At 69.8% G+C, this 115,343-nt stretch carries 100 protein-coding genes (2 of these 100 running past the window's edge); 69 read left to right on the forward strand and 31 right to left on the reverse strand.

Annotated elements, in window-relative coordinates; genetic code table 11:
• The 4 genes from qcrC to B116_RS0102375 all read left to right on the forward strand — a co-directional run.
• On the forward strand, nt 1-48 hold the 3' end of the coding sequence (gene qcrC / locus B116_RS0102360) for a cytochrome bc1 complex diheme cytochrome c subunit (protein WP_018721446.1). It extends 786 nt beyond the left edge of the window; 48 of the gene's 834 nt are visible here — the last part of the coding sequence; its start codon lies beyond the left edge, outside the window; it ends in the stop codon at nt 46-48.
• A gap of 67 nt (nt 49-115) precedes the next feature.
• On the forward strand, nt 116-1,201 hold the full coding sequence (gene qcrA / locus B116_RS0102365; RefSeq protein WP_018721447.1) for a cytochrome bc1 complex Rieske iron-sulfur subunit: 1,086 nt from the start codon (nt 116-118) through the stop codon (nt 1,199-1,201).
• Nucleotides 1,198-2,808 (forward strand): cytochrome bc1 complex cytochrome b subunit, encoded by a 1,611-nt coding sequence (gene qcrB, locus B116_RS0102370; protein WP_026321560.1) that lies wholly within the window; start codon nt 1,198-1,200, stop codon nt 2,806-2,808. The genes qcrA and qcrB overlap by 4 nt, the downstream gene beginning before the upstream one ends.
• A gap of 145 nt (nt 2,809-2,953) precedes the next feature.
• Nucleotides 2,954-3,634, forward strand: coding sequence for a DUF4142 domain-containing protein (locus B116_RS0102375; protein ID WP_027659107.1), 681 nt, complete (start codon nt 2,954-2,956; stop codon nt 3,632-3,634).
• Between the two features lie 73 nt (nt 3,635-3,707).
• On the opposite strand, the gene B116_RS0102380 is transcribed toward B116_RS0102375, so the two are convergent.
• The 5 genes from B116_RS0102380 to B116_RS0102400 form a co-directional block, all read right to left on the reverse strand.
• A complete protein-coding gene (locus B116_RS0102380) occupies nt 3,708-3,995 on the reverse strand; it encodes an Lrp/AsnC family transcriptional regulator (protein WP_018721450.1) in 288 nt (95 codons plus the stop codon).
• A 36-nt stretch (nt 3,996-4,031) separates the two neighbouring features.
• Nucleotides 4,032-4,898, reverse strand: coding sequence for a nucleotidyltransferase family protein (locus tag B116_RS0102385; RefSeq protein ID WP_027659108.1), 867 nt, complete (start codon nt 4,896-4,898; stop codon nt 4,032-4,034).
• A complete protein-coding gene (locus tag B116_RS0102390; RefSeq protein WP_018721452.1) occupies nt 4,895-5,431 on the reverse strand; it encodes an NUDIX hydrolase in 537 nt (178 codons plus the stop codon). The genes B116_RS0102385 and B116_RS0102390 overlap by 4 nt, the downstream gene beginning before the upstream one ends.
• A 52-nt stretch (nt 5,432-5,483) precedes the next feature.
• Nucleotides 5,484-7,274, reverse strand: a complete 1,791-nt coding sequence (locus tag B116_RS0102395) for a RelA/SpoT family protein (RefSeq protein ID WP_027659109.1) — start codon at nt 7,272-7,274, stop codon at nt 5,484-5,486.
• Between the two features lie 124 nt (nt 7,275-7,398).
• Nucleotides 7,399-9,156, reverse strand: coding sequence for a DEDD exonuclease domain-containing protein (locus B116_RS0102400; RefSeq protein WP_027659110.1), 1,758 nt, complete (start codon nt 9,154-9,156; stop codon nt 7,399-7,401).
• Nucleotides 9,157-9,360: 204 nt separating this feature from the next.
• On the opposite strand from B116_RS0102400, the gene B116_RS0102405 reads away from it, so the two are divergent.
• The 4 genes from B116_RS0102405 (at nt 9,361) to B116_RS0102420 (ending at nt 14,025) form a co-directional block, all read left to right on the forward strand.
• Entirely contained in the window at nt 9,361-10,920 is a 1,560-nt protein-coding gene (locus tag B116_RS0102405; protein WP_027659111.1) for an NYN domain-containing protein, read from the forward strand.
• A 217-nt stretch (nt 10,921-11,137) separates the two neighbouring features.
• Nucleotides 11,138-11,344 (forward strand): hypothetical protein, encoded by a 207-nt coding sequence (locus B116_RS0102410; protein WP_027659112.1) that lies wholly within the window; start codon nt 11,138-11,140, stop codon nt 11,342-11,344.
• A gap of 294 nt (nt 11,345-11,638) precedes the next feature.
• Nucleotides 11,639-12,898: a M48 family metallopeptidase gene (locus B116_RS0102415; protein WP_027659113.1), complete on the forward strand. Its 1,260-nt coding sequence runs from the start codon at nt 11,639-11,641 to the stop codon at nt 12,896-12,898.
• On the forward strand, nt 12,895-14,025 hold the full coding sequence (locus B116_RS0102420) for a glycosyltransferase family 4 protein (protein ID WP_027659114.1): 1,131 nt from the start codon (nt 12,895-12,897) through the stop codon (nt 14,023-14,025). Before B116_RS0102415 ends, B116_RS0102420 begins: the two co-directional genes overlap by 4 nt.
• Nucleotides 14,026-14,072: 47 nt before the next feature.
• On the opposite strand, the gene B116_RS0102425 is transcribed toward B116_RS0102420, so the two are convergent.
• The 5 genes from B116_RS0102425 to B116_RS0102445 all read right to left on the reverse strand — a co-directional run bounded on the left by B116_RS0102425 (nt 14,073) and on the right by B116_RS0102445 (nt 20,943).
• Entirely contained in the window at nt 14,073-15,725 is a 1,653-nt protein-coding gene (locus B116_RS0102425) for a bifunctional diguanylate cyclase/phosphodiesterase (protein WP_082312676.1), read from the reverse strand.
• A gap of 97 nt (nt 15,726-15,822) precedes the next feature.
• Nucleotides 15,823-16,632 carry an SAM-dependent methyltransferase gene (locus B116_RS0102430; protein ID WP_018721460.1) on the reverse strand — a complete coding sequence of 270 codons (810 nt, stop codon included), beginning with the start codon at nt 16,630-16,632 and terminating at the stop codon, nt 15,823-15,825.
• Between the two features lie 132 nt (nt 16,633-16,764).
• Complete coding sequence (locus B116_RS0102435; protein ID WP_012014490.1) at nt 16,765-17,430, reverse strand: response regulator transcription factor; 666 nt, start codon at nt 17,428-17,430, stop codon at nt 16,765-16,767.
• Between the two features lie 7 nt (nt 17,431-17,437).
• Complete coding sequence (locus B116_RS0102440; RefSeq protein WP_033667245.1) at nt 17,438-19,129, reverse strand: sensor histidine kinase; 1,692 nt, start codon at nt 19,127-19,129, stop codon at nt 17,438-17,440.
• Between the two features lie 14 nt (nt 19,130-19,143).
• Nucleotides 19,144-20,943 carry an AMP-dependent synthetase/ligase gene (locus B116_RS0102445; RefSeq protein WP_033667246.1) on the reverse strand — a complete coding sequence of 600 codons (1,800 nt, stop codon included), beginning with the start codon at nt 20,941-20,943 and terminating at the stop codon, nt 19,144-19,146.
• Between the two features lie 126 nt (nt 20,944-21,069).
• On the opposite strand from B116_RS0102445, the gene B116_RS0102450 reads away from it, so the two are divergent.
• The 5 genes from B116_RS0102450 (at nt 21,070) to B116_RS0102470 (ending at nt 25,865) form a co-directional block, all read left to right on the forward strand.
• Nucleotides 21,070-21,513, forward strand: a complete 444-nt coding sequence (locus tag B116_RS0102450) for an SRPBCC family protein (protein WP_027659117.1) — start codon at nt 21,070-21,072, stop codon at nt 21,511-21,513.
• A 41-nt stretch (nt 21,514-21,554) separates the two neighbouring features.
• Nucleotides 21,555-22,178: a flagellar biosynthesis protein FlhF gene (locus B116_RS0102455; protein ID WP_027659118.1), complete on the forward strand. Its 624-nt coding sequence runs from the start codon at nt 21,555-21,557 to the stop codon at nt 22,176-22,178.
• 59 nt (nt 22,179-22,237) lie between these two features.
• Nucleotides 22,238-23,194 (forward strand): ROK family glucokinase, encoded by a 957-nt coding sequence (locus B116_RS0102460; RefSeq protein WP_018721465.1) that lies wholly within the window; start codon nt 22,238-22,240, stop codon nt 23,192-23,194.
• A 284-nt stretch (nt 23,195-23,478) separates the two neighbouring features.
• Nucleotides 23,479-24,885, forward strand: a complete 1,407-nt coding sequence (locus B116_RS0102465) for a flavin-containing monooxygenase (protein ID WP_027659119.1) — start codon at nt 23,479-23,481, stop codon at nt 24,883-24,885.
• 164 nt (nt 24,886-25,049) lie between these two features.
• Nucleotides 25,050-25,865 carry an alpha/beta hydrolase gene (locus B116_RS0102470; RefSeq protein WP_027659120.1) on the forward strand — a complete coding sequence of 272 codons (816 nt, stop codon included), beginning with the start codon at nt 25,050-25,052 and terminating at the stop codon, nt 25,863-25,865.
• A gap of 15 nt (nt 25,866-25,880) precedes the next feature.
• Here B116_RS0102470 and B116_RS0102475 read toward each other — a convergent pair whose 3' ends face one another.
• The 3 genes from B116_RS0102475 to B116_RS0102485 form a co-directional block, all read right to left on the reverse strand.
• Entirely contained in the window at nt 25,881-27,299 is a 1,419-nt protein-coding gene (locus tag B116_RS0102475; RefSeq protein WP_026321565.1) for an alpha,alpha-trehalose-phosphate synthase (UDP-forming), read from the reverse strand.
• 233 nt (nt 27,300-27,532) lie between these two features.
• Nucleotides 27,533-28,336 carry a hypothetical protein gene (locus tag B116_RS0102480; RefSeq protein ID WP_027659121.1) on the reverse strand — a complete coding sequence of 268 codons (804 nt, stop codon included), beginning with the start codon at nt 28,334-28,336 and terminating at the stop codon, nt 27,533-27,535.
• Nucleotides 28,337-28,529: 193 nt separating this feature from the next.
• Nucleotides 28,530-29,222, reverse strand: a complete 693-nt coding sequence (locus B116_RS0102485; protein ID WP_012014480.1) for a Crp/Fnr family transcriptional regulator — start codon at nt 29,220-29,222, stop codon at nt 28,530-28,532.
• Between the two features lie 259 nt (nt 29,223-29,481).
• Here B116_RS0102485 and B116_RS0102490 point away from each other — a divergent pair, with 259 nt between their 5' ends.
• The 3 genes from B116_RS0102490 to proC all read left to right on the forward strand — a co-directional run bounded on the left by B116_RS0102490 (nt 29,482) and on the right by proC (nt 32,091).
• The gene (locus B116_RS0102490; protein WP_027659122.1) at nt 29,482-29,988 is read left to right on the forward strand and encodes a polyadenylate-specific 3'-exoribonuclease AS; all 507 of its coding nucleotides are present in this window, start codon (nt 29,482-29,484) and stop codon (nt 29,986-29,988) included.
• A 187-nt stretch (nt 29,989-30,175) separates the two neighbouring features.
• Nucleotides 30,176-31,204: a 6-phosphofructokinase gene (locus tag B116_RS0102495; protein ID WP_018721472.1), complete on the forward strand. Its 1,029-nt coding sequence runs from the start codon at nt 30,176-30,178 to the stop codon at nt 31,202-31,204.
• 68 nt (nt 31,205-31,272) lie between these two features.
• Nucleotides 31,273-32,091, forward strand: coding sequence for a pyrroline-5-carboxylate reductase (proC, locus tag B116_RS0102500; protein ID WP_018721473.1), 819 nt, complete (start codon nt 31,273-31,275; stop codon nt 32,089-32,091).
• Nucleotides 32,092-32,185: 94 nt separating this feature from the next.
• Here the strand turns inward: proC and B116_RS0102505 are convergent, their stop codons facing one another.
• The gene (locus B116_RS0102505) at nt 32,186-36,469 is read right to left on the reverse strand and encodes a GH92 family glycosyl hydrolase (protein ID WP_027659123.1); all 4,284 of its coding nucleotides are present in this window, start codon (nt 36,467-36,469) and stop codon (nt 32,186-32,188) included.
• Nucleotides 36,470-36,774: 305 nt separating this feature from the next.
• Here B116_RS0102505 and B116_RS0102510 point away from each other — a divergent pair, with 305 nt between their 5' ends.
• From B116_RS0102510 to B116_RS0102530, 5 genes are all read left to right on the forward strand, one after another.
• Nucleotides 36,775-38,016, forward strand: coding sequence for an ABC transporter substrate-binding protein (locus B116_RS0102510; RefSeq protein WP_027659124.1), 1,242 nt, complete (start codon nt 36,775-36,777; stop codon nt 38,014-38,016).
• A 104-nt stretch (nt 38,017-38,120) separates the two neighbouring features.
• Nucleotides 38,121-39,017 (forward strand): carbohydrate ABC transporter permease, encoded by an 897-nt coding sequence (locus B116_RS0102515; protein WP_026321569.1) that lies wholly within the window; start codon nt 38,121-38,123, stop codon nt 39,015-39,017.
• Nucleotides 39,014-39,907: a carbohydrate ABC transporter permease gene (locus tag B116_RS0102520; RefSeq protein WP_018721477.1), complete on the forward strand. Its 894-nt coding sequence runs from the start codon at nt 39,014-39,016 to the stop codon at nt 39,905-39,907. The genes B116_RS0102515 and B116_RS0102520 overlap by 4 nt, the downstream gene beginning before the upstream one ends.
• A gap of 1 nt (nt 39,908) precedes the next feature.
• Nucleotides 39,909-41,186 carry an AGE family epimerase/isomerase gene (locus B116_RS0102525; RefSeq protein ID WP_027659125.1) on the forward strand — a complete coding sequence of 426 codons (1,278 nt, stop codon included), beginning with the start codon at nt 39,909-39,911 and terminating at the stop codon, nt 41,184-41,186.
• Complete coding sequence (locus tag B116_RS0102530) at nt 41,183-42,145, forward strand: carbohydrate kinase family protein (protein ID WP_027659126.1); 963 nt, start codon at nt 41,183-41,185, stop codon at nt 42,143-42,145. The genes B116_RS0102525 and B116_RS0102530 overlap by 4 nt, the downstream gene beginning before the upstream one ends.
• Nucleotides 42,146-42,220: 75 nt before the next feature.
• Here the strand turns inward: B116_RS0102530 and B116_RS0102535 are convergent, their stop codons facing one another.
• Complete coding sequence (locus B116_RS0102535; RefSeq protein WP_026321570.1) at nt 42,221-43,237, reverse strand: LacI family DNA-binding transcriptional regulator; 1,017 nt, start codon at nt 43,235-43,237, stop codon at nt 42,221-42,223.
• Between the two features lie 783 nt (nt 43,238-44,020).
• On the opposite strand from B116_RS0102535, the gene B116_RS0102545 reads away from it, so the two are divergent.
• The 4 genes from B116_RS0102545 (at nt 44,021) to B116_RS0102560 (ending at nt 48,965) form a co-directional block, all read left to right on the forward strand.
• Nucleotides 44,021-45,643, forward strand: coding sequence for a glycosyl hydrolase family 18 protein (locus B116_RS0102545; RefSeq protein ID WP_027659127.1), 1,623 nt, complete (start codon nt 44,021-44,023; stop codon nt 45,641-45,643).
• A 142-nt stretch (nt 45,644-45,785) separates the two neighbouring features.
• Nucleotides 45,786-46,274, forward strand: a complete 489-nt coding sequence (locus tag B116_RS0102550) for a hypothetical protein (protein WP_018721483.1) — start codon at nt 45,786-45,788, stop codon at nt 46,272-46,274.
• A gap of 124 nt (nt 46,275-46,398) precedes the next feature.
• A complete protein-coding gene (locus B116_RS0102555) occupies nt 46,399-47,805 on the forward strand; it encodes a class II 3-deoxy-7-phosphoheptulonate synthase (protein ID WP_018721484.1) in 1,407 nt (468 codons plus the stop codon).
• Nucleotides 47,806-47,945: 140 nt separating this feature from the next.
• On the forward strand, nt 47,946-48,965 hold the full coding sequence (locus tag B116_RS0102560; protein ID WP_027659128.1) for a threonine aldolase family protein: 1,020 nt from the start codon (nt 47,946-47,948) through the stop codon (nt 48,963-48,965).
• Between the two features lie 17 nt (nt 48,966-48,982).
• On the opposite strand, the gene B116_RS0102565 is transcribed toward B116_RS0102560, so the two are convergent.
• The gene (locus B116_RS0102565) at nt 48,983-49,843 is read right to left on the reverse strand and encodes a deoxyribonuclease IV (protein WP_027659129.1); all 861 of its coding nucleotides are present in this window, start codon (nt 49,841-49,843) and stop codon (nt 48,983-48,985) included.
• On the reverse strand, nt 49,843-51,825 hold the full coding sequence (gene pknB, locus B116_RS0102570; RefSeq protein ID WP_027659130.1) for a Stk1 family PASTA domain-containing Ser/Thr kinase: 1,983 nt from the start codon (nt 51,823-51,825) through the stop codon (nt 49,843-49,845). Before pknB ends, B116_RS0102565 begins: the two co-directional genes overlap by 1 nt.
• 185 nt (nt 51,826-52,010) lie before the next feature.
• Here pknB and B116_RS0102575 point away from each other — a divergent pair, with 185 nt between their 5' ends.
• Nucleotides 52,011-52,394: an Rv2175c family DNA-binding protein gene (locus B116_RS0102575; RefSeq protein WP_018721488.1), complete on the forward strand. Its 384-nt coding sequence runs from the start codon at nt 52,011-52,013 to the stop codon at nt 52,392-52,394.
• A gap of 72 nt (nt 52,395-52,466) precedes the next feature.
• On the opposite strand, the gene B116_RS0102580 is transcribed toward B116_RS0102575, so the two are convergent.
• Complete coding sequence (locus tag B116_RS0102580; RefSeq protein ID WP_027659131.1) at nt 52,467-53,549, reverse strand: polyprenyl synthetase family protein; 1,083 nt, start codon at nt 53,547-53,549, stop codon at nt 52,467-52,469.
• Between the two features lie 182 nt (nt 53,550-53,731).
• On the opposite strand from B116_RS0102580, the gene metF reads away from it, so the two are divergent.
• Nucleotides 53,732-54,649 (forward strand): methylenetetrahydrofolate reductase [NAD(P)H], encoded by a 918-nt coding sequence (gene metF / locus B116_RS0102585; protein WP_018721490.1) that lies wholly within the window; start codon nt 53,732-53,734, stop codon nt 54,647-54,649.
• Between the two features lie 44 nt (nt 54,650-54,693).
• A complete protein-coding gene (locus tag B116_RS0102590; RefSeq protein ID WP_027659132.1) occupies nt 54,694-55,383 on the forward strand; it encodes a CDP-alcohol phosphatidyltransferase family protein in 690 nt (229 codons plus the stop codon).
• A gap of 135 nt (nt 55,384-55,518) precedes the next feature.
• Here the strand turns inward: B116_RS0102590 and B116_RS0102595 are convergent, their stop codons facing one another.
• Genes B116_RS0102595 through B116_RS0102620 form a run of 6 tightly spaced genes read right to left on the reverse strand, consistent with a single transcriptional unit; the run spans nt 55,519 to nt 60,891 of the window.
• Nucleotides 55,519-57,006 (reverse strand): phytoene desaturase family protein, encoded by a 1,488-nt coding sequence (locus B116_RS0102595; protein WP_027659133.1) that lies wholly within the window; start codon nt 57,004-57,006, stop codon nt 55,519-55,521.
• A gap of 10 nt (nt 57,007-57,016) precedes the next feature.
• Nucleotides 57,017-58,144 carry a glycosyltransferase gene (locus B116_RS0102600; protein WP_027659134.1) on the reverse strand — a complete coding sequence of 376 codons (1,128 nt, stop codon included), beginning with the start codon at nt 58,142-58,144 and terminating at the stop codon, nt 57,017-57,019.
• A 52-nt stretch (nt 58,145-58,196) separates the two neighbouring features.
• A complete protein-coding gene (locus B116_RS0102605; RefSeq protein WP_027659135.1) occupies nt 58,197-59,075 on the reverse strand; it encodes a carotenoid biosynthesis protein in 879 nt (292 codons plus the stop codon).
• Nucleotides 59,072-59,641, reverse strand: coding sequence for a GNAT family N-acetyltransferase (locus tag B116_RS0102610; protein WP_027659136.1), 570 nt, complete (start codon nt 59,639-59,641; stop codon nt 59,072-59,074). Before B116_RS0102610 ends, B116_RS0102605 begins: the two co-directional genes overlap by 4 nt.
• Nucleotides 59,638-60,396, reverse strand: coding sequence for a hypothetical protein (locus B116_RS0102615; RefSeq protein ID WP_018721496.1), 759 nt, complete (start codon nt 60,394-60,396; stop codon nt 59,638-59,640). The genes B116_RS0102610 and B116_RS0102615 overlap by 4 nt, the downstream gene beginning before the upstream one ends.
• A 6-nt stretch (nt 60,397-60,402) precedes the next feature.
• A complete protein-coding gene (locus B116_RS0102620) occupies nt 60,403-60,891 on the reverse strand; it encodes a YbaK/EbsC family protein (protein ID WP_027659137.1) in 489 nt (162 codons plus the stop codon).
• Nucleotides 60,892-61,448: 557 nt separating this feature from the next.
• Here B116_RS0102620 and B116_RS0102625 point away from each other — a divergent pair.
• From B116_RS0102625 to B116_RS0102665, 9 genes are all read left to right on the forward strand, one after another.
• On the forward strand, nt 61,449-61,901 hold the full coding sequence (locus B116_RS0102625) for an SAV_6107 family HEPN domain-containing protein (RefSeq protein ID WP_027659138.1): 453 nt from the start codon (nt 61,449-61,451) through the stop codon (nt 61,899-61,901).
• Between the two features lie 127 nt (nt 61,902-62,028).
• The gene (locus B116_RS0102630) at nt 62,029-62,811 is read left to right on the forward strand and encodes a hypothetical protein (protein WP_018721499.1); all 783 of its coding nucleotides are present in this window, start codon (nt 62,029-62,031) and stop codon (nt 62,809-62,811) included.
• Nucleotides 62,808-64,394: a DNA polymerase Y family protein gene (locus B116_RS0102635; protein WP_027659139.1), complete on the forward strand. Its 1,587-nt coding sequence runs from the start codon at nt 62,808-62,810 to the stop codon at nt 64,392-64,394. Before B116_RS0102630 ends, B116_RS0102635 begins: the two co-directional genes overlap by 4 nt.
• A gap of 24 nt (nt 64,395-64,418) precedes the next feature.
• Nucleotides 64,419-67,793: an error-prone DNA polymerase gene (locus B116_RS0102640; RefSeq protein ID WP_027659140.1), complete on the forward strand. Its 3,375-nt coding sequence runs from the start codon at nt 64,419-64,421 to the stop codon at nt 67,791-67,793.
• Between the two features lie 97 nt (nt 67,794-67,890).
• The gene (locus B116_RS0102645; protein WP_027659141.1) at nt 67,891-68,070 is read left to right on the forward strand and encodes a hypothetical protein; all 180 of its coding nucleotides are present in this window, start codon (nt 67,891-67,893) and stop codon (nt 68,068-68,070) included.
• 80 nt (nt 68,071-68,150) lie between these two features.
• A complete protein-coding gene (locus B116_RS0102650) occupies nt 68,151-68,921 on the forward strand; it encodes a class I SAM-dependent methyltransferase (protein WP_033667247.1) in 771 nt (256 codons plus the stop codon).
• Entirely contained in the window at nt 68,918-70,156 is a 1,239-nt protein-coding gene (locus tag B116_RS0102655; RefSeq protein WP_027659143.1) for an alkaline phosphatase family protein, read from the forward strand. The genes B116_RS0102650 and B116_RS0102655 overlap by 4 nt, the downstream gene beginning before the upstream one ends.
• A gap of 61 nt (nt 70,157-70,217) precedes the next feature.
• Entirely contained in the window at nt 70,218-71,477 is a 1,260-nt protein-coding gene (locus B116_RS0102660) for a DNA polymerase IV (protein WP_027659144.1), read from the forward strand.
• Between the two features lie 114 nt (nt 71,478-71,591).
• Nucleotides 71,592-71,987, forward strand: coding sequence for a DUF3040 domain-containing protein (locus B116_RS0102665; RefSeq protein ID WP_018223247.1), 396 nt, complete (start codon nt 71,592-71,594; stop codon nt 71,985-71,987).
• A 52-nt stretch (nt 71,988-72,039) separates the two neighbouring features.
• Here the strand turns inward: B116_RS0102665 and B116_RS0102670 are convergent, their stop codons facing one another.
• Genes B116_RS0102670 through B116_RS0102680 form a run of 3 tightly spaced genes read right to left on the reverse strand, consistent with a single transcriptional unit; the run spans nt 72,040 to nt 76,859 of the window.
• Nucleotides 72,040-74,496 carry a transglutaminase family protein gene (locus tag B116_RS0102670; RefSeq protein WP_027659145.1) on the reverse strand — a complete coding sequence of 819 codons (2,457 nt, stop codon included), beginning with the start codon at nt 74,494-74,496 and terminating at the stop codon, nt 72,040-72,042.
• 16 nt (nt 74,497-74,512) lie between these two features.
• Complete coding sequence (locus tag B116_RS0102675; RefSeq protein ID WP_018721507.1) at nt 74,513-75,805, reverse strand: DUF58 domain-containing protein; 1,293 nt, start codon at nt 75,803-75,805, stop codon at nt 74,513-74,515.
• 1 nt (nt 75,806) lies between these two features.
• Nucleotides 75,807-76,859: an AAA family ATPase gene (locus B116_RS0102680; RefSeq protein WP_027659146.1), complete on the reverse strand. Its 1,053-nt coding sequence runs from the start codon at nt 76,857-76,859 to the stop codon at nt 75,807-75,809.
• A gap of 321 nt (nt 76,860-77,180) precedes the next feature.
• Here B116_RS0102680 and mbhE point away from each other — a divergent pair, with 321 nt between their 5' ends.
• From mbhE to leuS, 7 genes are all read left to right on the forward strand, one after another.
• Nucleotides 77,181-79,931 carry a hydrogen gas-evolving membrane-bound hydrogenase subunit E gene (gene mbhE, locus B116_RS0102685; RefSeq protein ID WP_027659147.1) on the forward strand — a complete coding sequence of 917 codons (2,751 nt, stop codon included), beginning with the start codon at nt 77,181-77,183 and terminating at the stop codon, nt 79,929-79,931.
• Nucleotides 79,928-80,251 carry a sodium:proton antiporter gene (locus B116_RS0102690; RefSeq protein ID WP_012014441.1) on the forward strand — a complete coding sequence of 108 codons (324 nt, stop codon included), beginning with the start codon at nt 79,928-79,930 and terminating at the stop codon, nt 80,249-80,251. The genes mbhE and B116_RS0102690 overlap by 4 nt, the downstream gene beginning before the upstream one ends.
• On the forward strand, nt 80,230-81,714 hold the full coding sequence (locus B116_RS0102695; RefSeq protein ID WP_027659148.1) for a monovalent cation/H+ antiporter subunit D family protein: 1,485 nt from the start codon (nt 80,230-80,232) through the stop codon (nt 81,712-81,714). The genes B116_RS0102690 and B116_RS0102695 overlap by 22 nt, the downstream gene beginning before the upstream one ends.
• Nucleotides 81,711-82,097, forward strand: a complete 387-nt coding sequence (locus B116_RS0102700; RefSeq protein WP_026321575.1) for a Na+/H+ antiporter subunit E — start codon at nt 81,711-81,713, stop codon at nt 82,095-82,097. Before B116_RS0102695 ends, B116_RS0102700 begins: the two co-directional genes overlap by 4 nt.
• A 3-nt stretch (nt 82,098-82,100) precedes the next feature.
• Nucleotides 82,101-82,358 (forward strand): monovalent cation/H+ antiporter complex subunit F, encoded by a 258-nt coding sequence (locus tag B116_RS0102705; protein ID WP_018721512.1) that lies wholly within the window; start codon nt 82,101-82,103, stop codon nt 82,356-82,358.
• Entirely contained in the window at nt 82,355-82,711 is a 357-nt protein-coding gene (mnhG, locus tag B116_RS0102710) for a monovalent cation/H(+) antiporter subunit G (RefSeq protein ID WP_020608254.1), read from the forward strand. Before B116_RS0102705 ends, mnhG begins: the two co-directional genes overlap by 4 nt.
• Before the next feature lie 331 nt (nt 82,712-83,042).
• On the forward strand, nt 83,043-85,901 hold the full coding sequence (gene leuS / locus B116_RS0102715) for a leucine--tRNA ligase (protein ID WP_027659149.1): 2,859 nt from the start codon (nt 83,043-83,045) through the stop codon (nt 85,899-85,901).
• 216 nt (nt 85,902-86,117) lie between these two features.
• Here the strand turns inward: leuS and B116_RS0102720 are convergent, their stop codons facing one another.
• From B116_RS0102720 to B116_RS0102730, 3 genes are read right to left on the reverse strand one after another with little or no spacing between them, the layout of a single operon-like run.
• The gene (locus B116_RS0102720; protein ID WP_027659150.1) at nt 86,118-86,903 is read right to left on the reverse strand and encodes a TVP38/TMEM64 family protein; all 786 of its coding nucleotides are present in this window, start codon (nt 86,901-86,903) and stop codon (nt 86,118-86,120) included.
• A complete protein-coding gene (locus B116_RS0102725) occupies nt 86,900-87,619 on the reverse strand; it encodes a type 1 glutamine amidotransferase (protein ID WP_018721516.1) in 720 nt (239 codons plus the stop codon). The genes B116_RS0102720 and B116_RS0102725 overlap by 4 nt, the downstream gene beginning before the upstream one ends.
• The gene (locus B116_RS0102730; RefSeq protein ID WP_018721517.1) at nt 87,609-88,856 is read right to left on the reverse strand and encodes a MurT ligase domain-containing protein; all 1,248 of its coding nucleotides are present in this window, start codon (nt 88,854-88,856) and stop codon (nt 87,609-87,611) included. Before B116_RS0102730 ends, B116_RS0102725 begins: the two co-directional genes overlap by 11 nt.
• A gap of 351 nt (nt 88,857-89,207) precedes the next feature.
• Here B116_RS0102730 and mraZ point away from each other — a divergent pair, with 351 nt between their 5' ends.
• From mraZ to B116_RS0102850, 24 genes are all read left to right on the forward strand, one after another.
• The gene (mraZ, locus tag B116_RS0102735; protein WP_018721518.1) at nt 89,208-89,636 is read left to right on the forward strand and encodes a division/cell wall cluster transcriptional repressor MraZ; all 429 of its coding nucleotides are present in this window, start codon (nt 89,208-89,210) and stop codon (nt 89,634-89,636) included.
• A gap of 206 nt (nt 89,637-89,842) precedes the next feature.
• The gene (gene rsmH / locus B116_RS0102740; protein WP_033667248.1) at nt 89,843-90,949 is read left to right on the forward strand and encodes a 16S rRNA (cytosine(1402)-N(4))-methyltransferase RsmH; all 1,107 of its coding nucleotides are present in this window, start codon (nt 89,843-89,845) and stop codon (nt 90,947-90,949) included.
• Nucleotides 90,939-91,529, forward strand: coding sequence for a hypothetical protein (locus B116_RS0102745; protein ID WP_027659152.1), 591 nt, complete (start codon nt 90,939-90,941; stop codon nt 91,527-91,529). The genes rsmH and B116_RS0102745 overlap by 11 nt, the downstream gene beginning before the upstream one ends.
• Nucleotides 91,530-91,531: 2 nt before the next feature.
• Nucleotides 91,532-93,685, forward strand: a complete 2,154-nt coding sequence (locus tag B116_RS0102750) for a peptidoglycan D,D-transpeptidase FtsI family protein (protein ID WP_027659153.1) — start codon at nt 91,532-91,534, stop codon at nt 93,683-93,685.
• Between the two features lie 91 nt (nt 93,686-93,776).
• Entirely contained in the window at nt 93,777-95,321 is a 1,545-nt protein-coding gene (locus tag B116_RS0102755; RefSeq protein WP_449619009.1) for a UDP-N-acetylmuramoyl-L-alanyl-D-glutamate--2,6-diaminopimelate ligase, read from the forward strand.
• On the forward strand, nt 95,318-96,733 hold the full coding sequence (locus B116_RS0102760; RefSeq protein ID WP_027659155.1) for a UDP-N-acetylmuramoyl-tripeptide--D-alanyl-D-alanine ligase: 1,416 nt from the start codon (nt 95,318-95,320) through the stop codon (nt 96,731-96,733). The genes B116_RS0102755 and B116_RS0102760 overlap by 4 nt, the downstream gene beginning before the upstream one ends.
• Nucleotides 96,730-97,854 (forward strand): phospho-N-acetylmuramoyl-pentapeptide-transferase, encoded by a 1,125-nt coding sequence (gene mraY, locus B116_RS0102765; protein ID WP_018721524.1) that lies wholly within the window; start codon nt 96,730-96,732, stop codon nt 97,852-97,854. The genes B116_RS0102760 and mraY overlap by 4 nt, the downstream gene beginning before the upstream one ends.
• A 201-nt stretch (nt 97,855-98,055) precedes the next feature.
• Nucleotides 98,056-99,489: an FtsW/RodA/SpoVE family cell cycle protein gene (locus B116_RS0102770; RefSeq protein ID WP_050565590.1), complete on the forward strand. Its 1,434-nt coding sequence runs from the start codon at nt 98,056-98,058 to the stop codon at nt 99,487-99,489.
• On the forward strand, nt 99,489-100,595 hold the full coding sequence (gene murG, locus B116_RS0102775; protein ID WP_020608255.1) for an undecaprenyldiphospho-muramoylpentapeptide beta-N-acetylglucosaminyltransferase: 1,107 nt from the start codon (nt 99,489-99,491) through the stop codon (nt 100,593-100,595). Before B116_RS0102770 ends, murG begins: the two co-directional genes overlap by 1 nt.
• Nucleotides 100,592-102,136: a UDP-N-acetylmuramate--L-alanine ligase gene (gene murC / locus B116_RS0102780; RefSeq protein ID WP_018721528.1), complete on the forward strand. Its 1,545-nt coding sequence runs from the start codon at nt 100,592-100,594 to the stop codon at nt 102,134-102,136. Before murG ends, murC begins: the two co-directional genes overlap by 4 nt.
• Before the next feature lie 32 nt (nt 102,137-102,168).
• Nucleotides 102,169-102,951 (forward strand): cell division protein FtsQ/DivIB, encoded by a 783-nt coding sequence (locus tag B116_RS0102785; RefSeq protein WP_027659156.1) that lies wholly within the window; start codon nt 102,169-102,171, stop codon nt 102,949-102,951.
• Nucleotides 102,952-103,176: 225 nt separating this feature from the next.
• A complete protein-coding gene (gene ftsZ / locus B116_RS0102790; RefSeq protein ID WP_018721530.1) occupies nt 103,177-104,292 on the forward strand; it encodes a cell division protein FtsZ in 1,116 nt (371 codons plus the stop codon).
• Between the two features lie 9 nt (nt 104,293-104,301).
• Nucleotides 104,302-105,048, forward strand: a complete 747-nt coding sequence (locus B116_RS0102795) for a YggS family pyridoxal phosphate-dependent enzyme (RefSeq protein ID WP_018721531.1) — start codon at nt 104,302-104,304, stop codon at nt 105,046-105,048.
• Between the two features lie 184 nt (nt 105,049-105,232).
• Complete coding sequence (locus B116_RS0102800) at nt 105,233-105,919, forward strand: cell division protein SepF (protein WP_018721532.1); 687 nt, start codon at nt 105,233-105,235, stop codon at nt 105,917-105,919.
• Nucleotides 105,920-105,949: 30 nt separating this feature from the next.
• Nucleotides 105,950-106,258 (forward strand): YggT family protein, encoded by a 309-nt coding sequence (locus B116_RS0102805; RefSeq protein WP_018721533.1) that lies wholly within the window; start codon nt 105,950-105,952, stop codon nt 106,256-106,258.
• Nucleotides 106,259-106,299: 41 nt separating this feature from the next.
• Nucleotides 106,300-107,112 (forward strand): DivIVA domain-containing protein, encoded by an 813-nt coding sequence (locus B116_RS0102810; protein ID WP_018721534.1) that lies wholly within the window; start codon nt 106,300-106,302, stop codon nt 107,110-107,112.
• Nucleotides 107,113-107,224: 112 nt separating this feature from the next.
• Nucleotides 107,225-107,773: a hypothetical protein gene (locus B116_RS0102815; protein WP_188115983.1), complete on the forward strand. Its 549-nt coding sequence runs from the start codon at nt 107,225-107,227 to the stop codon at nt 107,771-107,773.
• The gene (locus tag B116_RS0102820) at nt 107,760-108,080 is read left to right on the forward strand and encodes a DUF167 domain-containing protein (RefSeq protein WP_018721536.1); all 321 of its coding nucleotides are present in this window, start codon (nt 107,760-107,762) and stop codon (nt 108,078-108,080) included. Before B116_RS0102815 ends, B116_RS0102820 begins: the two co-directional genes overlap by 14 nt.
• A gap of 581 nt (nt 108,081-108,661) precedes the next feature.
• Nucleotides 108,662-109,081: a TraR/DksA family transcriptional regulator gene (locus tag B116_RS0102825; protein WP_012014414.1), complete on the forward strand. Its 420-nt coding sequence runs from the start codon at nt 108,662-108,664 to the stop codon at nt 109,079-109,081.
• Between the two features lie 63 nt (nt 109,082-109,144).
• On the forward strand, nt 109,145-109,861 hold the full coding sequence (lspA, locus tag B116_RS0102830) for a signal peptidase II (RefSeq protein ID WP_027659158.1): 717 nt from the start codon (nt 109,145-109,147) through the stop codon (nt 109,859-109,861).
• A complete protein-coding gene (locus tag B116_RS0102835) occupies nt 109,858-110,799 on the forward strand; it encodes an RluA family pseudouridine synthase (protein ID WP_027659159.1) in 942 nt (313 codons plus the stop codon). Before lspA ends, B116_RS0102835 begins: the two co-directional genes overlap by 4 nt.
• 49 nt (nt 110,800-110,848) lie before the next feature.
• Nucleotides 110,849-112,042, forward strand: coding sequence for a hypothetical protein (locus B116_RS0102840; RefSeq protein WP_027659160.1), 1,194 nt, complete (start codon nt 110,849-110,851; stop codon nt 112,040-112,042).
• 41 nt (nt 112,043-112,083) lie between these two features.
• The gene (locus B116_RS28055) at nt 112,084-113,688 is read left to right on the forward strand and encodes an AAA family ATPase (protein WP_027659161.1); all 1,605 of its coding nucleotides are present in this window, start codon (nt 112,084-112,086) and stop codon (nt 113,686-113,688) included.
• Between the two features lie 57 nt (nt 113,689-113,745).
• Nucleotides 113,746-114,573 carry a DUF2567 domain-containing protein gene (locus B116_RS0102850; RefSeq protein WP_027659162.1) on the forward strand — a complete coding sequence of 276 codons (828 nt, stop codon included), beginning with the start codon at nt 113,746-113,748 and terminating at the stop codon, nt 114,571-114,573.
• On the opposite strand, the gene B116_RS0102855 is transcribed toward B116_RS0102850, so the two are convergent.
• Nucleotides 114,488-115,189 carry an LON peptidase substrate-binding domain-containing protein gene (locus tag B116_RS0102855; RefSeq protein ID WP_027659163.1) on the reverse strand — a complete coding sequence of 234 codons (702 nt, stop codon included), beginning with the start codon at nt 115,187-115,189 and terminating at the stop codon, nt 114,488-114,490. The two genes, B116_RS0102850 and B116_RS0102855, sit on opposite strands and share 86 nt — an antisense overlap.
• Nucleotides 115,190-115,296: 107 nt before the next feature.
• Between B116_RS0102855 and hisD the strand changes: the two genes are divergently transcribed.
• Nucleotides 115,297-115,343: the start of a histidinol dehydrogenase gene (gene hisD / locus B116_RS0102860; protein WP_018721543.1), read on the forward strand. The gene runs 1,276 nt beyond the window's last position; only the first 47 of its 1,323 coding nucleotides appear in the window; the start codon lies at nt 115,297-115,299; its stop codon lies off the right edge, out of view.

The raw sequence follows: 115,343 nt of genomic DNA on the forward strand, positions 1-115,343 counted from the left end.
ATCGTCGCGCTGGTCTTTACCACCCTGTGGATTGCGGGTAAGTCGTGACCGGGCGGTTCCTGACCAACATTGCGCCGGTGTCGCGGGTCGGCACCGCCCACAGCGAGGTGACGGCATGACCACCACCCACCCTGAGCACGCGGGCGGCGACCAGCCGGTCGACCTGGATGACCCGGATCTCAGTCGCTTCGACATCGTCCGTGCGGGTGCCCGTGAGGACGACATCGAGATCGTCCACTATGAGCCGCAGGTCGTGCCCGGCAGCAAGGCCGAGCGACGACTGAGCCGTACGGTCGCCCTGTTCTTCCTGCTTACCGGCGTCTCCGCGACCGCCTTCCTGGCGATCTACATCTGGTGGCCCTGGGAGTACGAGCTGGGTTACGGCGGCGACAAGTGGTATACGCCGCTGCTCGGTGTCACCCTGGGTATCGCCCTGCTCGGCATCGGCTTCGGCATTCTCACCTGGGGCAAGAAGCTGCTGCCCAAGGAGGTCTCGGTCCAGGACCGGCATGAGAGCGTCAACGAGCGGGACCGCATCATCACCGGGCAGACGATGCTCTATATGGCCGACGAGCTGGGCGTGAAGCGCCGGCCGTTGCTGGGAGTCTCGCTGCTGGCCGGTCTCGCGCCGGTCGGCGCGGTGGCCGCGGCGCCGCTAGTGGGTGGCCTGATTTCGCAGCCGCACAAGAACAACCAGATGTTCACCACGGGCTTCGCCCCCACCGACGACGGGCAGAAGAAGGTCCGGCTGGTCCGAGAGGACGGCCGTCCGATCCGCCCGGCGGACATCAGCGCTGGTGGCCAGATCACCGTCTTCCCCGGCATCGAACACGGGGTGAGTAACAAGTACGCGGACTCGCCGGCGCTGCTGATCCACCTTCGGGACGCGGATGCGCAGGAGGCCCGCGAGGCCAACGTGCGGATCGGCCACGACGACTACATGTGGGGCAACTTCGCCGCCTACTCGAAGATCTGCACGCACGCTGGCTGCCCTGCCAGCCTCTACGAACAGCAGACCAACCGGCTGCTCTGCCCGTGTCACCAGTCGCAGTTCCTGATCACCGACAACGCGAAGCCCATCTTCGGTCCCGCCAGCCGTCGGCTGCCGCAGTTGCCGATCGTCGTTGACGACGAGGGTTACTTCGTGGCCACGTCCGACTACACCGAGACCGTCGGACCCGACTTCTGGGAGCGGCCGTGAAGCGGCGAAAGTTTGAGATGGCAGCCGTCCCGGGCAATGCGGCCCGGGGAGTGGACGACCGCTTCCAGGTGGCCACCCCGCTCCGTCGACTGCTGAACAAGGTCTTCCCGGACCACTGGTCCTTCCTGCTGGGTGAGATCGCGCTCTTCTCGTTCATCATCCTGCTGCTCACCGGGGTCTTCCTGACCTTCTTCTTCGAGCCGGCGATGACCGAGGTGATCTACAACGGCAGTTACGCCCCGCTGCGGGGCACGCCGATGTCCGCCGCGTACGCCTCCAGTCTGGACATTACGTTCGACATCCGGGGTGGCCTCATCATGCGGCAGATGCACCACTGGTCGGCCCTGTTGTTCATGGCCGCGATCGTGGTGCACATGCTGCGGGTCTTCTTCACCGGCGCGTTCCGTAAGCCGCGGGAGGCTAACTGGATCATCGGCTCGCTGCTGTTCTGGGTCGGCTTCCTGGCCGGTTTCACCGGCTACTCCCTGCCGGACGATGGCCTCTCGGGCACCGGGCTCCGGATCGCCTCCGGCATCATGTTGTCGATTCCGGTGATCGGCTCCTGGCTCACGTCCTCGATCTTCGACGGCGAGTTCCCCGGAACGATCATCATCAGCCGGTTCTACATCGCCCACGTCCTGCTCATCCCCGGCCTGCTGCTCGCGCTGATCGGCGCGCACCTGGGGCTGGTCTTCAAGCAGAAGCACACCCAGTGGCCCGGCCCCGGCCGGACCAACGACAACGTGGTCGGCGAGCGGATGTTCCCGCGGTACGCGTTGAAGCAGGGCGGCTTCTTCATGGTCGTCTTCGGTGTGATCGCGCTGATGGCTGGCCTGTTCCAGATCAACCCGATCTGGCTGTTCGGGCCGTACGAGGCGTGGGTGGTGTCGGCCGCCAGCCAGCCCGACTGGTACGTCATGTTCCTCGACGGCTCTACCCGGCTGATGCCCGCCTGGGAGATCTATATTCCGATCGGCGACGGGTACGTCATTCCGCCGCTATTCTGGCCGACGGTCGTGTTGCCCGGGGTACTGGTGGGCATGTCCGTGCTCTATCCGTTCATTGAGGCCCGGCGCCTCAAGGACCACCGCAGCCACAATCTGCTCCAGCGGCCGAGGGACGTTCCGGCACGTAGCGGGCTGGGAGCCATGGCCGTCACCTTCTACCTGGTGCTGGCGCTTTCCGGGGCGAACGACGTCATCGCCGACAAGTTCAACATCAGTCTGAACGCGATGACCTGGGGCGGCCGAATCGGTCTGCTGCTGCTCCCGCCGCTGGCGTACTACGTCACCTACCGGCTCTGTCTGGGTCTCCAGCAGCATGACCGGGAGGTCCTGGCGCACGGGGTGGAGACCGGTATCATCCGGCGGCTGCCAGACGGCCGGTTCGTCGAGGTGCACCAGCCGCTCCACCGCGAAGAGGGCGAACTGGAGTACGTCGGCTGGGTGGTGCCGAAGAAGATGAACCGGCTGGGCGCGCTCGGCCCGGCGATCCGGGGCTTCTTCTACCCGATCGAGAAGCCCGCCGAGGCGCCGGTGTCGCCGGCGTCCCCGCCGGTCGATTCGGACACCGAGCGTTCGGAGATCACCAGCGGCGAGCGCCGCTGACCTCACCCGCGACGTAGCTGCACGTGGCGCCCGCCGGAGCTCTTCCGGCGGGCGCCACGTCTATTGGGCCGGCATGGGCTGAGACAGAGGATTAACCCCGGTCAGCCGGGTATCCGTGCGGTCCAACGTCTCTAGGGGAGGACGAATGTTGGGATTCAAACGCCTGGGCCTACTGGCCGCGTTGGTGCTGGTGGGTATCGCACCCGCCGCGGCCGCCCAGGCCGCGGTGCAGCCATCACAGCAGGACACCCAGTACCTACAGGCCATTCACCAGGTGAATCTGTTTGAGATCAGTAAGGGGGAGATGGCCGGGCAGAAGGGCCAGGACCAGGGGGTCCAGAATCTGGGCCAGCAGATCGGGACTGACCACACCCAACTGGACGAGACGGTCCAACAGGTCGCGAACCAGCTTGGGGTCGAGCTGGCGGACGAGCCGACGGCCGACCAGCAGGACGCCATGGACCAGATGAACAACGCCAGCGGCGAGCAATTCGACCAGCTCTGGGTGACCAGTAACCTGACCGCCCACGTCCAGGCCATCCAGGCCACCCAGACGGAGATCTCGCAGGGCTCTGACTCGTCGGTGATCGAGCTTGCGCAGACTGCGCTGCCGACCCTGCAGACCCACTACGACGAGTTGGTCGAGCTCGCCAACCAGCTGGGTGTCCCAGTCCCGCAGACCACCGGCACCGGCACCCCGAGCCCCGGCATGACCACTCCGGGCCCCGGAACCACCACTGAGAGCCCGGCTCCGGGTAGCACCACCGAGTCGCCGGCTCCAGGCGGCGGTACCGGCACCGAGACCCCGGCTCCGGGCGTGAGTTGACCACGATGAGGTAGTCCAACGGCCGGTCCACCCCATCTGGGGTGGACCGGCCGTTGGCTGTGCTTGCGGCCCGTCAGTCGGTTGTGGCCAGGCCGATCGCGAACGTCTGCTCGAGGTCGTGCTGCGAGTACGCGCGGAACGCGATGTGGGAATCGGTGTTCAGCACCCCCGACACCTTGGAGATGCGCCCCGCGATCACCTCAGCGATCTGCTCGAACTCGCGGACCCGGACTATCGCGACCAGGTCAACCTGCCCGGCCACCGAGTAGACCTCGCTGACACCGGGCAGTGCGGCGAGTGCCTCGGCCACCTCAGGGATCGAGTCGGTGGCGCAGTCGATCAGCACAATCGCGGTGATCACGGGAGTTCGCTCCGTTCGTCGGCTTCGTCGCTCATGCTAGACGCTCCGGGGAGCGGCGGGTTCGCTGACTACGACGGTGAGATCGTTCCCCGCGCGGATTGCGTTCTGAACGTGCTCCTCCGCCCCCACGGTGGCACCTGGCCAGATTACGGCCCCGGTGACCGCCCCATGCACCCGTGCGCCCGCCCCGACTACCGCCGACCGACACGGGCCAGTTACCAGTGCCGTGGGGTCAACCAGGGTATCGCCGCCTGCGGCGTGCAGGTTGGCGGTGAGGTAGTCGGCGGGGGTGCCGGTGTCGTAGAACGTGCCGGGGTAGGGGACCACCGTCAGCTCGCCGGCTGCCTCCGCCGGACGCCAGACCGTCCGGACCAGGTCGCCGAACTCCAGCGGCAGGTTTCGAACTCGCCGCCACGGCAGCAGGGAGAACCCGGTGAAGGCGTGGCCGTCGAAGGTGCCGGGTGCGGTGGGGTCCGCGGCGGGCTGGCCCAGCAGCCGTACGGTCTCGCCGTCCCAGTCGTGCAGTAGCGCGGCGATATCCGGCCCAGGTGGACGGTCCGGGTCGGCGAGGTACGCGTCGGCGTTTCCGACCAGCACGCCCCGCCCGCCGATCCAATCGCGTAGCTTCGCCAGGCCGCCGGCGGTGCCAAGCGGGCCGTCGGGCTCCACCGACCGGTGGGCCCGGTCACCGACGTGAGCGACTACCTGTTTGGCGAGGTAGCTGGCGTTGACCGCCACCCGGCTCGCTCCGGTCAGGCCGATCCCGGCGAGCCGGGTAAGCACCCGGTCGAGCAGCGGGACATTTCCGACCGGACAGAGCGCCTTGGGTACTAGCTCGGTTAGCGGACGCAGCCGGCTGCCCTCGCCGGCGGCGAGGACCACCGCGCAGATCTCGGCGGTCACGGTTGGTGGTCGGGGAGCGCCGGCGGGAACTGCCCCGCAAGCGGCCCGATGTCGAAGTAGCCGAGCAGGCGGGCCGTGGGCCAGGTCAACTTGGGTAGGGCGTCCAGCGGGTGCCAGGCGGCCTCGAAGACCTCCGCGCCGTCGACCCGCAGGGTCGTGGTTGATGCCGGTACGTTGGCAGTGAACACCACGTCCACCCAACCCTTGTCGTGGACGATTGCGTTCGGTACGGCCGGGGTCAACTCGTGGGGGGAGAGCCGGATGCCTGTCTCTTCGTACAGTTCGCGGCACGCGCCGAGCACCGGCGCCTCCCGCTTCTGCAACAGTCCCGCTGGCAATGTCCACCCCCGGCCGGGCGGTTGGCGCAGCAGGAGCAGCCGGCCGGCCCCCTCGGCCTCGGTGTCGCGAACGAGCGTGACCGCGCCGACAATGTATTTCGGCACGGTTAGTCGAACCAGGCGACGCCGCACGGGCAGCGGGAGCCGGTAGAAGACCTGGTATGCGATGGCACGTCCCCGCGAGCGGCAGATCATGCGTCCAGGCTAGTGCCGTCGGGTGATTTCCTGCCGGCCTGGGGCCGCCGGGTCACCGCCGGCGGTGGTCAACCAGGTCAATGAGCTGTTTTACCACCGTGTCCGGTTCGATTGCCCGATCGAAGACCGCGACGAGCATCGTCTCCAGGTCGGGATAGCCGAGTTCCTCGGAGAGTCGGAGTAGGGGCAGGTCGCTGGCGAGACCACGGTCGTGCTTGCGTAGGGCCAGACCGACGGCGGCCCGGCCGAGGCGGACCTTGTCGGCGATGGAGATGCCCGGTTCGGTGTGGTCGGCAAACCACCGGTTGATCTGCATCTGGGCCTGTGGGGACTTGACGAAGCCGAGCCATTCCCGGCGGGGACCGCGTGGGGCCGCGTCGAAGCCGCTGGGTGCCCGTTCAGTCTCGGTGAATATCTCCACGACATCGCCGTCTTCGAGGCAGGAGGAGAGCGGGGCGAGGCGACCGTTGATCCGGGCCGCCAGGCAGTGGTCGCCGCGGTCGGTGCCGAGTTCGTACGCGAGGTCAACTGGGGTTGCCTCGGCGGGCAGTACCACCTGCCGCCCATCGGCGAAGACCTGGATCTGCGCCTCGGCGAGGTCGCTGCGCAGCGACTCCAGGAACTGCGCCGGGTCAGCGGTCTCCTGTTCCCAGTCCAGTACGCGTCGCAGCCAGTCCAGTTGTTCGTCCCGGATGGCCTGGTCCACGCGGGCGTGGGGGAAGCGATAGCTGGCGGCGATGCCGTACTCCGCGCAGCGGTGCATCTCCTCGGTGCGAATCAGCACCTCCACCGTGCGATCTCTGAGCCCGCGAACGCTGGTGTGGAGGGAGCGGTAGAGGTTGTTCTTTGGGGAGGCGATGTAGTCCTTGAACCGGCCGGGCACCGGGGGCCACGTGCCGTGGATGGCGCCTAGCGCCGCGTAGCAGTCGGTGGCCGGGCCGTTCACGACGACTACGACCCGGGGCAGGTCAAAGGGGGTGGCGTGGTCGCCGGCCAGAGTGTCCTTCCAGATCGAGTAGAGGTGACGCGGACGGGGGTTCACTTCGGCGTTGACCCGGCTGCGGCGGAGCGCGGTCTTCGCCCGGGAAACGACCTCCGCCAGGTATGCATCCCAGCCGGGCCGGTCGTGCAGGTGCCGGGAGATGCGGTCATGCTCTGCCGGCTCCAGGTGCATCAGCACGATGTCATCCAGTTCTCGCTTGAGCTTCTGGATGCCCAGCCGGTCGCAGAGCGGAACGAGTACTTCCTGGGTCTTGCGGGCGATACGTTCCCGGGACGCGGCGGAGCGAACGCCGAGCGTGCGCATGTTGTGCAGCCGGTCCGCCAGTTTGATGATCAGAACCCGGACGTCCTTGCCGGCTGCGATGATCATCTTTCGGATCGTCTCGGCCTCGGCGGCCTTACCGTAGAACGCCTTGTCGAACTTGGTCACTCCATCGACCAGGTGGGCGACCTCGGGCCCAAAGTCGTCGGCGAGGGCTTGGAGGGTGTAGCGGGTGTCCTCGACGGTGTCGTGTAGCAGCGCCGCGACCAGGGTGGTTGCGTCCATGCCGAGACCGGCGCAGATCTGGGCGACCGCGAGCGGGTGGGTGATGTAGGGCTCGCCGCTCTTGCGGAACTGTCCGCGGTGCATCGTCTCGGCGATCGTGTATGCCCGGCGCAGCACCGACGGGTCCGTTCCGGAGTGGATGTTGCGGTGCGTGCGGACCAACTCGCCAACCGGTTCGGCCTCGGCCGTGGACCATGCCAACAGGGTCCGGAGCCGGCGGGTCAGCGGCAGCTCCGCCGGTTGGGCCGAAAGCGCGCCCTCCAAGGCGGCGCCGTGTCCGGCGTCGACATCCACGAAGGATACCTCCTCACCCCGGCCCCAGGTCACCGTGCCCGGCACCGGGAGCCGGCCCAGCAACGGGCAGGACTGCACTTCTTAACAGCTTATGCGAGCCAGCGTCATCCGATCAGCTAGTTGGTCATGGGCTTTCGGTCGAGAATTGATGGGAAGCCGCATTTGCCGCTTTCGTTAGCAGGGCTCGGAACCGGCCTGCACCGGCAATCGGGGAGGCCCAGGCGGATGACATCTCCACCAACCGGGTCTCCGGACGCTCCAACCAGGACAGAATATGTTCGGTCTCCTCGGCGCTGGTAGCCGGAGTAGGTCCGTGACCCGGGGAGACGGTCTCCGCGGTCGCCCGGATCGTGGCGATCGTCGGTCGTGGGTGGACCCCAGGCGGAGACACGCCAGCGCCAGCCAGCCGTCCGTGCCGCACCAGCGCCAACTCCCAACCTCCGTCCGGCGCTGGCCGGGCAGCCACCACTTCGGCGATCCCCGTGAGTGCGGCGAGTCGCTGCATCCGGGTAATCGCGCGGAGCACGGCGGTCAGCCGGGACCGCACCACCGCGGCCTCCTCGTAGCGTTGTTCCGCCGAGAGCGTCTCGATCCGGTCCAGCAAGGCGTCTACCACGCCCTGCGGGTCGCCTTCGCACGCCGTACGGAAGGGCGTCGTCGCGCGATCCGCGTACTCCGTCGGGGTGATCCGGTGCTCGCAGGGTGCCGGGCAGCGACCCAGCTCGGCTACGGCGCAGGCCGGTGTGACCTTCCGAAGCGACAGTCGGTGCGTGCACTGCCGCAGCGGCATCGCGTCGTGGAAGCCCGCCGCGGCGAGCTCCGCGGCGCGGCGGGAGGTGAAAGGCCCGAGGTATGCCTCGTCCCCCGGGGCCAGGTTTCGCACCACCGACAATCGTGGGTACGCCTCGTCGGTCAGCTTGAGCCAGACCACCCGCTCGGGGAACTTCGACCGCCGGTTGTAGGGCGGGGCGTGCGTCCCGATCAGGCGCAGCTCCCGCACCTGCGCCTCGAGCGAGTGGGCGCACTCCACCGCCTCCACCCGCTGCGCGGCGGCGAGCATCTCCGAGATGCGGGCCCGCTTCTCCCCGGCCGTGAAGTAGCTGCGGACCCGGGTGGCGATGTCGACCGAGGTGCCGACGTAGAGCGGGCGGTTGTCGGTGCCCCGGAACAGATAGACCCCGGGCGAGTGGGGCAGGCCCTCGGCGAGGTGTCGTTTGCGGCGCTGCGTTGGGGTGACCGCCCGGGTGAACTCGATCGCCTCGCCGATGGTGTGCACCCGGTGACCACCAAGCCGGGCGATCAACCCGTGAAGCACGTCAACGGTGGCCAACGCATCGTCCAACGCCCGGTGGGTCGGCCGGGTGGCGGTGCGGAAGTATGCCGCGAGGGTGCCGAGTCGGCGGTTAGGCACCTCGTCGCGGTTCAGCACCCGTCGGGCCAGCGCGGCTGTGTCCAGCACCCGTGGATTCGGCCAGCGATAGCCGTGCGCCGCGCAGGCCGCCTTGAGGAACCCCACGTCGTATGGGGCGTTGTGGGCAACCAGGACCGCGTCGGCGGAAAGGAACTCGAGGAAGCTCGGCAGGACCTCATTGATTGGTGGGGCGGGCAGCAGCATCGCCTGGGTGATGCCGGTGAGCACGGTGACGAAGGGCGGGACCGGTGTGCCGGGATTCACCAGGGTGGCGAGCACGCCGAGCTGTTCACCACCGCGGACCTTCACCGCGCCGATCTCGGTGATGCCGCCGCCGTCCGGCGTGCCGCCCGTGGTCTCGAGGTCGACCACGACGAAGGTGGTCGCGTGGAGCGGCAGCGCCGGGTCAACGCCGCCGACAGCGGGGTCGAGGCCGGCTAACAACTCCTGGACGTACTTCTGCGGTGCCATCGGCGGGCACGCTAACGGCCCGGTCCGACACCGCTACCCCCGGGCTGTGCAAGCTTCGCCATCGCCACAGCCAGGTTGACCGGCCGACGTGGCCCCCCGAAGCCGCCGACTCCAGTGGGCGGCGAAGCGTTGACAGCCGTCCTGCGATGAGATATTGGCTCACTCGCTCGGCGGTGGGTCGGGCGACAGTGGGAGACTTGCCACATGCCCCTCGCTGAGCCGTACAACGACGACCACCGCCCCGCGGAGGAGTCGGTCGCCGCTGCGCCGGAGCCGGGCATCGAGGGTACGGGGGGCACTCTCGATGATCCGGTTGCCGCCGGCGCCACCGCGTCCATGGCCAACCCGGCTAGCACCGGCACCGCCGGCACGTCCGATTCCAGAAACCGCAGCCGGGCCGAGCCCGTGCCGTCCGCCGCCGACGTGCCGTCCGCCGCCGATCCTGCAGCGGAGAGTGGTCCGGAACCGGTGCTGCCGGAGCCGGTCCGGCAGCGGATCGTGGTGCTGGCCGCCGCGGTACTGCCCGGCCTGCCCGTAGACGAGGTGCCGGTCCCGCTGCGCCGGGTGGCCAAGTTCGCTCCCAACCGGCGGGCGCGGCTCGGCGCACCGATGATCGCGACCCAGTTGACCGGCGACCCACTGTTTCGTCAGCGGGTGGCCCAGCGGGTGCTTGCCGACGCCGGTGACCTCGGCGCGGTAGTGGTCGGGGGCACCGCGCCCGCCGCCGCCGATCCGGTGGAGGTTGCGGCACTGGCGTACTTGGCGCGTCCGCGGGGGTGGCGGGACCTCATTGAGGCCAGCGGCGCGGCGGTCCGGGCCGAGGCGGACAGCGCAGTCGTCGCCGAGCTGGTCAGAGAGGCTGAACAGCGGGCTACCCGGGCAGAACACGACCGTGCGGTGGCTCGGGTCGAGGCCGACAAGCTCCGCGACGAGCTGGCCCGGGTCCGGGACGAACTCGGCCAGCTCCGGGAGGAGTCACGACAGCTTGCCCGGTCGTTGCGCGAGACGCAGGCCCGAGAGCGCCGGGCGAGCGAGCTGCTCGCCACCGAGCGCGGCCGGGCGGCGCGTGCGACGGCGGACGCCGAGGCGGAGCTGCGTCGGGCCCGGGCCCGGCTGGCCGAGGCGGAGGCGGCGGCCGTGGTGGCCCGCGCCAGCGCCAAGGAGTCCAGGTCGGTCGATGATGCCCGCTTGTGGCTGCTACTGGAGACGATCGGTCAGGCCGCGGTGGGCCTGCGGCGGGAGCTGGCATTGGATCCGGCGGACAGGTTGCCGGCCGACTTCGTTGCCGATACTTTCGCCGACCAGTCCGCCGCTCCCGTGGCGGGTGCTGCCAGCCGAGCCCGGGATTCCGACGATCCGGCCCGGTTGGATCAGCTGCTCGCGCTGCCCCGGGCTCATCTGGTGGTGGATGGCTACAACGTCACCAAGCGGGGCTTCGGCGAGATGTCGCTGGAGCAGCAGCGTAAGCGGTTGATCACCGGGCTGGGTGGGATCGCCGCGCAGACCGGCGACGAGGTCACCGTGGTCTTCGACGGTGCCGAGCGGATGCACGGACTGCCGCCGAGCCCCCGCGGCGTCCGGGTGCTCTTTTCCCGTAAGGGCGAGACGGCCGACGAGTTGATCCGGCGTCTGGTTCGAGCCGAGCCGCCGGGTCGGCCGGTGGTGGTGATCTCCGCAGACCGGGAGGTGGCCGATGGCGTACGCCGGCACGGCGCCTATCCATTGGGTGCTGACGCGCTGCTGCGCCGGCTGGCACGGTCCTGACGGGCCGAGGCTCCAGCCTGGGCGGGACGCGCCCAGTCGGTTGGTCTGGCCGGGAGCCTCCGCGGCAAGTTGATCGAGTTGTCCGGGTTCTGTCGTACGCTGTGTCTAGCGTCGATGTAACCGACGGTGCTGGGTAGACCTCGCAGAGGCGGGAGTGGGGCGTGACCTGGCAGCGCGACCTGCTGGCTTGATCACCGTCGGTGCGGCGGGAGGCGTGATGTTGATTGACTGTGATGGGTGCGCGGGCCGGACAGACGGCTGCGCGGGTTGCCTGATGACCGCTCTGTTCGAGGAGACCGCGGAGTTCGGCGCGGCCGAGGCGCAGGCGATCGAGGTGTTCGCTCGGGCCGGGTTCGACGTGCAGGTGCTGCCGGAGCCCCGGCCTCCGGTGCGTCGGCCCAGCTGCGACCATCGAGTGGCCTGACCTGCCCGTGGGGCAGGGACGGGCCTCGTAGCGCCCGTGGGAGCCCCGTAGCGCCCGCGGGGAGCCGCGTGGTGCCCGGTGAGAGCCGCGTGGTGCCCGCGGGAGCCTTGTGGCGCCCGCGGAGCTCCCGCCGTGACCGTCTGGTTTTCGCCGACAGTGTGTGCACCCCGCCCGTCGTGACCGGGTGACCACTACGATGGGCGCGCACAGCGGGAGGAGTGGCATGACGCGGGAGTGGCGCGCTGCGGGCGGGTTCGTCGCGACAGCCGGCATTGTGAGCCGGGAGGCGACCCGGTGAGTCCGCGCGGCTGGGCCCTGCTCACGCTGGTCGGGCTGATCGCTGCGCTGGTCGTCACCGCCGCTGTGCTGATCCCGTGGCAGCGCCCGCCGGCCCCCCGTGCCGACCAGCTCGCCGCCTTGGACGAGCTGCCCAGGGAACAGGTGAGTAGGGGGCGCGAGTTCCGTGCGGCACTGCGGCCCGGCGGTTGGGCAGCGCTCGGCGTCGGTTTGCTGGTGGCGCTCGCGCTCGGGCTCACCCCGCTGGGCAGTCGCCTGGTCGAATTGGTTGGCCGCCCGTTTGGTGGGCACTGGGCCGCGCAGGCGGTGCTCGGCGGGCTTACCGTCCTACTCGTTGCCGACCTGGTGACCCTGCCGTTCGCCGCCTGGCGGCACACCGTACTCACCCGCTACGGGCTGGCCACCAACAGCTGGGGTGGCTGGACCGTCGACCTGCTTCGGTCGTACGCGGTTAGCGCGGTCATCGGGGCAGTGGCCCTGGTCGGCTTCTACGCCGTGATCCGGCTCGCGCCGCGCTGGTGGTGGGCGCTCGGCGCGGCCGGGGCAGCCGGCCTGGTGATGCTCCTGTCGTTCGTATTCCCGGTGCTGGTGGAGCCGGTGTTCAACCGGTTCACCCCGTTGGAGCCCAGCCCACTGCGGACAGAGTTGATGGAGCTAGCGGCCCGCGACGGTGTACCGGTCCGGGACGTGTTGGTGGCTGACGCCTCCCGGCGAACCCGGGCCGTCAACGCCTACGTCTCCGGGCTGGGGCCGACGCGGCGGATCGTCGTCTACGACACACTGCTGCGCGAGGCCACCCCGGAGGAGGTGACCGCGGTGGTGGCCCACGAGTTGGGGCATGCCAAGGACCGGGACGTCGTGATCGGCACGCTGACCGGGGCGCTGGGTGCAGCGGCGATGGTGGTGGCGCTCTACCTGCTCGGATTCATCGCTCCGTTGCTGCGGATGGCCGGTGTCGACTCGATCAATCAACCGCGCGCCTTCCCGTTGCTGTTGGCGCTGGTGACGGTGGCCGGCCTGGTTGCCACACCGGCACAGGCGTTGATTTCCCGCCGGATCGAGGCGCGGGCCGACGCACACGCGCTGGCCCTGACCGAGGACCCGGGCGCCTTTGTGGCGATGCAGCGTCGACTCGCCGGAATCAACCTCGCCGACCCCGACCCACCCCGGCTGGGGTACCTCTACTCCGCCAGTCATCCGTCCACCGTGGAGCGGATCGCCGCCGCCCACGCCTATGCCAGGAAGACCAGCCGATGAGCGAGAGCCGGACGTTGCTTGTCACGAACGACTTCCCGCCCCGGCCTGGGGGGATCCAGTCTTTCGTGCATGGCCTCGCGGTGCGCCAGCCTGTGGGCTCGGTGGTGGTCTACGCCTCGAGCTGGAGCGGCGCCGAGAAGTTCGATGCCGACCAGCCTTTCGAGGTGGTGCGGGAAAACACCAAGGTGCTGCTGCCCACCCCACCGGTGGCGCGTCGGGTCAGCCAACTTGCCCGGGCACACGACTGCGACACGGTCTGGTTCGGTGCCGCGGCGCCACTCGGGCTGCTCGCCGCCGGCCTGCGACGGCGCGCCGGAATCCGGCGGGTGGTGGCGCAGACCCACGGGCATGAGATTGGTTGGGCAGCGCTGCCCGGTGCCCGTTCCGCGCTGCGCCGGATCGGCCGGGACGTTGACGTGACCACCTACCTGGGGGAGTACACACGGCTTCGGCTGGACCGGGCGTTGCGTGGGGTGACCGAGCTGCGTCGGCTCGCGCCCGGTGTTGACCTCGACACCTACCACCCGACCGTCCGGGGCGAATCGGTGCGGGCGCGGCTCGGGTTGGCCGACCGGCCGGTCGTGGTCTGTGTGTCCCGGCTGGTACCGCGCAAGGGGCAGGACACGTTGATCCGGGCGTTGCCGGAGATCCGCCGCCGGGTCCCGGACGCGGTACTACTGATCGTCGGGGGTGGGCCGTACCGGAACGGGCTGGGCAAGCTGGCTCGACAGGTCGGCGTCGAGCGGGACGTGGTCTTCACCGGCACGGTGCCGGCGGTGGAGTTGCCCGCGCACTACGCGGCCGGCGACGTGTACGCGATGCCGTGCCGTACCCGGAATCGGGGCCTGGACGTGGAGGGGCTGGGCATCGTCTACCTGGAGGCCTCCGCGACCGGGCTGCCCGTGGTGGCCGGTGATTCGGGCGGGGCACCGGATGCGGTGCGCGACGGCGAGACGGGCTTCGTGGTGCGGGGGCGGGACGTGGCCCAGCTCGCCGACCGGGTGGCGACCCTGCTCGCCGACCGGGACCTGGCCCGCCAGTTCGGTGCCGCCGGTCGGGCCTGGGTCGAACGCGAGTGGCGGTGGGAGACCCAGGCCGCCCGGATGACCACTCTCCTGCAGCCCTGAGCGACGCGGTGGGCCGGGTAACCCGGTTCAGCCCGGCCGGTGCCCAGTCAGCCCAGTCGGGCCAGGATCCGGTCAGCAGGTTCTGGACGGCCGAAGTGCCAGCCCTGGCCGGCGTCGCAGCCGATGGCCCGCAACCGTTCGGCCTGCCCGGCCGTCTCCACCCCCTCGGCGGTGACAGTCAGGTCTAGTGCGTGGGCCAGCGAGACCAACGATGCGACGATCCGTTCGTCTGCCTGGGGCTCCTGGGCACGCAGCCCGGCAACGAACTCCCCGGCCACCTTCAACTCGGTTACCGGTAGGTCGCGCAGGTACGCCAGGTTGCTGTAGCCGGTACCGAAGTCGTCGATCGCGATGCGGACACCGAGGTCGGCGAGGCGGCGCAGCGCCTGCACCGGTTCCTCGGCGGGGCTCATCATGGCGCTTTCGGTGATTTCCAGCTGGAGACGTTCTGGCGGCAGCCCGGAGCGCTGCAGGATGTTTCGGACCTCCTGCACCAGGCCCGGTCGGTGCACCTGCCGGACGGCCAGGTTGACGCTGACGAACGGCGTCCCGCTGGTTACCGACCAGCTGCCCGCTGCCCGGCAGGCTTCGGCGAGCACCCACCCACCGAGTGGGACGATCAATCCGGTCTCCTCGGCGAGGCCGATGAATTGGTCTGGGCGGAGGACGCCCAGCTCCGGATGCCGCCAGCGCACCAATGCCTCCACGCCCAGCAGGCGGCCATCGCGCAGTGAGGCAAGTGGCTGGTAGTCGAGGTAGAACTCGCCCCGGTCGAGCCCGGCGGGGATCGCCGCAGTCAGTGCCTGGCGGGTCAGCTCTTGGCGGTCGCGCTCGGCGTCGTAGAGCGTCCAGCGACCACCGCCGGCTGCCTTGGCCCAGTGCAGGGTGCAGTCGGCGGCCCGCATCAGCTCGTTCGCGGAGGTGCCGGCCACCTGCCGCTCCACGATGCCGATGCTGGTCCGCACCGTCACCTCGTGGCCCGCCACCACGGCCGGTTCGTGTACGGCAGCCAGGGCCGCCTCCGCCACCGCGATCACGTCCCGGGTGCCGCCGGTGCGTTCGATCAGGATGACGAACGCGTCGCCGCCGAGTCGGGCGACCAGATGCCCGGTGAGGGCCTGCCGCAGCCGGTTGGCCACTTCGGTGAGTACCCGGTCACCGGCCTGGTGCCCGTGCTGGTCGTTGACCCGCTTGAACTGGTCCAGGTCGAGAAAGCAGAGGCCGACCCGGTCACTGTCCCGACGGGGCTTCGCCAGCGCTGTAGCGAGCCGTTCGGTGAAGAGATTGCGGTTTGGCAGGTCGGTGAGTGAGTCGTGAGTGGCCTGGTGTCGAAAGCGGGCCTCACTGGCCCGGAGCGCCCGCTCGGCCTTCGTCCGCTGTGCCATCGCGGCCCGCCGGATCGACTCCTGCTCGTCCAGCGTGCGGTCGCGCAGAGCCCGGGTGTATCCGGTGGTCACAGCGGCGAGTAGCCGGGCCAGCCGGTCCGCTATGTCGTCGGCGACCAAGCCCAGATCGCGCACCAGGCGGAGCTGAACGACCTCAACGGTGCGCCCCAGCGCCTCGGCGGAGGCGATGTGTGCGGCCACCAGCTCGGTGCCGACGCGCTGACCGGCTCGCAGGTCGAACGGCTCGGCGAGTAGGGCCGCTGCCAGCTCCCGGGCGAGGCGGTCGAGCAGCCTTTTGAGCTGTGCCTGGGACATCGGCAGGTAGCTCGTCCCGGTGATCGCGTTCGCCCATTCCTGAGTGAAGGCCGCCATGCCGGAGTTGGCGCCGCTTGGCTGATTCGCGGTGGCTGGGCTAGTCACCGATCCGCCCCACGCCCCCGAGGAACGCCGATGTCTCGGCGTTCATACTGCTCTCCGGCGTCTCCGGGCGCCACTGCGGAACCCATACCACCCCGGGCTCGACCAGCTCGAAACCGTCGAAGAGGGTGGTCAGTTCGGACCGGTCGCGGAACCATAGTGGACTGCCGGTGCGTCGGTATACCGTCTCGGCGTCGCTTCGCTCGGTCTCCGGCCGCCCTTCGTCGCTGGCCTGTGACAGCACCAGCCAGCTGCCGGGAGCGAGGGCATCGCGCAGGGTCCGCAGTAGCTCGGCGGGGCGGTCGTCGTCGGAGACGAAGTGCAGCACGGCGACGATGAGCACCGCGGTTGGCTCATTGAGGTTGAGCAGCCGACGGAGCTCGGGGTGGTCGAGGATGCGGTCGGGGTGTCGCAGGTCCTCCTGCAGGACGGTCGCCTGGTTGTTGTCAGCGAGAATCTCCTGGCTGTGCGCCACCGCCACCGGGTCGGTGTCGACGTAGACGACGCGGGACTCGGGCGCGACCTGCTGGACGATTTCGTGCACATTGCCGACAGTGGGGATTCCGGAGCCGATGTCGAGGAACTGCCGGATCCCGGCATCGACTAGGAAGTGCACCGCCCGGCGGAGGAAGGCGCGGTTCGCCTGGGCCATCAGCGGGGCCTCGGGAACGGCCGCGACCATGGCCTGCGCTGCTGCTCGGTCCACCGCGAAGTTGTGGGAGCCGCCGAGGTAGTAGTCGTACATGCGGGCGACACTGGGACGCTCGATGTCGATGTCGTCGGGTGCCCAGTCCGGCCGTCGCATGCCTCACCTCTTCGTGCACACGGGGCCCGCCCCTGCAGACCACCCCTCCGCCGGGGGAGACCATAGCGCGACATCGCGCCGGCCGACACCGTCGTTGATGAGAAGTTGTCCGCTCGTTAGCTGAGCGGCGGATCAGAATTTGGGCGCGTCGGGGGCCTCGAGCAGACCGAGTCGGAGCGCGGTCATCAATGCCTGGGCGCGATTGGCGGCACCGAGCTTCTCGTAGAGCTTGGAGATGTGGGTCTTGGCAGTGGACTCACTGACGAAGAGCTGCTTGGCGATGCCGGCCACACTCATTCCGTCGGCGAGCAGGCGTAGCACCTGCCCCTCGCGTGGCGAGAGCTGCGGTCCGGACGGGGCCAGCCGGCGCTTCATCGCCTCGGCCAGATCGGCGGCGGTGAACGCGCTGGGCGAGGAGGCGGCGTGCCGGGCGGCGGCGACCACCTCATCCGCCGGGGCGGTCTTCGGGACGAAGGCACTCGCGCCCGCCTCGAGCGCGCCGAAGAGCTGGTCGTCGCCGGCGTACATGGTCAGCACGACGATGCCCATCGTGGCGCTGGACTTGCGCAGTGCGCGGGTGGCCTCGAGGCCACTGCCGTCGGGCAGCCGCAGGTCCATGATGACCACGTCTGGCTGGAGGGCGCCGGCTTGGCGGACCCCCTCGGCCGCGGTGGCAGCCTCGCCGACGACCTCGAACTGCCGGTCGCGCTCGAAGGCATGCCGCAGCCCTTTGCGAATCAGGTCGTGATCGTCCACAAGGAGGACCTTGGTGCGAGTGGCCGGTGTCGGTGTGGTCATCCTCGGGTTACTCCCCTTCTGCTGCGGTACTGCCACGCACGTTATCGCGTTGGGGCGACGAACCAACCACCACGGCCACCGTTGTGCCGCTCGGCTGCCGTGGCCGGATCTCCAGTCGGCCTCGGATACGTTCCGCCCTCTCCGCCATGATCGCAAGGCCGTAGTGCCCGCCGGTACGCTGGTCGGAGATCCCATGACCGTCATCAGACACTTCAATTTGAGCGTACGGCGGGTTCACCGCACAGGTTACCCAGAGGTTCGAGGCGCCAGCGTGCTTGCGGGCGTTGGCCACCGCCTCTTGGGCGATCCGCAGGAGCTCGGCCTCGGTGGCGGCGGGCAGCCGGGCGGTCGACTCGTCCAGCGACAGGTGCACCCGCAGGCCCCCGGAGACCCCGACCGTGCGCGCGTACTCGGCGATGGCGGCGGCGAGGCCGCCATGCCGGTCCACCTCGCTGCGCAACTCGAAGAGGCTGAGCCGCAGTTCGGTGATGACCCGGGTGACCTCCTGACGTAGCCCACGCAGCGACTCAGCGGTCTCCTCGGTGTCCTCGTGCACTGTGGCCAGGGCGTTGTCGATGCCGTAGCCGACCATCACCAGCTCCTGGGCCACCCCGTCGTGGATTTCTCGGGCGAGTCGTTGCCGCTCCTCATTGGTGGCCAGGGAGCGCACCTCGTCGAAGAGTAGGGCTGCCTCTAGGCGCAGCGCGGCGGGGGAGGTTAGCGCGGTCGCCCGGGCCACGACCGCGGGCGGGTACGCGTGGGCGACATCTGCCTCCAGCACCACCAATCCGACCGTACGCACCCCGGCGACCAGCGGCACGATCAGGGCAGAGACCTCTCCGTCGGCGGGTGAGCGGGCTTGCGAGTGCGCGGCGGTCTGTGGCTGCTGGCTGGCCCAGGCGTCCGCGATCGCCGAGTCTGCATCCAGAGTGGTCTCCCAGTCCACCCGGTCGGAACCGCACTGGGCCAGGACTACCAGCCGTCCGCCACCACTGGCCGAGAGGACGGCTGCCCGATCCGCCCGGGCCAGCGCTCGCAGCTCCTCCAGCAGGTGCTCAGAGATGCCGCCCGGGTCCAGCGTGGCGCCAGGTAGCTGTCGAGCTACTGTTCGTAGTTGGGTGAGGAGGCGGGTCGCCTCCGCGTACGGCTGGGGTTTGCTGTCGCTGCGCGCGAGGATCACTCGGTGCAGGGTCCGTGCGGCATATAGTCCGAGGCCGGAGAGGGTCAGCCACTGGGCGCTGACCGCCAGGTAGCCGACTTGGAGAAGCTGCGGCTGGCCGTCAACCTCGGTTAGCGCCCCGGCCAGTAGCAGGGTGAGACCGATGATCGCTAACAGCCCTGCGCCCTCGCGGAAGCGTCGGCGCAGGGCTGTGACAGTGATTGGGACGGTCAGGTATGGCAGTACCGCGGACGCGCCCAGTCCGGCGTTCTGCATGCCGATCGTCGCCACCGAGGCGACGTGGCTGGTAGCGAGTCCCAGCACCACCACCTCGGCACCCCGGCTCAGCGGCCCGAGCCGGTCGTGCGTCGGCGCGAGTAGTGCCGGCAGGCCCGCCGCCGCCAGGAGCGCGATCCACCACAGTTGGGCGGGGTCGTGCGTGGCGAGCAGGCTCAGTACCGCCACCAGGGCCAGCATCACCACGCGCGCGGCAGCGGCGAGGGGGTGTGGTCGGGGCGGTCTCGGAGTGGAGGCGGGCACGTGACGGATGGTAGTCAGCTTCGGTAGATATTAGCGATTTCCGTGGCGTACGACTTATGCACGATTTGTCGTTTGACCTTGAGGGACGGGGTCAGCTCGCCGGTCGTCTCGGTGAAGTCGCGGGGAAGGATTCGGAAGACTCTGATGCCCTCGGCCCTGGACACGGCGCGGTTGGCCGTGTCGATCGCGGACTGGATCTCGGACCGCAGCCCCTCATGCTCGCGTAGCTGCTCAACCGAGGTGGTCGCGGGCAGACCGGCCTCCGCCAGCCAAGCTGGCAGCGCCTCCTCATCCACGGTGATCAGCGCTGCGACAAAGGGCTGCCGGTCGCCGATTACCACGCACTGGCTGACCAGTGGGTGCGCCCGGACCTGATCCTCAAGGACCGCCGGAGCGACGTTCTTGCCGCTCGCGGTCACGATGATCTCCTTCTTCCGGCCGGTGATCCGCAGGTAGCCGTCGCTGTCGAGCTCGCCCAAATCGCCGGTGCGGAACCAGCCGTCGTTGGTGAGCACATCCGCGGTGGCGGCCTCGTTGCGCCAGTAGCCCTTGAAGACCAGATCTCCGGCGACGAGGACTTCGCCGTCGTCGTCGATCCGAATGGTCGCTCCGGGCAGCGGGCGGCCGACACTGCCGATCCGGATGGCATCGGGCAGGTTGGCGGAGGCGGCGGGGGAGGTCTCGGTCAGCCCGTACCCCTCGTAGATGGTCACCCCCACGCCGCGGAAGAAGTGCCCGAGCCGCGCGCCGAGGGGCGCACCGCCGGAGATCGCGTCGCTGCACCGTCCGCCGAGCGCGGCCCGCAATTTGCGGTAGACCAGTCGGTCGAAGAGTGCGTGCTGCACCCGGAGCATCAAGCCGGGCCCGGTCGAGGTCTCCAGCGCCTCGCTGTACGCGATGGCGACGGCCTCGGCGCGGGCGAAGATCCGGCCCTTGCCGGCGGCGTCGGCCTTCTGCTTGGCGCTGTTGTAGACCTTCTCGAAGACCCGCGGAACGGAGAGTACGAAGGTGGGGCGAACCGTCTGCAACCGGGGAAGCAGGTCGTTGGTGTCCGGGCAGTGGGCCATCGGGGCGCGGGCCTGCACCACACCGACCTGGATCAGCCGGGCGAAAGCGTGTGCGAGCGGCAGGAACAGCAGAGTGGAGGCGCCCGGGCCGAACAGGTTGGGCAGTACCGGCACGGCGTTGGCCACGTCGGCGAACATGCTGCGGTGGGTCAGCATGCACCCCTTTGGGCGGCCGGTGGTACCGCTGGTGTAGACGATGGTGGCGAGGTCGTCGGCGCCCAGGGCCGCGCGCCGCTGCTCGATCTCGGCCGGGTCAACCGACTCGCCGGCGGTGACCAGTTCGTCTATCGCGCCGCTGTCGATCTGCCACACGTTTGTCAGTTCGGGCAACCGGTCGCGGACGCCGGCGACCAGCGCGGCGTGGGCGTCCGTCTCCACCAGGGTGGCGACCGCCCCCGAGTCGGACAGGATCCAGGCGGCCTGCTCAGCGCTGGAGGTTTCGTAGATCGGCACGGTGATCGCGCCGGCGGCCCAGATCGCGTAGTCGAACAGCGTCCACTCGTACCGGGTGCGGCTCATCAGGCCGACCCGGTCGCCGGGCTGTATCCCGGCTGCGACCAGGCCACGTGCCACCGCGACCACCTCGTCGCGGAACTGGCGGCAGGTAACGTCGGCCGAGGCGTCGTCGGCACCCGCACGGATGAACTGCACCACGTCTGGGGCGACCTCAGCGTTTTCCCAGACCGGATCGGTTAGATTGGCCGAGTCGCCGACGGTGACGATCGGTGGGACGGAGAACTCGCGCACCTGCACTCTCCTCGTGTTCACGCTGGCCGGGCAGGCCGCCCTCGCGGTCGGCTCTGTCGCAACCTACCCGTCCAACGCATCGGGTGGTGCAGACAGGTTCGTCACATGGCCAGGTAGCCTCCCCTCATGGCGGACTCCTCCACCCAGTCGATCATGATCGGTGCGGCACCGGAAAAGGTGGCGGCGGTCATCTGCGACCTGCCCCGCTACCCCGAATGGACCGACACGCTCCGGCAGGTGGAGGTTCTTGAGGAGTACGCCGACGGCTCTGCCCATCAGGTGCGGTTCACCCTCGACGCCGGCGTTCTGGTGGACGAGTATGTGCTGGTCTATGAGTACGCGGACGACCTCAGCCGGATCGAGTGGCACCTGGCTGCGCCTTCCCGAATGCAGCGCACCCAGCGTGGTTCGTACGACCTGGTGGGCAATGTCGATGGTACGACCACGGTGACCTACACACTAGAGGTCGAGTTGGCGGTCGGGATGCTTGGGATGTTTCGCCGCAAGGCCGAGAAAATGATCATGGAAGCCGCGTTGAAGCAGCTCAAGCGCCGGGTAGAAAGCATCTGACGCGCCGCAGTGACGCGGCCGTTTCGGTAGAGGAGCCGACCATGGGGGCAACAGATCCGGGTTCGGCCCGGGAAGAGGCGGAACGACTAGTCGCGACCCTGTTGGCCGCGGTGCGGCTCTCCGCGGCCGGTACGGAGGGTGGTACCCCATGGGGGCCACTCGGTGGGATCGTCTCGAGTGTTCTCGGTCATGCTGGGGGTTCGACCGGTGCCGGTCTGTCGACCGGTACGGCGGAGTGCTGCATCTGCCCGCTCTGCCGGGCGATCGTCGCCTTACGGGATCCGAGTCCGGAATTCGCCGAGCGACTCGCCACCGGAGCCGGTGATCTGGCTGCCGGAGTGGCGAGCCTGCTCCGGGCACTCGCCTCGGCGCAGCCGACCCCCACCGCGGCGGCGGATCCCACCGCGGAGACCGCGACACCGGGGAGGCCAACCCCGGTGTGGCAGGCAGCCCCCCGGAGCAGGCATGATTCTCCATCGGCGCCCGAGGGGGATGTCTGGTCCGCCGCGACACGGGCGGAGGAGGCCCCCGTCCCGGCCGCCGCACCGCCCGTCAACGGCGCCGGGCCGGCCGCGACAGAGAAGATACCGGCGACGGCTGACCGTCCCGTGGTGCCCGCCGCTCGGGCACCCGGCGACCTGGGCGAGAGCGCCCGAGGGGCCTGACCCAGCATCCCCGATCCGACCGGCGCAACGCCCCGGGCCGGGCAGTACAGCAGAGGGGAGTGGCAGCGGTGACGCTGACCATCGGAGTGGACGTCGGTGGCACGAAGGTCGCAGCCGGCGTCGTGGACGACACGGGCACGGTGCTCGTGCAGACCCGACGGGACACTCCCGCGGATGACGTCGGCAAGACCTGCGACGTCATCGTCGAGGTGATCCGAGAACTGGCTGAGGGCCGGGCGATCGAGGGGGTCGGCATCGGAGCGGCCGGCTGGATCGATGCCAGTCGTTCGACTGTGCTCTTTGCCCCGAACCTCGCCTGGCGGGACGAGCCGCTACGCGAGTTCGTCAGCGGAGCCACCGACCTGCCGGTGATCGTGGAGAACGACGCCAACGTGGCGGCCTGGGCGGAGTTCCGCTACGGTGCCGCCCGCGAGGCCGAGGACTCGATGGTCATGTTCACCATCGGCACCGGGGTTGGCGGCGGCATCGTGCTCGGTGGCGAGTTGGTGCGTGGCGCGCACGGCATCGCCGCCGAGCTGGGACACATGCTCACCGTGCCGGACGGGCACCAGTGCGGCTGCGGCCGGCTGGGCTGCATCGAGCAGTACGCCAGCGGGAGCGCTCTGGTGCGCTTCGCCCGAGCTGCAGCCCGCCAGGAACCGCACCGCGCTGCCACCCTGCTGGGGTGCGCCGGTGGCGATGTTGACGCGATCACCGGTCGGATGATCACCGCCGCCGCGCAGGACGGCGACCCGGTCTCCACCGAGGCTTTCGCCCAGGTCGGCCACTGGCTTGGCAGCGGCCTCGCTGACCTGGCGCAGATCCTGGACCCGCAGGTGTTGGTGGTCGGCGGTGGCGTCGTCGAAGCCGGTGATCTGCTGCTGGGGCCCGCCCGCTCCACCTATACCGAGGCGCTCGCGCAGCGGGGCCGGCTGCCGGTGGCGCAGATCTGTCCCGCCAAGCTCGGCAACAACGCCGGTCTTATCGGCGCGGCCGATCTCGCCCGTCGGGTCTAGGACGCGTGCCGGCACTGGTGGCGGTGATCCGGACACGGCGCCGGAACTCTCCGCCGTGCGATGGCCGGGGCACGCGTCCCGGCCATCGTGGGTGCAGATCTGTACGAGGGGCCGGACCGGTCGGCGTGGGCGGTTGTGGCGGCGGGGTGCACCTTCCGGTCCTGGCCGACCTGATACTGCCCGCGCCCGATCGACGGCCGGGCGGTCGGGCTGGACATTGGGCATCCGATGTGGGCAGGATGCTGCGCGACCCGGCATCCGTGCGCACCTAAGGAGATGCCTCGGTGACCACCTTCACCGATCCCGGCCAGCCCGTCCCGGAGTCGAGCACCCTCGACCTGACCCGTGACGGCCGTTCCGTCTCCGACCGCGGTGAGACTGTCTGCGTGATCGGGGCGGGCCCGAGCGGGCTCACCGCGATCAAGAACTTGACCGAGCACGGGTTCGGCGTCGACTGCTACGAGCGGGAGACGGGAGTCGGCGGGGTGTGGAACTGGCGGCACGACCGCAGCCCGGTCTATGCCAGCACGCACCTGATCTCGTCGCGTCCGTTAACCCAGTTTCCCGACTTCCCGATGCCGGACAGCTGGCCGGACTACCCGCATCACAGTCAGTTGCTGTCCTACCTTGAGCGGTACGCGGATCATTTTGACCTCCGCCGGCACGTCTGGTTCGGCACGGAGGTGGTGCGGGTCGAGCCAGTCGACGGCGACCGCTGGGACGTCACGACCCGCAGCACCGGCGGCTACGGCCCGGAACGGACTTCCCGGTACGCCGCGGTTGTGGTCGCCAACGGCCACAACTGGTCGCCGAAGCTGCCCGACTACGAGGGCCTTGCGGAGTTCCGCGGTGAGGTCATGCACGCCTCGGCCTACCAGGACCCGGCGCAGTTGCGGGGCAGACGGGTGCTGGTGGTCGGGGCCGGCAACACCGGCTGCGACATCGCCGCCGAGGCAGCCCAGCAGGCCGCTCACTGCTGGCACTCCACGCGCCGTGGCTACTGGTACGCGCCGAAGTACCTCCTCGGTCGTCCGGCTGATCAGCTCAACGATCTGTTGCTGGCGCTGCGGATGCCCCGGCGGCTCCGTCAGTGGCTCTTTCACCGCCTTCTCCGGGTGAGCGTGGGGGATCTGACCCGCTTCGGGCTGCCGCGGCCCGACCACCGGATGCTGGAGACGCATCCGATCGTGAACAGTCAGCTTGTCTACTATCTGGGCCATGGCCGGGTCACCCCGGTGCCGGACGCCGTCCGCTTCCACCCGAACTCCGTCGAGTTGGCGGACGGCCAGCAGGTCGATCCGGAGCTGGTCGTGTTCGCCACCGGCTACCTACCCCAGTTCGAGTTCCTCGACTCGAAGGTCCTTGGCGACGATGACGTCACCGGGCGTCCGGTGCTGTGGCTCAACGCCTTCGTGCCGAATCACCCGACCCTCGCCGTGGCCGGCCTGGTGCAGCCGGATTCCGGTATTTTCCCGCTGTCCCACTGGCAGAGCGTGCTCTTCGCCCGGTTGCTGCGGCTGCGGGAGACCCAGCCCAGCAAGGCGGCAGCCTTCGCCGCCACGGTGACCGCGCGGGCGGGGGAGCGCTACGTGGGGCCGGTCAAGGAGAGCAGCCGGCACTGGTTCGAGGTCGGTCACGCCGACTACCTGCGCGCCCTGCAGCGCGCCCTGCACGACCTGGAGGCCAAGTGAGGGCGAGGAGTGAGCTTGTGAGCCCCGCAGTCGCGAGCGGAGGGTGGGCGTGGTGAGGGCGAGGAGTGAGCTTGCGAGCCCCGCAGTCGCGAGCGGAGGGTGGGCGTGGTGAGGGCGAGGAGTGAGCTTGCGAGCCCCGCAGTCGCGAGCGGAGGGTTAACCCAGTGAGCCAGCGGGTGCGGATCGTGCGGGGGCGGGAGTGGGCTCGTCCGGTCCGTCCAGTTCGCCGCGAGGTACTTGAGGCCACCCCCGGCCTGGATGAGGGCCGACCGCCGCTGTTGTTCGTTCCTGGCTTCGGTCACGGCGCCTGGGCGTTCGCCGAGCATTGGTTGGGGCACGCTGTCGAGCGCGGGTTCTCTGGGTACGCGCTGAGTCTGCGGGGGCAGTCTGGCAGTGGACCGGCGCCGGAGGCCACGCTGCGGGCGTACGCCCACGATGTGGTGCAGGCGGCCGCGAGCCTGCCCCGCCAGACGGTGCTGGTGGGGCATGGGGCCGGGGCGTTGGTGGTGGCGCACGCCCTAGCCCGCTACCCGGCCCGCGCCGCCGTGTTGGTGGCACCGGTCTTGGGCGGTTGGGCAACGGCGTTGACGGCGCTGCGCCATAACCCCCTGGGTACGCTGCCCGCGCTCGTTGGCGGTCGGCTGCGGTGCAACCGCGCCCAGTTGTTCGGTCGGGAACTGCCCCGGGATGAGGCGCGACGGCACCTGTCCCGGCTGGGCCGCCCCACCCGGCGCGCCCAGTGGCAGCTGCTGTTCGGGCGGGAGCCCGAGCCGGCTGTGGGCGACCCACCGGTGTTGGTGCTCGGCAGCCCGGACGACCGGGTCGTGCCGCGCTCGGCGCTCACCCGGGCTGCCCGCCGGTACGCCTCGGCCCCGCTGCTCTTCCCCGGCATGGGCCATGACCTGATGCTGGACGCCGGGTGGCGGGAACCGATCGACGCGATCCTTGACTGGTTGGAGAAGGAGTCGTCCGGCGGTTGAGCCCGGGTGGGTCGGTCAGCGGGTCGTACCGAGTCGGCTGAGCAGGGCGCTGTCCTGGTCAAGAGCGGCCAGGTAGGAGCGAGCCCAGGTGTGGATGTCGTGCTGACGCAGGTACGTCCGCATCGCCTGCATCCGCTCGCGGACCTGCTCCGGTTGGGCCCGTAGCGCCGCGAGTAGGCCCTGCTTGAGGCCTTCCAGGTCGTGCGGGTTCACCAGGTACGCCTGGGGTAGCTCGGCCGCGGCGCCGGCGAACTCACTGAGCAGCAGCGCACCGGTGTCGTCTACCCGGGCGGCCACGTACTCTTTGGCGACCAGGTTCATGCCGTCCCGGAGCGGGGTTACCGCCATCACATCCGCGATCCGGTAGAGCGCGGCCAACTCGGCGCGGTCGAAGGGGCGGGTCAGGTAGTGGATGGCCGGCTCGCCGACGCGGCCGAACTCGCCGTTGATCCGGCCGACCTCGCGCTCCACCCGTTTGCGGAGGATCTGGTACTGCCCCACCCGTTCGCGGCTGGGCACCGCCACCTGAACCAGGACGGTGTCCCGTACTTTGACGTGCCCGTCGGCGATCAGTTCGCTGTACGCCTTCAGCCGCTGCTCGATGCCTTTGGTGTAGTCCATCCGGTCGACGCTGAGGATCACCTGCTCCGGGCTGCCCAGGTCACGGCGGAGCCGGCTGGCGCGGTCGGCGACGTCGGGCCGGTCGGCCAGGGCGGCCATCTCGGCGGTGTCGATGGAGACCGGGAACGAACCGATCCGTACGATCCGGCCGTCAACGGCGATTCGGTGGTCGGTGGCCGGCAGCCCGAGTACCCGGTCGGCGAGCTGGGCGAAGTTGTGTGCCGCCTGGGCCCGCTGGAAGCCGACGAGGTCGGCGCCGAGCATTCCCCGCAGCAGCTCGGCTCGTCGGGGGAGTTGCATGAACAGCTCCGGCGGCGGGAACGCCACGTGGAGGAAGAAGCCGATTCGCAGGTCCGGACGGAGCGCCCGGAGGAGGCCGGGCACGAGTTGTAGGTGGTAGTCCTGCACCCAGACCACGGCGCCGGGCTCGGCCACCTCGGCGGCGGCCGCCGCGAACCGTTGATTGACTCGCTGGTACGCCTCCCACCAACGGCGGTGGTGCTCCGGCTGTTCGACGGCGTCGTGGTAAAGCGGCCAGAGCGTGGCGTTGGCGAAGCCCTCGTAGTGGTCGCGCAGGTCGTCCGCGGTGAGCGGCACCGTGTGCATCCGGACACCGTCAACGTCGGGCAGCACCGGTGCCGGCCCGGTGCCACCCGCCCATCCCACCCAGGTGGCGGGTGTCTGCCGTAGCGGGGAGTGCAGGGCGCTCACTAGGCCGCCGGGGCGGCGGCGCCATTCGCAGGCACCGTCGGGCGCCGCATTGTCGTCGATAGGGAGGCGGTTAGCGACCACCACCAGGGAACTCTGTCGCACCTCGAGCGTTTCCGATCTGCCGGAGACCGCCGCAACAGGGGGGTAGGGCCGGCAGCCGGCGGAGGGGGAATGACGGACAGCAGTATTCCTACTAACCGTAAGTTACACCAATGTTACGCCGTAGCTTCGGGGTGGGTGTCCGGGTGGTCCGAAACCGGTGGGCGGGCGGTGGTGGGGCGTGCCCACCGGGGTGGGGGTGCCTGCGTGATCGGGGCCAGGAAGCCCAGCTCAGATCAGACGACGGCGCCGTCGTCCGGGTCGTGTTCGTCTCGGTCACCGGGGCGGAGCCGGCAGACCAGGGTGACGAAGCCGGCGAGGATGCTGGTGAAGCCGAGCAGGGTGACAATTCCCGGGTCTACCGGGAGTAGCGGCGGGTAGAGGAAGAGCAGGAAGCCGACCACGATGGCCAGAGTGCCGAGCGCGGCGTACTTGGAGATGCGGGGTAGCGGTGGGGGCGGGGGTGGCGTGTACCGCTCCGCCTCCTCCTCCTCGTCGTCGGGTAGGTCCGCGCCGAAGGTGTCCAACCCGTCGAGGAGCGATGGCTCCTCCTCCCGTCCTTGGCTGATGGAGACGCCGGAGACGTCCCCTGCGTAGGGCAGCCGCCGCGTCTCGGTGGTGGCCCGACCGGCCCGGTCGTCGTCCACGTCCTCTGCGACGGGCCACCGATTGTCACGACCGCTGGCAGAGGTGGTGTGGAACCCGGCGACTATCCGTGCCCATTCGGCCTCGATGTCGGGTTCATTGTCCCGGGTCCGGTCGGTGGCGCCTTCGTCGGCGAGTTGGGTCAGGTAGTCGCGAGCGGTTCGCAGGTGGGAGCGGTCCACGTACAGCCGGTCGATTGGCCGGGGCGGGACAGTGGTTGTACGGGTGACCGGGTTGAGGTCGGCCGAGGGTTGTAGATATGCGGCGATGCCGCCGGCGGCGAGCACGTCAAGAAGATGCTCCCCGACTCGGGGATCCACATCCCCGGCGATCGCGTATTCGCTTGCGTCGATTCCGTTGTCCCGCCGTCCCCGGCGGGCCCCACCCGCTGACACCGGACAACCTCCTCATTGCGCGCCTGGGGTGCGCTCCCGAAGCCCTCTCGGCGTTTGTGTCCGCCGTGCCTTGAATCGTGACACGCCGGGGACCGGTTGCGGGAGTGCGTTCGGTCGCGTCTTGCGATCGGAGTGGTCGCCGGGCGAGCCGGCCGGGGTCGTTTGCCCGCCCCGGCTCCGATCGTACGTGCCGTCAGCGCTCGCTCATACCGGCGCGGCGGCGTAGCGACGCCACGTCGGTCACCACGATCCGGCGACCCTCGGTGCGTAGCCAGCCCCGGCTGGCGAAGGAGCCGATCGCCTGGTTGACGCTCTGCCGGGAGCCGCCGGCCATCTCGGCGAGCTGGCTCTGGTTGAGCTCAATGGTGATCATCGGGGCTTGGCTTTCACCGGCCAGGCGGACCAGCGTCTTGGCCACCCTTCCGGGCAGATCGAGGAAGACGTGGTCGGCGTTCTGCTCGGTCAGCCGGCGGATCAGGCTGCCGAGGGAACGCATCACCGCGTCGAGGATGCGCGGGTTTGAGTGCACCAACTCCATGAAGGCGCCCCGGGACAGGGCGAGGGCCGCGCAGTCCTCGATCGCCTCGGCGGACGCCGATCGGGTGGAGGCGTCGAGCAATGAGACCTCGCCCAGCACCTCCGGTGGCCGGATCACCGACAGCACTGCCCGCTCACCGGTCGGAGCTGTGCGAAAGACGGCCACCGCGCCGCGGCGGAGCACAATCAGGGACTCGCCCGGGTCGTTCTCTACGAAGAGTAGTTGCCCCTTGCGGTAGGTGCGTGGCACCGCCGCTGCGATTACCCGTTGCCGGGCTTCTGGCTCGAGACCGGCGAACATTTCGACGCCCGTGAGCGCATCACCCGGCTCCGGTAGGCGCACCTCCACGGCCCAACCCCTCCCCGGTCAAGGACCCTTGACTCGCGTACCGGGTAAACCTGACAGGGACTGCCAAGGTGCTCCGACGCCTCCGGTAGCGGTACACATCAGATCATGACGGCCTGGTCGCTTGCTGTACACCCCTCAATTCGTTTGCGTGACCTTCGAGACCTATCCGAGACCAGTTCTGACCTGCGAGGACGCGGAGCGCTCCGGCCGGCGGCACCCACCCGGCCCGGCCGTGGCGGCGTACGTCAGGATGGCGGTGATGGTTTATCGCTACTTCTATGACTGCGAGTTCATCGAGGACGGCCGCACCATCGACCTCGTGTCGATCGGCATCGTCGATGAGTACGGCCGTGACTTCTACGCCGTCTCCACTGAGTTCGACGGCTCCCGGGCGGTGCCCTGGGTGCGTCGTAATGTGCTGAGTCAGTTGCCGTCGCCGGCGGATCGGGCTTGGCGGTCCCGCACGCGGATCCGGGACGAGCTGGAGGAGTTCCTGTTGGAGCCGGTCCGGGACCGTCCCGGCGAGCAGCTGGAGCTGTGGGCGTGGTACGCGGCGTACGACCACGTGTCATTGGCGCAGCTGTGGGGGGCGATGACGGCGTTGCCTCGTCAGATCCCGCGCTTCACCAAGGATCTGCGCCAGCTCTGGGACGACCGGGGCCGCCCGACGCTGCCGGACGCGGACGCAGCTCGGCATGACGCGCTGGTGGACGCGCGACACAACCTGGCTCGGTGGCAGGCCATGACAGGATCGGGCCGACGTTGATCAGATATCGCTCGGGGGCTGGCTACCGCTTGGTAGCCAGGGGCGCGGTGTCAGCGCATACCGGACGGGACTACAGTTCGCAATGACGGCCCGCCCCGGGCCGGCAATGGCGCCGATGGTCTGTTTCGACACATATCCTGGGGCTTAACCGGGCTTTACCCAATGTTCCCAGGAGGATGAGCAGATCATGCGTATCGGCGTGCTCACCGGCGGCGGCGACTGCCCCGGTCTCAACGCGGTCATCCGGGCGGTGGTTCGGAAGGGCGTGGCCAACTACGGTCACGAGTTCGTGGGCTTCCAGGATGGCTGGAAGGGCCCGCTCGAGGGTCTTTCTCGCCCGTTGGGAATCGCGGAGGTGCGGGGCATCCTGCCGCGTGGCGGTACCATCCTGGGCTCCTCCCGGACCAACCCGTTCAAGATTGAGAACGGCGTTGAGCGGATCAAGGAGAACCTCGCCACGCAGGGCGTTGACGCGCTGATCGCGATCGGCGGCGAGGACACCCTTGGTGTCGCCACCAAGCTGCACGAACTCGGCGTCAACGTCATCGGCGTACCGAAGACGATCGACAACGACCTGGGCGCCACCGACTACACCTTCGGCTTTGACACCGCGGTCAACATCGCGATGGAGGCTATCGACCGGCTGCACACCACCGCCGAGAGCCACCACCGCACCCTGGTGGTTGAGGTGATGGGTCGGCACGCTGGCTGGATCGCCCTGCACGCCGGTCTCGCCGGTGGCGCCAACGTGATCCTGCTGCCGGAGCGGCAGTTCGACGTGAACCAGGTCGCCGGCTACGTCGAGAAGCGTTTCCAGCACCAGTACGCCCCGATCGTCGTGGTCGCCGAGGGCGCCCACCCGCTCGAGGGGCAGATGGTCCTGCACAACCAGGAGCTGGACGCCTTCGGCCACGTCCGCCTCGGTGGCGTCGGCCAGTGGCTTGCCGAGCAGCTTGAAGCCAAGACCGGCAAGGAAGCCCGTACCGTCGTGCTCGGCCACATCCAGCGCGGGGGCACACCGACCGCCTTTGACCGGGTGCTCGCCACCCGGCTCGGTCTCCAGGCGATCGACGCCGTGCACGAGGGCGACTGGGGCAAGATGGTCGCGATGCAGAGCACGGACATCGTTCGCGTGCCGCTGGCCGAGGCCACCCGTGAGCTGAAGACCGTGCCGCTGGAGCGGTACGCCGAGGCCGAGGTCTTCTTCGGTAGCTGATCGTTGCACCGGTGCGCGGCGGGCCTCGGCCCGCCGCGCACCGGCCTACGCTGGAAGAGGTACGGCCGATGGCGGATACCGTGCACCCGGTCGCGGTCATTGGGGCTGGCAAGATCGGCGAGCTGGTCCTCTCTGGCCTGCTGCGCTCGGGCTGGCCGGCAGAGCGGCTGTTGGCCACCACCCGGGGGCAGGCGCGAGCCGAGGAGTTGGCCCTCCGCTACGGCGTACGGGTGGTCGATAACCACACGGCGGTGGCCGAGGCCGAGGTGCTCGCGATCGCGGTCAAGCCGCAGGACGCGGCTGCGCTGTTGGACGAGATCGGCCCGAAGATTCCGGCCGATAAGCTGGTCGTCTCGCTCTGTGCCGGTCTGCCCACCAGCTTCTTCAGTCGGCGGTTGGCCGCAGGTACCCCGGTGGTGCGGGTAATGACCAACACTCCGGCTCTGGTTGACGAGGCGATGTCGGCGATCTCCGCCGGGGAGCACGCCACCGGCGCGCACCTGGCCCTGGCCGAGGAGATGTTCTCCCCGCTCGGCCGGACCCTGCAGGTCCCCGAGTCGCAGCAGGACGCGGTGACCGCATTGTCGGGTTCCGGGCCGGCGTACTTTTACTTGCTGGTGGAAGCGATGGTCGACGCGGGCATCCTGCTTGGCCTGCCTCGGCAGGTCGCCCACGAGTTGATCGTGCAGACCGCGATCGGGTCGGCGGTCATGCTGCGCGACTCCGGCGAGCACCCAGTAAAGCTGCGGGAGGCGGTCACCTCGCCCGCCGGTACCACCATCTCCGCCGTCCGTGAGTTGGAGAAGCACGGGGTGCGAGCGGCGCTGTTGGCCGCCTTGGAGGCGGCCCGGGACCGGGCCGGGGAACTGGCCGCCCAAGCCGACTGAGCGGCAACGGCCGTCGAGGCGAGACCGGCCCCGAGGGGAACCCTCGGGGCCGGCAGTGGGGCCGGCCACCTGTCAGCGGCCGGCCCCCGAATCGTTACAGGTCCTTACACTGCCCGGAGGTCGGTCCCCGCACCGTGTTCGGCACGCCGTTGTCGGTGGGCGCAACGGTGTTCTGAGAACACGACAGCGGTCCGCCGACCGACCCCGCCGCGATCACCGGCGCCTGGTTGTGCGTCAGGACCGTCGGTCCGGCGACGGTGGTGCGTTCGATGCTCACCTCGCCGGCCACGTGGGACACCGTCAGCGGCCCACCGATCTGGACCTCCCGGAGCACTACCGCCTCGGCACCCTTGACGGCGACCGGACCGGAGATGGTCGAGTCGACCGCGTAGAGCGCGGCGCCGGCCCGCACCGTCACCGGTCCCTTGACGGTCGCCTCGGACAAGCACGTCACCCCGGAGTCGATCTTCAGAGGGCCCTTGACGGTGCCGCTGACCGTCTTCGTGCACTCCGGTGACGCCGTGGCGAGCAGCTCGACCTCGGCGAGGACGGGGACGGAGTCGCCGCCCTCGGGGGTGAGCCGGTAGTGCAGGTACCGCCCGGGCCGGTCTACGGCGAAGGACCGGGTCTGCAACCGCCAGGTGAACTCCTCACCCGCACGGCTGTCGATGGTGGTCCAGGTCTCCCCGTCGTAGGAGCCCTGCAGGTGCCAACCCACCGGGTCGGTCCCAGTCTCCGGTCCCGACGTGAGGGTGTAGTGCAGGACCCGCTCCGGGGCGCCCGCTACCGCCCACTGCACCGGCGCCGTCACCGGAGCCGAGGTGGTGGAGGTGTTGTCGCCCAGCGCCGCCGGACCACCGGTCACCGCGATGTCGGACATCGGTCGGGGGGTCGCACCGGAGGCGGTGAGCGACGGCGGGAGGTCCTCCTCGCCGCTGCCCCAGGAAGACGGCTGCGAGCCCATCTTGAAGTCCAGCACCGCGCCATCGGCCAGCACCTCGTGTGAGATCGAGGTCTGGTGGTACGACTTCCCGTTGACCTTGAGGCCCTGCACGTAGACGTTGTCGGCGCTGTTGTTCGGCGCGTTGACGACGATCTTCTTGCCGTTGTCCAGGTGCACGGTGGCCTTCGTGAACAGCGGTGAACCGATCACGTAGTTCTCGCTACCCACCTGGAGCGGGTAGAAGCCCAGCGCGCTGAACAGGTACCACGCCGAGGTCTCGCCGTTGTCCTCGTCGCCGGCGTACCCCTGGCCGATCTCGCTGCCGATGTACAACCGGGACAGCACTTCTCGTACGATCTTCTGCGTCTTGGCCGGCTGGCCGGCGTAGTTGTACATCCAGGGGATGTGGTGCGACACCTGGTTGCTGAAGCCCCACATGCCCATCCGGACGTCCCGCGCCTCCCGCATCTCGTGGATGACCCGGCCGTACGAGCCGGGGAAGGTCCCCGTCTCCGGCGTGGCGAAGAACTCGTCCAGCTTCTCGGCCAGCGCTTCCCGTCCGCCGTACAGGCTGGCAAGGCCTTCGCCGTCGTGCGGGACGTGGAAGGCGAAGTTCCACCCATTGGTCTCGGTGTAGTCGTGCTCGTGCCCCCACACGTGCGGCTCGTAGTTCTCCGGCGTCGACTTCCACTCCCCGGACGCGTTGCGTCCCTGGAAGAACTCGATCGCGGGGTCGAACATGTGCACGTAGTTCAGCGCCCGGCTACGGAAGTACTCCGCCTCCTCCCGGTAACGGGACCGGTCGGCCTCCGGGGTCTCCGGGTCCTCGGCCAGTTCGGCGGCCATGTTCGCGATGCCGAAGTCGTTGATGTAGCCCTCCAGCGCCCAGGAGACGCCTTCGGAGACCGCGGTCGAGGTGTACCCGTCGAAGATCGATTCCGGCAGGCCCTTCCGGCCAACGCTACTGTTGTTGGCGTTCCCGGGCGGCACGACGGTGGCGTTGCGCACCGCCGCGTCGTACGCGTCCCGTACGTCGAAGTTGCGTACCCCCTTGACGTACGCGTCGGCGAACGAGACGTCCGAACTGGTGCCGGTCATCAAGTTCCGGTAGCCGGGGGCCGACCACCGTGACACCCAACCACCGTCCCGGTACTGCTGGACGAAGCCGTCAACGAGTTCACCGGCGGTGGTGGGGCTGAACAACGCGTACGCCGGCCAGGTGGTGCGGTAGGTGTCCCAGAAGCCGTTGTTGACGTACACCTTTCCGGCCACCACGTCCGCACCGGTCTCGGTTGGTGTGGTTCCCGGCGGAAGGGTGCTCGAGGTGGACGACTGCACCGCGTGCTTCCACACCGGAGCGTCCGCGGTTCCGACGTTCTCGTGCGCGGAGTTCGGGTAGAGGAAGAGTCGGTAAAGGTTGGAGTACAGGGTCACGAGCTGTTCGTCGGTAGCCCCCTCGACCTCGATGACCTTGAGCTTGTCGTCCCAGAGGTCCTGGGCGCGGTCGCGGACGGTGTCGAAGGTGTCGTTCTCAGCGATCTCCAGCGCCAGGTTCTTCCGAGCCTGGTCGAGGGAGATCAGCGAGGTTGCGATCCGCAGTGTTACGACCTTCGAACTTGAGGTGTCGAAGGCCAGGTAGCCGGTCACGTCGTCGCCACCGCCACCGGTCAACCCGCCGTGGGCGACGACGGGGCGGTCCACGGTGCCGTAAACGAACATCCGGGTGGCGCCGCTGCCCAGCCGGGCGTCGGAGAAGCCGGTCACGGTGCCGTCGGCGTTGAGGGTCAGACCACCCTGGTTGTTGAGATTGTCGAAGATCACGTTGCCGCGGTCCCCGGTGAAGGTGAAGCGGAACATCGCGGCATGGTCGGTGGGAGCGATCTCCGTCTTGAGCCCGTTGTCGAAGGTCACCCCGTAGTAGTGGGGTTTGGCCGTCTCGTTGGCATGTTGGAAGGCCAGGGCCCGTGCCGTCCTGTTGGCGTTCGGCTTGTCGCTGGCCGCCGACGGCATGATCTGGAAGGTCTGCCGGTCACCGATCCACGGGCTGGGCTCGTGGCTGGCGGTGAACGCCTGGATCGTCGGCCGGTTGTCGGCGTTGTTGTCCCGTTGGTACTGGTAGACCCAACTGTTCGAGCCGGCGTTGGTCATCGGCGTCCAGAAGTTGAAGCCGTGCGGCACCGCGGTCGCCGGGAAGGTGTTTCCCCGGGAGAAGTCTCCGGTGGAGTTCGTACCGCGGGTGGTCAACGCGTAGTCGGAGAGCCGGTCGTAGGTGGGGCGCTCGGGGTTCCCGGTCACCCGGATGTCGTCCACCCAGCCCCGGAAGGCGCCGGGGCCGGTGCTGCTGTCGTACCCGATCAGAATTCGGTCGATCCGCTTCCCCGCGGCCACGTCACCGAGGGAGGATCGTTTGATGTTCCACTGGTCGGCGTAGAGCGACTTGGTGGTCCCCTGCTTCGATGGATGGAGACCGAACCCGTACTGGTCGACCGCGTTCAGGTCGCTCAGGTAGGTACCGTCGTCGAAGGCCAGGTCGACCGCGGCGTAGGTGCTCGGATAGTCGAGATCGCCCTGGGTCAGCTCGGGGAAGATCAGGTATGACAGCTCGCTGGTCGGGGTGACCTCGATGTCAACGTCGAAGATCTTGTTGTAGGCGTAGCCGCGTCCGTCAACGGTCTGCCCGCCCGAGTAGCGCAGCGCGTGTTCGCCGCTCCAGCCGGCGTTGGCCTTGGCGGTGGGGCTTCCTGCGGGCCCGTTGTCAACGACGCTGTACATCGGTGTCGGCGGCTTGGGGGTGGTGTCGCCGTTGGAGAGCTGGAGATCCGCCAGCTGGACGATGTCTGTGCCGTGGTTGGCCGTGATGTCCAGGCGGTAGTGCGAGTACTCGGTGTCGTTGCTGAACCGGTACTCCTTGGTCTGGAACCGTTCGGGGAAGTCCTGCCCGGTCTGGGTGTCCAGGGTGACCCAGGTGTCGCCGTCGGTCGAGCCCTGTAGCTCCCAGTCCTGCGGGTCCCGCTCCGGTACGTCGTTGGCGGAGGTGAGTGCGTAGTGCACCACGGTCGCTGGCGTCTCGAGCTCGGCCTGGATCCAGCCGGTGGGCTCGAAGACCAGCCACTTGGTGGACGGGTCAGCGTCGATGACTCGCCGGACGGTTTCGTTGGGCGGGTTGTCGCCGTTGGCGGTTACATCGACAATCGTGTCATTGATGCTGCCGGGGATTCCGCCGGAATTTGGGTTTCCGGTTACGCCGGACATCTTGGGCTTTCCGGCCGTGTCGGTTTCCACGGCGTTGGTCCATGTCGGCTGCGAATCGTCGGAGTCGAACGAGGAAAAGAAGTTGGTGTCGAGCGGCGGTGCTGCCGCTGCTGGCAGTTGGATGCCCGGTATCGCCAGGCCAACCGCGAGCACGGTGGCGATTGCCCTCCGGTGTCTGCCCACGTGATCCTCCAGGGGTTGTCAAGCGTGAGGGGGGTCACGCTCGATGGTCGGAGAAATCGTGTCGGCAGAAGACAACGTTGTCAATGGTGGTCAGTGTCTTTAGGGGTTTTCATGTGGCGCAGTTCATTTTCGCTGAGCCGGGATAGCTCCAATTAGAGAGTTAAGCGGCTTTTTAGGGGGTCGGCTCGTGATGTCATCGTTACCTTTTCGTGGCTGAGTCGATGTTGACGAAATTTAAGCGCAACGAAAGTGTTGTGACCCGTCAGACAACGATGTCATCCCTAGCGGGAGGAACCATGGGCAAGATGCGTAGGGCGGCCGTCGCCGCGGTTGGGGCGCTTGCGTTGCTGTCGCCCGCCGCTTGCGGTGGTGCCGACAGCGGGGCCGACCAGGAGGTGGAGGTCTTCACCTGGTGGGCCGACGGAGGCGAGAAGGCCGGCCTCGACGGTCTGGTCGCTGCCTTCGACGAGCAGTGCGACTACTCGTTCGTAAACGGGGCGGTGGCCGGCGGCGCCGGTTCGAACGCCAAGCAGGTGCTGGCCTCCCGGCTCCAGCAGGGCGATGCGCCGGACACCTTCCAGGCCCACGCCGGTGCCGAGTTGTCGGATTACATCGCGGCCGGCCAGATCGAGGATCTCAGCGCCCTGTACGAGGAGTGGGGCCTCACCGAGGCGCTGCCGCCGGGCCTGATCGACAACCTCAGCGTGGACGGCAAGGTCTACTCGGTGCCGGTGAACATCCACCGGTCGAACGTGCTCTGGACGAACACGTCGGTCCTGGCCGATGCCGGTATCGCCGCCGAGCCGAAGACGCTGGCCGACCTCTTCTCCGCGCTCGACGCGCTGAAGGCCTCGGGCATCAGCGCGCCGCTCGCGATCGGCAAGGACTGGACCCAGCTGATGCTGCTGGAGGCGGTCCTGATCAGTGACCTCGGCCCGGAGGCCTTCACCGGCCTCTGGACCGGTACGACCGATTGGAACAGCCCCGAGGTTGTCCAGGGTATGGAGAACTATAAGCGGCTACTCAGCTACACCAACACGGACCGGGACACCTACGACTGGACCGACGCCGGCAAGCTCCTCATGGACGGCAAGGCCGGCTTCTTCCTGATGGGGGACTGGGCGCCAAGCGACTTCGAGACCAAGGGCTTCGCCGACTTCGGCTACATCGCGTTCCCGGGTAACGGGGACACCTTCCAGTGGCTCGCCGACTCCTTCGTGTTGCCGCAGGGGGTCAAGAACCCCGAGGGCACCAAGTGCTGGCTGAAGACGGTCGGCAGCGCCGAGGGGCAGCAGGCGTTCAACATCAAGAAGGGCTCCATCCCCGCCCGTACCGACGTCGTCGAGGCCGACTACCCCGTCTACCAGCAGTCGGCGATCCAGGCCTGGAAGACCGGCACGCCGGTCCCGTCCTGTGCCCACGGTGCCGCCTGCTCGCAGGGCGCCATGGAGGCGGCGAACTCCGCGATCGGCAAGTTCTCCAGCGACCAGGACCTGGCGGGACTGCAGAAGGCGATGTCCGCCGCTGCCGCGCTCGGCAAGAACTAGAACGGCTCGCAGTTCCGGTAACCGCACGGCTGGCGCTCTCGCTCGGTCGTGCGGTTACCGGTCTCGGTTGACACTTGTCCGTCCGAACCCACCAGGAATCTGCCATGCTTACTCGCGTCCGGCGATGGGGACCAGGCCTTCTGCTGATCTCCCCTTCGTTACTCCTGCTTGGAGTGTTCGTCTACGGCCTCATTGGTTGGACGATAAAGGTCTCGATGTCGGATCGGCACACCGCCGCCGAGTCGGACGGATTCGTCGGCCTGAGTAACTACGTCGATCTTTTCACCAATGACATCAACGGCCGGTTCCTGCACTCCCTGCGGAATCTGCTGATCTTTACCGTCGTCTTCCTGCTCGGCACGATGCTGTTGGGCCTGCTCTGGGCGTTCCTCTTGGAACGCGGGGTTCGGGCAGAGGGGCTGTTCCGGACCGTCTACCTGTTCCCCATGGCGGTCTCGTTCGTCGCCTCTGGTGTGGTCTGGCGATGGCTGATGAACTCCGGGCAGGGTGACGACGCCGGCGGCCTGAACGCGATCTTCGGGCAGCTGAATCTTGACTTCCTGCAAAACCCTTGGTGGACCGACCCGGAATGGGGCATGGTCGCCATGGCGGTCCCGGCGATCTGGCAGCTTTCCGGCTATGTCATGGCGCTGTTCCTCGCTGGATTCCGCGGCATTCCGGCGGAGCTTCGCGAGGCGGCGGCGGTCGACGGAGCCAGCACCTTCCAGCTCTACCGGCGGGTTCTCTTCCCGCAGCTGACTCCGGTGGCACTCTCCGCGTTGATCATCGTTGGGCACATGTCCATGAAGATGTTCGACCTGATCATGTCTGTCTCCGGTGCCCAGTGGCTGACCGAGGTGCCGGCTGTCTATGTCTGGCAGACCCTGTTGACCAGTGACTACGCCAAGGCCTCGGCGATCTCGGTGATCTTGTTGCTGCTGGTCGCGCTGGTCATCGTGCCCTACCTGGTGCAGACGATGAGAACGGAGCGACGTTCGTGACCACCACGACCACTCGACGGACGTCCCCGCCGGCCGTCGCGACGCCGCCCCAAAAGCGTCGCGGTCCCGCCGCCGGCGTCATCGGACGCACCCTCCGGTACAGCCTGCTGCTGATCTTCCTGATCATCGTTCTGATGCCGGCGTACGTCCTCGTCGTGACCAGCTTCAAGTCGGGCTCTGACATCGGCGTGAACGGGCAGTGGAATCTGCCCGAGAAGTGGAGCACCGAATCGTGGTCCAAGGCGTGGACCGCCCTGGGCCCGTCGTTCGTCCGGACCTTCCAGCTCGCAATTCCGGTCGCGTTGATCTCCTCGCTGCTCGGTGCAGCGAACGGTTTCGTTCTGTCCCGGTGGCGGTTTCCCGGTGCGGACGTCGTGTTTACCCTGATCTTGTTCGGGATGTTCATCCCCTACCAGGCGGTGATGATTCCATTGCGGGATGTGGTCAGCACCCTCGGTATCGCGCCGGGCATCCCTACACTGATCTTCGTGCACTGCGTCTACGGCATCCCGATCTGCACGCTCATCTTCCGCAACTACTACGCCACCACGGTGCCGGTGGAGATGGTCGAAGCCGCATGGGTCGATGGTGCGGGCCTCCTCCGTACCTTCCGGTCAATCATCCTGCCGGTATCCATACCAGGCTTCGTGGTTGCCGTGATCTGGCAGTTCACCTCTGCGTGGAACGACTACCTGTTTGCGATCTTCCTATCCAACACCCGTAATGGGCCGATCACAATCGCGCTCAACGCACTCGCGGGAGCTCAATCCCCCGACTACGCGGCCTCAATGGCCGGGGCGCTGATCACCTCGCTGCCCACCCTGCTTGTCTACGTATTCCTGGGTCGCTGGTTTATCGGTGGGCTCATGGCGGGATCGGTGAAGAGCTGACATGACCGAAATTCTCTCCAGCCGGCGGTCGACGCCAACCGGCCCGACCCCGGACGCCGCCCACCAGCAGTTCCTCGCCAGCCAGCGCGCCGCGCTGCTGCGCGCCGCCCGCACCTCGGTTCGGCCCGAGGGAGGGTTCTGGTGGTTGAGTGAACGTGGCGAACCCGATCGGCGCCAGTCGCTGCACACCTGGATCGCCTGTCGGATGACCCACGTCTTCGCCCTGGCCCACCTGCAACAGACCCCGGACACCGCCGACGCGGTTGACCACGGCGTCGCCACGCTGCGCGGCACCCTGCGAGACACACAGCACGGCGGTTGGTTCAGCGCCGTGGAGCTGGGTGGGGAGCCAGTCACGGACCGGAAGTCCGCGTACGAGCACGCCTTTGTCCTACTGGCCGCGAGCAGCGCGACCCGTGCCGGTCGGCCCGGCGCCGGCCAGCTCCTAGACGAGGCGATCGCGGTGGTAGGCGACCGGTTCTGGGACGAGACCGCCGGTCGGACCCGGGAGTCGTGGAGTCGGGACTGGTCCGAGCTGGAGCCCTACCGTGGTGCGAACAGCAGCATGCACATGGTTGAGGCGTTCCTGGCCGTCGGTGAGGTGACCGGGGATCGTCGCTGGGGGCAACGCGCGCTGGCGATCTGCGAGCACCTAGTGCACGGCGTGGCCGCCCGACACGACTGGCGGTTGCCCGAGCACTTCACCGCCGACTGGGAAGCACAGCTGGACTACAACCTCGACCAGCCCGCGGACCCCTTCCGGCCGTACGGGTCCACGGTCGGCCACTGGTTGGAGTGGGCGCGACTGCTGCTACACCTCGAGACCGCGCTCGTTGCACCACCGCACTGGCTGCTCGAGGACGCCCGTGCGCTGTTCACCGCAGCGGTCACTCGGGGCTGGTCGGTTGACGGGGCGGATGGGTTTGTCTACACCCTCGACTGGTCGGACCGGCCAGTGGTTCGCTCCCGGATGCACTGGGTGCTGGCCGAGGCGATCGGGGCGGCGGCGACGCTTTGGCAGCGCACCGGAGACCGCTACTACGAGCACTGGTACCAGATTTTCTGGGACTACGCTCTGCGCCACCTCATTGATGACAAAACCGGCGAGTGGCACCACGAGCTGGACGAGATGAATCAGCCGGCGAACCGGGTCTGGCAGGGGCGCCCCGACGTCTACCACGCGTACCAGGCTGTCCTGCTGTCCGAGGCACCGATCAAGCCGAGCCTCGCGGGTCTGTACGTCCCGCTGGGGACAGCTCAGGTGGAGGTAGGCCGGTGATCGCGGTTGTTGGCGAGGCGTTGGTCGATCTGGTTGCGGAGGACACGGCCGGAAGCTACCGCGCCGTGCCCGGCGGCTCACCCGCTAACGTCGCGCTCACCCTGGCCCGGCTTGAGCAGCCGGTCCGGCTGCTCGCCCGGCTCGGTAGCGACGGTTTCGGCCAGCGGATCCGTGGCCACCTACACGCCAACGGAGTGGATCTGACCTGGGCAGTTTCTGCGGTCGAGTCAACCTCACTGGTGGTCGCCACACTCGACGATTCCGGCCAGGCCACTTATCAGTGCTACCTGGCTGGGACCGCTGACTGGCAGTGGACCATGGCCGAGCTGCCGAACTTCGCGGGCACCGGGCTTACCGCCTTGCACTCCGGCTCACTGGCACTCGCCCTGGCTCCGGGCGCGGCGGTCGTGGAAGACCTCTTTGTCCGGGAACGAGGTCGCGGGGAGCTCACCCTGTCAATCGACCTCAACCTGCGCCCCTCCATCGTCCCCGACCGCGTTGGGGAGCAGCGCCGGGTGGAGCGGCAGGTGCGCTCCGCGCACATTGTCAAGGCGAGCGAAGAGGACCTGGACTGGCTCTACCCAGACCGCACCATCGAGCAGGTCATGGCCGAGTGGCGGGCCGCCGGGGTGGCCTGTGCGGTGGTGACGCGTGGCGCTGACGGCAGTTGTCTGCTGGCACCGGACGGCGAGATGTACCGGCAGTCAGCCCGGCGGGGCGAGGTGGTCGATACCGTCGGTGCGGGTGATGCTTTCACCGGCGGCCTGCTCGCCGCCCTCGCGGACTTCGGTGCGCTCGGTGACCAGCCCGGTGCTCGTCTCGCGGCCGTTACCCCGGATCAGTGGCGCCAGGGGCTGCACCAGGCCAGCACCATTGCCGCGCTCACCTGCGGCCGGCGGGGGGCCGATCCACCCACGCTCACCGATGTTATGGCGGCGCTTCCCCCGGGGCCGGGATAGCGATCTGGGCCCGGCCGGCGGAGCGTCGGCCGGGTCATCGGGTGGTGATCGGCGGTCCCGGGCGGCGTCTCGGCATCAGCTTAGGCCGCGTTCAACCAGCTGCGTCGGCAGAACCGAGGTCGACGGCCACGACCGGTCCCCACCGATGCGTTCGAACAGTTGCTCCGTCGCGATCCGCGCCAGTTCGCGTTGGTCGTAGGCGATGACGGTCAACGGCCGGGGCATCAGATGGGACAGTTCGAAATCGTCGAAGCCGACCAACGCCGCGTCGCTGCCTCGGCCATGAAGCTCCTGGAGTGCGCCGAGGGTGAGGCGGTTGTTGGCGCAGAAGAAAGCAGTGGGCTGATCGGCGAGGCCGAACATTTCTGCCACCGCCCGGCTGGCCTGCTCGGGGCCCTCTATTCCACTCCGCACCAACGCCTCGTCGTACGGAATACCGGAACCCGACAACTCGGCCTGTATGCCGGCCAATCGCTCACGCATTGTGTATACGTTCAAGGAACCCAACAATATGCCGATTCGTCGGTGCCCCGCGTCGAGTAGTGAGCGGATTCCGGCGCGACTTCCGCCTTGGTTATCCAGGAGGACCACATCGGCGAGGAGCTGCCCTGGCGGTCGGTCGAGAAACACCGCCGGAAGGCCCATCTCCACCTCCTGCCGAAGAAAGGAGTGGTCCGTTCCGGCGGGAACCACGAGCAGGCCGTCCACCCGGCGCTGGACCAACTCCAGCAACAGCGTGCGTTCGCGGTCCGGATCCTCCTCCGAAGAGGCGGTGATCAGCAGTGTCTGGTGCGCCGCCGCGATCTCCGCGGCGACACCCGCGACCGTCGCGTAGAACGGGTTGGCGATTTCTTCGATGAGCAGGCCGATCGTCGCGCTGAGCTGCCGGGATCGGAGATTGCGGGCGATGCCGTTGCGCCGGAAGCCCAACTCGGAGATGGCAGTCATTACTCGTCCGGCAAGTTCCGAGCCGACGGCGGGCTCGTTATTCACCACGCGGGAGACGGTTTTGAGGCTCACGCCCGCACGCCGCGCGACATCCACCATCGTGGGCCGTCGAGGCTGGGGCAGTTTGGCCGGATGATGCTGCATGCGCCGTCCTTGTCGGCCCGTGTCGCCGGATCGGTGGGCTAGCCCGAAAATTTCTCCTGGGTCGAGTTGTCGCACAAGGGCCCGATAACTGTGTTTTCGGCCTTCCGGTGCGTCACCCGTGACCACCATAACCGTCATGCCTCACCATGCCCACCGCGGGCATCGTGGTCACCATAACCATCATGGTCACTGTAACCATCATGATCACGGCAAGCATCATGGTCACCGTAACCATCGTGAATAGCCACGCAGATAACCGGACTTTACCAGTCACTCCACTGCGAACCAACCGCAGCGTACCCGCGAAAGAGCTATCGGTGGTGTGGGCAGGCGGTTCCCTTCCGGTCGCCACTGGTGGAAATGGGTCGGTGGCGGGGTGTGCGCCCACCGGGCAGCGTCGGGTGTCGCGGGTCGATCCGCAGGCAACCGGAGCTGGTCGTCGTTCCAGTACATCCAACGTGGCCGGAGCCGATGAAGGTTGTCCGGTCCAGCCTCTCGAACGGGCCGGTGAGCCTCGGTCGGTCTGCAGCATGCGCCTCCGGGAACCTGCCTCAGCGATGGGTGTTTCCGTAATAAATGCGGGCTTTCTGCTCTATAGCTGAATTTATATATTCAATGTCTTGTGCTTGTGTCCGAGTTGCGATCAACGGGTGTGCGGCCGGTTTGCCGCTGAAATCCAGAGTGTTCCGTTGCGATGCGTGTGAACTTCTTGACGAATTTGTGGCCTGTGAGTAACGTCTCATAATTATTAAAAAAGTTTCCTAACTGTTTGAGGAGTGTTTCATGAAGAGATCACTTCGCCGGGCTCTCTGGGCCGGTGTCGTAGTCGTGCTGGCGATCGCGACTGTTCCGGTGGCCGCCGCGTACGGAGCCGGCAGCGTCACCGCCACGTTCGACCAGGTGCAGGACTGGGGGACTGGCCACGAGACCAAGGTGACGGTCACCAATGGCTCGAATGAGTCGGTGAGCACCTGGCGGATCGAGTTCGACCTTCCCGCCGGGACCAGCATCGGCGTCTTCTGGGACGCCGATGTCACCCGCACCGGGAACCACTACGTCGCGGTTAAGAAGAGTTGGGCCGGGCCACTCGCCCCGGGCGCCAGCTTCCGTTGGGGGTACAACGGGACAGGCCCCTATCAGGCGCCAATGAACTGCACCATCAACGGTGCTGCCTGCTCCGGCGGGTCCGCGCCGCCGACCACGTCACCTCCGACGACCGCGCCGCCGACCACGCCACCCCCGACGACCACGCCGCCGACCACGTCACCTCCGACGACCGCGCCGCCCAGTGGGGACCATAAGGTTGTTGGCTACTTCGCGCAGTGGGGCGTCTATGCCCGGAATTATCACGTGAAGAATATTCACACCAGTGGTTCGGCGGGGAAGTTGACCCACATTATGTACGCCTTCGGCAAAACCGCCGGTGGGCGTTGCGGGATCGGCGACAGCTACGCCGACTACGAGAAGGCGTACACCGCAGCGGACAGCGTGGACGGCGTTGCCGACACCTGGGAACAGCCGTTGCGGGGCAGCTTCAACCAACTGCGCAAGCTCAAGGCGATGTACCCGCACCTCAAGGTGATCTGGTCGTTCGGCGGCTGGACCTGGTCCGGCGGGTTCACCCAGGCGGCGCAGAATCCGACCGCGTTCGCGGAGAGCTGTTACAACCTGGTTGAGGATCCGCGTTGGGCCGACGTCTTCGACGGCATCGACATCGACTGGGAGTACCCGAACGCCTGTGGTCTCACCTGTGACTCCAGCGGGCCGGCCGCATTCAAAAATGTGGTGGACGCGCTGCGTTCCCGGTTCGGTCCATCGGCTCTGGTCACCGCCGCGATCACCGGCGATGCCAGCAACGGTGGCCGGATCGATGCTGCCGACTACGCCGGTGCGGCGCCCAACCTTGACTGGATCATGGCGATGACCTACGACTACTTCGGCGCCTTTAGCCCACAGGGTCCGACCGCCCCGCACTCGCCGCTCTACTCGTACTCCGGCATTCCGCAGCAGGGCTTCTGGTCCGATGCGGCGATCCAGAAACTGAAGGGTAAGGGGGTAGCGGCCGACAAGTTGCTGCTCGGCATCGGCTTCTACGGTCGAGGTTGGACGGGTGTCACCCAGGCCGCTCCGGGTGGTACCGCCACCGGAGCCGCTCCCGGCACCTACGAGCCGGGCTTCGATGACTACAAGGTCCTGAAGAACACCTGTCCGGTAACCGGGACGGTCGGCGGCACGGCGTACGCCAAGTGCGGCAACAACTGGTGGAGCTACGACACCCCGGCCACCATCGGAGGCAAGATGACCTATGCGAAGAACGAGGGCCTCGGTGGCGCGTTCTTCTGGGAACTCTCCGGCGACACGACCGACGGGGAGCTGATCAGCGCCATTGAGAGTGGTCTCGGCTAGGACCCCGACCGAGGCATGATCGACACGGGTGGGGGAGGAGCCGCGGAACGCTCCTTCCCCGCCCGTGTCGTTAGGCTGGCGCCTCGGCCGATGTGACAGACTCGCCGGTCGACGGTCGGAATCCCTGGCGTTCGGAGGTGGCATGCGTACGGCGTACCGGAGGCTGGTGCTCGGCGTGCTCGGCGGGAGTTTGCTGGTGACCCTCCTCGGTTGCGGCGCGGACGAGCCGGCGGAGTCCGCCGAGGAGGCGCCCGCGGTCGAGAGTGCGACCAAGGCGCGGGAGCGGGTGCAGGCGTACCTCGATGCGGTAGCGGCCAAGGACGTGGCTGCCGGGCGCAGCCAGTTCTGCGCCGTGATGCACCCGGCGTTCGACGCCGTCGCCACCGGACCGAGCGGCGACTTCGCTGATCACTTCGAGGTGTCGCAGGCGCAGATCACCGAGGTTGGGCCCGGTCCGCGGGGCGAGGAGGTGAGCGCGACGGTCTCGGTGACCAGCGGTGCGGAGGACTTGGTCCGCCCGCTGCTGTTCACGGTCACCCGGGATGGGGCCGACTGGTGTATCGCGAGTGAGACACCCGGCAGTACGGCGCCCGCCTCGACCGGGACTCCTGAGCCGATCGAGACCCCCTGATTCGGCTGCTCCCGCGGCCGGTGTGCTCGCCCGATTCGGCGCGAGCTCGGTGGCGGATCTCTCACCTGCCGGAACGGCCCCCCTCGCGGGTTTGGTGCTGGGTCCGTCGCCGTAGGCTTCTGGCATGCGCCATGAGTGGCATCAGCTGAGCCATCCCGCTGTCGGTAGTCCGGTGCTGCAAACCAGCCGGCCAACCATCGATTCCGCCGAGGACGCTGCCCTCGGCCTGGACCAATGGCGGGACCTGCCGCGCGCCCAGACCCCACCTTGGCCGGACGGTGCCCAGGTCGCCGAGGTCTGCAAGGTGCTGGAGAACGTCCCGTCGGTCGTCGCCCCGTACGAGGTCGACCAGTTGCGGCGTCAGCTTGCCCTGGTCTGTGAGGGCAAGGCGTTCCTGCTCCAGGGTGGGGACTGTGCGGAGACCTTCGCCGACAACACCGAGAGTCACCTGCTCGCCAACGCCCGTACCTTGCTGCAGATGGCGATCGTGCTCACCTACGGTGCCTCGTTACCGGTGGTCAAGGTCGCCCGAGCGGCCGGTCAGTACACCAAGCCCCGGTCGTTGCCGACCGACGCGCGTGGCCTACCGGCCTACCGAGGCGACATGATCAACTCTTTGGACGCGACGCCGGAGGCGCGGGTTGCCGACCCGCAACGCATGATCCGGGCGTACGCGAACTCCGCCGCCGCGATGAACATGCTCCGTGCCTACCTGGCCGGAGGGCTGGCGGACCTACACGCGGTGCACGACTGGAACAAGGGCTTCGTGCGGAACTCGCCGGCCGGCGAGCGGTATGAGGCGATCGCCCGGGAGATTGACCGGGCGCTGGCCTTCATCCAGGCCTGCGGGATGACCGAGGACGAGGCGTTGCGGACCGTCACCCTCTACTGCTCCCACGAGGCGCTGGCCTTGGAGTATGACCGAGCGTTGACCCGTGTCTCCGACAGCCGAGCGTACGGGCTCTCCGGGCACATGCTCTGGGTGGGCGAGCGTACCCGGCAGCTCGACGGGGCACATATTGACTTCATTTCCCGAATCGCGAACCCGATCGGAGTGAAGCTCGGCCCGACGACGAAGCCGGACGATGTAACCGAGTTGTGCGAGAAGCTAAACCCGGACAATGTTCCGGGCCGGCTGACCCTGATCAGCCGGATGGGTAACCACCGGGTCCGGGATGTCCTGCCGTCGATCGTCGCCAAGGTCACCGCCGCTGGTGCCAAGGTGGTGTGGCAGTGCGATCCGATGCATGGCAACACCCATGAGTCGTCCAACGGCTACAAGACCCGGCACTTCGACCGAATCGTGGACGAGGTGCTGGGCTACTTCGAGGTGCACCGCGGCCTGGAAACCCACCCCGGCGGGCTGCACGTCGAGCTGACCGGTGAAGATGTCACCGAGTGCCTCGGCGGCGCCCAGGGTATCGGTGATGTTGATCTGCCCGACCGGTATGAGACTGCCTGCGACCCGCGGCTGAACACTCAGCAGTCGTTGGAGTTGGCGTTCCTGGTAGCCGAGATGCTCCGTGGCTGACGCGAGGAGTGAGCTTGCGAGCCCCGCAGTCGGCGGCCTTCGGGGGTGATTGTGGCTGACGCGAGGAGTGAGCTTGCGAGCCCCGCAGTCGGCGGCCGGAAGGAGGAACAGTCGTGGCTGACGCGAGGAGTGAAGACGTCATGATCGATTTGCGTTCGGACACCGTCACCCGCCCGACCGCAGGAATGCGGGAGGCGATGGCCATCGCCGAGGTGGGCGATGACGTGTACGGCGAAGACCCTACGGTCAACGCCCTCGAAGCCGAGGTTGCGGCGCTCTTCGGCCACGAGGCGGCGCTGTTCTGCCCGACCGGGACGATGGCCAACCAGATTTCGCTGCAGTTGTTGGTGCCGCCCGGCAGTGAGCTGCTCTGCGACGCGGACGCGCATGTGGTGACGTATGAGCTCGGTGCGGCTGCCGCGTACGGCGGCATTTCGTCGCGGACCTGGCCGGCGGTCGCCGCGGCGGTTGACCCCGACGTGGTTGCCGGCATGATTCGGCCCGACGGCTACTTCGCGGTGCCCACCCGGGCTGTCGCCGTGGAGCAGACCCACAACCGGGGCGGCGGTGGTGTGATCCCGCTGGCGGCTCTGCGTGAGCTACGCCGGGTCGCCGACGACGCCCAGGTCGCGGTGCACTGCGACGGTGCTCGGATTTGGCACGCGCACATCGCCGATGGTGTTCCGCTGGCCACCTACGGCATGCTCTTTGACACTCTGTCGGTCTGCCTCTCCAAGGGGCTCGGCGCGCCGGTCGGCTCGCTGGTGGTCGGCAGTGCCGACAAGATCGAACGAGCTCGGTTCATCCGTAAGCGGATGGGGGGCGGTATGCGGCAGGCCGGGATCCTCGCCGCTGCCGGCCGGTACGCCCTGGCAAACCAGGTGCAGCGGCTTGCCGAGGATCACGCGAAGGCGACCCGGCTCGCCGATGCGGTTGCGCCGTTCGGGGTCTTGGCGGCAGAGGTGCGTACCAACCTGGTCCCATTGGATCTCACCAAGACGCCGATGGACGCTCACACCTTCGCTGCCGCGGCCCGTGCGGAAGGGGTGCTGGTCAGTGTGCTCGGTCCGCGTACCGCCCGCCTGGTCACTCATCTAGGTGTGGACGATGCGGCGATCAACCGCGCGGTTGACGTCCTCACCCGTGCCTTGCGTACCTGATCCGCGCAGCGGGCCGGTCAGGTACGCAGTCGTTTGAGAACGGCCACGTCGCCGGCGTGGCCCACGTGCTTCTCGGTGGGGGTCTCCACCACCGTCGGCACCCCGGAGGTCGCCGGGTGGCGCATCAGCTCGGCGAAGGCGGGCTCCCCGATGCTGCCCTTGCCAATGTTCTCGTGCCGGTCCCGGGTGGAACCGCAGAGGTCCTTCGAGTCGTTGGCGTGCACTAGCCGCAGCCGGTCCGCCCCCACGGTGTTGACCAGCGTGTCGAGCGTGGCGGTCATGCCCCCTTCGACGGTCAGGTCATGCCCGGCGGCCCAGGCATGGCAGGTATCGAAGCAGACACCGAGCCATGGGTGCCGGTCAACCGCGTCCAGGTAGGGGCCGAGTTGTTCTACCCGGGCGGCGAGCGAGCGCCCGCCGCCGGCGCTCGGTTCGACCAGCAGCATTGGCCCATTCGTGTCACCGGTGGTGTCCAGCAGTGGCAGCAGTACTTCCCGGACCTGGCGCATCGCCGTGTCGGCGTATCCGGCGTCAACCGCGCTGCCGGCGTGGAACACCACCCCCTGGGCGCCGATCGCCGCCCCTCGGCGTAGCGCGTGCGCCAGCGTCAGCGCGGACCGCTCCACCGTCGCCGCCGTGGGTGAGCCGAGGTTGACCAGTAGGGACGCGTGGATGAACACCGGGACGCCGCGCTCGGCGCAGCCGTCGCGAAACAGTGCATCCTGCGTCGGGTTGCCGGGCGGTAACGCCCAGCCCCGCGAATTGGACACGTAGACCTGAGTGACCTCGGCGCCCGTCGCATCCAGGTAGGGAAGGGCGGCCTTCGCCAGCCCGCCACTGGTCGGTGTATGCGCGCCAACCGGTCGTGTCGTCGTCATCACAGGCAGCCGAGGGTGATCTGGGTACCCGGTGGCACCTGGGAGTTCTCACCGGGGCTCTGGAACCGAACGGTGCCGTTCTGGTTGAACTGCACCGCGACCGGGAAGGACTGCCCCTCCAACACCTGCTTGGCTTGCTGGCACGGCATGCCGATCACGCGGGGGACGACCACCTGCGGTGGGCCCTGGCTCACCTCCAGGCTGACCTCCGTCCCCTTCTCCACGCCGTCGCCGTCGGCTGGACTCTGCCCGATGACCTCGTTCTTGGGCTTGTCGGACTCCTTCACCGTCGGCGGTTCAACGAGTACCAGACCGAGCTGGTTCAGGATCGAACGGGCCTCGTTCAGGGGCTTGCCGACCAGGTTCGGCACCGAGATGGGCGCCCTACCTTTACTCAGGGTTACCGTGATCTCGTGTCCGGGCTTGACCTCGGCGCCCGCCTTCGGGTCGGTGGCGACCACCATCCCCTCGGGCAGGCTGTTGTGGTAGCTAGCGGAACCCTTGATCACCTTCAGGCCGGCTTCGGTCAGGTCGGTCGCGGCCAACTCGAACTCTTTGCCGACGACATCCGGCACCGCGAACTGTTCGGGGCCCAGAGAGAGGGTGAGGGTGATCGTGCCACCCTTCACGATGCGGGACGTGGAGGCCGGATCCTGGGAAAGGACGGCGTCCTTCGGTATCTGATCGTCGTGGCGCGGGTCGGCGTATCGGGGGACCAGACCGGCCCGCTTCGCCTGTGCTTCCGCGGCGGCCCGGTCCAGGCTCACCAACTCTGGGGCCTGCGTGTAGCGACCGACCCCAACCCACCAGCCACCCACCGCGGCGATCAGCCCGAGCATCACGACGACAGCGGCCACCGCGAGCCGGCCGCGCTGTTCACCCATGATTCGGCCGGGCAGCGGGGCCAACCGGGACCGGGCACTCTCGTTGTCGGCCGCCCGTCGTCGGCCACCCCGGGGGGCCTCCTCGGGTAGCCGGGCCCAGGCGGGGCGCTGCGCCGGCTGCACGGTGGCGACCATCATGGTTGGCTCGCTCACCGGGGGCTTCTCGGTCACTCGGCGCAGCACTGTGGTGTGGGTATTGGGGTTGCCCAACCCCTCCCGCGTCACCTGCACCTGGGCGAGTAGCGCACTGGCATCGGCCGGGCGGGCGCCGGGATCGCGCCGGGTAGCGCGGATGACCAGGTCGTCGAGGGCCTTCGGTAGCCCTGGCGCCAGGGTTGACGGTGCCGGCACATCCTGTCGCACATGCTGCCAGGCCACCTCGACCGGGTGATGGCCGTCGTACGGTACGCGGCCGGTGAGCATCTCGAACAGCACAATGCCGGCCGAATAGACGTCGGTGCGCGGGTCGGCGTGCCCGTCGGTTACCAGCTCCGGGGCGACATAGGCGATCGTGGCCATCAGCTGGTTGGCCTGCGCGTCGTCGGAGCTCGCCTCCACGGCCTGGGCCAATCCGAAATCAGCGACCTTCACCACGCTGTCGACCAGGTTGGCCGCGCCCCCGGTCGGTGCCTCGGCGACCAGCACATTCTCCGGCTTGACATCCCGATGGACGAGCCCGGCCCGGTGCGCGGCGGCGATCGCGGCGAGCACCTGTTCGGTGATCGCGAGCGCCTCGTCGGGGTTGAGTCGGTGCCGTTCGGCGAGCACGTCGCGCAGCGTGCGACCGCGTACGTACTCCATGACCAGGTATGGCCGGTCGGCGTGGATGCCCTGGTCGTAGACCGCGACGACGTTGGGGTGGGTCAGTCGAGCGATGGTCTTCGCCTCGTCGGCGAAACGCTCCACGAAGCTCGCTGCCTGCCCCTGAGGCTCCGGGCCCGACGCGGGATGGATGATCTTAACTGCGACGGTGCGATCGAGGCGTTCGTCGGTTGCGGTGTATACAGTCGCCATGCCACCCCGGGCGACTCGACCGCGGATGCGGTAGCGCCCGTCGATCAGTGAGCCCAGCAACGTGTCGGCGACCTGTGTGTCCATCGGCAGGGAGTCTATGTGTCCAGGGGTAGGTGGTTGGACACCGATGCTACAGGCCGGCAGTGTTGTTTTGAATTCGGTGACTCGCCACACGGTTGTTTTCGCAGCTCCGGCCAGTGCACAACGGTCCTGATCCGGTGCCGTGGGGGCCCTCGCCCGATGCCGGGGCGACGTGGCAGGGTGGTTGGGTGACCGACTCCGTTCCCGCTGGCGAGCCCGCCATGAGCCCTGCCGCCGAAGAACCGGCTGCGTGGCTGACCCTGCCGGCTGTCGCCGAGCACCTTGACCTGACGATCAGCAAGGTCCACCAGATGATCCGGGACCGGGAGCTGATCGCGGTCCGCCGAGACGGTGCCCGTCGGGTGCCGGCGGACCTGGTGGCGACCCGAGGGGTGCTCAAGCATCTACCCGGGGTGCTGAATCTCCTCACCGACGCTGGCTACGACGATGAAGAGATCCTGCGTTGGCTGTATCAGCCCGACGACACCCTGCCCGGCGGCACCGCCGCCGTGGCGCTAGCCGGCGATCAGGCCCGCGAAGTCAAACGTCGCGCCCAGGCCCTCGGCTTCTGACCTCGGCGGTCCCCGTCCAGTCCGGTCGAGGTCAGGCCGGACGGGGTGGGGTCAGGCCCGGACGGGGCGGCGTCAGGCAGGGCGGCGGGTGGCAGCGATGGCGAGGTCGGCCAGGGCCTGGTGCGCCTCGGTGTCGAGGTCAACGGTGGACAGCGCGGCGAGGGCGGTGTCGGTGAGTTCCTGGATCCGCTGCTCGGCACGGCCGAGCGCGCCGCTGGCTCCGATCAATTCCCGCAGCCGGGCCACCCCCGCGTCGTCGAGGTCGGAGTCGCCGAGGCCGTCGAGTAGCACCTCCCGATCGGCGGTGCCGACCAGCTCCAACGCCGCTGCCACCAGGTAGGTCCGCTTTCCCTCGCGGAGGTCGTCGCCGGCCGGTTTGCCGGTCTGCGCCGGGTCACCAAAGATTCCCAGCACATCGTCGCGCAGCTGGAAGGCCTCACCCAGCGGCAGCCCGTACGCCGAGTACGCCACGTGGACCTCGGGTGTGGCGTCGGCCAGTGCGGCGCCGAGTAACAGCGGGCGTTCGACGGTGTACTTCGCCGACTTGTAGCGGGCGACCGTCCCGGCTCGCTCGACCGACGTGTCCCCGGTGGCCTGGGTCAGTACGTCGAGGTACTGGCCCACGGTGACCTCGGTCCGCATCAGGTCGAAGATCGGTCGTGCCCGGGCGACGGTGCGCGGGTCCAGTCCGGCGGAGTGCAGCAGCTCATCGGACCAGACGAGGCACAGGTCGCCCAGGAGAATCGCTGCCGCGTCACCGAATCCGTCCGCGTCTCCGTCCCACTCCGCCGACCGGTGCCGGGCGGCGAACCGCAGGTGCACCGCCGGTTCCCCCCGCCGGGTGTCCGAGCGATCGATCAGGTCGTCGTGAATCAACGCGCTGGCCTGCACAAACTCCAGCGCGGCCAGGGCGGTCGCCACCTGTTCGTTGTCGATCCCACCGGCGCCCCGGTAGCCCCAGTAGGCGAAGGCGGGCCGTAGCCGCTTGCCGCCGCCGAGGACGAATGCCTCGACTGCGTCGGCCAACGGGGCGAGGGAAGCGTCAACGTCGGTCATCCAGGCGCGTCGAGCCACCAGGAAGTCGGCCAGTGCCTTGTTGACGCGTTGTCGAAGCCCGGCACGGTCCACCGGGGAGACAGGAGCAGCGTAGGTCACGCTCTGACGCTAGCCGGTCGTGCCGGGCGGCGACGCATCGGCGGCCTGGCGACGCGCCGTGCCCCTGCGGGCGCGGGGCCGGCTGTGCGTGTTGTGTGGTGTCGGTCGGGCCGTGCCCCCTGTCACCGTTTGCCGCGGGGGAAGGTCTAGGGATAGCGGCCGGGCGCCGCTAGAGTCATGGCGTGGCGCTTGGTCTTCCATCGGTTCTCCCCAATCCGCAGCCGGCGATCGGGGAGCTGATCCGCGACCGCCGGCCAACCTTCTCCTTCGAGTTCATGCCCCCGAAGACCGCGCAGGGTGAACGGCTGCTCTGGCAGGCCATTCGGGAGCTGGAGTCGCTGCGCCCGTCGTTCGTCTCGATCACCTACGGTGCCGGTGGCTCAACTCGGGACACGACCGTGGCGGTTACCGAACGGGTCGCCACCGAGACCACGCTGCTGCCGATGGCGCACCTGACCGCAGTCAATCACTCGGTGGCCGAGCTGCGTCACGTGATCGGGCGGTTGGCCGCTGCGGGTGTGCGTAACGTTCTCGCCGTGCGCGGTGATCCGCCCGGCGACCCCACCGGAGAGTGGATCCCACACCCGGACGGCGTGGACTACGCGGAGGACCTGGTCCGCCTGGTCCGTGACGCGGGTGACTTCAGTGTCGGCGTTGCCGCCTTTCCGTACAAACATCCCCGCTCGCCCGACATCGATTCTGATACGGCGTACTTCGTCCGCAAGTGCCGGGCCGGAGCCGAGTTTGCGATCACTCAGATGTTCTTCGACGCGGACGAGTACCTTCGGCTGCGGGACCGGGTGGTCGCGGCGGGCTGTGACACGCCGATCATCCCGGGCGTGATGCCGGTAACGAAGGTCAGCACCATCGAGCGGTCGGAGCAGCTTTCCGGTGCGCCCTTCCCACCGGCCCTGGCCGCGCGCTTCGAGCGGGTCGCGGATGACCCGGAGGCGGTCCGCCAGCTCGGAGTCGAGCAGGCCAGTGAGATGTGCCAGCGGCTGTTGGACGAGGGTGTTCCCGGTATCCACTTCATCACCTTCAACCGGTCCACCGCGACCCGGGAGATCTGGCGGAATCTGCGAGTCAGTACCCCCGGGTGACCAGACGCGCCACGACACTGCGCGATCGGTGCGACGGTTGATCCGTGGTGGGCAGACAGCTGAACTGGGACCAATACGCCACGGCCTGGGCGCGCCTGCACGGTGGGTTCGATCCGCGTGCCGCGGCCCCACCTGTCCGTGCCTGGCTGCGCCTCGCGTACCACGGGGGCTACCTGCTGGGTCGGCTGCGCGTCACCCCGACCGCGGTGACCGTCGCCGGGGTGCTGCTCTGCCTCGGCGTGCCGCTGGTCGCGATACGCCCACAGGACGGCCCCTTCCTCGGCGCGTTGCTGGTGCTGCTCGCCTCGGTGGCGGACAGCCTCGACGGAGCGGTTGCGGTGGCGAGTAACCGCACCACCCGGCTCGGGTACGTCTACGACTCGGTGGCTGACCGGCTCGGTGAGGCGGCCTGGCTGGTCGCGTTCTGGCTGCTCGGCGCGCCTGGTGCACTGGTGGCCGCCGGTGGTGCGCTCTCCTGGCTGCACGAGTACGTGCGGGCCCGGGCGACCTCCGCCGGAATGCGAGAGATCGGTGCGGTGACCGTGGGGGAGCGGCCGACCCGGGTCGTGGTGGCCCTCGTTGGCCTGCTGCTGGCCGGGCTGACTGGGCTGATCGAGCCAGACCTGGCCGCGGGCACCATCACCATGGCGAGCGCGGTCTGGGCGTTGCTGGCCGGTTTCGGCCTCGGGCAGCTACTGGCCGCCGTCCGGGGCGCACTGATCAACGCCAGCTGACGCTCGCGGGCCGCCGGAGCGGCGTTAGTGCCGTGCGCCGACGACGGAATCAGGCACACGTTCCGGTGCCCCGATCCTGCGCCGCGCGGAAGCCGTGACACCGCGGGTAGGCGTCGGCGGGGCCGCGCCTACCCGCTACCAGGCAGGGCCGATGGCGTCGGCGACGATCTGGGCGGAGAGGGCGACCATCGGCAGCCCTCCGCCCGGATGGCAGGAGCCACCGACCAGCCACAGCCCGTGGACCGGCCCCCGGTTTGGCGGGCGAAGCAGGCTGCCCGTGGTGCCGTAGATCGCTCCGCCCGGCGTGCCCGTCGCGGTGCCCAGGTCAGCCGGGGTACGGATCTCCCGGAACAGCAGCCGGTCCCGCACGTCCACCCCCCGCGCGGCTAGCACGTCCAGGATCCGGTCCGCGTACGCCTCGGCGAGGCCGGGGCGTCGCCAGTCGACAGCACCGGTGGCGGTGCCCTGCCGAGCAGCGTTGACCAGCACGAACCACGCCTCGTGTCCCGCCGGACGGACCGTCTCATCGGCGGCCACGGTGACGAAGACCGTCGGGTCCGGGGCCGGGCGCGCCCGAACCCCCCGCCCGGGTGCCCCGAAGACCGCGTCGAACTCGCTGTCGTAGGCGTCGGGGAAGAAGACGTTGTGGTGGGCCAGCCCGGAGTCCCCGCGTACGCCGAGCAGCAGCACGAAGCCGGCGAGGCTGCGGTCGGTTAGCGCGGCCAGCCGCCGCGGGGTGGGCAGCAGGTCCCGGTAGAGGGTGAGCGCGTCAACGTTGGACACCACCACATCGGCCGGCACAGGGGCGTTCACGCCGGCGAGGCGTACGCCGTGCACTCGTCCGCCCGCCGCGTCGATCTGGGTGGCCCGGACGCCGGTTCGTACCACCACCCCGAGATCCAGGCAGCGGGTCAGCAGGGCGTCGGCGAGGGTGCCCAGGCCACCCCGGAGGTACCAGCCGCCGAAGGCCAGCTCGGCGTACGGGACGGCGACGAGGGCCGCCGGCGCCCGGCGTGGGTCAGCTCCCGCGTACGTCGCGTACCGGTCGAGCAGCATCCGGAGCCGGGGGTCGGACAGGTGGGCGCGACCCAGTCCACGCAGCGTGCGGCCCGGTCCGATAGCGGTCAGGTCACCCAGCCGCCAGGCCAGCATCGCCAGGTCCCGGGGCGAGTCGATCCGGCGGCGCAGGACATCCCGTTCCGAGGCCGTCCAGACCCGCTCGGCACGTCGCCAGAGACGCTGCCACTGGGCGGCGGCCCGCTCGCCGAAGGCCGCGCCGATGCGGGCGGTGAACTCGTCGGAGTCGGCGCACGAGTCGAGCGTTGGCCCACCCTGGGGGAAGACGTGTCGCACGATCGGGTCGAGCGGGACCGGGTCCAGGTATTCGTCGAGCTTCGCCCCGGTGGCCTCGAACAGGTCGTGGAACACCTGGGGCAGGGTCAGCAGGCTGGGCCCGGTGTCGAAGTGGAAGGGGCCGGCGGGCGTGTCGTGTACGTACCGGCCGAGCTTGCCGCCCACCGTGTCACCCTGCTCAAGGAGGGTGACCTGGTGCCCGGTGGTGGCCAGCCGGGCGGCGGTGGCCAGGCCACCCACCCCGGCGCCGACGATCACGATCCGCGCCATGGTGTGCCTCCTAGCCGACCGGACGGCCCCGCCAGCTCAGGCGCCGTCGTTTCCGCAGATGGTACGACCGCAGGGTCAGCCAACCGAGGACCGCTATCGACGCGGGGTGCCCCAAGGCGTCCGGCCACCATCGGCCGCCGGTCGCCCGGGCGCTGACCATCCGCCCGGCGGCCCCGAGTAGGTATGCCCCGGCGGCGACGGCGGCTGTCCCGGGCGCACCGGCGACCAGCGCGGCCACGGCGACCAGCGCCGGGACGGTGTAGAGCAGTAGCAGCAGCGCGACCACCGTGGCGGCCGCCGAGGGGTGACCGAACGAGGCCCACAGCGACTTCGAGTAGCCGTCGCGTAGCTGTGGCCAGTCGTCGTACATCCGGCAGGTGGCCAGCTGTGAGCCGTCGGCGAGGGCGATCTGGCCGCCGGACCGCTTGACCGCCCGGGCCAACTCGACATCCTCCAGAACCCGGTCGGACACCGCCGCGTGTCCACCGGCGGCGGTGTACCCGACCCGGTCCACGACCAGGAACTGTCCACCGGCCGCGGCCAGGGACGGCCGGGTCGACCGCTCCATCGCCGGCAGCGGCAGGAACGTCAGCCACAACCACTGCAACAGCGGCTGAACCAGCCGGTCGGCCACCGTCGTGACCAGGATTCGGGGGTACGGCGACAGCAGTGCCACCCGCGCGGCCCGTAGCTCGCCGACCGCCGCGGCCACGGCGTGGGGGGCGAGCACCACGTCGGCGTCGACGAAGACCAGCACGGTGGCGGCCGGGTCGGCCCGGGCGGCGAGCTGCCAACAGGCGTGCGGCTTGCCCAGCCAACCGGGTGGTGGAGCGTCGCCGTCGAGCAGGGTGACCCGGGGGTCGTCGCCGGCGACCGTGCGGACGACCTCGCCGGTGCCGTCGGTTGACCCATCGTCGAGCACCACGATCTGTAGCTGCGGCACACCACACTGGGCCAGCAGCGCGCGCAGGCATGGGGTTACTCGGGCGGCTTCGTTGCGCAGCGGCAACAGCACCGCCACCGGCTCGGCTACCGTCGCCGGCATCCCGGCCGGGCGGCGCAGCCAACGGCCGGCGTTGACCAGGGTGTGCGTGGTCAGCGCGGCCACGCCGGCCAGTATCGCCAGCAATAGGATCATGGCAGCGCCCCACCTCGGCGGGGGCCGGCGGCGAGGTGTCGGGCCAGCTCGCTCATACCGACGTGTCGGCGCGACGCCGCCGGCCCTCCGGTGCCGCCCGGCCCCGTCGGGGCGGCAGTGTTGGCCAGAGGCGTCGGGGCAGCAGCGTCACTGCCAGCGGCACCGCGGTCAGCGCCATAACCGCCGCGCCCCACCCGGCCGAGGCGGGTAGGTCGAGGAAGACGGCGTGGGCCAGCACGCTGGAGCCGTACGTCCACAGATAGAGCGCGAGCATCGGAGTGTCGCGGTTGTCGGTGGTGGCCACGGCGGCGCCGGCCAGTGGACGCAGGGCGGCCATCACCAGTACCGCGAAGAGCAGCCAGCCCAGGTAGTTGCTGATGGGGATGCCGGGCAGGCCGGGCAGCGCGGGGGTGGCGTTCCGCCAGGTCCAGTGCCCCTCGGCGACCATCTGCGGGTCGAGGAAGAGATCCCAGGCGGCCAGTCCGACCGCTGCCAGCGCAATTCGGCGGACCGCCGGCCCGGCGCCCCCGGCCGGCCCACCACCGGTGAGGCGGACCGCGGTCAGCCAGGCGGGCCAGGCCATCCAGGTCCAGGCGAGTGGGATGATCAGCGGTACCCCAGCCAGCTTCGGCCCGAGCTGCTCCGCGTAGTCGTAGCTGCCGAACGGGAATCCGGTGGCCACTCCGAGCGCCTCGATGGCGAAGCCGCCGCCGGTGACCACGGCGAGTAACGCCGCCGCCGTCCGGGGACCTCGGCTGAGCAGCGCGTGGCCAACCGAGAGTAGGTAGCCGAGCAGGACGGTGGCGATGGTCAGCCGGGCCCGGGTCTGCCCCATGGTCAGGGGGTAGCAGATCTGCACCAGCACCAGCACGGCCAGTAGCGCCCAGGCGGTCCGGAGGGTGTGCCCCGGCAGGACGGTGGGCCGGGTCATGTGGGGGCACTTCCGGAGGCGGCGGGTGGCGGGAGCGGCAGGTCCCGGCCGAGCACCCCGAACAGTCGTTCGTCACCGGGGAAGCGGAAGTCGCGCAGGACGTCAACGAAGCCGAAGCGTCGGTACAGTCGCCAGGCCCGGGAGTGCTGCTCGTCTGCCTCCGGGGTGGACAACAGGGTGGTGCTCCCCTCCGCTATCCCGAGCAGGGCGCGCAGCTGGCCGGCGCCCAGCCCGTGCCCCTGTGCGGGCGGTCGGACATGCAGCTCGACCACCTCGAAGCAGCTGGCCAGCCAGCGGCGGCGGGTGCCCGGGTCCAGCATCCGCCCCACCTGGTCGTGCCACCACTGGCCGGGCGTCCCGTGGTATCCGTAGCCGAATCCGGCCAGGTGGCCTTCGGAGGTGAGGCTGGCGACGGCGCGGAAGCCGGGTCGGCGGACGTGGGAGGCGATGTAGCCGCGCCGTGCTTTGAGCAGATCGGCGGGGTACCCCATCGCCTCGCCGTAGACGGTCACCACGTCGTCCAGCCGTCGAACGAGGTCGTCCGGTGTCCACCGCACCAGCCTCATGCCGTCCCCACCTTCGTTTCGCCGTCCGTGGTCCAGCCCAGCACCGTCCGGTCACCGACCACGTTGCGTACCTCGAACCGGGCGAAGAGCTCCTCCGCGTACCACCCCTCGGTGGGGGTTCGCGTGATCGCGGCACGATGCTCGGGGTGACGGTACGCGAATGCGACCAGCTCCGCCGGGGTGCGCCACACGCTGACCGTGCCCTGCCAACCCAACGGCGCCTCGCCGACGCCGAAGCGGGCGAGCAGGCCGGGTGCGGTGTGCAGCGCGTGGGCCACCGGGGGCACCGCCCGCCAGAAGGTGACCGCCCGGGCGGGGCGGAGCCGGGCTCGGGTCAGTGCCAGCACCGGGCCGCTGGATCGTCCGCCTGGTGGGTCGCCGAACGGCCGCCGACCGGACCACTCGCCTCGGCTGGTGAGCGGGCGTAGGTCGACTCGGACGGCGGCGTGGGCGATGCGTGCCCAGGCCCGTCCCACCGGGGAGTCGGCGAAGCCGGTGGCCGCGGCGGGGGAGTCCCACACGGTCAACGCCGCCCACCGGGTCAGGTCCGCGTCGCGTGGACCGAATCCGGTGCCGGTTCCGGTACCGAGCAGTTTGGCGAAGCGGACGCCGGGTAGCGCGCGGAGCCGGCGCGGGTCACCCGCCATCCGGACCAACGCCCGGGGCAGCCCGGCTCGGCTGGTCCGCCACACATGCAGGGTGACCAACTCGGGGACCGGCGTTCGGCGGTTGACCGGGCGTGGCTCGTTCGACAAGCCCGCTCACGCCACCTCGGTCGGTGTGCCGCCGGTTAGCCGCAGCAGCTCCGGATAGGTGGTGGGGAAGACCGCGCGGGGTACGCCGCCAGCGGCCCAGATCTCGTCGTACTTGTCGAGGGCGGTGTCCACCAGGGTGCGCAGCGGCCGGGGGTGGCCGACCGGGGCGACTCCACCGATGACCTGCCCGGTGTGTTCGCGGACGAACTCCGGCGTGGCCCGCCGGAGTCGGGCGACGCCGATCGCCGCGGCGAGGCTGACGGTATCCACCCGGTGCGCTCCGGAGGTCAGCACCAGCAGCGGCCCGTCGGCTGTCTCGAAGACCAGGGAGTTGGCGATCTGCCCGATCTCGACATCGAGGGCGGCGGCGGCCGCCGCGGCGGTGTGGACGGCGTCGGGCAACAGGCGAACAAGGCTGGGGGCGCCAGCGCCGTCGCGTATGCCAGCGCCGTTCAGCGCCTCCTGCGTCGCCCGTACTTTCGGGTGTGGGTGCATCCGACCATTCTTCCCGGTGCGCCCCGGGTGATTTCGTTGGCCACGCCAGTGGTGGTGGTCGCTGGGTGGGCGAGCCCGAGGTGGCGACCGTGGCGGTCAGGTCGCCCAGGTTGACTGCGGTGACGCGGCGGCATTCGTGTCGTCCGACGTGCGGCGACGCACGGCACACGTTGTGTTTTTCTCGGCGGGAGGGTGTACTGTCAGCAGTAGTTAGAACGGGTGTTCGAAAACCGAGGGTTTGTTGCTTCGCATGCTCGTTCCGACAGCCGGTGCGGTGTTTCGCGGCACTGCTCCGGGCGGGTGCGGCACCGCGGGCCGCGCCCAGGGCCATGGGCGGTCGCGAGCCCTGGCCCGTCAGGCGGGAGCGTCGCCCGCCGCCCACGACCCCCGGCGGCGGGCGACGAACCTGCCGGTCCTGCCGGCCGGGTGTGGTGTGGGGAAGCGTCCATGCCCGGCCGGCCCCCGCCGGTGCGTCTTCCTCCGCACCGCTCGACCCGGCGGCCCGTCGGCGGATCCGTCCGTCGAGGTGGCGCCTCGGCCCCTGGAGGAGACAGAGCATGCCGATCAAGCCAGCTCCGGTGCCGACGGTGCCGGCCCACATGCTGCCGCAGCGCACCCCTGTCCAGCTCCTCACGGTGGCCCGTCGCGGGCTCGCCGAAGCTGCCCGCACCAGCCCTGACGGTCTCCGCTACGCAGCGGCCCACCTGGCTGCTCTGCGGGCCGCCGCGGCGTTGCTCGCTTCCCGTGCTCGCCCCGTACCGACTCGGCGTAGCCGGGTTACCAGTGTCTGGGTCCTGCTCGCCGGTGTCGCCCCCGAGCTCGACGAGTGGGCTCGGTTCTTTGCCCTGACCGCCGGTAAGCGCGCCGCTGCCGAGGCTGGCATCCCGCGGGTCGTCACCTCCCGGGAGGCCGACGATCTGCTGCGTGCCGCCGAGGAGTTCGTGCTGGTGGTGGAGGCCGCGCTCAGCATGGCGCGAGCGCCGTCCCTTGGCGGCGGCCTGGCGGCCTGAGCCGCGGCGACGCGAGGGGTGCTGACAGCAGGACGAATATCTTCCATTAAGTCCGTTTTGTGAGTTATTAAGCTATTTGTAAATGTGCTGATTCGTCGGCACGACAGCACGACAGGGGGTAGGTCCGATGGCGGGCCGCATGGTGGTCGGTTCCGCCGCATTGGCGGGTCTGGTGCGTCCGGCGAGTGCGCCGGACGCGATCGGGGGGCGGCGGGTGCTGCCGGTCACCCCCGAACTGACCAGCCTGCTGCCCAACCGGGGCCTTCGTCGCGGCAGCACGATCTCGGTCGCCGCTGGCCAGCCCCGGCACAGCGGCGCCACCTCCCTGGTCCTGGCGCTGCTCGCTGAGGCGTCCCGGGCCGGCTCGTGGTGCGCCGTGGTCGGGGTGCCGACTTTGGGGGCGGTCGCCGCTGCCGAGCTCGGGATCGCCCTGGACCGGCTCGCCCTCGTGCCGCATCCGGGGCCCGAGTGGGCCACCGTCGTCGCCACGCTGATCGACGGGGTGGATGTCGTGGTCGCCGCCACCCCGGGCGCAGTGTCTACATCGGTCGCCAGCCGGCTGGCGGCGCGGACCCGGCAGCGGGGTAGCGTCCTCGTCTCGTACGGACGGTGGGACGGCGCCGACCTGACCCTTCAGGTGATCCGGGGAGTCTGGCAGGGAGTCGGTGTCGGCCGGGGCCGGTTGCGGCGGCGGGAGGTCACCGTGGCGGCGCGGGGGCGAGGCGCCGCCACCCGTCCCCGGGAGGTGACGATCTGGCTGCCTGGTGCTGGTTCGACCCAGGTGCTTCCGGACTCGACCCATGGCGCCCGGGCGGCTTCGCCCACGGGACGTTCCGGCGCCGGGCGACTCCGAGCGGTGCCATCGGTCACCGACGCTCCCCGGCCGCTCACCCTGGCCGGTTCGGCGTGACCGGGCTCCGCACGATGGCGCTCTGGTGTCCGGACTGGCCAGTGGTCGCCGCTGAGCTGGTGGAGGGGGTGCCCGCCACCGATCCGGTCGCGGTACTGCACGCCAACCGGGTGATCGCCTGCTCCGAGCAGGCCCGGGCCGGGGGAGTGCGCCGAGGACTACGGCGGCGGGAAGCGCAGAGTCGGTGCCCCCGACTCACCGTTGTCGTCCACGATCCCGCCCGGGACACCCGAGCGTTCGAGCCGGTGGTGGCGGCAGTCGAGGAGTTGGTGGCCGGGGTGGCGGTGGTCCGTCCCGGGATGTGCGCGGTGCCGGCCCGGGGCCCGGCCCGCCACCTCGGTGGCGAGGAGGTGGCGGCGGAGCGGATCATCGAGCAGGTCGCCCAGGCCTGCGCGGTGGAGAGCCAGGTCGGCATCGCTGACGGGGAATTCGCCGCCGGGCTGGCCGCCCGCAGCGGCCAAGTGGTCCCCCCGGGCGGGACACCGCGGTTCCTCGCCGACCAGCCGGTCGAGGCACTCGGTCGACCGGCCCTGGCCGACCTGCTGCGTCGGCTCGGTATGTGTACCCTCGGCGACTTTGCCGCGCTGTCCCCCGGCGACGTGCTGGCCCGATTCGGCGCCGACGGTGCGCTGGCCCACCGACTGGCCACGGGCCGGGACCACCGCCCGCTTGCGGTTCGGCGGCCTCCGGTAGACCTGACGGTCACCGCGGACCAGGACGAACCGCTCGACCGCGTGGACGCGGCGGCCTTCGTCGCCCGCACGCTGGCCGAGCAGCTGCACGACCGCCTCGCCGGGTACGGGCTAGCCTGCACCCGCCTCGGGATTGAGGCGGTGACCGCGCACGGCCAGGAACTGCACCGGACCTGGCGGCACGACGGTCTGCTCACCGCCACCGCCATCGCCGACCGGACGCGGTGGCAGCTCGACGGGTGGCTCTCGGGTGGCCGGTCGGGTGTCGAACCGGCGCGGCCCACCGCTGGCATCGTCCGGCTACGGCTGGTGCCCGACGGGGTGGTCGAGGTGGGGGCCCTCCAGCCCGGCCTGTGGGGAGAGGCCGGGGAGGAGCGGGACCGGGCCCACCGGGCGTTGAGCCGGATCCAGGGTCTCCTTGGCCCCGAGGCGGTGGTTACCGCGGTGCTCGGCGGCGGACGCTCCCCGGCCGACCAGGTGCGCCTGGTGCCGTGGGGCGATGAACGCCGGTCAGCCCGCCCCGGGTCCCCCACGTCGGGGTGGAAGCCGGACCGGCCGGGGGAGCCGCCGTGGCCGGGCCGGCTTCCACCACCGGCGCCAGCGGTGGTGCTCCCTGAACCGCTGGTCGCTACCGTGCGGGACGTCGTCGAGGAACCCGTCGTGGTCAGCGCACGCCTGGCAGTGAGTGCGGCACCGGCGTGGCTCACCATCGGGGCCGGCCGGTCGGTAGCGATCACCGGGTGGACTGGTCCGTGGCCGGTTGACGAGCGGTGGTGGGAACCGGCAGAGGCCCGACGGCGGGCCCGGTTCCAGGTTTGCCTCGCCGATGGTGCCGCCCTGCTACTCGCGGTTGAGGGCGGCCGGTGGCTGGTGGAGGCGAGCTATGACTGATCTTCACGGCGCAGGCGGCCACCGATGAGCTTTCACAACTCGGATCTGTCGTGGTTGGAGCTGGAGCGGGTGCTCAGCGGTGAATCCACCCGGGGCCAACGTCGTACCCGCGACGGCGAGCGGCATCTGCACGTGGTGGACCCGCTGGCGGTAGAGGCCGACGGCGGCGATGCTCCCACGTGGGCCGGCAGGCGTCCGTCCCATCCGTCGCCGGTGCTAGCCGGCTCGGATGATGTAGTGCCGTACGCCGAGTTGCACGCGCACACCAACTTCAGCTTCCTCGACGGTGCCAGCCATCCGGAGGAACTGGCCGAGGAGGCCGCCCGGCTGGGGCTTACTGCTCTCGCGGTGACCGACCACGACGGCTTCTACGGCGTGGTGCGCTTCGCCGAGGCGGCGCGTGCCCTGCACCTGCCGACGGTCTTCGGCGCGGAACTCTCTCTCGACCTGCCGGGCACGCCCAATGGCGAGCCGGACCCGCTCGGGCGGCACCTGTTGCTGCTCGCCCACGGCCATGAGGGGTACGCCCGGTTGGCCGCCACCATCTCCCGGGCCCAGCTACGCGGTGGCGAGAAGGGCCGTCCGGTCTACGGGGAGTTGGCGGAGGTCGCGGCCGAGCTGCGGGACCACGTGTTGGTGCTCACCGGCTGCCGCAAGGGCCACGTGCCGGCCGCGCTGCTCACCGAGGGAGTCGACGCGGCGGCCCGGGAGCTGGATCGGCTGACCGCGCTGTTCGGCACGGAGATGGTGGCGGTGGAGTTGACCGACCACGGACATCCGGTCGACACCGACTGTAACGACGCCCTCGCCGAGCTGGCGGAGGCCGCGGGGCTACCGACAGTGGCCACCAACAACGTGCACTACGCCACTCCGGGTCGGCGTCGGCTGGCCACCACACTTGCCGCGGTCCGGGCCCGACGCAGCCTGGACGAGATCGACGGCTGGCTACCCGCTGCCGGCACCGCCCATCTGCGTAGCGGTGCCGAGATGGCGGCCCGGTTCGCCGCCTATCCGGGGGCTGTGGCCCGGGCCGCTGAGTTCGGCGCGGAACTCGCTTTCGATCTACAACTCGTCGCCCCGGCGCTACCGGTGTATCCGGTGGGGTCCGGGCACACCGAGATGAGCTGGCTGCGTCATCTCACGGCGCGGGGGGCACGCGAGCGTTACGGCCCGCCGGAGGCGCACCCCGAGGCGTACGCGCAGCTTGAACATGAGCTGAACATGATCGAGGAACTGGGCTTTCCCGGCTACTTCCTGGTGGTCTACGACATCGTCACGTTCTGCCGTGCGCAGGACATCTACTGTCAGGGCCGAGGGTCGGCGGCGAACTCGGCGGTCTGCTACGCGTTACGAATTACCAACGTTGATGCGGTCCGCCACCGGCTGCTCTTCGAGCGTTTCCTCGCCCCGGAGCGGGATGGGCCACCGGACATTGACGTGGACATCGAGTCTTCCCGTCGAGAGGAGGTCATCCAACACGTCTACGCCCGGTACGGGCGGGAGCGCACCGCTCAGGTCGCCAACGTCATCTCGTACCGGCCCCGGTCGGCGGTGCGGGACGTAGCGAAGGCGTTCGGGTTCTCGCCCGGCCAGCAGGACGCCTGGAGCAAACAGATCGATCGGTGGGGTTCGGTCGCCGAGGCCGATGTCGAGGGCATCCCCGAGCCGGTGGTGGCGTACGCCGACGCGGTGCAGACCTTTCCCCGGCATCTGGGCATCCACTCCGGTGGCATGGTGATTTGCGACCGGCCGGTGATCGAGGTGTGCCCGGTGGAGTGGGGGCGGATGCCCGGCCGGAGCGTGCTCCAGTGGGACAAGGACGACTGCGCTGCCGTCGGGTTGGTCAAGTTCGACCTGCTCGGCCTCGGCATGCTCGCCGCGTTGCACCACGGTTACGACATGATCGGGGCGCGGCTCGAACTGGGCGACATGACCCTGGATGACGCCGAGGTCTACGACATGCTCTGCCGGGCCGACTCGGTCGGGGTGTTTCAGGTGGAGAGTCGCGCCCAGATGGCCACCCTGCCCCGGCTCAAGCCCCGCTGCTTCTACGACCTGGTGGTGGAGGTGGCGCTGATCCGGCCTGGACCGGTCCAGGGCGGCTCGGTGCATCCGTACATCCGGCGTAAGAACGGCCAGGAGCCGGTCACCTTCGCGCATCCGCTGATGCGTAACGCACTGGAGAAGACCTTGGGCGTGCCGCTGTTCCAGGAGCAGCTTATGCAGCTCGCCATCGATCTGGCCGGCTTCGACGCGGCTGAGGCGGACCAACTGCGCCGGGCGATGGGGGCCAAGCGGTCGGCGGAGCGGATGGCTAAGATCGCCGATCGGCTCTACGCCGGTATGGCCGAGCGGGGCATCACCGGTGAGCTGGCCGACGATGTATACCGCAAGCTGACCGCGTTTGCTAGCTATGGCTTCCCGGAGAGCCACGCGATGAGCTTTGCCTATCTGGTCTACGCCAGTTCCTGGCTTAAGCGGTATCACCCGGCGCCGTTCCTGGCCGCGCTGCTCAACGCCCAGCCGATGGGGTTCTACTCGCCGCAGACCCTGGTGGATGACGCCCGCCGGCACGGGGTGGAGGTCCGTCGGCCGGATGTCAATGCCAGTGGTGCCGACGCAGTCCTGGAGTCCACCTCGAACACCCGTTGGGGAAGCCAGCCGGGGGAGCCGTCGCACGCGTGGGGGCTGGGTGGTCCGGCGGTTCGGCTCGGGCTGGGCAGCGTGCGTACGCTCGGCGTGGAGGCGGCCAGGCAGATCGAGACCGAGCGGGCAGCGCATGGGCCGTATCGAGATATGTCGGATCTGGCCCGGCGGGTAGGTCTGACCGCCGGGCAACTGGAGGCGCTAGCCACCGCGGATGCCTTTGCGTGTTTCGGCGTGACCCGGCGGCAGGCGCTCTGGAGCGCTGGGGCGGCAGCCCAGGAGCATCCCGACCGCCTACCCAACACCGCGCCCGGCACGGTCGCGCCGATGCTGCCCGGGATGGCGGCGGTCGATCGTCTCGTCGCGGATGTCTGGGCGACCGGGCTGTCGCCGGAGAGCCATCCAGCCCGGTTCGTCCGGGATCAGCTCGACGCCCTGGGAGCGGTGCCGATCGCTCGGCTTGCGCAGATGGAACCGGGTCGGCGGATTCGGGTTGGCGGGATCGTCACCCACCGGCAGCGTCCGGCAACCGCGGGTGGGGTCACCTTTCTCAACCTGGAGGACGAGACGGGGATGCTCAACGTCACCTGTTCCCCCGGGCTGTGGCAGCGCTATCGGCAGGTGGCGAAGAACAGCGGGGGACTGGTGGTCCGGGGTCTCCTCCACCGGCACGAGGGGGTGATCAATCTCACCGCTGACCGGCTGGACCCGATTGAACTCCCGGTTCGGCCGGCCGCCCGTGATTTTCGGTGATCATTAAGTGATTCAGGTTACGGTTTTTCGTTTTGGGTGGCAGGAGAATCCTGCCCGCGCTGGCAACGTGGCCCGCGCGGTACGAGGGGATGAACCGATGATGGGGGATCGCGCCTACAACGGTGGGGTGGCCAACACGAGCCGGACCCGGCTCGGCGCCGGATGGGTGCCTACCCATCACGCCGAGGCCCGGGAGTACGAGATCACCGAGGGGCCGGTGGCGAATTCGGTGCGTTCGCGGCACGAGGAGGAAGCCGTCGCCGGCGGCGAGTCCTGACCGGCGGCGAATCCTGACCGGCCCCGAGTCCTGACCCGCGGCGAGTCCGGACCGGCCAGCCGTTCCGGACGGGACTGGACGTGGTGACTAGGCTGGTCGAGGTGGAGCAGACCCGAGGGCGGCTCGCTGGCCCGCCGTTGACCCCGCGTACCGCTGTCATCTGGTCGGTGCTGCGCGCCGAGCTTGACCGCCGTGCCGGCACCGACCTGACCGTACTCGACGTGGGTGGGGGCACCGGCGGCTTTGCGGTCCCGCTCGCCCAGGCCGGGCACCGGGTGACCGTGGTGGACGCCAACCCCGACGCCCTCGCCGCGCTGACCCGTCGCGCTATGGACGCCGGGGTTGCCGACCGGGTGCGCGCGGTGCAGGGCGACGGTGACGCGCTCGCCGGGCTCGTGGAGCCGGCCAGCGTGGACCTAGTGCTCTGCCACGCCGTCCTGGAGGTGGTTGACGACCCGGCGGCGGTGGTCGCCGCACTGGCCGGCGCGCTGCGCACTGGTGGTGCCGCGAGCGCGCTGGTCGCCGGGCGGGCCGCCGCCGTGCTCGGTCGGGCCATGACTGGCCAGTTGGATGTCGCCGCGCTCCTCGCCGCCGACTCCTCCGGAGCCGCCGGTCCCCGGGACACTCTGCGGCGGCGCTTCGCCGCCGAGGAGGCGGCCGCGCTGCTCACGGCCGCGGGTCTGGAGGTCGAGGAGATCCACGGCGTACGCGTCCTCACCGACCTGCTGCCCGCCGCGGTCGCCGATGGTCAGCCCGCTGCCCTGCTGGAGCTGGAGTTGGCGCTCGCCGCTCAACCGCCCTGGCGGGACCTCGCCGCCCAGTTGCACCTGTTCGCCCGTCGGCAGGCATGACCAGCCCGCCGGAGCAACCCCGCCTGCCCGGCACCTCGCCAACGTGGGCCGGTGCCGGTTCGCCCGCCGCGGCTGACTCCGGTGCGAGCGACCCGTTTGGGATCCTCGCCCCCCAGTACGGCGCGGCGAGCCTCGCTGACATCCTGCCCGCCGCGCTCGCGGCGCTGGGAGTGCCCGGCGCGACCGACGTGCTCGGCCTGACCGCCATGCTCGACGGTGTGCGCCGGATCGCCGTGCTGTTGGTGGATGGGCTTGGCTGGCATCAGATTCCCACCGCCACGCCGTACGCACCGACTCTGGCTGGACTGGCCGCAACCGTCGGTCGGCCGCTCACCTCCGGCTTTCCGTCCACCACTCCGACCAGTCTGGTGACCCTGGGCACGGGCACTGCCCCGGGCGCGCACGGCGTGCTCGGGTTCACCCTGCGAGTCCCCGGCACCGACCGAGTGCTCAACCACATCGATTGGGCTGGTGACCCGGAGCCGTTGCGCTGGCAGCCCGTCCCCACCCAGCTGGAACGGGCCCGGGCTGCCGGGGTCCAGGTGACCGTGGTGAGCCGGCCCGAGTTCGGCGGGAGCGGCCTCACCCTGGCGGCTAATCGGGGCGGCGACTACCGGGGTGCGGCGGGCGTTGATGAACTGGGCCGGGAGATGCTGGCCGCGCTGACGGTCGGCGCCGGGCCCACTCTGGTCTCTGGCTACCATCCGGACCTCGATCGGCTTGGCCATCTCAGCGGGGTCGATTCGGCGCCCTGGCGTGCCGCCGCGGCCGATGTTGACCGGCTGCTGGCTCGTCTCGTGGCAGGGCTGCCGTCGGACGCGGCGTTGCTGGTCACCGCCGATCACGGTCAGCTCGACATTCCCGCCGAGCACCGGTTCGACCTGGACACCGACCCGCGCCTGCGCGCCGGCGTGACGGTGGTGGCCGGCGAGCCCCGCGTCCGCTACCTACACGTGCGGCCCGGCGCCCAGGACGACGTGGTGGCCACCTGGTCGGCCGTGCTCGGCGCTGCCGCTCGGGTCACCACCCGGGCCGAGCTGGTGGCGGCTGGCTGGTTCGGCCCGGTGCCCGAGGAGCACCTGGGCCGGATCGGGGACGTGGTGGTGCTCTGCAACGGCAGCTACGCCGTGTTGGCCACTCGTTCCGAGCCGCCGATGGCGAGTCGGTTGGTGGCGTACCACGGTTCGGACACCGCGGCGGAGATGACGATCCCACTGCTGGTGGTCCGGGCCTGAGCTGCGGGTTTGTTGCCGCGCCGCTGGCTGGGGCGGGGACACCCGCAATAGCCTTCCGGGTATGGGCCGCAGCCAGTCGTTGCCGCGCGGCGGCGACCCGCGTTTCGGGCCGGACGCCGACGACTCCGGATGTCGAGTGCTGCACGTTGACATGGATGCGTTCTTCGCCGCTGTCGAGGTGCACCGCCGGCCCGAGCTGCGCGGGCGGCCGGTCGTGGTCGGCGGGATCGGGCCGCGGGGCGTGGTCAGCTCGGCGAGCTACCCAGCCCGACGGTACGGCGTCCGCAGCGCGATGCCGACCGCGCGGGCCCGGGCACTCTGCCCACACGCGGTCTTCCTGCCGCCCGATTTCACCGCCTACACGACCGCCTCGCGCAGGGTTATGCAGATCTTTCGGGATGTCACCCCGTTGGTCGAGCCCCTCTCCTTGGACGAGGCCTTCCTCGACGTGGCCGGTGCCCAGCGGCTGTTCGGCCCGCCGTCGGCGATCGCCCGGCTGATCCGCGAGCGGGTGGCGACCGAGGTGGGGCTCACCTGCTCGGTCGGGGTGGCGCCGAGCAAGTTCGTTGCGAAGCTTGGCTCGACGCGGGCCAAACCGGACGGGCTGCTGGTGGTGCCGACCGCGCGGGTGCTTGATTTTCTGCATCCGCTGCCGGTGGAGGCGCTCTGGGGGGTTGGGGAGCGGTCGGCTGAGACGCTGCGCCGGCTCGGCCTGGTCACCGTCGGCGAGCTGGCGCAGGCGCCGGACGGGATGCTCCGTCGGGCGCTCGGTACCGCCGCGGCTCGGCATCTGCACGAGCTGGCGTGGGGACGGGACCCGCGGCGGGTGACCCCGGAGCGGGGGGAGAAGTCGGTCGGTGCGGAGGTGACGTTCGACGTCGACGTGACCGATCGGCGGGAAATCCGTCGGGCTCTGCTCGGGCTCGCCGAGAAGGTCGGTGCCCGGCTGCGCGCCTCCGGCCAGGTGGGGCGGACGGTGGCGTTGAAGGTGCGGCTGGCCGACTTCCGTACCATCAGCCGCTCCCGCAGCCTCGACTTCCCGACCGATGTCGGTCGGGAGATGTTCGACACTGCCTGGGCGCTTTACACCCTCCTCGACCCCGAAGAGCCGATCCGGCTGGTCGGCATCCGGGCCGAGCAGATCATGCCCGTCCGGGATGCACCTCGGCAACTCGTCCTCGGTGAGCCCGCGCGGGGATGGCGGGAAGCCGAACGCGCCATTGACGCCGCCACCGCCCGGTTCGGGCGGTCCGTCATCGGTCCAGCCAGCCTGTTGCACGCCCGTGACCAGCACCTGAGGGAAAATCAGCGCCGGCCATAGGTCGTCCCGCTTTCCGACGCGCGAGGGCCCTCGTAGACTTGCGGGTAAGCAGCTGGTTGGCTGCCACGGTCTGTCGGCCGCCCGGGCCGACCAACATGACCGGGGAGGAGTGCCGTGCCGCTCTCGGAGCACGAGCAGCGGCTGTTCGATCAAATCGAGCGGTCGCTTGCCGAGGACCCCAAGTTCGCCTCGGCCGTGCGCGCCAGCGACCCGCGTTTCCATGCGCGGCGTCGTCTGCTCATCGCTGCCGGCGTGGTCGTCGTCGGCCTGTCCCTGCTGGTGTATGGCGCGGTGATCAAGACCCCGCCACTGGCGGTGGCGGGTTTCGTCGTCATGTTGGCCGCGTTGGGCTTCGGGGCGCAGTCGCACCGGCGGTCACAGTCCCCCGACCTGCATGTCGTAGGTGGGACGACGACGCGCCGCCGGTCCCGTGGGCGGTCGGGGCGTAGACCGTCAATTCTGGACCGGATGGAGGATCGGTGGCGGCAGCGCCCGGAGGGGCGCCGTTGAGCCCTTGACCGTCCCGCCCCAACCGGCGACGACCGGTTGGGGCGGGTGTGGGTCAATGGGAACGGCGGTCGGCGAGTAGCCGCCGTGGGCTCCAGCGTAGGGTCGCGGCCCGGAATCGGCCGTAGGACGACACCAGGCGGGCCGAGGCGTCTGCGACGGCACCCCGCCACCGCAGCAGCATCGATGGGGGCAGGGCTTTCGCCAGCAGGCGCGTGCGCCGGTTGGATCCCGCGACGAGCGCGGCCCGGACCCGGCGCAGGGCCGGCAGCAGCGGCTCCCCGGGGTGCGGATCCTGGGCGTAGCGGGCGAGTTCTTCGGCCCGGCCCAGTAGCCGTACCGCCGACGCGGCCTCGCTGTCCGCATGGAAGGTGTCTCGGGCGAGCCGGCTGGCGGTGGCGCGCGGCGTTTCCGCCCCGTCGATCCGTTGCCGGAAATCCACCAACGTGTCCAGCAGTTCGTCCCAGGCCGTGTGCGCGTCGGCCCGTGCCCGGTCCGTGTCGGCCAGCACCACCATACGATGGTTACCCGAAGGCACCCCGCCCGTGGCCACCCCGGCCCGCCCGGTCGACGGCATCCGGCTGCCCCTGCGCCGTCGGCGCAGGGCGGACCGCTGTAGCGCCGGGGCAGTGAGCAACAGGAGCAGGGCCAGAGCCCCGATCGACCACCAGAGCCAGGACGATCCGGGATTGGTGGGGGCGTCGGTGCCACTCGGCTGCCCAGACAGCTCCTCCTCCAGCCCTTCTTCCAGCTGGTTCTGATTCGTCCCGGAGTCCGACCCGGCTGGCCCCGCTGTCGCGCTCGGCCCCGGGGCGGCCTCTTCCTCCTTCACCTCCAGATCGGGGGCCCAGTCGGACCGGACGGCCCCCGGCACGCCGTAGGCGGGCGTGGCGTCAAACGGTACCCAGCCGAACCCGTCGAAGTAGACCTCGGTCCAGGTATGCAGGTTGCGGTTGGTCACCACATAGGCTCCACCGTCGGTTTTGTTGCCGGTGGTGAACCCGAAGGCGACCCGTGCCGGAATGCCGGCGGCCCGAACCAACCACGCCATCGCGGCGGCGTACTGCTGACAGAACCCGACTTTATTGGTGAGGAAGTCGACGATCTCCGCACCGCTGGTGCCCCCCTCGGTGCTGAGGGCGTAGCTGAACCCGTTCTCCGTGGAGAAGTGGTCATAGATGGCACGCACCTTGTCGTACTCGGTGCGCTGGCCCTGGGTGAGCTCGTCCACCAACGCATCCACCGCGGGCACCTTCGGCGTGAGCGTATGCCAGTTGAGGCTGTGCTCGGCCGGGAGCGGGCGGGCCTGCCGTAGCGCCGTCGGGGAGTAGGTCGACCGTACGTACTCGAACTCGTAGCGCTTGCCCGACGAACGCTCCTGGTTGGAGAAGAGGACCTGTTGGCTCGTGTCGAAGGACCATCTGCCGTTCAGCTTGATCTGCGCCAGATCGGCGTACACCGGCAGCAGCGGCATGTTGAAACTCTCCGTCACCTCGACCGTTGCCTGGTAGCGGGCGCGGGTGATTCCCTCCCGGTCCGGCACGGTCGGGCTGAACTCCCGGTTGACCGATGGACCCCGGGGAGACCGCGGCCGGAAGCCATCGCTTCGCAACTGGTCGGCCGTGCCGAACCGTAGATAGGAGGGGGACGGGTCATTGGTGGTCACCTTCGCCAGGTCGGTGGTCTCGCTCTGGTTGAGCTGGCCGCGGAGGGCCGAGAAGAGGTTGACCTGGCCGGTTGCCCCCCGGCCCGCTCCGCTGCCCTCCCCGGTGCCCGGGCCGAGCGTGTCGAGTAGGCCGCCAGCCATCCCCGGCGCCGCCAGCGGAAGCAGGACCGCGACCGCGACCCCGACCGCCGCGAGCCGACGCCCGGTGGCGGCAAGCGGGGAGGCCTCCCACCCGTCCACTCCCCGGCCGTCGCCGGTGAATCGCCGGCCGAACCGGCGCACCCGGTCGACGTTGTCGGCGGCCAACAGCCACAGGTAGCCGGCCGCGCCGATGATGAACGGCACCGGCGGGACGCTCTCCACGTAGATGGCCACCGGGACCGAGTAGATGGCCAGCATCGGCAGGCCGGCGAGCGCGGGTCGGCGCAGCCCGACCGCCATCAGGTCAACCAGCACAGCGACGCTGCCGATGCCGAGTACGGTGAGGAACAGCATCGGGTCGGTGTCGGGCACCTTCACGCGGTAGGTGCTGATGTCTACCAGCGACGCCTCCGCCAGCGCCCCGAAGTGCCCGATGGTGGCCGGGGTCGGCAGCATGCCCAGCAACTCGGCGCCGGAGGGGAACAGCCACGTTAGGGCGAGCAACAGGCCACCGAGCATGGCCAGCAGCTGCCCCCACAGCGGAGCCCGCCCCAGCCGGGCCAGGGCGGCCACCGCGGCCACCACCGCGACCGCGATGGTCGATTGGACCAGCCAGGTCCAGCGGTCGAAGATGGCCGACAACGGCGCCGCGGCGAGCAGCGTCGCGGCGGCAGCGACCAGACCCAGGTTCCGGTGGGAGATCATGTGCGCGGCCTCCGGTTCATCGTCTGCTCGCCACGGTCTCGGCCGATGCGGCCCGGACAGCGAAGCCCTGCGAGCCCCGGCCGGCCTGCGGCCACAGGGCCGGCAACCGGGAGCCGTGCTCTACGCCGATCACTCGCCAGCCACTTCGTACCAACGCGAGCGCGGCGGCGGCGTGTGCATCCTCGGCCTCGGCCCGGGTATCGGCCGGCAGGGTGAGCCAGGTGGAGCTGTTCTGTAGAAACGCCACGCAGGTGGTGCCGTTGCCGCGCAGCGCGGCCAGTAGTTCGGCTTCAACGGTGCTGAGTGTCCCGAACAGGCCGACGATCAGACCGCCGGCGACGTGATGCCGAACCTCCCGGACCAGCGTAGCGATCTCGGTTCGCTGGTCGAGGCGCGCGTCGGCGAGGTTGTCCAAGAGGAACTCGTGGCCGGTCGCCTCCGTCGCGTCGAGGTCCGTACCGGAGCCGGCGAGCAGCCGTAGCCGGTAGCCGTTCTGCCGCAGGTGCACGGCGATACTCGCGGCGGCGGAGACCGCCCATTCGAAGCTGGCCGTCGGCCCGTCACCGCAGTGCCCGTACGCCCGGGTGTCCAGTAGCACGGTGGCGCGGCTCTCCCAGGGCTGCTCCTCGCGGCGGACCATCAGCTCACCGGTGTGCGCGGTTGACTTCCAGTGCACTCGCCGTAGGTCGTCGCCCAACCGGTACTCCCGGGTCGCCGCATCGTCCTCGCCGTGCACTGCGACCGACCGGGCTCGGCTGTCGCCACCCGCGTACTCGCTGGGAAGCCGGACCGTGGGCAGGGGTACGGCCTGCGGGACCACCGTCAACTGGTCGATGCTGGGGAAGGCCCGGACCACCTCGCATAGACCGAATGGGTCGGCTATCCGGACCACCAGTGGGCCGATCTTGTATCGGCCGCGTATGTCGGCCCGCACGGTGTACGTCACCGAGCTGGCCTGCTGCGCGCCGAGCCGGTCCAACACGACCCGGGGCCGACTGCCCAGTGCGTACGGCAGTCGATCTTCCAGCAGAAGCATGCCGGTGGGCAGGCGGGACAGGTTCTGTAGGCGCAGCACCACGCGGGAATTGGAGCCGGCGGGTACGCGCTCTGGCTCCAGCGAACGATTGCAGGCCAGCTTGTACCGGCTGCGGCCGACGTAGAGCGCTGCCAGTAGCGGCAGGACCGCGAGCAGCACCGCCACTCGGAGCAGATCCCGCTCACCGAGGAGCGTGGCCGAGATCCCCGCCGCGGCCGCCGCGGCGAGGAACGACCGGCCCCGGGTGGTGAGCCCGCGTAGCCCGTCGCGCACCTCACGCCCTCCGCGGCTCGTACGGGGCGCGGCTGCTGTTGGCGGCGGGCCGGGTGTCGTACGACGTACGCCGGCGCTCCTGCGGCAGCGGCAGCCGGTGCACCAGATCGGAGACGATCGTGTCGGTGGTGCGTCGGGCCATCTGGGCGTCGGCGGTCGGGATGATTCGGTGCGCCAGCACCGGTACGGCCAGTACCTGCAGATCGTCGGGGAGGACGTAGTCGCGCCCCTCGAGCGCAGCGACCGCGCGGGCGGTGCGCAGCAACTGCAGGGTCGCTCGGGGCGACGCGCCGAGGCGGAGGTCGGGAGCCTCTCGGGTGGCGGTGACCAGATCCACCGCGTACTGCTTGACGACGTCGGCGACGTGAATCTGCCGGACGTGGGTGATGAGTCGGCTCACGGTGCTGGCGTCGGAGACCGGCCGCAGCGACTCCAGCGGGTCGCTGGCACCATGCCCGTCGAGCATCGCCAACTCGGCCCCGGAGTCCGGGTACCCCATCGCGATCCGGGCGGTGAAGCGGTCGCGCTGGGCCTCCGGCAGCGGGTAGGTGCCCTCCATCTCGATCGGGTTCTGGGTAGCGACCACCATGAACGGCGTCTGCAGCGGGTAGGTGATGCCGTCTACGGTGACCTGCCGCTCCTCCATGCACTCCAACAGCGCTGACTGGGTCTTCGGCGAGGCCCGGTTGATCTCGTCACCGACCACCAGGTTGGCGAAGACAGCGCCGGGGCGGAACTCGAAGTCATGCGTCTCCTGGTTGTAGACGCTGACGCCGGTGACGTCGCTGGGTAGCAGGTCGGGGGTGAACTGGATGCGGCGTACTGAGCAGTCGATCGAGCGCGCCAGTGCCTTGGCCAGCTTGGTCTTGCCGACCCCGGGGACGTCCTCAATGAGCAGGTGGCCCTCGGCGAGCAGAACGGCGAGGGCGAGCTGCACGGTGGCGGTCTTGCCCTCGATGACCTGTTCGATGTTCGCCACGATGGCGTCGCCGGCGGCGCGGAACTCATCGTGTGGCAGCAGACCGCCCGCTTCGTCCCGGGTCTGTTGTGTCACGGACGTCCTCCTTATCGCCTCGACGGCAGCTCCGTTCGGAGCGTCTGGACCCGCCGTTGGTTCGCGTGGTCACGCGCAAGCCTCGTCTGCCGCAGAAATCTCACTTGCCTGACAGGCTAGCGATGTTTGTCACCGCAGCCGACCGCCCCAGGTGTTCCACGGCATACGTCCGGAATATTTGTCCGTTGGGGGAGGTGTCGAAGGGTGCCGGCCGGGTAGTCCGCAGCCCCGACGCGGTCGGTGGAGTAGGGAGAAGGCGATGGCAGCCGTGGCGGTGCCGGGTGCTCGTAGGCGACGCCGGCCCGGTTGCTGCGGGCCGGCATGATTCTCGCTGCCGCCCTCGGCGGACAGTTCCTCCTCGCCGCTGTTGCGCCGGTGCTGACCTGGTGGTTGGGGCGGAACGCCGGCTACGTGCTCGCCGTCGGATACCTGGCCGGGGCGGGTCTGCTCTTCTCCCAGCGTCCGCTGCTCCTCGCCGACCAGGCGGTCATCCTCTCCTGGCCGTGGCTGCCGTCGCTGGGGGTCTCCGCGGAGCTGCGGATGGACGCACTCAGTCTCATCTTCGCCCTGCTGGTGCTGGGAGTGGGCGCGTTCGTCATGGCCTACTGTCCGCGCTACCTGAGCCCGGACAGCCGGCACACCCGGGTGTACGTGACGATGACCCTGTTCGCCGGGGCGATGTTGGGTCTGGTGCTCGCCGACGATCTGCTGCTGCTGTTCGTCTTCTGGGAGCTCTCCAGCATCCTGTCGTTCGTCCTCATCGGCCAGGACGGTCGCTCGCAGGCCCGCGGGCCGGCGATCCAGGCTCTCGTCCTCACCACCACCGGTGGCGTGGCGCTGCTGGTGGCGGTGGTCGTGCTCACCGCGAGCCTCGGCACCAGCGACCTCCATCTGATCTTGGCCGATCCGGGCCGGCTGGCGACCGGACCCGCCTGGGCGGCGGGTGCCCTGGTGATCTTCGCGGCCATCACGAAGTCGGCGCAGGTGCCGTTCCACTTCTGGCTGCCCGGCGCCATGGTCGCCCTCACCCCGGTAAGCGCCTACCTGCACGCCGCCACGCTGGTGAAGGCGGGCATCTATCTGCTGATGCGCTTCTCGGCGCTGTTCGGCGGGCAGTGGCCGTGGGACCTCACCCTGATCGGCCTCGGGCTGCTCACCGCGATCGTCGGCGCGCTGTTGGCGCTCCGCCAGCACGATCTCAAGGCGTTGCTCGCGTACTCCACGGTGAGCCAGCTCGGCCTGCTGGTCAGTGTCATCGGCGTCGGCACGCCCGCCTCGGACGCGGCGGCGATCCTGTACACGATCGCGCACGCCCTGTTCAAGGCGACGCTGTTCATGCTGGTGGGAATCATCGACCGGCAGGCAGGCAGTCGGGACATCCGGGCCCTGTCCGGGCTATGGCGGGCGATGCCGATCACTGTGACGCTAACCGTGTTGGCAGCCATGTCGCTGGCCGGTCTGCCGCCGACGATCGGCTTTGTCGGCAAGGAGGCGATCTTCGAGGCGCTCGTCACGGTGGACGAGGTGCCCTGGCTCGGGTGGATCGCCGCCGGCCTCGCGGTGCTCGCCGCGACACTCACCTTCGCGTACGCGGCGCGGCTGGTCTACGGCCTCCTCTCCGGCCCGACCCGGCAGCGTGAGCTGTACGAACCAGCCTGGTCGTTCCTGGCTCCGGCGGCCGTCGCGGCGGTCCTTGCCACCGCTCTCGGCCCGGCCGTCGCCCTCCTCAGCCCGATGGTGGAGCGGGCCGCCAGCGATGCCCGGCCCCAGGGGCCGGCGCCCTACCTGGCCTTTTGGCATGGCTTTACCCCGGCGCTCGGGCTCTCCGCGCTCACCGTCCTGCTCGGGACGCTGCTGTTCTGGTACCGGCGCCGGACCGATCCGATGCTCGCGGCGATACCGACCACGTCGCCGTTCACCGGATATCTCGAGCGGTGGCGGCGCGCGCTGGTGCGCTTCGGGGCAGTCGTGGCCCGACCCGCCCAGATCACGGCGCCAGCTCCCTACTTGGTCCGGCCGCTGCTCGCCGTGGTGGCGCTGGCGGCGGTCGCCGCGCTGCTTCTCGGCCCGCTACCCACCAGACACCCGGATGCCACCCGGCCGGGGGACTGGCTCGTGCTCGGGCTGCTACTGGTCGCCCTCGCCGGCCTGGTCACCACCCGTTCGGCGCTCGCGGCGGTCGTGCTGACCGGCGCGGTCGGCCTGATTCTGGCAATCTGGTTTCTCACCACGGGGGCACCGGACGTGGCGCTCACCCTGATGCTGGTCGAGGTGCTCACCACGGTGGTGGTCATGCTCGCCCTGCGGGGCCGTCCCGGCCGGTTGGTCGCGCCGGGCCGTCGGGTGGGGATCGTCGCCGGCATCGGGCTGGCGGTGCTCGCCGGGGTGGTGGCGACCGCGGCGACGGCGGCGTTGACCGGCCGCCGCGACCTGTCACCCGCCGGCGACTGGTACCTGCAGGAGGGCTCCTCGGCCACCGGTGGGCAGAACCTGGTCAACACCATCCTCGTCGACTTTCGGGCCCTGGACACCCTCGGTGAGGCGGTCGTACTCGCGGTGGTCGCGGTGGGGTTGATCGGGCTCGCCCGGCCGGCCGAAGCCGTACGGCACCGTCTTGGCGCCGTACGGCACGCCGTCGATCCGGTGCTTGAGCTGGCGTACCGCGTACTGGCTCCGGTCATGATCGCCGTCTCCGCGGTGTTGTTCCTTCGCGGCCACCAGCAGCTCGGGGGCGGGTTCATCGCCGCTCTGCTCGCCGGCACCGCGGTCGGGCTCGGCCACCTGGCGCACCCCGCGGGAGCGCCGCTGCTGGGCCGCCTCCGGGGAACACCGCTGCTCACCGTCGGCCTGCTACTGGCGTTGGTCGCGGGCGTGGCGCCGCTGGCGGTGGGCCGGGCCTTCCTGACCCCGATCAAACTCCCCCTGCCCGGTGTCGGTTCGGTGTCGTCGGCTCTCCTGTTCGACCTCGGTGTGTACCTGATGGTGCTGGCTCTGGTGGTGGCGGCGGTCCGCCGATTGGACAGCGCGCCCGCGGGCCCTGCGCCCGGTCCGGTTCGGGAGCGGGTCCGATGAGCGGGCCGCTGATCGTCGGAGTGCTGGTGGCGGCCGGCGTGTTTCTCCTACTCCGCCCTGGGCAGCTGCGGCTGGTGCTCGGCTTCGTGCTGCTCGGGCACGCGGTGAATGTGCTCCTGCTGGCCGCCGGCGGGCTGCATCGGCGGGAGCCGCCGGTCGACGGCGGGGGTCCGGAGAGCGCCGACCCGTTGCCCCAGGCCTTCATCCTGACCGCCATTGTGATCACCTTCGGCATCACCGTCTACCTGCTGCGGCTGCTGCGCCGCGCCGCCCGGCGGGGGAGTCGACCACCGGAGACGTGGGACGGGGGGCCGCGGTGAGCGTCCTGTTGATTGTTCCGGTGGTGGGTCCGCTACTCGCCGCCGCCGTGCTGCTCGCTCTCCCCGACCGGCTGATGCTGCGCCGGATAGTGGCGCTGCTTGCTACGGCGGCCGTCACCGCGGTGGGTGTGGTCCTGCTGGTGGCGACCTACGACGGAGGGGTACCGGTGCTCCGGGTCGGCGGCTGGCCGCCGGTTGTCGCGATCACCTTGGCGGCCGACCCGCTGAGCGCGTTGCTGGTCACGGTCTCGGCGGCCGTGGTGCTGGCCTGCCTGGTAGCCGCCGCCGGGACCAGGGATGACCGCCGCCGGGCCTTCCTGCCGTTGACGATGGTGCTGTCGGCGGGTGCGTACGGTGCCTACCTCACCACCGATTTGTTCAACCTGTTCGTGCTGGTCGAGGTCATGCTCGTCCCGTCCTACGTGCTGCTGGCGCTCTCCGGTGGCGCGGGGCGTGCCGGCGCGGGCCGGGTGTACATCGCCACCAGCCTGCTCGGCTCCACGATCCTGCTCGCCGGCGTCGGACTGGTCTACGGGGTCACCGGCACGGTCGGGCTCGCGGATCTCGCCGGTGTGGCCCGGGAAGTCCCCGCCGCCGCGGTCGCCGGTGGTGTTGTGCTGCTGGCGTTTGCGCTCAAGGGCGCACTCGTGCCGCTGCACGACTGGCTGCCCCGCGCCTACCCGGTCGCATCACCGGTGGTTGTCGCGCTCTTCTCCGGTCTGCTCACCAAGGTGGGGCTGTACGCGATCATTCGGATCTACGCCGTGTTGTACGGCGGTGACCCGGCGTACCACCCGTTGCTGGTGGCGGTGGCGCTGGCCTCCATGGTGATCGGGGTGCTCGGCGCGATCGGCGTCGGTTCGATGCGGAAGGTGTTGGCCTTCCACATGGTGAGCCAGATCGGGTACGTGCTGCTTGGGCTGGCCCTGTTCACCGCCGCGAGTCTCGCCGCCGCCGTCTTCTACCTGGCCCAGTACGTGCTGGTGAAGGCGGCGCTGTTCCTGTGCGCGGCGGTGGTGCGGGCCACTCGCGGCACTGACCGGTTGAGCCGGCTGGGCGGGCTGGCCTCGTCCAGCCCGCTGCTCGCGTTGGCCTTCGGCGTCGCCGCCCTGTCCCTGGCCGGTCTGCCCCCGTTCGGCGGGTTCCTCGCCAAGTTTCTGGTGCTGCGGGCCGCCAACGAGGTCGGTGACTGGCTCGTGCTGACGGTGGCGGTGTTGGTCAGCCTGGTGACGTTGTTGTCGATGCTGAAGATCTGGGGTGTCGCGTTCTGGGGTGAGGTGCCGCGAGCGGCCCGGGAGCGAACGGCTCGCCCCGGCGTGGCGCTGCTCGGACCGCCGTTGGCGCTCGGCGGGTGCGCGCTGCTGCTCGGGCCGTTGGGTGGGCCGTTGTTGCAGGTGGCCGACGCCGCCGCGGCGGGGCTGCTGGAGCCGGCCGGGTATGTGCGGGCGGTGAGCGGGCGATGAGCGGCGTGGTGCGGCGGGCCGCGGTGCGGGCGGCGCGGATCGCGGGGTTCCTGATCTGGTTCGCGGGGCGGCTGCTGCAGGCGAACCTGGTAGTGGCCCGGGAGATTGTCACTCCGGGCTTGGGGCTGCAGCCCGCGGTGGTTCGGGTTCCACTGCGGGCCCAGACCGACACCGAGGTGGCTCTGCTCACGCTCTTCGTCACCCTGACCCCGGGGACCCTCGCGCTGGCGGTGCGGCGGGACCCGCGGGTGATGTGGGTGCACGGCATGTATGCCGCCGACGCGACGGCGTTTCGCTGTGCCGTGGCGGAACTGGAGGGGCGGCTGTTGGCTGCCGCCCGACCGGTCGACGGCGACCGGGCCGGTAGTGAGGGAGGTGGGTGACGGATGCTCCTGCTCGACGTGGTGCTGGTGGTGCTTGCCCTGTCGATGATCGTGGTGCTCGGCCGGCTGATCGTCGGCCCCACGGACGCCGACCGTGCCGCCGCGCTCGACCACGGCTTCTTCGTGTTCCTGGCGGCGGTGGCGGTGTTGGCGGTTCGGTTGGAGGAGCCCGGACTGCTGGACCTGGTCCTTACCGGCACCCTGGTCAGCTTCTTGGCCACGGTCGCGTTGGCCCGCCTGGTACATCGGCGGCGGCCATGATTCGAATGCTGGTCGCCTCCGCGCTGCTGGTCATCGGCGTTGGCCTGATCGTAATCAGCTCCCTCGGGCTGATCCGACTGCCCGATGTCTACAACCGGATGAACGCCGTCGCGAAGTCCGGCAGCCTGGGCCTGATCTGCGTCCTGCTGGCGGTGTTGCTGTTGCTACCCGGCCTCCGAACGGTGCTGGTGGGCCTGGTCGCCATCGGGTTGCAACTCGTCTCGGCGCCGGTCGGCGGCTACGCCCTGGCCCGTGCTGCCTACCGGGCGGGTAGTCCGCTGGCCGACAGCACGCGCTATGACGAACTCGGTGGGCGGGCCCCAGCGGCACGCCGGCAGGCGGGCCGGGGATGACCGGCCGGGAGATGACCAGGAAGAGCACCGGCACGGTCGGAGCCACTCGGCCCGGGGAGGGCGGGCCCGGGAGATGGCCGGCCCGGGAGATGACCGGCCCGGGTGGCCGCGGGCGCGCTCCCGAATGTCGGCGGGGTACACTCCGGGGCATGGCCGGAGTCTTCCTGCTTCTTACCGGGCCGTGCTGATGCGCTGAACGCGCGACAGCACGGCGGCCCCTCCTGTGCGAGGGGCTTTTTTGTGCCCGTCGCCGGCCCGGTCCCGCCGGCGGGTGGCGAGCATCGACCGACACCGCACGAGACCATCCGCGCCGACTGAAGCGAGGAGAGCCATGACTGAGGCAGCCGCACCGGCCAGCGAGATTCCCCCCTTCCGCTACACGGCGGCTCTGGCCGACGAGATCGAGCGCCGTTGGCAGGACACTTGGGAACGCGAGGGCACCTTCCACGCCCCCAACCCGACCGGCCCGCTGGCCGACTCCGAGCATCCGCGGGCGGGAGCCGAGAAGCTGTACGTACTGGACATGTTCCCGTACCCGTCGGGTGCCGGGCTGCATGTCGGCCACCCGCTGGGCTACATCGGTACCGACTGCTTCGCCCGCTACCAGCGGATGGCCGGGCGGAACGTGCTGCACGCGATGGGCTTCGACGCCTTCGGACTCCCCGCTGAGCAGTACGCGGTGCAGACCGGCACCCACCCGCGTACCACCACCGAGGCGAACATCGCCCGATACAAGGCGCAGCTGCGCCGGCTGGGGCTGGCCCACGACGAGCGCCGCTCGGTGGCCACCATCGACGCCGACTTCTACCGCTGGACCCAATGGGTCTTCCTGCAGATCTACAACGCCTGGTATGACAGCGAGGCGAAGCGGGCCCGCCCGATCGCCGAGCTGATCGCGGAGTTCTCCGGCGGCTCCCGGCGCACCCCGGACGGGCGACCGTGGGGTGAGCTGACCGACGCCGAGCGGCGGGCCGTCGTCGACCAACACCGGCTGGCGTACGTCTCGCAGGCACCGGTCAACTGGTGCCCGGGGCTGGGCACCGTGCTGGCCAACGAGGAGGTCACCGCCGACGGCCGCTCCGAGCGGGGGAACTTCCCGGTCTTCAAGCGGAACCTGAAGCAGTGGATGATGCGGATCACCGCGTACGGTGACCGGCTCCTGGATGACCTGGAGAAGCTGGACTGGCCCGAGCCGATCAAGCTGATGCAGCGGAACTGGATCGGCCGCTCCATCGGCGCGCATATCGAGTTCCCCACCTCGGTCTCGGATTCGGGGGATGAGCGGCGGATCAGTGTCTTCACCACCCGACCGGACACGATCTTCGGCGCCACCTACCTGGTACTGGCGCCCGAGCATGACCTGGTGGACGCCCTGGTACCGACGGCCTGGCCGGCCGGGGTTCCCCAGGCCTGGACCGGCGGGCAGGCCAACCCGCGGGCGGCGGTGGCGGGCTACCGCAAGGTGGCTGCGGCGAAGACCGACCTTGAGCGGCAGGCCGAGTCGAAGGAGAAGACCGGCGTCTTCATCGGGGCGTACGCCACCAACCCGGTCACCGGGGCCCAGATTCCGATCTTCATCGCTGACTACGTGCTGGCCGGCTACGGCACTGGCGCGATCATGGCGGTGCCCGGTCAGGACGAGCGGGACTGGGCCTTCGCCGAGGTGTTCGACCTGCCCATCGTCCGTACTGTCCAGCCGGCCGAGGGCTTTGCCGGTACGGCGTACACCGGGGACGGTCCGGCCATCAACAGCGCCGCCCCCGAGCGCGGCCTGGACCTGAACGGCTTGGGCGTCGCCGAGGCCAAGGCTCGGACCATCGCCTGGCTGGAGGCGAAGGGCCACGGCTCGGGCGCGGTGACCTACCGGCTACGGGACTGGCTGTTCAGCCGGCAGCGGTACTGGGGCGAGCCGTTCCCGATCGTGTACGACGAGACTGGCGCCGCCATCGCCCTGCCGGAGGAGCTGCTGCCGGTCGAGCTGCCCGAGGTGGATGACTTCTCGCCCCGCACCTTCGATCCCGCGGACGCGGAGTCGAACCCGGAGACGCCGCTGTCGCGACGGCGGGACTGGGTCGAGGTGGAGCTGGACCTGGGCGATGGTCCGAAGCGTTACACCCGGGAGACCAACGTGATGCCGCAGTGGGCCGGCTCCTGCTGGTACGAGCTGCGCTACCTGGATCCGACCAACGCCGACCGCTTCGTCGACCCGGAGGCCGAGCGGTACTGGATGGGCCCGCGCGGCGAAGGGGACTGCGGGGGCACCGATCTGTACGTCGGCGGCGCCGAGCATGCCGTACTGCACCTGCTCTACGCCCGGTTCTGGCACAAGGTGCTGTACGACCTGGGGCATGTGTCGAGCTTCGAGCCGTTCCGCAAGCTGTTCAACCAGGGCTACATCCAGGCGTATGCGTACACCGATGCGCGTGGCGCGTACGTGCCGGCGGAGGAGGTGGTCGAGCGTTCCGGCGCCTACTACCTGGGTGATGTCCAGGTCAACCGCGAGTACGGCAAGATGGGCAAGTCCCTGCGGAACGTGGTGACACCGGACGAGATGTGCGCTGCGTACGGGGCGGACACGTTCCGGGTGTACGAGATGTCGATGGGTCCGCTGGAGGTCTCCCGCCCCTGGGAGACGCGGGCTGTGGTGGGATCGTTCCGGTTCCTGCAGCGGGTTTGGCGGGCGATTGTGGACGAGCGCAGCGGCGCGTCCCGGGTGGTGGACGCCCCGGCCGACGAGGCGACCCGTCGACTGCTGCACCGGATCGTGGACGGGGTCCGGGGCGATATGGACGCGATGCGGTTCAACACCACGATCGCGAAGCTGATTGAGCTGACCAACGCGGTGACCCGACTGCCGCAGACGCCACGCGAGGTGGCCGAACCACTGGTGCTGATGCTGGCGCCGTTCGCTCCGCACGTCGCCGAGGAGCTGTGGCGCCGGCTGGGCCACGAGACCTCGTTGACCTACGCCGACTTCCCGGTCGCGGACCCGGCTCTGCTGGTGGCCGAGTCGGTGACGTACCCGGTGCAGGTCAACGGCAAGGTGCGGGGTCGGATCGAGGTACCGGCCGACGCGGCGGAGGAGACCGTCCGGGCGGCGGCGCTGGAGGCGGTCGCCGCCGCGCTGGGCGGCAAGGACCCCCGCAAGGTCATCGTGGTTTCCGGCCGAATGGTCTCCGTCGTGGCCTGAGGTCCGTTCGGCGGCTGTCACCACCGATCATGGAGTTGTGGTACCCGGTAGATGCCGGTCCGGGGTGTTCGGCCCCCACCGCAACTCCATGGTCGATGTGGGGCGGCCCCGGGCACCCGCCGCGCGGCTGCTAGTCCGGTTACCGGGGGGTTTGCCCGGTTGCCGGGGCGACTGCGGCTGCTTCCCCGGTTGCCGGGGCGACCCGGGTGCGCCTGGTCAGCGTCGGTTACGAGCCCGTCCTGGTCTGCGTGCCCCACTGGCCCGCTCGGCGCGCCACCAGCGGTGGATGAGCACCGCGCTGGCGATCAGACCGAGCCCGGCCGGTGCGGCGGCGAACCAGTTGACCCCACCGGGCGAGGTAACCGCGGCGCCGACGGCGGCGTATCCGAAGGCGGTCGGCGCGGAGGCGACGACGCTGCCGACGAGGAATGGCACCACCCGCGCCCCGGTGGTGCCGTAGCCGTAGCTGACCAGGCCGAAGCCGGCGATCGGCAGCAGTCGTACGGTAACGACACCGAGCACGTTCTGCCGGGTGAACCAGCCGTCCAGCCGGGCGAGACGACCGCGGATCCGGTCGGCGACGAACTCCCGACCGAGGAGCCGACCGACCGTGAAGCCGATGGCGGCTGCCAGCAGCGCCGCGCCGAGTGCGTACGCGGCCCCTTCCACGGCGCCGAAGACGGCACCGGCGGCCAGGGTGATGAAGGTGCGGGGAACCAGCGCAACGAGCAGGAGCGCTCCGCCACCGACCGCCGTGACCGGGGCGTATCCGCCCAACTGGTCGGCGAGCTGGGGTAGGCCGGTCGGGTCCGGGCGGGGAACCACGAGCAGCGCCACCCCAAACCCGGCGAGCAGGAGAATTAGCAGACCGAACCGGCCGGCCGCCGAGTCCGCCCGCCGCCACCAGCGGGGCTGAACCGCGGCGGGCTGCCAGCGGTGGGGGGTGCCCGGATCGTGGTGGCCGCCGCGGGGGGTGGTGTCGCGGCGGCCGTCGTGGTTCACGACCGGGCGGCGGCCGCTGCGGCGTGGCGTTCGGCGCGGAGCAGGTCCGACCAGGTGTCGTCCAGCGGGGGGAGCTGGTTGACGCCGACCGCCCAGCGCAGCAGCAGGTCGGCCAGGGCCGGATTACGAGCCAGGGCTGGTCCGTGCGAGTAGGTGCCGAGCAGCTTGCCCCGCCAGGCCCCTTCGGTCCGGGTGTCGTTACCGATCCCAGCGGTCACCTGGGCCAGCGGTGACACACCTGGGCCAAGGTGGGTACGCCCACCGTGGTTCTCGAAACCGGACAGGGGCGGCAGCCCCAGTCGTGGGTCGATGTTGCCGGCCAGTTCGCCGATGGCGCGGGTAGGACCCCGGTCCGAGGAGAGGTCCAGCAGCTCCAGCCCGGCGTACTTGGTGCCCTTGGCGAAGAATGAGGTGCCGAGGAGCTGGTAGCCGGCGCAGACGCCGAAGACCACCGAGCCCCGCGCGACGGCGCGGTGCAGGCCCCCGTCGGCGATGAGCCGCTGCGCCCCGAGCGCCTGGGGACCGTCTTCACCGCCGCCGACCAGATAGAGATCGGCGGTGGCGGGCAGCGGTTGGTCGGACCGGACCTCCAGCACCTCGACCGGGTAGCCGCGCCGCTGGGCGCGGCTGGCCAGGATGAGTGCGTTGCCCCGGTCACCGTAGGTGGAGAGCAGATCCGGGTAGACCCAGACGATGCGCAGGCTGTCAGAGAACACGGTCCAACTCCGCTCGGATGTCCTGGAACGCGGTGTAGTTCGCGATGACCTCCAGTCGGCCTGGCGGGACCGACTGGATCGCCTCGGTGAAGGTGCGTACGTGCTGGAACGGCACGTTGTTCACGTCGAGTCGGACGGCCAGGTCGAACGCTCGGTCGCCGGTGATGAGCACCTGCCGACCCCGCAGGGGGCTGAAGTCGACGTCAAAGAGCCAAGAGGTGTCCAGCCCGTCCGGATCGCGGGCGTTGATGGACAGCAGTGTCGGCGCCTCGTCGGCCATGTCGAACGCCTCCAGCCAGCTGGCCGGGTTCTTCGCCAGCAGCAGGCGGATCAGCCGTCCGTCTCGCTCGACCTGTGCGTACCGGCCGGCGATCGAGGTGACTGAGCCGAGCTGGAGTACGGCGTCAACCGGCCGTACGCCGAATTCGGCCGCGACGGCGAGGGCGGTGGCGGCGTTACCGAGATTGACTGTCCCCGGGAGTTGGAGCTGGACCTTGTGCCAGGCGCCGGTCGGGTCGATCACGCCGTCGTCCTCGACGGACCACTGCGGCTGCGGCCGGCGTAGCGGGCAGCCGGTGCACCACCACTGGTTGTCCTGCCGGGCGATGGTCGAGCCGCACTCGGGGCAGACCCAGGAGTCGTCGTGCCAGCGTTGGCCGGCGCTGAACCAGACGACCTGGGGTGGGGTGATGCGCTGGTCGTGATTGGTCGGCGGGCTGGCGGCCCAGACCACCATCGGGTCGTCGGCGTTGGCGATGACCCGCAGCTCCGGGTGGCGGATCAGCGCCGCGCGCCAGAGCTGCGCCATCATGGCGACCTCCCGGGCCCGGTCCAGCTGGTCGCGGGAGAGGTTGAGGAGCGCCACCACGTGGGCATCGGTGGCGTCCAGTACCTGCGCGAGGTAGTGCTCGTCCACCTCGAGCACCGCGTACGGGGTGCTGCCGGCCTTGGCGAGCGCCGAGGTGTGCCCGGTGGGCATGTTCGCGCCGAACGAATTGGTGGCGACCTTGCCGAGCACGCCGACCGCGGCGGTGGCGAGTCGGGTGGTCGTGGTTTTGCCGTTCGTGCCGGAGATCAGGGCGATGGCGCGGCCTGCGGCGAGGTGCGCGAGGAGCTCCGGGTCGATTTTGAGGCCGATCCAACCACCGATGACCGAGCCGTCCCCGCGGCCCGCGGCCCGCGACAGGGCCGCGGCGGTCCGCGACACAGAGCTGGCCACCTTCGCCCGTAGGGGCATTCTCGCGTCCGTCACGCGAGCGAGGTTACTCCACCCGGGGGCTCCCCAGATCGCTGCTGGCGGTGAACGCTTCGGCTCGTTGCCCGGGGCAGCCGAGTGGATCGGGCGTGGGGAGTGGGTCCGATCTATGTCGGACAGTGGACGGTTCCCCGGCCGCCGGCGCCCTCCACTCCGCTCCACCCGCTTTGACGTGCGGTTTTGGCGGGGCGGGAGCCGCGCCACGCGGGCGATTCTGGTTGCGGGTGGAGGGAAGTGGAGTAGAGTGGGGCCCGATGGTGCGGCCGGGAGGGCCCACCGGCCCGGGGGTCAGCGGCGCCGCGAAGCCGCTTGAAGGGCGAGGGGGTTTGGGCCGTGTTTCTCGGCACCCACACTCCACGCCTGGACGACAAGGGCCGGCTGATTCTTCCGGCGAAGTTCCGGGACGAGCTGGCGGGGGGTGTCGTGATTACCAAAGGGCAGGAGCGTTGCCTCTACGTCTTCCCGACGCCGGAGTTCCAGCGCATCGCGGATCAGTTACGCGCGCAGCCGATGACGCACAAGGCGGCCCGGGCCTACAGCCGGGTCTTCTTCGCCAGCGCGCACGACGAGGTCCCTGACAAACAGGGGCGGGTGACAATCCCGGGTCACCTGCGGGAGTACGCCGCACTCGACCGAGATCTGGTGGTGATCGGCGCGCACACCCGGGTGGAGATTTGGGACCGGGTCGCCTGGGAGAGCTACCTCGCCGAGAGCGAAGACGAATTCGCTGACATCGAGGAGGGGGTGCTGCCTGGTCTGTAGGCGCGACGGCGCCTGGGCGTACTGCGAGATCTCCAGCCGCTTTCGAGTTCCTGGCATCCCTTCCCCGGTGCCAGGCGCGCGATCCGATCGGGGGCCGTTGCCGGAAGGCCGGCGGGAGCGGATGGGGATCTGGTGGTACGACGGCGGGGGCGCCGTCCGACGACAGGCACGGCACGACAGACGGGACGGAACCAGTGGGGGGCGACATGGGGGAGCTTCGTGGCGCGCACGTGCCGGTGCTGCTTGAGCGCTGTCTTGAGCTGTTGGCTCCCGCGCTGGACCGGACGGGTCAGACGGTCTACGTCGATGCCACGCTGGGGCTGGGCGGGCATGCCGAGGCGATCCTGACGGCACATCCGCAGACCACGCTGGTGGGGCTGGACCGGGACACCGAGGCGCTGGCGCATGCCCGCGTACGACTGGCTCGCTTCGCTGACCGAATCCACCTGGAGCACGCTGTCTACGACGAGTTGCCCGAGGTGCTTGATCGGCTCGGTCTTCCAATGGTGGACGGGATCCTCTTCGACCTCGGAGTCTCCTCGTTGCAGCTGGACGCGCCCGACCGCGGGTTCGCCTACGCGCAGGACGCCCCGTTGGACATGCGGATGGACCAGAGTCGGGGGGTGACCGCCGAAGAGGTGGTCAATTCCTATTCGCATCCGGAGCTGGCCCGGGTGCTGCGGGTCTACGGCGAGGAGAAGTTCGCGCCGCGGATCGCCACGGCGATTATTCGGGAGCGGGACCGGGCCCCGATCACCTCGTCGGCGCGGCTGGCCGAGTTGGTCCGGCAGGCCATCCCCGCGCCCGCCCGGCGCACCGGCGGTCATCCGGCAAAGCGAACCTTTCAGGCGCTACGGATCGAAGTGAACCGAGAGTTGGCGGCGCTGGAGACGGCGCTGCCGGCGGCGCTCGACCGGCTCACGATCGAGGGCCGGATGGTGGTCCTGTCCTATCACTCATTGGAGGACCGGCTCACCAAAGTGGCCCTCGCGGACCGGGTTCGCAGCAAGGGTCCGATCGACCTTCCGGTCGAGCTACCCGGGACCGGCCCGACCTTCCGGCTTCTCAGTCGGGGGGCGGAGCTGCCGGGCGAGGCGGAGGTCGCGATTAACCCACGGTCCGCCTCGGTGCGGCTGCGGGCTGCCGAACGGCTCGACCCGACCATGCAGCAGCGCCAACGTACCGACCGCGAACGGTACCGGCGACGGGTCCGAGGGATGCACCAACCGGGGACGGGGTCGGCCGTGCGGCGGCCGGCCTCGGGGGATGACGGGACAGGGACGGATGACGAGGGGGAGGGACATGACGAATAACAAGCGCGACCGCCGGAATGGGGCTGGCGACGGGCAGCGCACACCGCGGTCGGGGGGCCGGATCGCGGCGGAGCGGGCCACGCGCACCAACACCCGGACGCTGCCGGCGGGGCGGACAGGGGCGACCCGCGCGCGGGACACGCGTGCGTTCCCGACTCAGGGCACCGCGGCGCTGCGCCCGAACGCGCGGACTGTCAGCACCCGAACGACCCGGCTGCGGGTAGCGCCACCGGCTCCGGTATCGGTGCCGCGCGCACCGTTTGCCGCGTTGGTCGTGGTACTGGTGGTCGGCGGAGTGCTCGGCATCCTGATGGTCAACACTAAGATCAACGAGAACGCGATTCGGCTGTCTCAACTCCAGGACGAGCAGACCACTCTCAACCTGCAGCAGCAGCAGCTGAACCAGCAGATCACCGAGGCGAAGGCGCCGGGCAATCTGCTCGATGCCGCCCGCAAGCTTGGCCTTGTCGAGCTCGAGCCGGGCTACATCCAGCTTCCCGACGGTGGCGCGGCCATTCATGTGCCGCAGCCGGGCAGCGGGCCATCGTCGGGGGCCGGCCAGCCGGCTACCGGGGGGTAGTCGTGCCGCCGAGATCGGAGGAGCCGCGCCGGGACGCCAAGGGGTCCCGGCGCGGCCCGTCCCGCGCCGATAGTTCAGCCGATCCCCGCCCGGCAGAGTCGGGTGGTGGCATCTCCGGCGCCCGGGCCTACACCCCCCGCGGCCGCAGCATCGGCGAGCAGCGGTTAGGGGAGGCCCGCGCCGGTCGCGCCGAGCCGCGCCGGACACCGCGAGGAGATGGCGGTCGCTCCGGTGACCCGTTCCGTCCGGCACTCCAGGTGCTCAGTGGTGGGCGGGCCGGTGCGACGCGGCGGGCGAACCCGCCGCGTCGCACCTCCGTGGTGCGCACCGTGCCCCGGCATCCACCGGCGGAGGAGCCACCGCCGCGGCGACGCCCGCCGCGACCAACCTCAGCCCGGCCGACGCGACGCCGCCGGTCGAGGCCACCCCGCCTGGCCGACCCCGGCCGCCGGCTGCGGCTCGGCACCGCGCTGGTGCTGACCCTGTTCACCGTCATCGGTATTCGGCTCGTCGTGCTGCAGGTCGTGGAGAATCCGGACTACGCCGGTGCCGGAATTGACGACCGGCTGAAAGTCGTGGTTCTGCCGGCACCTCGTGGCACGATCCGAGACCGGGACGGCGAGGTGCTGGCGCATAGTGTCGAGGCTCGGTATGTCTTCGCCGACCCGACCCTGATCGACGACCCGGTGAGTACCGCGCAGGCACTCGCCGAGCCGCTCGGTATCCCGGCGGCGGAGCTCGCCGACCAGATGCGGAAACGCAAGCAGCCCAACGGCAACGAACTGCAGTTCGCATACCTCAAACGGGGGGTGGACGTTGACCGGGCCGAGCAGATCGAGGCTCTTGGGCTGGCGGGAATCGGCGTCCGCCGCGATGAGCGACGGGAGGTCCCCGGTGGAGACCTGGCCGCCAACCTGATCGGCTTCACCAGCCCGGAGATGGTCGGCCTGGAGGGGCTCGAGGCCGGCTATGACGAGGTGCTCACCGGCAAGGACGGTCTGGAACGTTACGAGGCGGGGTGGGGCGCGCAGATCCCTGGGGGCTTCAGCGAGACGACCGAGGCGAAACCGGGCAGCTCGCTGTGCCTCACCCTCGACCGGGACCTGCAATACATGGTCCAGGCCAAGCTGGCCCAGGCGATGGAAGCGGTCAACGGCTCGACCGCCACCGCGGTCGTCCTGGAGGTGGGCACCAGCGAGGTGCTGGCCCAGGCCTCCTATCCCACCTACAACGTCGCGAACCGGCTCGACAGTGACCCGGCCGACCGGGACGACGTGGCGACCGCGTTCGTGGTCGAACCGGGGTCGGTGCACAAGGCGATCACGTTCGGCGCTGCCCTCCAGGAGGGCGTGATCACCCCGCAGACGGCGTTCCCGGTGGCGAACAGCGTACTCAAGGGCGACACGCGTATCTCTGACACGCACCCGGTGAACGGCCGCACCATGAGCATCCCCGGGATGCTCGCCTTCTCCTCCAACGTCGGCACCATCGAGGTCGCCGACCGGCTCGGCCCGGACCGGCTCATCGACTACCAGAAGCGCTTCGGGCTGGGTAAGCCGACCGGTGTCGGGTTGCTCGGCGAGGCGAGCGGCGCGGTGCTGCCCGCCGACGAGTGGAGCGACTCGTCGCATGGGTCGGTGCCGATCGGGCACAGTGTGGACACCACCGCGATCCAGATGGCTGCCGCGTACGCGACCATCGCCAACGACGGCACGTACGTCGCGCCACGGTTGATGAAGGAGATCATCGGGCCGGGGGGAGAGCGGACAACGCCGGAGGCGCCGACGACCCGGGAGGTGCTGACCCCGGAGACCGCCGCCGAGCTGCGTACCGCCTTGGAGGCGGTGACCACCGTTGACGGCGCGACCGGTCGGGCCGCGGCGATCTCCGGCTACCGGGTGGCCGGGAAGACCGGCACGGGCGCGCGGCTGGTAAACGGGCAGAAGCAGCCCGGCGACGTGGCGGCGTTCGTCGGGATGGCCCCGGCCGAGAAGCCCCGCTTCGTGATTGCTGTCTTCGCCCACACTCCCGACGGTGGGGGCGGCAGCGACATCGCGGCACCGGTCTTCGCCGACATGATGCGGTTCACCCTGCAGCACTATCAGGTACCGCCGTCGAAGGTCCCGCCACCCAACTTTGACGTCTTTCCCCGCTGACCAGCGTAGACGGGACATCATCGGTGCGTGCCGACGAACCACCGGGGCGGCTGTGTGGCCGGAACCGGACGACCGGGTAGGGTCTGACGCCGTGTCCGGCAATCCTCGCCCTCGTAGCGTGACCGGAATCCGGCTCGGTAACCTCGCTGCTCGGCTCGCCGCCGAGTGCGGTGCGGACGCCGTTGACCTCCGGTCCGGTCCAACGGAACCGACGGTCACCGGGGTGACACACGCCAGCCAGGAGGTCCGCCCCGGCGACCTGTACGCGGCCCTGCCCGGTGCCCGGCGGCACGGTGCCGAGTTCGTCTCGGCCGCGGCCCAGGCTGGTGCGGTGGCGGTGTTGACCGACCCGGATGGCGCGGCGGCGACGGCGGAAGCCGGTCTGCCCATGCTGGTGGTGCCGGACCCGCGGGCCGTGCTGGGGGACCTGGCCAGTGTGGTGTACGGCGACCCGACCGCCGGGTTGACGGTGATCGGGGTGACCGGCACCGCGGGTAAGACCTCGACGGCGTACCTGGTCGAGTCGGGGCTGCGGGCGGCCGGGCACACCACCGGTCTGATCGGCACCGTGGAGACCCGCCTCGGTGACCTGGTGATCGACAGTGTCCGGACCACGCCCGAGGCGACCGACCTGCATGCCATGCTCGCCGCTGCCCGAGAGCGCGGCGTCACCGCCGTGGTGATGGAGGTGTCCAGCCACGCCCTGGCCATGGGGCGGGTCGGTGGCGTCCGGTTCACCGTCGGCGGATACACCAACTTCGGCTCCGACCACCTCGACTTCCACGCCGACTCCGCGGACTACTTCGCCGCCAAGGCGAAGCTCTTCGACGGCCGCTGCGAGGCGGAGGTGCTCAACTACGACGACCCGGCGCTGATCCCGCTGCGTCGACCCGCCACCGTGAGCTACTCCGCGGCCGGCGACCACTGCGCCACCTGGTGGGCCGACGAGGTCGGTGGCGAGGGGTACGCGCAGCGCTTCACCCTGCACGGCCCGGACGGGTTGACCCTGTCCGCCGGAGTGGCCCTGCCCGGTCGGCACAACGTCGCCAACGCCTTGCTCGCCGTCGCCGTGCTGGTGGCGGCGGGGGTGGAGCCGCGGCACGCCGTAGCGGGGGTGGACGACTGCGGCGGCGTTCCCGGTCGGCTGGAGCTGGTGCCGTCCCCCGGCCCGGTGCGCGGCGTCGTCGACTACGCCCACAAGACCGATGCGATCGTCGCCGTGTTGGCCGCCCTGCGGGAGTTCAGCACCGGGCGGCTGATCTGCCTACTTGGCGCCGGCGGTGACCGGGACCGGGGCAAGCGACCCCTGATGGGCGTCGCCGCCGCCCAGGGAGCGGATGTGGTGCTGGTGACCGACGACAACCCGCGGACCGAGGATCCCGCCGAGATCCGGGCCGAGGTGCTCGCCGGCGTGCACCGGGCCGACACCGAGGTGCAGGTCCTGGAGGTGCCCGGTCGGCGTGCGGCCATCGCGGAGGCGGTCGAGCTCGCTGCGCCCGGGGACGTGGTGGCGCTGTTGGGTAAGGGGCACGAGCAAGGGCAGGAGGTTGGCGGGCAGATGCATCCCTTCGACGACCGCACCGAGCTGGCTGCCGCGCTGCGGGCGCGCTTCGGTGACCAGGCAGGGCAGCCGTGATCCGGCTGAGTCTGGCCGAGGTGGCGACAGCGGTTGACGGCCGGTTGGTCAGCGCTGACCCGAGCGTCGCGGTTACCGGCTCGGTCGAGTTTGACTCCCGCAAGGCCGGCCCGGGCGGGCTCTTCGTCGCCTTCCCCGGGGAACGGGTGGATGGGCACGACTACGCCGACGGGGCGATTCGGGCGGGTGCGGTGGCGGTGCTCGGCACCCGGGTGCTGCCCGGCGTGCCGATGGTGCTGGTGGATGATGCCCAGCTGGCGCTGGGGCGACTGGCCCGCGCGGTGACGGATCGGCTGCCCGAGCTGACCGTCATCGGCCTCACCGGCTCCTCGGGCAAGACCAGCACCAAGGATCTGATCGCTGCCCTCACCGCACGACTCGGGCCCACGGTTGCCCCGCCCGGGTCGTTCAACAACGAGCTGGGGCACCCCTACACGGCACTCCAGGCCGGTCCGGGGACCCGCTACCTCGTGCTGGAGAAGGGCGCCCGAGGAGTGGGGCACGTCAGCTACCTCTGCGAGGTGGTGCCGCCGAAGATCTCCGTGGTGCTCAATGTGGGGGTGGCCCACATCGGTGAGTTCGGTTCCCGGGAGACCATCGCCTTGGCGAAGGGGGAACTGGTGGCAGCGCTACCGGCGGAGGGGCTGGCCGTGCTCAACGCCGACGATGACCTCGTCGCCGCGATGGCGACGCGCACCCAAGCGCGGGTGGTCCGGTACGGCGAGGCGGCCGATGCGGACGTGCGGGCCGTTGACGTGGTGCTGGATGAGCGTGGCCGGCCGTCGTTCACGCTGGTGACACCGGAGGGGCGTGCGCCGGTGCGGCTCGGGCTGACCGGCCGGCACCAGGTATCCAACTCGCTCGCCGCCGCCGCGGTGGCCCGGGAACTGGGAATGCCGTTGCCGGAGCTGGCGGCCGCCCTGGGCGAGCTCGGGCTGGTCTCCAGTCGTCGGATGGACGTCTTCGAGCGGGTTGACGGGGTCACCGTTATCGACGACTCGTACAACGCCAACCCCGCGTCGATGACCGCCGCCCTGCGGGCGCTGGCCGGGTTCGAGCGGCGGCGCACCATCGCGGTGCTCGGCTACATGGCCGAACTGGGGCCGTACGAGCAGGAGGGGCATGTCGAGGTCGGTCGACTCGCCGCCAATCTGGGGGTGGACCGCCTGCTGGTGGTGGGCGAGGCGGCGAACCCGATCCATGAGGGCGCAACATCGGTACGTGACTGGGAAGGAGAATCGGTGCAGCTCACCGATCAGGCGGGCGCCGTCGAGGTGCTGCGGGGAGACCTGCGGCCCGGTGACGTCGTCTTGGTGAAGGGCTCGCGGTACCGCACCTGGGAGGTGGCGGACGCGCTGCGCGCCGACGCCGTGGCCGACCGGGGTGCGGGAGCGGACGGTGGCGTGGCATGAGGGCAGTCATCGTCGCGGTTGGGGTGGCCTTCCTGGTCTCGCTGTTCTGCACACCGATTGCGATCAAGGTCTTCACCCGGTTGAAGGCCGGCCAGCCAATTCGGGCCGAGGGTCCGGTGATGCACCAGGGCAAGAAGGGCACCCCGACGATGGGCGGGGTGGTCTTCATCCTGGCCACCGTCATCGCGTACGTCGCCGGGCACCTGGCCCTGACCACGCTGCCGGACGCCCAGATCGCTCAGGTTGAACCGACCATCACGGCGCTGGTGCTGTTGGGGCTGATGGTGTTCTCCGGCGCGGTGGGCTTCATCGACGACTTCCTGAAGGTCCGCAAGCGGCACAGTGGCGGCCTCAACAAGCGCGGCAAGCTGCTCGGCCAGATCCTGGTCGGCGCGGTGTTCGGGGTGATCGCGCTCTACTTCCCGAGCACCATGACCGATTCCCAGGGCACGTTGACCAACACCGAGACGGTCGGCAGCACGACGTTGAGTTTCATCCGGGACATTCCCGCGCTGGAGCTCACCAAGGTTGGCGCGGTCATCCTCTTCATCTTCGTGGTGATGGCAGCCACCAACGGCGTCAACCTCACCGACGGTTTGGACGGCCTGGCCACCGGCGCTTCGGTGATGGTGCTCGCGGCGTACGGGTTGATCGCCTTCTGGCAGTACCGGCACTGGTGCGCCGACCCGAACTACACCCAGGAGTACTGCTACGCGGTTCGGGACCCGCTGGAGATCGCGTTGATCGCCGGCGCGGCGGCCGGTGCCTGTGTCGGGTTCCTGTGGTGGAACACCTCGCCGGCCCGGATCTTCATGGGCGACACCGGGGCGCTGGGGCTGGGCGGCCTAATCGCCGGGATGGCGATGTCGACCCGAACGATCCTGCTGCTGCCGATCATCGGAGGACTCTTCGTCATCATTACGATGTCCGTGGTGATCCAGATCATCTCCTTCCGGACGACCGGCAAGCGGGTCTTCCGGATGTCACCGTTGCAGCACCACTTCGAGCTCGCCGGCTGGAGCGAGGTCAACATCGTGGTGCGGTTTTGGATCATCGCCGGCATCGGTGTGGCCATCGCCCTGGGCCTGTTCTACAGCGACTTCCTCGCCCGCGTCGGTTGATCGGAGCAGGCTTTCTCGACACGCCGAGGAGACGGTTGCGGGGGCCACGCCTCCCCCACCCGCGATGATGGGCGGGTGGGGGAGGGATCAGAAGTTGAGGGAAGCTCGGATTCGGGGCGGCGCTGGCCGCAGAGAGGTACGCGTACCACCGAGGCTCCGCCGGTAGCGCGGTCGCCGAAGGAACCTCCCGATGTTCCGCCCCTGCGCGGGCTGAGTGCCGCCGGCGGATTGGCTGCGCTCCGTGGCCTGTTGGACCGGCCGCTGGCCTCTTACTACCTTTTGCTGTTCAGCGTCGGCCTGCTGCTGCTGATCGGTCTCACCATGGTCTTCTCGGCGACCAGCGTGGAAGACTATGCCAACAGCGGTGACGCCACCGCGTCCTTGACCAAGCAGGCCATCTTCGCGGTGTTCGGCATTGTGGCCTTCTGGGCGTGCCAGCGGTTGCCGGTCCGCACCTTCCAGGCGGTCGCCCGGCCGGCCCTCTGGGGCACGGTGGGGTTGCTGCTGCTCTTGAATCTGTTGGTCGCGCTCACGTCGCTGGCCGGCGTCTCGCAGATCGGCCCGTTCGCCGTAGACCTGAACTGGCTGTACGTAGGGCCGCTCCAGCTCCAGCCCTCCGAGCTGGCGAAGTTCGCTCTCGTCCTGTGGGGGGCGGATGTGCTCGCCCGAAAGGGCGCCAAGCTCGGCTGGTGGCGGGAGTTGGCCACGCCGTTCTTCCCCGTGCTGGGGCTGCTGTTCGTGCTGGTCGGCTACAACGACCTGGGCACGCTGATCTGTCTGCTGGCCCTGGTAATCGGGCTGCTCTGGGCGGCCGGAGTGCAGCTGCGGGTCTTCGCGGTGTTGGGTGCGATCGGCCTGCTCGGTATCGGTCTGCTGGTGGCGGTCGCTTCACTCGGCGCGGGGTCGAGCGAGCCAGGCGGGTCGGACGAGCCGAATTTCCGGCTGGGCCGGCTGACGATGTTCTTCAATCCTCCACCGCTCGAAACCTGCAAGGACTCGGGCTGCTACCAGATGCTCCAAGCTCGGTACGCGATCGAGCACGGGGGCTGGTTCGGCACCGGGTTGGGCAAGAGTTCCCTGAAGTGGGGCTCCCTCCCGGCGAAGGAGAATGACTTCATTTTCGTGATCATCGCTGAGGAACTGGGCGTTGTCGGGTGCAGTGTGGTCGTGGCGCTCTTCGCGGTGCTTGCGTATACCGGGCTGCGGATCGCCCGCCGGGTGACCGGCCGGTTCCGGCAGCTCGCCGCCGCCGCGGCGACCGCCTGGCTGATCGGGCAGGCGATGATCAATATCGGTGGAGTGATCGGGTTGCTGCCGCTTACCGGCGTGCCGCTGCCGTTCATCTCCGACGGCGGGAGCGCCCTTGTCTCCACGCTCGCCGCGGTCGGCATGCTCGCCTCGTTCGCCCGGGCCGAACCTGATGCGGCGAGAGCCCTGCATGCCCGTCCGCCGGCCCGATGGGTCCGACTAGTCTGGGCCCCGTTGCCGCCGCTTCCCGGCCGGCGCCGCCCGGGTGCCCCATCAGCTCCCCGGGCCCGGGTGCCCCGGGGGCAACACGAAGATGACCAGGCCGCGCGACGTGCCGTCCGGGCGAACCGGGCCCGGCGTGGGTCGGTGGAGGAGAGGAGACGGTGATGGGTCCGCTGCGTTCGGTGGTGCTTGCAGGAGGTGGCACCGGGGGGCACATCTACCCGTTGCTCGCCTTCGCCGACTGCCTGCGCCGGCACGACTCCGGCATCCGGATCACCTGCCTGGGCACCCCGAAGGGCTTGGAGAACGAGCTGATCCCGCCCGCCGGGTACGACCTGCGTCAGATCCCCGCGTACCAGCTGCCCCGCTCGGTCAACCTGGACCTGGTGAAGACCCCGGCCCGGATGTGGACCGCGGCCCGGGCGGCCGGCAAGGTCATCGACGAGGTGCAGGCCGATGTCGTGGTGGGGTTCGGCGGGTACGTCTCGGTCCCGGCGTACCTCGCCGCCTGGCGACGTGAGCTGCCGATCGTCATCCACGAGGTCAATGTGCCACCGGGGGTGGCCAACCGGCTGGGCATGAAGTTCACCAAGCACCTCGCGGTGGGCTTCCCGCACCAGCCGGCGCAAGCTGAGTCGCTGCGCGGGGCCCGGGTGGTGGGGGTGCCGCTGCGCCGGGGCATCGCCGGTCTGGACCGGGCCGCCATGCGCACCGCTGCCCGCGCCCACTTCGGGCTCCGGCCGGACCTGCCGGTGCTCTTCGTCGCCGGTGGATCACAGGGCGCGCGTTCGATCAACCTGGCGGTCACCGGGGCGGCCAAGGAACTGGCCCGGAACGGAGTGCAGGTGCTGCACGTGGTCGGTGCACGAAATGAGGCGGTGTCGGTGCCGACCGACTTGCCCGCACCGTACGTGACGTTGCCGTACCTGTCGCAGATGGAGCTGGGGTATGCCGCGGCCGACCTGATGCTCGGCCGGGGTGGGGCGATGACCTGTGCAGAGGTGGCGGCGGTCGGGCTGCCGACGGTCTATGTGCCGTACCCGCACAGCAACCAGGAGCAGCGACGAAACGCGTTGCCGGTGGTGGAGGCCGGGGGCGGACTACTCGTTGATGACGCCGAGATGACGCCGGCCTGGGTGGAGAGCACGGTGATCCCGCTGATCCGTGACTCCCACCGGTTGGCCACAATGGGGGCTGCCGCGGCTGCGTACGGGCATCGCGACGGCGACGAAGCATTACTCAATTTTGTCTATGAGGCGGTGGTCCGGTGAGCGGGCAGAGTGCGGCGAAGTTCTCCCCAGCTGGTCGACTGACCGCGGAGGATCTTGGCGCCATCCACCTAGTTGGGGTGGGCGGGATCGGGATGAGCGGACTGGCCCGACTCTTCCTCACCCGCGGTATCTCGGTCTCCGGCAGCGAACTGCGTGAGTGGCCATCCCTGGCGGGCCTGCGGGCGTTGGGTGGCACCATCTACATGAGTCACGAGGTGGCCAACCTCGATGGTGTGGACACCGTCGTCTACTCCTCGGCGATTCCGTCCGACCACCTGGAGCTGGTGGAGGCACGCCGTCGTGGCCTGCGGGTGCTGCACCGTTCCGAGGCGCTTGCCGCGGCGATGACTGGCCGACGGACGGTCGCGGTGGCGGGCACCCATGGTAAGACCACCACCACGTCGATGGTGACCATGGTGCTTCAGCAGGCCGGGGTGGATCCGTCCTTCGTGATCGGCGGGGAGATATCCGAGGTTGGTTCCGGCGCGCACCACGGCACGGGAGAGTACTTCGTGGTGGAGGCGGACGAGAGTGACCGCTCTTTTTTGATCTATCGGCCGTTCGTCTCGATTATCACCAATATTGAGGCTGACCACTTGAACACCTACGGTGACTTGGCCAATCTGGAAGCGGCCTTCGCTGACTTCGCCCGTCTTACCGACCCGGACGGTTTCATCATCACCTGCGCTGACGATGCGGGTAGCCGACGGATGGCCGAGACGCTGCGCGCTGAGGGGCGGCGGGTGTACACGTACGGCACCTCGGCCGACGCGGACCTTCGGTTGACCGAGATGGCCTCATCCACCCGGGGCATCCGCTACCTCGCCGAGATTGACGGCCGGTCGTTGGGCGAGTTTCGGCTGCCGATGCCGGGGCGGCATATGGGTCTCAACAGTGCCTCGGCGGTGCTCGCCGAGTACCTGCTGGACCTGCCGATGGAGGCGGCGCAGGCCGCGCTGGCGGCCTTTCCCGGCGTGCGGCGGCGCTTCGAGCGTAAGGGTGTCGCGGACGATGTGCTGGTCTACGACGAGTACGCCTACCACCCGACGCCTATTGAGCTGGCACTGCGGACGTTGCGGGAGGTGGCCGGCGACGGAGGGCTGATTGTGGTGTTCCAGCCCTATCGGCTCTACCGCACCCGGGACCTGCAGGCGGAGATCGCCGAAGCCCTCGCCCTCGCCGACGAGTTGGTGCTGTTGGAGGTCTTCGGCCCCGGGGAGCTGCGGGAGCCGGGGGAGGGTTCGGCAGCGCTGATCGAGGCGGTACCGCTGCCGGACGACCGGAAGGTCTTCGTGGACTCCTGGGAGGCGGCGCCGGTCGAGGTGGCCCGCCGGGCCAAGCCCGGCGATGTCGTAGTGACGATGGGCGCGCCGCCCAGCTCGCTCATGGGCGACCAACTCCTCGACGCGCTGTCGAAACGGGGCGCGGCGGGTCCCGCCGGCACCGTGCCCGGCGGTGACGTTGGGGGTGCGACAACGATTGGGGGCACCGTTCCCGGCATCCCTGGTAGCTCCACTCCAGATGCCTCCACCGCCGGATGAGTTCGGGGCCGACGCGTCGGCGTACCTCCGGGGTGGAGGGGAGCGCCGGCCGACGGGGGCCGGTCCGTCGTTGGCAGCTGGTTCGGGCCGGCCGGGACGCGGTGCCGAACTCAGCCCGACGGTTTATGGCCCGTGCCCGGCGGCGCCGAATGCGAGCGGTTCTGCCCTGGGCGCTCGTGGCGGGTGGGCTGACGCTGGCCGGGTTGGTCGGCTGGGTGCTGGTCGGCACTGGCCTATTCGGGGTGCGTGAGGTGCGGGTGGAGGGAGCCGAGTTGGTGACCTCGGTCGAGGTGCGCGATGCCGCCGGTGTGCCCGACGGCACGCCGCTGGCCCGGGTGGACCTTGCGGCTACCGCGAAGCGCATCGGTGGCCTGCCGGCAGTCGAACGGGTTGACGTCAAGCGGGACTGGCCGGATGTCCTCGTGGTCCGGCTGACCGAGCGGACCGGTGCGGCGGTGGTGCCGCAGGAGGACCAGTTTCTCGTGGTGGATGCTGCCGGGTTCGTCTTCCGTCGGCTGTCGGCTCCCCCCGACGGCCTACCGGTGATCCGGCTGGCATCGCCTGGTCCGGCCGATCCGAAGACCCAGGCCGCGCTGGCGGTGCTCGCCGAGCTCACCCCGCAGTTGCGGGGTGAGCTCGTGGACATCACGGTCGAAGGGCTGGCCCGGGTCACGCTTCACCTGCGCGATGAGCGGCAGGTGGTGTGGGGGGACGCCACCCGAGGGGCGGACAAGGCGCGAGTCGCTACTGCGTTGCTGAACGGAGCGGAAGCCACGATCGATGTCAGCGCTCCGGGTGTGGTGACCGTCCGGTGAATGTGATCGGCCCACCACGGCGACACGCCGCCGGGTTGCTTGGCACATTGGGCGGCGGCGCTTACGTTGCCCCGAAGAGGATCAGTGGTTGACATAAATCTAACCCTCTAGTAGAGGGTGAGGGTTTACACCCGAGCGCTGGCGATGACCGCGTCGTCAACCGTTGATCCTGGGCAAGCCGAGTGGCGCGGCCCATGCCAATCTCGAGGGGGAAAGGACCTTCAGATGACACCTCCGCACAACTACCTGGCGGTCATCAAGGTCGTCGGTATCGGTGGCGGCGGCGTGAATGCCGTCAACCGAATGATCGAGGTTGGGCTCAAGGGCGTCGAGTTCATCGCGATCAACACTGATGCACAGGCGCTTCTGATGAGTGACGCCGATGTCAAGCTCGACGTGGGTCGCGAACTGACCCGTGGTCTGGGTGCCGGCGCCAACCCGGATGTCGGAAAGAACGCGGCCGAGGACCACCGCGACGAGATCGAGGAAGTCCTCAAGGGCGCCGACATGGTCTTCGTAACCTGTGGTGAGGGCGGCGGCACCGGCACCGGCGGAGCTCCGGTGGTGGCGAACATCGCCCGCAAGCTCGGCGCGCTCACCATCGGCGTGGTCACCCGGCCGTTCTCGTTCGAGGGCAAGCGCCGTCAGGTGCAGGCCGAGGCCGGCATTGACGAGCTGCGGAACCAGTGCGACACGCTGATCGTGATCCCGAACGACCGGCTCCTCGCGCTCGGTGACCGCAACATCTCCATGATGGATGCCTTCCGCACCGCGGACCAGGTGCTCCTCTCCGGCGTCCAGGGGATCACCGACCTGATCACCACTCCCGGTCTGATCAACCTCGACTTCGCCGATGTCAAGAGTGTCATGAGCGGTGCCGGCAGCGCACTGATGGGAATCGGTAGCGCCCGGGGTGAGAACCGGGCGGTGGAGGCGGCCGAGGCGGCCATCTCCAGCCCGCTGCTGGAGCAGAGCATGGATGGTGCGCGCGGCGTGCTGCTCTCGATTGCCGGCGGGTCCGACCTGGGACTGTTCGAGATCAACGATGCGGCGCAACTGGTCACCGACGCGGCTCACCCGGAAGCCAACATCATCTTCGGTGCGGTTATCGACGACGCCCTCGGTGACGAGGTGCGGGTCACCGTCATCGCTGCTGGCTTTGATGGAGGCGCGCCCGCATACAAGGCGGCCGAACCGGCCCGCAAGACGAATCAGAATCAGCCGGCACCGGCCACCCCAGCGGTTCCGGCGCCGCCCACCGCCCCCGCCCCGCAGCAGTCGCCCCGTCGGGTTCTCTTCGACGATGTCGATGTTCCCGATTTCCTCAAGAACGGTTCCTGAGTCCTGCCGATGACCAACACCCCCGCCGCGGCGCCCGCCAGCCGGAACGCCGAGCTCGCAGCTGGCCTTGCCCGAGTCCGTACCCGAATCGCCGACGCCTGTGCGGCTGCCGGTCGAGACCCCGGGGAGGTGGTCACGATCGCGGTGACCAAGACGTACCCGGCGAGCGACGTTGTTGCCCTGGTTGGGCTCGGGGCCACCGAGGTGGGGGAGAACCGGGACCAAGAGGCCGGGGCGAAGGCGGCCGAGGTGGCTGCGGCGGGGGTGACGCCCCGGTGGCACTTCATCGGTCAGCTGCAACGGAACAAGGCGAAGTCGGTGGTCCGGTACGCCGATGTGGTGCAGTCGGTCGACAGCGTCCGGTTGGCCCGGGCGCTCGATCGAGCCTCGGCAGCAGAACGAGACTGCCCGTTGGAGGTGTTCCTGCAGGTCAGCATCGATGGGGCGGTGGGTCGTGGCGGCGCGTTGCCTGGGTCCGCGGACCCGGACGCGGGACTCGATCCGGTGGCCGAGGTGGTGGCTGGTGCGGACGGGCTGCGGCTTAGTGGGTTGATGGCGGTGGCGCCGCTGGGCTGGGAGCCGGACCGGGCGTTTGCCCGGCTGGCGGAGGTCGCGGCCGGGTTCCGGGTCCAGCATCCGCAGGCGACGTTGTTGTCGGCTGGCATGAGTGGGGATCTGGAATCGGCGATCCGGCACGGCGCGACACATGTCCGGGTGGGTAGCGCGTTACTCGGAATGCGCCCCACGCTGGGGTAGCCTGACCGCCAGGAGCAAATTACATCGGTGTTGTTTGGTGGGAGTGGCATTCCTCTCGTCGGTTTGGCGCGCGACGCGAAGCGCGCGCCTGGGGGGTGTCGATCCGGCGAGCAGAAATGATCCACTTGCGGCAGGCGACGCGGCACGGGGGTGCGTGCCGTAGGGCGGACGGGAAGGGCGCGGGATGGGTGCGCTGCGCAAGGCGGGGGTCTGGCTCGGTCTGGTCGAGGAGGACGACGAGCGGGCTTACGACGACGGTGGCTACGACAAGGGTGGATACCGCGAGTCGCGGTATCGGTCGAGCCGATACTCCGAGGACTTTGGAGACGACGACGAAGAGGGCGACGAGGCCGCTCCGCCCCGCTCGCGGCTTGGCGACCGGGGGCGTCTGGAGCGGACTGCGGCGCGGTCGAGTGACATGGATCACCGCGAGGAAGACGAGCAGCCGGAGCGGGTCGAGCGTACTAGCGTCCGGTCGATCACCCGGTCCGCCCCCGAGTCGTCCGGAGCCCTGACCTATCACACCCGCGACAACCTGGCCTTGGCGCCGCAGGCGCCGGTCCGGGAACGGGTGCCGGTGGAGGAGGAGCAGCGCTACCAGATCACCACGCTGCACCCGACAACCTACCGGGAAGCGCGGACGATCGGTGAGCACTTCCGAGACGGTGTCCCCGTTATCATCAACCTGACGGAGATGGATGAGGCGGATGCGCGGCGACTGGTTGATTTCGCCGCCGGGCTGGCGTTCGGGCTGCGCGGTACGATCGAGCGCGTGACCAATCGGGTGTTCCTGCTGTCGCCGGCCAATGTCCAGGTCACCGCGGAGGACAAAGCCAAGATCGCTGAGGGCGGCTTCTTCAGTCTCAGTTGATCAGCCCGAGTGCAAGGGACGTCGCCAGCCGTGCTGTCAATCCTGCTCCAGGTTCTTTATCTGGTCGTGTTTGTCTTTTTTCTTCTCCTGTTGTCCCGATTTGTGTTGAGCGCTGTGCTCCAGTACGGCCGACGTTGGCAACCAGGGCGTGGGGCGTCGGCGGGACTGGAAACCGTGTGGAGCGTCACTGATCCCCCGCTCCACGCGTTGAGGCGTGTGATCCCTCCGCTGCGAATTGGTACCGTGAGCATCGACCTGGCCTCCCTTGTGCTCCTGGTTATCCTGATCGTGCTGATGGAGTTCGTGTTAGAGCCGTCGATCATAAGTACCGCTGGATGACCGATGCGCTTTCGCGGCCGCAACTGACCCGAGGAGTTTCGATGCCGCTGACCCCGGCCGACGTCCACAACGTCGCCTTCAAAAAGCCGCCGATCGGCAAGCGGGGGTACGACGAGGAGGAGGTCGATGCCTTCCTGGACGAGGTCGAGCGTGAGCTGGCCCGTCTGATCGAGGAGAACAACGAGCTGCGTGCTCAGGTGGAGCGCGGTGGCCGTGGCGGTGGCCCCGCCGGTCCGGTCGGCCCCGGCGGTGACGCCCGGCTCGCCGCCGAGCTCAACGACGTGAAGGCCCAGCTCGACCGGGTCCAGCGGGACAAGGCCGGGGCCGAGCAGGCAGCCCGCGCGATGCAGGCGGAGCTGGAGCAGGTTCGCGGCGCCGGTGCCGCGCCGGCCGGCGGCGACGGTGAGCAGCAGGCGCTCCGGGTGCTGATGATGGCCCAGCGGACCGCCGACGATCACGTCACCGATGCCCGCCGGGAAGCCGACCAGGTGCTCTCCGAGGCTCGGTCCAAGGCCGAGGAGGTCACCCGCGAGGCGCGGGCCAAGGCCGACGCCCTGGAGCGGGACGCCCGGCAGCGCCACCAGGAGGCCATGGGTGGCCTGGACACCAAGCGCACCGCGTTGCAGAAGCACATCGAGGAGCTCAAGCAGTTCGAGCGCGAGTACCGCACCCGCCTCAAGGCGTATCTGGAGAGTCAGCTGCGTGACCTTGACAGCCGTGGGCAGGGTCCGGAGGTCGAGCTTGACCGGACCGACGGTGGCGGGCGCGCCGGTGGTGGCAATGGCCTCGCCGCAGCCGGTCTCGCCGGCTCCTACGGCGGCGGTCGCTCGGGTGCGCTGGAAGCCGGTCGCTGACAACACCGGCCGGCGGTCGTCGTACTGACGGTTGCCCGGTCTCGCTCAGAATCGGAACGAGACGCGGGGGTGGGCTTTGATAGTCGCCAGTATCCTGCTCATTCTCGTTGCAGTGGTGCTGCTGGTAGCTGGCCTCGCTGATGGATCCAGCATCCTGCTGGTTGTCTCCATCGCGGCCAGCCTGCTGGCCGCCGTTGCGCTGGTCGTGGGTGCCCGCCAGGCAGCCGCGGCCCGAGCCGCAGCAGAGCGGACCCCGTCCGAGGCTCATCGAGGCGGTGGGAGTGCCTACCGGCAGCCGGACGGCTTCCTGCTTCCTGGCCAGCAGGCTCCCCCGCCGATCGACCATGGTGGCACCGGGTGGCGGCAACCACCCGGGCTGCCGGTCGCAGGCGTCGAACCGGTTGCGGACGACGGGCCAGCTCCACCGGCGGTTTCTCCTGCGGAGGCAGCGCGGCTGGCCCGAATGGACCGGGAGGTGTGGGTGGTCGACGGCCACTCCGACTACCACTTGGCTGGCTGTTCGCGGCTACTCGGCGAGCCCGAGCCGCTTCCTGTCGCAGAGGCGATAGACCTCGGCTTTACCCCTTGTATCCCATGCGCCCCCGTTGCCGCCTTGTTGGCCGAGGAAGGGCAGATCGCCAGCGGCGGTGCCGGTGCCTGAGGCGCCAGACGCCCGCGCCAGTGAGTCGCTGACCGTCGCGGTCCGGATCAAACCGGGATCATCTCGGTCCCGCGTTGGCGGCTGCTACCTGGGTCCGTACGGCCCTGCTCTCGTCATTGCGGTGACGGCACCACCTGTGGACGGGCGGGCCACCGAGGCGGCGCGCCGTGCCCTCGCCGAAGCGCTCGGAATCCGGCGAGCAGCGGTATCGCTGGGTGTTGGGACGGTCAGCCGAAACAAGATCTTCTATGTTGGTGGGGTTGGCGCCGAGATTAGTGAGGCGCTGCACCGACTCCGCGACGGATAGGGCGGGTCAGCCGGGTGCCTCGACCCGGCGAGCTAGTGGCCACGTCGACTATCTGTTCGGTTAACGGATCAGGCCGGCCTGTGCCCTGGCCTCAATACTTGGCCCGCCCCTGGTGGTTGGGCCTACTCCCTGGTTGGGGCCGGCCCTCTGGTAGTTGGGGCCCGCCCTCTGGTAATTGGGGCCCGCCCCCTGGTCGTTGGGCCTAGCCCCTGGTAGTTGGCCCGGCCGCAGCTTCCGCTCCCGTCGCCCTGACCTGCCCGATCTGGGTAGGGCAGCGGCGCTGCTGGTTGGCTGCGGACCGCTGGCTGGCAGTGGCGGGCGGCGTCGAGTTGGCGATTACGAGGAGGGCCGGAGCGATCGGTCTGCTAGCGTTCTTTTTGCCCGAGATGAGTAAATTCGGGGTGGGCGTCAGGGCGTCGGTGCGCCACATTGTCGGACGCCTGTACGTTCCGTATCCTTGCGAACCTCCGGAGTGCGCGGCCATATGGCTGCGCGCCCGTTTTGTACCTGGGGGCGCCGAACGCGGCGGCCTCTGTCCAGGTGCCGCGGTCCTCCGCGGCTCCGCGGCTAAGGGAGCGACGATGGCGAAGCCAGCCGACACCAGGACCGCCGGCCGTAAGCCGGCGACCAAGTCCACCCGCAGCGCAGCGGAGACCGAGAAGATCCGGGCAGCCTTGGCAGCACGGCGAGACGAGCTTCGTGCCGAGTATGATCAGACGTTGAGCGAGATCACCGAGCTGCAGCGCGACCGGCTGACCGACTCGGCCGGGGACGACCAGGCCGACACTGGTACCAAGACGTTCGAGCGGGAGCAGGAGATCTCCCTCGCGAACAGCATCCTGGAACGGATCACGCAGGTCGAGCGGGCACTGGAGCGGCTCGATGAGGGTGGCTACGGCTGGTGTGAGCGGTGCGGTAACCCGATCCCGGTGGAGCGGCTGGCTGCCTTCCCGTCGGCGACCCTCTGTGTGACCTGTAAGCAGCTGGCGGAGCGGCGCTGAGACCTCGCTTCCCAGCAGCCCGGTGAGGCGGCGTCCGCCGCCGCGAGCGTCGATGGGGAGCAGATGACCGCAGGACCGACCCCGGGATCCGGCCGCGCCGAGGCGGCCGGGCCCACCGGATCCGCCGAGCCGGTAGGCCGTCCGGCCCCCGGGCCGGATGGGCCCGTCGAGGCCGACGGTGCCATCGAGGCGGACGGTGCCGTCGAGGCGGACCGTGCTGCCGACGGTGCGACGACCCGGCGCCGTGCCGCGTCGATCCTGCTCGGCATCGGCCTTGCCGTGCTGGCGCTCGACTTCGTGACCAAGCATCTGGCACTACAGGCGCTGGAGGGCCGGGAGCCGGTCGAGCTCCTGGGTGGCCTGGTCTATCTCAGCCTCACCCGCAACAGCGGTGCGGCGTGGAGCATCGGCGCCGACCACACCTGGATCTTCTCGCTGATCACCATCCTCGTGATCGGCTGGATTCTCTGGACGGCGCTGCGCCTGCGCTCCGTACCCTGGGCAGTGTCGTTGGGGCTGGTGCTTGGCGGGGCACTCGGGAACCTGATGGACCGGATCTTCCGTGCTCCGGGCTGGTTCGTCGGGCACGTGGTCGACATGATCAGTGTCCTCGAGCCGTACGGCCGGGCATTTCCGGTGTTCAACGTGGCCGACAGCGCACTGGTCTGCGGCGTCTGTCTCGCGGTGTTCCTGGAACTGACCGGCCGCCAGCGTGACGGCAGGCGGCTCGGCCGGGATGGGCGACGGGCGGCCCCCACCGTGTCGCGGGAGCAGGCATGACGGCGGCGTACGCGGGCGGTGGCCAACGATCGCTGCCAGTCCCGGACGGGCTCGACGGACTCCGCCTCGACCAGGCCGTCGCGCGGCTCTTCGGGCTCTCCCGGACGACCGCGGCGGCATTGGTTGACGCCGGCGATGCACTGGTCGATGGCACGGTGCGGGCTAACTCCTACAAGATTCGGGCTGGGTCCTGGCTGGAGGTGACACTGCCGGGGCCGGCGGCTCCGCCGGCCGTCGTGCCGCAGGTGGTGTCCGGCCTGCGCGTCGTGTATGCCGACGACGACATCGTGGTGGTGGACAAGCCGGTCGGCGTGGCCGCCCACCCCAGTCCCGGTTGGACCGGACCGACCGTGATCGGTGGGCTTGCCGCGATCGGCCACCGGATCGCCACTAGCGGCGCCGCCGAACGGCAGGGCGTGGTGCACCGGCTCGATGTCGGCACGACCGGGATCATGGTGGTGGCCAAGAGCGAACAGGCCTACACCGTCTTGAAGCGGGCGTTCAAGTACCGCGAGGTGGAGAAGCGCTACCACGCCGTGGTGCAGGGGCATCTTGATCCATTGCGCGGCACGATCGATGCTCCGATCGACCGGCACCCACACCACGACTACCGTTGGGCGGTTGTCTCGGGCGGTAAGCCCAGCATCACCCACTACGACACCCTTGAGGCGTTTCCAGCGGCCAGCCTTGTCGACGTACGGCTGGAGACGGGCCGCACGCACCAGATCCGCGTGCACTTCTCGACGCTGCGTCACCCCTGTGTGGGTGACCTCACGTACGGAGCCGATCCCACCCTCGCCAAGCGGCTCGGCCTGGATCGGCAGTGGCTCCATGCCCGGGAGTTGGGGTTCCGCCATCCCCGAACAGGGGCGGAGGTCTGCTTCGTCAGCGACTACCCTGACGATCTGGATCGCGCGCTGGAAATCCTGCGGGAATGAGTGTGGCGATGACCTGACCAACCCAACGCGAGGAGGAGGATCTCCGTCCGTGCGCTCCGGTGACCTGCTGCGCCAGCTGGACCAGCGGCTGTTGCCCCATCTCATGGGCGCGGCGAACCGGCTGGCCCAGGGCCCTGCTCAACCCGGGGTCCTCCTCGCGGCTGTGCTGCTCTCCTGCCTTGCGGTGACGGGCACCGCGGTGTGGGGGATTGGTGGTCCGAAGGTCGGTGCCCCCATTGCGGACGAGGTGACCCGGGTCGGGGTGGCCGCTGGGGAGTCCATTCCCGGCTACCTGCAGGACGCCACGGATGACCTGGCGGCGCTGCCGACGGCGGCCCCGTCCCTGGAGAATGACACCTTCGCGCTGGTCTCGCTGTCGGCATATCTGACGCCGCATCAGGCCGCCAACGTCTTCGGTGACGTGCCGCTCGCCGCTGTCATCGGTCGGGTGCCACTACCGGAGCGGCAGACCGAGGTTGTCCGGCTCGACGTGCCGGGCCTGCCGGGTGACGTGATCACCGCCATGGCTGACCTGGCGGCTCGTAAGGAACGGGAGGCGGGCGACTATCGGGACCGGGCCGCCGCGGTCAGTGATGGGAGACCGGAGCAGCGCGAGCAGCGCGAGCTGTATCTCAGCGCGGCGCAGATGGCGGAGGCCGAAGCCACGGCATACCGTGGCGGGTGCGCTTGTGTCTACGCGGCGGTGGTTCGCGCGGAGCCGGTCGAGCTGCGACAGGTGGCGTCTCAGCCGGCCGTCCGGGTCGTTGACCCCGCGCCGGAGGTGCGTCGGCTGGACCGGGTCGTCTTCACCCCGCCTCTGCCAGAGCAGGAGCTGGTCGCGCACCCCTTTACGGACGCCGATCTGACCACCCCCGATCCGGTGGTCACCGATCCGGTGGTCCCGAACCCGGTTGTTCCGGACCCGGTTGTTCCGGACCCGGTGGTCCCGGATCCGGTTACCACCCCCACGCCGGTGCCCTCCACCCCGGAGGAACCGGATTCGGTCACCCCCACTCCGGAATTCGAACCGGCCATCCCGGACCCGCCAACGCCGACGCCGAGTGAGGAACCCGTTGTCGATCCGGTCCCGGAGGCGAGGAAGTCACCATCGATTTCGGCCAGCTCTACCCACTCGGCCGGGGCGCCGCCCACGCCGACTACCTCGGCGAACGCGGTCGACAGCGGCGCATCTGAGCCGGTTTCGGATGGCGAGGTCGGCCCGGCGGCAGGCGGACCGGTATAGCCCTAATAGGCTTTCGTTCGTAGCCTGTCAGGCGGGGCAGCATGAAGCTGGGAGGGCGAGCCGTGGAGGGCAGCGAGACCGGCTGGGGCCAGCCGGCCGAACCGGCACCGCGGTGGCGGGCGTTGCTCGACCGGGCGCGGCTCGGTAGCCGCGCGGCTGAGCCGGCCGGGCCGGACCGTTCGGGGCCTGCGGCCCCTGCTGAGCCATTGCCTCGACGGGCCGCGGGTAACGGCTACGCGGCCCGCGTGCCGGCAACCGGATCGCACGTGCCGGGCGGTTTGCCGCCCGCCGAGTTGTCGTATGGCGCGGAGACGCGTACCTACGGGGCTGATCCGCGGGACGCGGGGCACCGGGGTGAGCCGGCGTACCGGGCCGAGCACGGATTCCAGGCCGAGCCGGCGTATGGGGCTGATCCGGGCTACCGGACCCCGGTGGCTCCGGGGCCGGAGCCTCGCTACTCCGAACCGGAGCCACCGCCGGCGCAGTCCCGCTACGCCTTGCTCGACAACGGATACCGGCATGCGCCGCCGGCCGAGAACGGCTACCGCGCTGAGCCGGCGTACCGCTCTGAGCCGGCGTATCGCTCCGAACCGGCATACCGCTCCGAACCGGGGTACCGCTCTGAGCCGGCGTACCGCTCCGAACCGGGGTACCGCTCTGAGCCGGCGTATCGCTCCGAACCGGGGTACCGCTCTGAGCCGGCGTATCGCGCCGAGCCGGCGTACCAAGCTGATCCCGGGAATCGGGCTGAGAACGACTATCGCTCCGAGGCGGCATACCAGGCTGCGGTCGGCCGGGGCTACGCCCGGGTGGAATGGCGGCAGCCCGCAGCGGCGAGTGACTCGGAACGCGCGGCCACCGTACTGCGGGGCGAGCTCGGTAGTCCCCGTGTGCTGGCGTTCGCGAACCCCAAGGGTGGCGTGCACAAAACCACTGCGACTGTGCTGGCCGCTGCGACCGTCGGCAGCGTGCGGGGCCGGGGTGTGCTGGCCTGGGACGACAACGAGCTACGAGGCACGCTCGGGCTGCGTGCGGGCAGCGCCCGGCACGCCCGTACCATCCGACATCTGATCAGCGACCTCGCGCACATCGAGATCAAGGATGGGCCGGAGCTGCTGGATCAGCTCGACGACTATCTCCGGCATGCCTCGGACGGCTCGTACGACGTGCTGGCGGGTGAGGAGAGTCCCCGGTTCGCCCAGCGGCTCGATCAGTTCACTGTCCGGCGGGTGCTGGAGCTACTCCGCCGTACCCACGACGTGATCTGTGTGGACACCGGTAACAACGTGGAGAGCCCCAATTGGCGCACCGTCATGCAGGCTGCCGACCAACTCGTGGTTACCACAGTGCCGCGGGAGGACGCCGCGTTCAGTGCTGACTGGATGCTTGACCTGCTGCACGAGGTGGGCATGGGTGAGTTGGCCGACAACGCGGTGACCTTGATCTCGTGCCCGACCCCGGGGCACAGTGAGCTCCGCGTCGACCTGGAACGACACTTCGCTACCCGGACTCGGGCGGTGACCGTGGTGCCGTACGACCCGAATCTGGAGTCCGGCTCGTCAATCGAGTACGGCCAGCTCCAGCCGGCGACCCGGGAGGCGTGGTTGAGCGCCGCCGCGGTGATGCTGGAGCCGTTCGCCCGCTGAGTGGGCGTGTCGTCCACCGGCGCCCCACGGCGCCGCCACTCCTGAGAGGATCACCGGGTGAGCGCGGACACCCCCGACCCGGACCGGCCTAGTGCCGGGGCCGTACCGCCGTACGTCGAGTCGCCGGGCGATGGCCCCACCTCGCCGTACCAGGATCGTGTTTCGGCCGTCGGGCCGGTGCCGCCCGCCTCGTTGACCTGGTACGGGGCGCCGCCTGTTGCCGTGGCGCCGGGGCCCGGGCTCCGACCACAGCTCTGGTGGGCGGCGGCGGGAGCGCTCGGGGTGATGATCCTCGGTGTCCCGCTGGGGTTGCTCTGGGCCACGCTCGCCCCCGATACCCCGGTGGTGCAGACCGCGTCGGGCGCTGTCTACGGCGAGTCGCAGCCGGAGCAGCCGATCGCGGCCGACGGTTGGTTCAGCCTGCTTGGTCTCGGCTTCGGCGTCTTGGTCGCGGTCGGCCTCTGGTTTCTGCTGCGCCGCTCCCGGGGCCCGATCGGACTCGCTGCCGCCGTGCTTGGGTCGCTGGGCGCGGCGCTGGTCGCCTGGCAGGTCGGCCAACGGGTGGGGCTGGCCACCTTCGAGCATCTGTTGGCGACCGCGGCGGAGGGGCAGACCTTCGGACAACCCGCGCAGCTGCGGGCCGGGGGAGTGGACTGGTGGGGTCCACTGCCGGTGCCGTACGGCAACGTGCTGCTGCCGGCGTTTGGCGCGGCGGTCGGTTACACCCTGCTGGCGGGCTGGTCCCGTTGGCCGTCGTTGCGCCCGGAGTCAACGCCCGACTGGCCATCCGGGCCGGGCGTCAGTTGGGTGTCGGGGGAGCCGCCAACTCCTTCAGCGGCACCGGAACCGCCCGGACCTGGCGCAGTAGAGCCGCCTCGCGGGTGAGCAGCCGCAGCTCGGCGCGGAGCCGGGCGGCGGTACCGTCGATGGCGAGCAACCGCTGTCGGTCGGCGAGGGTCAGTGCGGCCGTCGCGGCGACCAGGTGCGACAGAACCGTCGGATCCTCCGGGAGCTGCTCCGAGGCCTCCTCCTCCGGGTCGGCGCGGATCAGGCCCAGGTACTGCCGGAAGACCGCGGTCACCTGGGCAGATAGCTCATCGGCCTGGTCCGGGGGGTGCGGCTCGGGCAACCACTCGACTTCGGCAGTCAGGTAGGGCGCGCTGGCCCGGTCGACGGTACCCATCCGGAACCGTTGCCGACCCACGGTGACGATGTCGTAGCCCCCATCCGGAAGCTCGGTCACCTGTCGCAGCTCGGCGGTGCAGCCCACCTCGTGCAGCGTGACGTCGTCGTCGGGCAATGGGCGGCCGCCCGGCGCGGTGGGAGCGACCTCCCAGCCGGCCTGGATCGCCACCACGCCGAACTCACGTGGTCGCTGCTCCGGCAGGGTGAGTAGGTGGCGCACCAGCGCCCGGTATCGGTCTTCGAAGATGTGTAGCGGCAGCACCAGGCCGGGGAAGAGAACGGTCCCGAGCGGGAACACCGGCAGCCGCACAGTCACGGGTCGAGGGTAGCCCGATCCGCCGCCGGAGGGCGTGTCTCGGCTCATCGTCTCGTCGTGTGGGCGCTGCCGGTCAGCGCGGACCCGAGCCGCCTAGACTCGCAAGGGTGTTGCACCGGATCGACCTACGTGGCGGGGTTCGTGACCCGCGCCG

It is taken from the genome of Salinispora fenicalii, from assembly GCF_000514815.1.
Taxonomy (GTDB): domain Bacteria; phylum Actinomycetota; class Actinomycetes; order Mycobacteriales; family Micromonosporaceae; genus Micromonospora; species Micromonospora fenicalii.

What these genes read in the sequence shown, in the direction of transcription:
- qcrA (WP_018721447.1), top strand. Translation starts at nt 116, where the DNA reads ATGACCACCACCCACCCTGAGCACGCGGGCGGCGACCAGCCGGTCGAC.
- B116_RS0102375 (WP_027659107.1), top strand. Translation starts at nt 2,954, where the DNA reads ATGTTGGGATTCAAACGCCTGGGCCTACTGGCCGCGTTGGTGCTGGTG.
- B116_RS0102390 (WP_018721452.1), bottom strand. Translation starts at nt 5,431, where the DNA reads ATGATCTGCCGCTCGCGGGGACGTGCCATCGCATACCAGGTCTTCTAC.
- B116_RS0102400 (WP_027659110.1), bottom strand. Translation starts at nt 9,156, where the DNA reads ATGGCACCGCAGAAGTACGTCCAGGAGTTGTTAGCCGGCCTCGACCCC.
- B116_RS0102405 (WP_027659111.1), top strand. Translation starts at nt 9,361, where the DNA reads ATGCCCCTCGCTGAGCCGTACAACGACGACCACCGCCCCGCGGAGGAG.
- B116_RS0102410 (WP_027659112.1), top strand. Translation starts at nt 11,138, where the DNA reads ATGTTGATTGACTGTGATGGGTGCGCGGGCCGGACAGACGGCTGCGCG.
- B116_RS0102420 (WP_027659114.1), top strand. Translation starts at nt 12,895, where the DNA reads ATGAGCGAGAGCCGGACGTTGCTTGTCACGAACGACTTCCCGCCCCGG.
- B116_RS0102425 (WP_082312676.1), bottom strand. Translation starts at nt 15,725, where the DNA reads ATGTCCCAGGCACAGCTCAAAAGGCTGCTCGACCGCCTCGCCCGGGAG.
- B116_RS0102430 (WP_018721460.1), bottom strand. Translation starts at nt 16,632, where the DNA reads ATGCGACGGCCGGACTGGGCACCCGACGACATCGACATCGAGCGTCCC.
- B116_RS0102435 (WP_012014490.1), bottom strand. Translation starts at nt 17,430, where the DNA reads ATGACCACACCGACACCGGCCACTCGCACCAAGGTCCTCCTTGTGGAC.
- B116_RS0102450 (WP_027659117.1), top strand. Translation starts at nt 21,070, where the DNA reads ATGGCGGACTCCTCCACCCAGTCGATCATGATCGGTGCGGCACCGGAA.
- B116_RS0102455 (WP_027659118.1), top strand. Translation starts at nt 21,555, where the DNA reads ATGGGGGCAACAGATCCGGGTTCGGCCCGGGAAGAGGCGGAACGACTA.
- B116_RS0102490 (WP_027659122.1), top strand. Translation starts at nt 29,482, where the DNA reads ATGGTTTATCGCTACTTCTATGACTGCGAGTTCATCGAGGACGGCCGC.
- B116_RS0102495 (WP_018721472.1), top strand. Translation starts at nt 30,176, where the DNA reads ATGCGTATCGGCGTGCTCACCGGCGGCGGCGACTGCCCCGGTCTCAAC.
- proC (WP_018721473.1), top strand. Translation starts at nt 31,273, where the DNA reads ATGGCGGATACCGTGCACCCGGTCGCGGTCATTGGGGCTGGCAAGATC.
- B116_RS0102510 (WP_027659124.1), top strand. Translation starts at nt 36,775, where the DNA reads ATGCGTAGGGCGGCCGTCGCCGCGGTTGGGGCGCTTGCGTTGCTGTCG.
- B116_RS0102515 (WP_026321569.1), top strand. Translation starts at nt 38,121, where the DNA reads ATGCTTACTCGCGTCCGGCGATGGGGACCAGGCCTTCTGCTGATCTCC.
- B116_RS0102525 (WP_027659125.1), top strand. Translation starts at nt 39,909, where the DNA reads ATGACCGAAATTCTCTCCAGCCGGCGGTCGACGCCAACCGGCCCGACC.
- B116_RS0102535 (WP_026321570.1), bottom strand. Translation starts at nt 43,237, where the DNA reads ATGCAGCATCATCCGGCCAAACTGCCCCAGCCTCGACGGCCCACGATG.
- B116_RS0102545 (WP_027659127.1), top strand. Translation starts at nt 44,021, where the DNA reads ATGAAGAGATCACTTCGCCGGGCTCTCTGGGCCGGTGTCGTAGTCGTG.
- B116_RS0102550 (WP_018721483.1), top strand. Translation starts at nt 45,786, where the DNA reads ATGCGTACGGCGTACCGGAGGCTGGTGCTCGGCGTGCTCGGCGGGAGT.
- B116_RS0102555 (WP_018721484.1), top strand. Translation starts at nt 46,399, where the DNA reads ATGCGCCATGAGTGGCATCAGCTGAGCCATCCCGCTGTCGGTAGTCCG.
- B116_RS0102560 (WP_027659128.1), top strand. Translation starts at nt 47,946, where the DNA reads ATGATCGATTTGCGTTCGGACACCGTCACCCGCCCGACCGCAGGAATG.
- B116_RS0102565 (WP_027659129.1), bottom strand. Translation starts at nt 49,843, where the DNA reads ATGACGACGACACGACCGGTTGGCGCGCATACACCGACCAGTGGCGGG.
- pknB (WP_027659130.1), bottom strand. Translation starts at nt 51,825, where the DNA reads ATGGACACACAGGTCGCCGACACGTTGCTGGGCTCACTGATCGACGGG.
- B116_RS0102595 (WP_027659133.1), bottom strand. Translation starts at nt 57,006, where the DNA reads ATGGCGCGGATCGTGATCGTCGGCGCCGGGGTGGGTGGCCTGGCCACC.
- B116_RS0102600 (WP_027659134.1), bottom strand. Translation starts at nt 58,144, where the DNA reads ATGATCCTATTGCTGGCGATACTGGCCGGCGTGGCCGCGCTGACCACG.
- B116_RS0102605 (WP_027659135.1), bottom strand. Translation starts at nt 59,075, where the DNA reads ATGACCCGGCCCACCGTCCTGCCGGGGCACACCCTCCGGACCGCCTGG.
- B116_RS0102610 (WP_027659136.1), bottom strand. Translation starts at nt 59,641, where the DNA reads ATGAGGCTGGTGCGGTGGACACCGGACGACCTCGTTCGACGGCTGGAC.
- B116_RS0102620 (WP_027659137.1), bottom strand. Translation starts at nt 60,891, where the DNA reads ATGCACCCACACCCGAAAGTACGGGCGACGCAGGAGGCGCTGAACGGC.
- B116_RS0102625 (WP_027659138.1), top strand. Translation starts at nt 61,449, where the DNA reads ATGCCGATCAAGCCAGCTCCGGTGCCGACGGTGCCGGCCCACATGCTG.
- B116_RS0102630 (WP_018721499.1), top strand. Translation starts at nt 62,029, where the DNA reads ATGGCGGGCCGCATGGTGGTCGGTTCCGCCGCATTGGCGGGTCTGGTG.
- B116_RS0102640 (WP_027659140.1), top strand. Translation starts at nt 64,419, where the DNA reads ATGAGCTTTCACAACTCGGATCTGTCGTGGTTGGAGCTGGAGCGGGTG.
- B116_RS0102645 (WP_027659141.1), top strand. Translation starts at nt 67,891, where the DNA reads ATGATGGGGGATCGCGCCTACAACGGTGGGGTGGCCAACACGAGCCGG.
- B116_RS0102655 (WP_027659143.1), top strand. Translation starts at nt 68,918, where the DNA reads ATGACCAGCCCGCCGGAGCAACCCCGCCTGCCCGGCACCTCGCCAACG.
- B116_RS0102660 (WP_027659144.1), top strand. Translation starts at nt 70,218, where the DNA reads ATGGGCCGCAGCCAGTCGTTGCCGCGCGGCGGCGACCCGCGTTTCGGG.
- B116_RS0102670 (WP_027659145.1), bottom strand. Translation starts at nt 74,496, where the DNA reads ATGATCTCCCACCGGAACCTGGGTCTGGTCGCTGCCGCCGCGACGCTG.
- mbhE (WP_027659147.1), top strand. Translation starts at nt 77,181, where the DNA reads ATGATTCTCGCTGCCGCCCTCGGCGGACAGTTCCTCCTCGCCGCTGTT.
- B116_RS0102690 (WP_012014441.1), top strand. Translation starts at nt 79,928, where the DNA reads ATGAGCGGGCCGCTGATCGTCGGAGTGCTGGTGGCGGCCGGCGTGTTT.
- B116_RS0102700 (WP_026321575.1), top strand. Translation starts at nt 81,711, where the DNA reads ATGAGCGGCGTGGTGCGGCGGGCCGCGGTGCGGGCGGCGCGGATCGCG.
- B116_RS0102705 (WP_018721512.1), top strand. Translation starts at nt 82,101, where the DNA reads ATGCTCCTGCTCGACGTGGTGCTGGTGGTGCTTGCCCTGTCGATGATC.
- mnhG (WP_020608254.1), top strand. Translation starts at nt 82,355, where the DNA reads ATGATTCGAATGCTGGTCGCCTCCGCGCTGCTGGTCATCGGCGTTGGC.
- leuS (WP_027659149.1), top strand. Translation starts at nt 83,043, where the DNA reads ATGACTGAGGCAGCCGCACCGGCCAGCGAGATTCCCCCCTTCCGCTAC.
- B116_RS0102730 (WP_018721517.1), bottom strand. Translation starts at nt 88,856, where the DNA reads ATGCCCCTACGGGCGAAGGTGGCCAGCTCTGTGTCGCGGACCGCCGCG.
- rsmH (WP_033667248.1), top strand. Translation starts at nt 89,843, where the DNA reads ATGGGGGAGCTTCGTGGCGCGCACGTGCCGGTGCTGCTTGAGCGCTGT.
- B116_RS0102745 (WP_027659152.1), top strand. Translation starts at nt 90,939, where the DNA reads ATGACGAATAACAAGCGCGACCGCCGGAATGGGGCTGGCGACGGGCAG.
- mraY (WP_018721524.1), top strand. Translation starts at nt 96,730, where the DNA reads ATGAGGGCAGTCATCGTCGCGGTTGGGGTGGCCTTCCTGGTCTCGCTG.
- murG (WP_020608255.1), top strand. Translation starts at nt 99,489, where the DNA reads ATGGGTCCGCTGCGTTCGGTGGTGCTTGCAGGAGGTGGCACCGGGGGG.
- ftsZ (WP_018721530.1), top strand. Translation starts at nt 103,177, where the DNA reads ATGACACCTCCGCACAACTACCTGGCGGTCATCAAGGTCGTCGGTATC.
- B116_RS0102795 (WP_018721531.1), top strand. Translation starts at nt 104,302, where the DNA reads ATGACCAACACCCCCGCCGCGGCGCCCGCCAGCCGGAACGCCGAGCTC.
- B116_RS0102800 (WP_018721532.1), top strand. Translation starts at nt 105,233, where the DNA reads ATGGGTGCGCTGCGCAAGGCGGGGGTCTGGCTCGGTCTGGTCGAGGAG.
- B116_RS0102810 (WP_018721534.1), top strand. Translation starts at nt 106,300, where the DNA reads ATGCCGCTGACCCCGGCCGACGTCCACAACGTCGCCTTCAAAAAGCCG.
- B116_RS0102825 (WP_012014414.1), top strand. Translation starts at nt 108,662, where the DNA reads ATGGCGAAGCCAGCCGACACCAGGACCGCCGGCCGTAAGCCGGCGACC.
- lspA (WP_027659158.1), top strand. Translation starts at nt 109,145, where the DNA reads ATGACCGCAGGACCGACCCCGGGATCCGGCCGCGCCGAGGCGGCCGGG.
- B116_RS0102835 (WP_027659159.1), top strand. Translation starts at nt 109,858, where the DNA reads ATGACGGCGGCGTACGCGGGCGGTGGCCAACGATCGCTGCCAGTCCCG.
- B116_RS28055 (WP_027659161.1), top strand. Translation starts at nt 112,084, where the DNA reads ATGAAGCTGGGAGGGCGAGCCGTGGAGGGCAGCGAGACCGGCTGGGGC.